At 65.8% G+C, this 109,622-nt stretch carries 122 protein-coding genes (2 of these 122 only partly in view); 59 read left to right on the plus strand and 63 right to left on the minus strand.

Annotated features, from left to right (window positions below):
- From pdxA to JQ617_RS18940, 12 genes are all read left to right on the plus strand, one after another.
- Window positions 1–76: the end of a 4-hydroxythreonine-4-phosphate dehydrogenase PdxA gene (gene pdxA / locus JQ617_RS18885; RefSeq protein WP_212027612.1), read on the plus strand. 938 nt of this gene lie to the left of the window's left edge; only the last 76 of its 1,014 coding nucleotides appear in the window; its start codon lies beyond the left edge, outside the window; its stop codon occupies window positions 74–76.
- Complete coding sequence (gene rsmA, locus JQ617_RS18890) at window positions 76–933, plus strand: 16S rRNA (adenine(1518)-N(6)/adenine(1519)-N(6))-dimethyltransferase RsmA (RefSeq protein WP_212027613.1); 858 nt, start codon at window positions 76–78, stop codon at window positions 931–933. Before pdxA ends, rsmA begins: the two co-directional genes overlap by 1 nt.
- 22 nt (window positions 934–955) lie before the next feature.
- Window positions 956–2,014, plus strand: coding sequence for an alcohol dehydrogenase (locus tag JQ617_RS18895; RefSeq protein ID WP_212027614.1), 1,059 nt, complete (start codon window positions 956–958; stop codon window positions 2,012–2,014).
- 104 nt (window positions 2,015–2,118) lie between these two features.
- A complete protein-coding gene (locus tag JQ617_RS18900) occupies window positions 2,119–2,349 on the plus strand; it encodes a hypothetical protein (RefSeq protein ID WP_212027615.1) in 231 nt (76 codons plus the stop codon).
- Between the two features lie 287 nt (window positions 2,350–2,636).
- Window positions 2,637–3,350, plus strand: coding sequence for a Crp/Fnr family transcriptional regulator (locus JQ617_RS18905; protein WP_212027616.1), 714 nt, complete (start codon window positions 2,637–2,639; stop codon window positions 3,348–3,350).
- 58 nt (window positions 3,351–3,408) lie between these two features.
- Window positions 3,409–3,624 carry a DUF6894 family protein gene (locus tag JQ617_RS18910; protein WP_212027889.1) on the plus strand — a complete coding sequence of 72 codons (216 nt, stop codon included), beginning with the start codon at window positions 3,409–3,411 and terminating at the stop codon, window positions 3,622–3,624.
- Window positions 3,625–3,812: 188 nt separating this feature from the next.
- Window positions 3,813–4,226 (plus strand): phosphonate metabolism protein PhnM, encoded by a 414-nt coding sequence (locus JQ617_RS18915; protein ID WP_212027617.1) that lies wholly within the window; start codon window positions 3,813–3,815, stop codon window positions 4,224–4,226.
- A gap of 116 nt (window positions 4,227–4,342) precedes the next feature.
- The gene (locus JQ617_RS18920) at window positions 4,343–4,519 is read left to right on the plus strand and encodes a hypothetical protein (RefSeq protein ID WP_212027618.1); all 177 of its coding nucleotides are present in this window, start codon (window positions 4,343–4,345) and stop codon (window positions 4,517–4,519) included.
- Window positions 4,520–4,577: 58 nt separating this feature from the next.
- Window positions 4,578–4,799, plus strand: coding sequence for a hypothetical protein (locus JQ617_RS18925; protein WP_212027619.1), 222 nt, complete (start codon window positions 4,578–4,580; stop codon window positions 4,797–4,799).
- 1,171 nt (window positions 4,800–5,970) lie between these two features.
- The gene (locus JQ617_RS18930; RefSeq protein ID WP_212027620.1) at window positions 5,971–7,311 is read left to right on the plus strand and encodes a caspase family protein; all 1,341 of its coding nucleotides are present in this window, start codon (window positions 5,971–5,973) and stop codon (window positions 7,309–7,311) included.
- A gap of 29 nt (window positions 7,312–7,340) precedes the next feature.
- Window positions 7,341–7,853 (plus strand): hypothetical protein, encoded by a 513-nt coding sequence (locus tag JQ617_RS18935; RefSeq protein ID WP_212027621.1) that lies wholly within the window; start codon window positions 7,341–7,343, stop codon window positions 7,851–7,853.
- A 150-nt stretch (window positions 7,854–8,003) separates the two neighbouring features.
- Window positions 8,004–9,218 carry a hypothetical protein gene (locus tag JQ617_RS18940; protein WP_212027622.1) on the plus strand — a complete coding sequence of 405 codons (1,215 nt, stop codon included), beginning with the start codon at window positions 8,004–8,006 and terminating at the stop codon, window positions 9,216–9,218.
- On the opposite strand, the gene gmk is transcribed toward JQ617_RS18940, so the two are convergent.
- The 7 genes from gmk to fabD all read right to left on the minus strand — a co-directional run bounded on the left by gmk (window position 9,151) and on the right by fabD (window position 15,951).
- Window positions 9,151–9,810, minus strand: a complete 660-nt coding sequence (gmk, locus tag JQ617_RS18945) for a guanylate kinase (RefSeq protein ID WP_212027623.1) — start codon at window positions 9,808–9,810, stop codon at window positions 9,151–9,153. The genes JQ617_RS18940 and gmk overlap by 68 nt on opposite strands.
- Before the next feature lie 3 nt (window positions 9,811–9,813).
- Complete coding sequence (locus JQ617_RS18950) at window positions 9,814–10,701, minus strand: YicC/YloC family endoribonuclease (RefSeq protein WP_212027624.1); 888 nt, start codon at window positions 10,699–10,701, stop codon at window positions 9,814–9,816.
- A 115-nt stretch (window positions 10,702–10,816) separates the two neighbouring features.
- Window positions 10,817–12,100: an endolytic transglycosylase MltG gene (gene mltG, locus JQ617_RS18955; protein ID WP_212027625.1), complete on the minus strand. Its 1,284-nt coding sequence runs from the start codon at window positions 12,098–12,100 to the stop codon at window positions 10,817–10,819.
- Window positions 12,101–12,225: 125 nt separating this feature from the next.
- Complete coding sequence (fabF, locus tag JQ617_RS18960) at window positions 12,226–13,491, minus strand: beta-ketoacyl-ACP synthase II (protein ID WP_212027626.1); 1,266 nt, start codon at window positions 13,489–13,491, stop codon at window positions 12,226–12,228.
- Window positions 13,492–13,599: 108 nt separating this feature from the next.
- Complete coding sequence (locus tag JQ617_RS18965; RefSeq protein WP_008130699.1) at window positions 13,600–13,839, minus strand: acyl carrier protein; 240 nt, start codon at window positions 13,837–13,839, stop codon at window positions 13,600–13,602.
- A gap of 312 nt (window positions 13,840–14,151) precedes the next feature.
- Entirely contained in the window at window positions 14,152–14,889 is a 738-nt protein-coding gene (gene fabG / locus JQ617_RS18970) for a 3-oxoacyl-[acyl-carrier-protein] reductase (RefSeq protein ID WP_063684083.1), read from the minus strand.
- 102 nt (window positions 14,890–14,991) lie between these two features.
- A complete protein-coding gene (gene fabD, locus JQ617_RS18975) occupies window positions 14,992–15,951 on the minus strand; it encodes an ACP S-malonyltransferase (protein ID WP_212027627.1) in 960 nt (319 codons plus the stop codon).
- A 277-nt stretch (window positions 15,952–16,228) separates the two neighbouring features.
- On the opposite strand from fabD, the gene JQ617_RS18980 reads away from it, so the two are divergent.
- Window positions 16,229–17,497, plus strand: a complete 1,269-nt coding sequence (locus JQ617_RS18980; protein ID WP_212027628.1) for a GGDEF domain-containing protein — start codon at window positions 16,229–16,231, stop codon at window positions 17,495–17,497.
- Here the strand turns inward: JQ617_RS18980 and JQ617_RS18985 are convergent.
- Together JQ617_RS18985 and JQ617_RS18990 are read right to left on the minus strand one after the other, a co-directional pair.
- Window positions 17,494–18,519, minus strand: a complete 1,026-nt coding sequence (locus tag JQ617_RS18985) for a fatty acid desaturase family protein (RefSeq protein WP_212027629.1) — start codon at window positions 18,517–18,519, stop codon at window positions 17,494–17,496. The two genes, JQ617_RS18980 and JQ617_RS18985, sit on opposite strands and share 4 nt — an antisense overlap.
- A gap of 3 nt (window positions 18,520–18,522) precedes the next feature.
- On the minus strand, window positions 18,523–19,230 hold the full coding sequence (locus JQ617_RS18990; RefSeq protein ID WP_212027630.1) for a TetR/AcrR family transcriptional regulator C-terminal domain-containing protein: 708 nt from the start codon (window positions 19,228–19,230) through the stop codon (window positions 18,523–18,525).
- A 340-nt stretch (window positions 19,231–19,570) separates the two neighbouring features.
- Between JQ617_RS18990 and rpsF the strand changes: the two genes are divergently transcribed.
- From rpsF to rplI, 4 genes are all read left to right on the plus strand, one after another.
- Window positions 19,571–20,071, plus strand: coding sequence for a 30S ribosomal protein S6 (rpsF, locus tag JQ617_RS18995; RefSeq protein WP_212027631.1), 501 nt, complete (start codon window positions 19,571–19,573; stop codon window positions 20,069–20,071).
- Window positions 20,072–20,076: 5 nt separating this feature from the next.
- Window positions 20,077–20,316, plus strand: a complete 240-nt coding sequence (gene rpsR, locus JQ617_RS19000; protein ID WP_007592020.1) for a 30S ribosomal protein S18 — start codon at window positions 20,077–20,079, stop codon at window positions 20,314–20,316.
- A gap of 130 nt (window positions 20,317–20,446) precedes the next feature.
- Complete coding sequence (locus JQ617_RS19005) at window positions 20,447–21,424, plus strand: YybS family protein (protein WP_212027632.1); 978 nt, start codon at window positions 20,447–20,449, stop codon at window positions 21,422–21,424.
- Between the two features lie 46 nt (window positions 21,425–21,470).
- Window positions 21,471–22,070 (plus strand): 50S ribosomal protein L9, encoded by a 600-nt coding sequence (gene rplI / locus JQ617_RS19010; RefSeq protein ID WP_063684095.1) that lies wholly within the window; start codon window positions 21,471–21,473, stop codon window positions 22,068–22,070.
- A gap of 36 nt (window positions 22,071–22,106) precedes the next feature.
- On the opposite strand, the gene JQ617_RS19015 is transcribed toward rplI, so the two are convergent.
- The 3 genes from JQ617_RS19015 to JQ617_RS19025 form a co-directional block, all read right to left on the minus strand.
- Window positions 22,107–22,574: a PaaI family thioesterase gene (locus JQ617_RS19015; RefSeq protein WP_145659021.1), complete on the minus strand. Its 468-nt coding sequence runs from the start codon at window positions 22,572–22,574 to the stop codon at window positions 22,107–22,109.
- 11 nt (window positions 22,575–22,585) lie between these two features.
- Window positions 22,586–23,182, minus strand: a complete 597-nt coding sequence (locus JQ617_RS19020) for a TetR/AcrR family transcriptional regulator (RefSeq protein WP_212027633.1) — start codon at window positions 23,180–23,182, stop codon at window positions 22,586–22,588.
- Window positions 23,183–23,290: 108 nt separating this feature from the next.
- Window positions 23,291–24,244 carry a hypothetical protein gene (locus JQ617_RS19025; RefSeq protein WP_212027634.1) on the minus strand — a complete coding sequence of 318 codons (954 nt, stop codon included), beginning with the start codon at window positions 24,242–24,244 and terminating at the stop codon, window positions 23,291–23,293.
- Window positions 24,245–24,525: 281 nt separating this feature from the next.
- Between JQ617_RS19025 and JQ617_RS19030 the strand changes: the two genes are divergently transcribed.
- On the plus strand, window positions 24,526–25,776 hold the full coding sequence (locus tag JQ617_RS19030; RefSeq protein WP_212027635.1) for a cyclopropane fatty acid synthase: 1,251 nt from the start codon (window positions 24,526–24,528) through the stop codon (window positions 25,774–25,776).
- A gap of 3 nt (window positions 25,777–25,779) precedes the next feature.
- Here JQ617_RS19030 and JQ617_RS19035 read toward each other — a convergent pair whose 3' ends face one another.
- Window positions 25,780–25,986 carry a transcriptional regulator gene (locus JQ617_RS19035; protein WP_212027636.1) on the minus strand — a complete coding sequence of 69 codons (207 nt, stop codon included), beginning with the start codon at window positions 25,984–25,986 and terminating at the stop codon, window positions 25,780–25,782.
- A 547-nt stretch (window positions 25,987–26,533) separates the two neighbouring features.
- Between JQ617_RS19035 and JQ617_RS19040 the strand changes: the two genes are divergently transcribed.
- Window positions 26,534–28,045 carry a replicative DNA helicase gene (locus JQ617_RS19040; protein ID WP_212027637.1) on the plus strand — a complete coding sequence of 504 codons (1,512 nt, stop codon included), beginning with the start codon at window positions 26,534–26,536 and terminating at the stop codon, window positions 28,043–28,045.
- 46 nt (window positions 28,046–28,091) lie between these two features.
- The gene (alr, locus tag JQ617_RS19045) at window positions 28,092–29,369 is read left to right on the plus strand and encodes an alanine racemase (protein WP_212027890.1); all 1,278 of its coding nucleotides are present in this window, start codon (window positions 28,092–28,094) and stop codon (window positions 29,367–29,369) included.
- Between the two features lie 168 nt (window positions 29,370–29,537).
- Here alr and JQ617_RS19050 read toward each other — a convergent pair whose 3' ends face one another.
- On the minus strand, window positions 29,538–29,756 hold the full coding sequence (locus tag JQ617_RS19050; protein WP_063684109.1) for a cysteine rich repeat-containing protein: 219 nt from the start codon (window positions 29,754–29,756) through the stop codon (window positions 29,538–29,540).
- A 41-nt stretch (window positions 29,757–29,797) separates the two neighbouring features.
- Between JQ617_RS19050 and JQ617_RS19055 the strand changes: the two genes are divergently transcribed.
- Window positions 29,798–30,568, plus strand: coding sequence for an exodeoxyribonuclease III (locus JQ617_RS19055; RefSeq protein WP_212027638.1), 771 nt, complete (start codon window positions 29,798–29,800; stop codon window positions 30,566–30,568).
- Between the two features lie 100 nt (window positions 30,569–30,668).
- On the opposite strand, the gene JQ617_RS19060 is transcribed toward JQ617_RS19055, so the two are convergent.
- Together JQ617_RS19060 and JQ617_RS19065 are read right to left on the minus strand one after the other, a co-directional pair.
- Complete coding sequence (locus tag JQ617_RS19060; RefSeq protein WP_212027639.1) at window positions 30,669–31,484, minus strand: SGNH/GDSL hydrolase family protein; 816 nt, start codon at window positions 31,482–31,484, stop codon at window positions 30,669–30,671.
- Window positions 31,485–31,581: 97 nt separating this feature from the next.
- Window positions 31,582–31,950 (minus strand): GFA family protein, encoded by a 369-nt coding sequence (locus tag JQ617_RS19065; protein WP_212027640.1) that lies wholly within the window; start codon window positions 31,948–31,950, stop codon window positions 31,582–31,584.
- A 290-nt stretch (window positions 31,951–32,240) separates the two neighbouring features.
- On the opposite strand from JQ617_RS19065, the gene JQ617_RS19070 reads away from it, so the two are divergent.
- The 9 genes from JQ617_RS19070 to JQ617_RS19110 all read left to right on the plus strand — a co-directional run bounded on the left by JQ617_RS19070 (window position 32,241) and on the right by JQ617_RS19110 (window position 39,149).
- The gene (locus JQ617_RS19070) at window positions 32,241–32,981 is read left to right on the plus strand and encodes a FadR/GntR family transcriptional regulator (protein WP_145659005.1); all 741 of its coding nucleotides are present in this window, start codon (window positions 32,241–32,243) and stop codon (window positions 32,979–32,981) included.
- Window positions 32,982–33,035: 54 nt separating this feature from the next.
- Window positions 33,036–33,935, plus strand: a complete 900-nt coding sequence (locus JQ617_RS19075) for an NAD(P)-dependent oxidoreductase (protein WP_212027641.1) — start codon at window positions 33,036–33,038, stop codon at window positions 33,933–33,935.
- 10 nt (window positions 33,936–33,945) lie between these two features.
- Window positions 33,946–34,629 (plus strand): amino acid ABC transporter permease, encoded by a 684-nt coding sequence (locus tag JQ617_RS19080; RefSeq protein WP_212027642.1) that lies wholly within the window; start codon window positions 33,946–33,948, stop codon window positions 34,627–34,629.
- Between the two features lie 7 nt (window positions 34,630–34,636).
- Window positions 34,637–35,305, plus strand: a complete 669-nt coding sequence (locus tag JQ617_RS19085) for an amino acid ABC transporter permease (RefSeq protein WP_212027643.1) — start codon at window positions 34,637–34,639, stop codon at window positions 35,303–35,305.
- 1 nt (window position 35,306) lies between these two features.
- Window positions 35,307–36,062, plus strand: coding sequence for an amino acid ABC transporter ATP-binding protein (locus JQ617_RS19090; protein ID WP_063684124.1), 756 nt, complete (start codon window positions 35,307–35,309; stop codon window positions 36,060–36,062).
- 20 nt (window positions 36,063–36,082) lie between these two features.
- Window positions 36,083–36,877: a transporter substrate-binding domain-containing protein gene (locus JQ617_RS19095; protein WP_145658997.1), complete on the plus strand. Its 795-nt coding sequence runs from the start codon at window positions 36,083–36,085 to the stop codon at window positions 36,875–36,877.
- Window positions 36,878–36,945: 68 nt separating this feature from the next.
- Window positions 36,946–37,392 carry a ribose 5-phosphate isomerase B gene (gene rpiB / locus JQ617_RS19100; RefSeq protein WP_212027644.1) on the plus strand — a complete coding sequence of 149 codons (447 nt, stop codon included), beginning with the start codon at window positions 36,946–36,948 and terminating at the stop codon, window positions 37,390–37,392.
- 10 nt (window positions 37,393–37,402) lie between these two features.
- Window positions 37,403–38,353 carry a ribokinase gene (locus JQ617_RS19105; RefSeq protein WP_212027645.1) on the plus strand — a complete coding sequence of 317 codons (951 nt, stop codon included), beginning with the start codon at window positions 37,403–37,405 and terminating at the stop codon, window positions 38,351–38,353.
- 70 nt (window positions 38,354–38,423) lie between these two features.
- Window positions 38,424–39,149, plus strand: coding sequence for a sulfite exporter TauE/SafE family protein (locus JQ617_RS19110; RefSeq protein WP_212027646.1), 726 nt, complete (start codon window positions 38,424–38,426; stop codon window positions 39,147–39,149).
- A 9-nt stretch (window positions 39,150–39,158) separates the two neighbouring features.
- On the opposite strand, the gene JQ617_RS19115 is transcribed toward JQ617_RS19110, so the two are convergent.
- Window positions 39,159–41,207, minus strand: coding sequence for a putative bifunctional diguanylate cyclase/phosphodiesterase (locus tag JQ617_RS19115; RefSeq protein WP_212027647.1), 2,049 nt, complete (start codon window positions 41,205–41,207; stop codon window positions 39,159–39,161).
- Between the two features lie 17 nt (window positions 41,208–41,224).
- On the minus strand, window positions 41,225–42,382 hold the full coding sequence (locus JQ617_RS19120; RefSeq protein ID WP_249157249.1) for an ABC transporter substrate-binding protein: 1,158 nt from the start codon (window positions 42,380–42,382) through the stop codon (window positions 41,225–41,227).
- Between the two features lie 190 nt (window positions 42,383–42,572).
- Between JQ617_RS19120 and radA the strand changes: the two genes are divergently transcribed.
- From radA to JQ617_RS19150, 6 genes are all read left to right on the plus strand, one after another.
- Window positions 42,573–44,018 (plus strand): DNA repair protein RadA, encoded by a 1,446-nt coding sequence (gene radA, locus JQ617_RS19125; protein WP_212027649.1) that lies wholly within the window; start codon window positions 42,573–42,575, stop codon window positions 44,016–44,018.
- Between the two features lie 166 nt (window positions 44,019–44,184).
- A complete protein-coding gene (locus tag JQ617_RS19130; protein WP_011086837.1) occupies window positions 44,185–44,814 on the plus strand; it encodes a CvpA family protein in 630 nt (209 codons plus the stop codon).
- Between the two features lie 45 nt (window positions 44,815–44,859).
- On the plus strand, window positions 44,860–46,383 hold the full coding sequence (gene purF / locus JQ617_RS19135) for an amidophosphoribosyltransferase (RefSeq protein WP_212027650.1): 1,524 nt from the start codon (window positions 44,860–44,862) through the stop codon (window positions 46,381–46,383).
- 173 nt (window positions 46,384–46,556) lie between these two features.
- The gene (locus tag JQ617_RS19140; RefSeq protein WP_212027651.1) at window positions 46,557–47,297 is read left to right on the plus strand and encodes an SDR family NAD(P)-dependent oxidoreductase; all 741 of its coding nucleotides are present in this window, start codon (window positions 46,557–46,559) and stop codon (window positions 47,295–47,297) included.
- Between the two features lie 106 nt (window positions 47,298–47,403).
- Window positions 47,404–48,552: an NHL repeat-containing protein gene (locus tag JQ617_RS19145; protein ID WP_212027652.1), complete on the plus strand. Its 1,149-nt coding sequence runs from the start codon at window positions 47,404–47,406 to the stop codon at window positions 48,550–48,552.
- Window positions 48,553–48,718: 166 nt separating this feature from the next.
- Complete coding sequence (locus tag JQ617_RS19150; protein ID WP_212027653.1) at window positions 48,719–49,945, plus strand: ABC transporter substrate-binding protein; 1,227 nt, start codon at window positions 48,719–48,721, stop codon at window positions 49,943–49,945.
- 172 nt (window positions 49,946–50,117) lie between these two features.
- On the opposite strand, the gene JQ617_RS19155 is transcribed toward JQ617_RS19150, so the two are convergent.
- From JQ617_RS19155 to JQ617_RS19190, 8 genes are all read right to left on the minus strand, one after another.
- Window positions 50,118–51,374 (minus strand): TCR/Tet family MFS transporter, encoded by a 1,257-nt coding sequence (locus JQ617_RS19155; protein WP_212027654.1) that lies wholly within the window; start codon window positions 51,372–51,374, stop codon window positions 50,118–50,120.
- Window positions 51,371–52,753 carry a ribosome biogenesis GTPase Der gene (gene der, locus JQ617_RS19160; protein ID WP_212027655.1) on the minus strand — a complete coding sequence of 461 codons (1,383 nt, stop codon included), beginning with the start codon at window positions 52,751–52,753 and terminating at the stop codon, window positions 51,371–51,373. Before der ends, JQ617_RS19155 begins: the two co-directional genes overlap by 4 nt.
- Before the next feature lie 50 nt (window positions 52,754–52,803).
- The gene (locus JQ617_RS19165; protein WP_063684151.1) at window positions 52,804–53,349 is read right to left on the minus strand and encodes a hypothetical protein; all 546 of its coding nucleotides are present in this window, start codon (window positions 53,347–53,349) and stop codon (window positions 52,804–52,806) included.
- A 45-nt stretch (window positions 53,350–53,394) separates the two neighbouring features.
- Window positions 53,395–54,048, minus strand: a complete 654-nt coding sequence (locus tag JQ617_RS19170) for a tetratricopeptide repeat protein (RefSeq protein WP_212027656.1) — start codon at window positions 54,046–54,048, stop codon at window positions 53,395–53,397.
- 168 nt (window positions 54,049–54,216) lie between these two features.
- Window positions 54,217–55,809, minus strand: coding sequence for a class I adenylate-forming enzyme family protein (locus JQ617_RS19175; protein ID WP_212027657.1), 1,593 nt, complete (start codon window positions 55,807–55,809; stop codon window positions 54,217–54,219).
- Window positions 55,810–55,880: 71 nt separating this feature from the next.
- Complete coding sequence (locus tag JQ617_RS19180) at window positions 55,881–56,465, minus strand: NnrU family protein (RefSeq protein ID WP_212027658.1); 585 nt, start codon at window positions 56,463–56,465, stop codon at window positions 55,881–55,883.
- A gap of 229 nt (window positions 56,466–56,694) precedes the next feature.
- Window positions 56,695–57,273 (minus strand): UCP034077 family protein, encoded by a 579-nt coding sequence (locus JQ617_RS19185; protein WP_063684159.1) that lies wholly within the window; start codon window positions 57,271–57,273, stop codon window positions 56,695–56,697.
- Window positions 57,274–57,525: 252 nt separating this feature from the next.
- Window positions 57,526–59,148 carry a peptide chain release factor 3 gene (locus JQ617_RS19190; protein ID WP_145658971.1) on the minus strand — a complete coding sequence of 541 codons (1,623 nt, stop codon included), beginning with the start codon at window positions 59,146–59,148 and terminating at the stop codon, window positions 57,526–57,528.
- Between the two features lie 159 nt (window positions 59,149–59,307).
- Here JQ617_RS19190 and sugE point away from each other — a divergent pair, with 159 nt between their 5' ends.
- Window positions 59,308–59,622 carry a quaternary ammonium compound efflux SMR transporter SugE gene (sugE, locus tag JQ617_RS19195; RefSeq protein WP_063684161.1) on the plus strand — a complete coding sequence of 105 codons (315 nt, stop codon included), beginning with the start codon at window positions 59,308–59,310 and terminating at the stop codon, window positions 59,620–59,622.
- On the opposite strand, the gene JQ617_RS19200 is transcribed toward sugE, so the two are convergent.
- The 7 genes from JQ617_RS19200 to JQ617_RS19230 all read right to left on the minus strand — a co-directional run bounded on the left by JQ617_RS19200 (window position 59,615) and on the right by JQ617_RS19230 (window position 66,199).
- Window positions 59,615–60,622, minus strand: coding sequence for an inorganic phosphate transporter (locus tag JQ617_RS19200; RefSeq protein ID WP_063684162.1), 1,008 nt, complete (start codon window positions 60,620–60,622; stop codon window positions 59,615–59,617). The genes sugE and JQ617_RS19200 overlap by 8 nt on opposite strands.
- Window positions 60,623–60,694: 72 nt before the next feature.
- A complete protein-coding gene (locus JQ617_RS19205; protein ID WP_063684163.1) occupies window positions 60,695–61,339 on the minus strand; it encodes a DUF47 domain-containing protein in 645 nt (214 codons plus the stop codon).
- 157 nt (window positions 61,340–61,496) lie between these two features.
- Window positions 61,497–62,465, minus strand: coding sequence for a branched-chain amino acid ABC transporter permease (locus JQ617_RS19210; protein ID WP_212027659.1), 969 nt, complete (start codon window positions 62,463–62,465; stop codon window positions 61,497–61,499).
- A 1-nt stretch (window position 62,466) separates the two neighbouring features.
- A complete protein-coding gene (locus tag JQ617_RS19215; protein ID WP_063684167.1) occupies window positions 62,467–63,330 on the minus strand; it encodes a branched-chain amino acid ABC transporter permease in 864 nt (287 codons plus the stop codon).
- 74 nt (window positions 63,331–63,404) lie between these two features.
- The gene (locus tag JQ617_RS19220) at window positions 63,405–64,628 is read right to left on the minus strand and encodes an ABC transporter substrate-binding protein (RefSeq protein ID WP_063684169.1); all 1,224 of its coding nucleotides are present in this window, start codon (window positions 64,626–64,628) and stop codon (window positions 63,405–63,407) included.
- A gap of 76 nt (window positions 64,629–64,704) precedes the next feature.
- The gene (locus JQ617_RS19225; RefSeq protein WP_063684171.1) at window positions 64,705–65,451 is read right to left on the minus strand and encodes an ABC transporter ATP-binding protein; all 747 of its coding nucleotides are present in this window, start codon (window positions 65,449–65,451) and stop codon (window positions 64,705–64,707) included.
- On the minus strand, window positions 65,444–66,199 hold the full coding sequence (locus tag JQ617_RS19230; protein WP_063684173.1) for an ABC transporter ATP-binding protein: 756 nt from the start codon (window positions 66,197–66,199) through the stop codon (window positions 65,444–65,446). Before JQ617_RS19230 ends, JQ617_RS19225 begins: the two co-directional genes overlap by 8 nt.
- A gap of 340 nt (window positions 66,200–66,539) precedes the next feature.
- Between JQ617_RS19230 and JQ617_RS19235 the strand changes: the two genes are divergently transcribed.
- On the plus strand, window positions 66,540–67,181 hold the full coding sequence (locus JQ617_RS19235) for a hypothetical protein (RefSeq protein WP_212027660.1): 642 nt from the start codon (window positions 66,540–66,542) through the stop codon (window positions 67,179–67,181).
- 9 nt (window positions 67,182–67,190) lie between these two features.
- Here the strand turns inward: JQ617_RS19235 and JQ617_RS19240 are convergent, their stop codons facing one another.
- Window positions 67,191–67,544, minus strand: coding sequence for an ArsC family reductase (locus tag JQ617_RS19240; RefSeq protein WP_063684177.1), 354 nt, complete (start codon window positions 67,542–67,544; stop codon window positions 67,191–67,193).
- A gap of 105 nt (window positions 67,545–67,649) precedes the next feature.
- On the opposite strand from JQ617_RS19240, the gene JQ617_RS19245 reads away from it, so the two are divergent.
- From JQ617_RS19245 to JQ617_RS19255, 3 genes are all read left to right on the plus strand, one after another.
- Entirely contained in the window at window positions 67,650–68,021 is a 372-nt protein-coding gene (locus JQ617_RS19245; RefSeq protein ID WP_026312471.1) for a tRNA-binding protein, read from the plus strand.
- A 187-nt stretch (window positions 68,022–68,208) separates the two neighbouring features.
- The gene (locus tag JQ617_RS19250; RefSeq protein WP_212027661.1) at window positions 68,209–68,847 is read left to right on the plus strand and encodes a TetR/AcrR family transcriptional regulator; all 639 of its coding nucleotides are present in this window, start codon (window positions 68,209–68,211) and stop codon (window positions 68,845–68,847) included.
- Complete coding sequence (locus tag JQ617_RS19255; protein WP_212027662.1) at window positions 68,844–69,632, plus strand: sulfite exporter TauE/SafE family protein; 789 nt, start codon at window positions 68,844–68,846, stop codon at window positions 69,630–69,632. Before JQ617_RS19250 ends, JQ617_RS19255 begins: the two co-directional genes overlap by 4 nt.
- Here the strand turns inward: JQ617_RS19255 and JQ617_RS19260 are convergent.
- The 13 genes from JQ617_RS19260 to JQ617_RS19320 all read right to left on the minus strand — a co-directional run bounded on the left by JQ617_RS19260 (window position 69,629) and on the right by JQ617_RS19320 (window position 80,149).
- Window positions 69,629–70,333, minus strand: a complete 705-nt coding sequence (locus JQ617_RS19260) for a glutathione S-transferase family protein (RefSeq protein WP_212027663.1) — start codon at window positions 70,331–70,333, stop codon at window positions 69,629–69,631. The genes JQ617_RS19255 and JQ617_RS19260 overlap by 4 nt on opposite strands.
- 91 nt (window positions 70,334–70,424) lie before the next feature.
- Window positions 70,425–70,568 (minus strand): hypothetical protein, encoded by a 144-nt coding sequence (locus tag JQ617_RS19265; protein ID WP_167358222.1) that lies wholly within the window; start codon window positions 70,566–70,568, stop codon window positions 70,425–70,427.
- A 118-nt stretch (window positions 70,569–70,686) separates the two neighbouring features.
- The gene (locus tag JQ617_RS19270) at window positions 70,687–71,352 is read right to left on the minus strand and encodes a DUF429 domain-containing protein (RefSeq protein WP_212027664.1); all 666 of its coding nucleotides are present in this window, start codon (window positions 71,350–71,352) and stop codon (window positions 70,687–70,689) included.
- 31 nt (window positions 71,353–71,383) lie between these two features.
- On the minus strand, window positions 71,384–71,731 hold the full coding sequence (locus JQ617_RS19275; RefSeq protein WP_212027665.1) for a carboxymuconolactone decarboxylase family protein: 348 nt from the start codon (window positions 71,729–71,731) through the stop codon (window positions 71,384–71,386).
- A 4-nt stretch (window positions 71,732–71,735) separates the two neighbouring features.
- Window positions 71,736–72,257, minus strand: coding sequence for an RNA polymerase sigma factor (locus JQ617_RS19280; RefSeq protein ID WP_212027666.1), 522 nt, complete (start codon window positions 72,255–72,257; stop codon window positions 71,736–71,738).
- Window positions 72,254–72,463: a YgaP family membrane protein gene (locus JQ617_RS19285; protein ID WP_212027667.1), complete on the minus strand. Its 210-nt coding sequence runs from the start codon at window positions 72,461–72,463 to the stop codon at window positions 72,254–72,256. The genes JQ617_RS19280 and JQ617_RS19285 overlap by 4 nt, the downstream gene beginning before the upstream one ends.
- Window positions 72,464–72,558: 95 nt before the next feature.
- Complete coding sequence (locus tag JQ617_RS19290; protein ID WP_212027668.1) at window positions 72,559–73,743, minus strand: serine hydrolase domain-containing protein; 1,185 nt, start codon at window positions 73,741–73,743, stop codon at window positions 72,559–72,561.
- A 70-nt stretch (window positions 73,744–73,813) separates the two neighbouring features.
- Window positions 73,814–74,506: a GNAT family N-acetyltransferase gene (locus tag JQ617_RS19295; RefSeq protein ID WP_212027669.1), complete on the minus strand. Its 693-nt coding sequence runs from the start codon at window positions 74,504–74,506 to the stop codon at window positions 73,814–73,816.
- A gap of 4 nt (window positions 74,507–74,510) precedes the next feature.
- Window positions 74,511–74,858 carry a Lin0512 family protein gene (locus JQ617_RS19300; RefSeq protein ID WP_212027670.1) on the minus strand — a complete coding sequence of 116 codons (348 nt, stop codon included), beginning with the start codon at window positions 74,856–74,858 and terminating at the stop codon, window positions 74,511–74,513.
- Between the two features lie 24 nt (window positions 74,859–74,882).
- Window positions 74,883–76,709 carry a chloride channel protein gene (locus tag JQ617_RS19305; protein WP_212027671.1) on the minus strand — a complete coding sequence of 609 codons (1,827 nt, stop codon included), beginning with the start codon at window positions 76,707–76,709 and terminating at the stop codon, window positions 74,883–74,885.
- A 194-nt stretch (window positions 76,710–76,903) separates the two neighbouring features.
- Window positions 76,904–77,272, minus strand: a complete 369-nt coding sequence (locus JQ617_RS19310; RefSeq protein ID WP_212027672.1) for a VOC family protein — start codon at window positions 77,270–77,272, stop codon at window positions 76,904–76,906.
- Window positions 77,273–77,303: 31 nt separating this feature from the next.
- A complete protein-coding gene (locus JQ617_RS19315; protein ID WP_212027673.1) occupies window positions 77,304–78,959 on the minus strand; it encodes an acetolactate synthase large subunit in 1,656 nt (551 codons plus the stop codon).
- Window positions 78,960–79,252: 293 nt separating this feature from the next.
- Window positions 79,253–80,149, minus strand: a complete 897-nt coding sequence (locus tag JQ617_RS19320) for a LysR family transcriptional regulator (protein ID WP_212027674.1) — start codon at window positions 80,147–80,149, stop codon at window positions 79,253–79,255.
- Between the two features lie 105 nt (window positions 80,150–80,254).
- Here JQ617_RS19320 and JQ617_RS19325 point away from each other — a divergent pair, with 105 nt between their 5' ends.
- Both JQ617_RS19325 and JQ617_RS19330 read left to right on the plus strand, forming a co-directional pair.
- Window positions 80,255–80,995 carry an SDR family oxidoreductase gene (locus tag JQ617_RS19325; protein WP_212027675.1) on the plus strand — a complete coding sequence of 247 codons (741 nt, stop codon included), beginning with the start codon at window positions 80,255–80,257 and terminating at the stop codon, window positions 80,993–80,995.
- Window positions 80,996–81,018: 23 nt separating this feature from the next.
- Window positions 81,019–81,240, plus strand: a complete 222-nt coding sequence (locus JQ617_RS19330) for a tautomerase family protein (RefSeq protein ID WP_212027676.1) — start codon at window positions 81,019–81,021, stop codon at window positions 81,238–81,240.
- Here JQ617_RS19330 and JQ617_RS19335 read toward each other — a convergent pair.
- From JQ617_RS19335 to JQ617_RS19345, 3 genes are all read right to left on the minus strand, one after another.
- Window positions 81,233–81,871: an O-methyltransferase gene (locus JQ617_RS19335; RefSeq protein ID WP_212027677.1), complete on the minus strand. Its 639-nt coding sequence runs from the start codon at window positions 81,869–81,871 to the stop codon at window positions 81,233–81,235. The two genes, JQ617_RS19330 and JQ617_RS19335, sit on opposite strands and share 8 nt — an antisense overlap.
- A 15-nt stretch (window positions 81,872–81,886) precedes the next feature.
- Window positions 81,887–82,513: a PadR family transcriptional regulator gene (locus JQ617_RS19340; protein WP_212027678.1), complete on the minus strand. Its 627-nt coding sequence runs from the start codon at window positions 82,511–82,513 to the stop codon at window positions 81,887–81,889.
- 346 nt (window positions 82,514–82,859) lie between these two features.
- The gene (locus JQ617_RS19345; RefSeq protein ID WP_212027679.1) at window positions 82,860–83,405 is read right to left on the minus strand and encodes a carboxymuconolactone decarboxylase family protein; all 546 of its coding nucleotides are present in this window, start codon (window positions 83,403–83,405) and stop codon (window positions 82,860–82,862) included.
- Window positions 83,406–83,474: 69 nt separating this feature from the next.
- On the opposite strand from JQ617_RS19345, the gene JQ617_RS19350 reads away from it, so the two are divergent.
- From JQ617_RS19350 to JQ617_RS19380, 7 genes are all read left to right on the plus strand, one after another.
- Window positions 83,475–83,849: an MmcQ/YjbR family DNA-binding protein gene (locus JQ617_RS19350; RefSeq protein WP_212027680.1), complete on the plus strand. Its 375-nt coding sequence runs from the start codon at window positions 83,475–83,477 to the stop codon at window positions 83,847–83,849.
- A gap of 98 nt (window positions 83,850–83,947) precedes the next feature.
- Complete coding sequence (locus JQ617_RS19355) at window positions 83,948–85,336, plus strand: SWIM zinc finger family protein (RefSeq protein WP_212027681.1); 1,389 nt, start codon at window positions 83,948–83,950, stop codon at window positions 85,334–85,336.
- Window positions 85,329–86,774 (plus strand): DUF5691 domain-containing protein, encoded by a 1,446-nt coding sequence (locus tag JQ617_RS19360; RefSeq protein ID WP_212027682.1) that lies wholly within the window; start codon window positions 85,329–85,331, stop codon window positions 86,772–86,774. The genes JQ617_RS19355 and JQ617_RS19360 overlap by 8 nt, the downstream gene beginning before the upstream one ends.
- The gene (locus JQ617_RS19365; RefSeq protein ID WP_212027683.1) at window positions 86,771–87,847 is read left to right on the plus strand and encodes an ATP-binding protein; all 1,077 of its coding nucleotides are present in this window, start codon (window positions 86,771–86,773) and stop codon (window positions 87,845–87,847) included. The genes JQ617_RS19360 and JQ617_RS19365 overlap by 4 nt, the downstream gene beginning before the upstream one ends.
- A gap of 4 nt (window positions 87,848–87,851) precedes the next feature.
- On the plus strand, window positions 87,852–90,074 hold the full coding sequence (locus tag JQ617_RS19370; protein ID WP_212027684.1) for a DUF5682 family protein: 2,223 nt from the start codon (window positions 87,852–87,854) through the stop codon (window positions 90,072–90,074).
- Window positions 90,071–91,252, plus strand: coding sequence for a VWA domain-containing protein (locus JQ617_RS19375; RefSeq protein ID WP_212027685.1), 1,182 nt, complete (start codon window positions 90,071–90,073; stop codon window positions 91,250–91,252). Before JQ617_RS19370 ends, JQ617_RS19375 begins: the two co-directional genes overlap by 4 nt.
- 117 nt (window positions 91,253–91,369) lie before the next feature.
- On the plus strand, window positions 91,370–91,519 hold the full coding sequence (locus JQ617_RS19380) for a hypothetical protein (RefSeq protein ID WP_212027686.1): 150 nt from the start codon (window positions 91,370–91,372) through the stop codon (window positions 91,517–91,519).
- Window positions 91,520–91,584: 65 nt separating this feature from the next.
- Here the strand turns inward: JQ617_RS19380 and JQ617_RS19385 are convergent, their stop codons facing one another.
- On the minus strand, window positions 91,585–92,055 hold the full coding sequence (locus JQ617_RS19385) for a MarR family winged helix-turn-helix transcriptional regulator (protein WP_145658919.1): 471 nt from the start codon (window positions 92,053–92,055) through the stop codon (window positions 91,585–91,587).
- A gap of 146 nt (window positions 92,056–92,201) precedes the next feature.
- On the opposite strand from JQ617_RS19385, the gene JQ617_RS19390 reads away from it, so the two are divergent.
- From JQ617_RS19390 to JQ617_RS19400, 3 genes are all read left to right on the plus strand, one after another.
- Entirely contained in the window at window positions 92,202–92,603 is a 402-nt protein-coding gene (locus tag JQ617_RS19390; RefSeq protein WP_212027687.1) for an Ohr family peroxiredoxin, read from the plus strand.
- A 75-nt stretch (window positions 92,604–92,678) separates the two neighbouring features.
- A complete protein-coding gene (locus JQ617_RS19395; RefSeq protein ID WP_212027688.1) occupies window positions 92,679–93,092 on the plus strand; it encodes a cupin domain-containing protein in 414 nt (137 codons plus the stop codon).
- 53 nt (window positions 93,093–93,145) lie between these two features.
- Window positions 93,146–94,018, plus strand: a complete 873-nt coding sequence (locus JQ617_RS19400) for a bifunctional helix-turn-helix transcriptional regulator/GNAT family N-acetyltransferase (protein WP_212027689.1) — start codon at window positions 93,146–93,148, stop codon at window positions 94,016–94,018.
- A 15-nt stretch (window positions 94,019–94,033) separates the two neighbouring features.
- Here JQ617_RS19400 and JQ617_RS19405 read toward each other — a convergent pair whose 3' ends face one another.
- Window positions 94,034–94,759 (minus strand): SDR family oxidoreductase, encoded by a 726-nt coding sequence (locus JQ617_RS19405; RefSeq protein ID WP_212027690.1) that lies wholly within the window; start codon window positions 94,757–94,759, stop codon window positions 94,034–94,036.
- Window positions 94,760–94,863: 104 nt separating this feature from the next.
- Between JQ617_RS19405 and JQ617_RS19410 the strand changes: the two genes are divergently transcribed.
- Entirely contained in the window at window positions 94,864–95,754 is an 891-nt protein-coding gene (locus JQ617_RS19410) for a LysR family transcriptional regulator (protein WP_212027691.1), read from the plus strand.
- 17 nt (window positions 95,755–95,771) lie between these two features.
- Window positions 95,772–96,158: an ester cyclase gene (locus JQ617_RS19415; RefSeq protein WP_212027692.1), complete on the plus strand. Its 387-nt coding sequence runs from the start codon at window positions 95,772–95,774 to the stop codon at window positions 96,156–96,158.
- 22 nt (window positions 96,159–96,180) lie between these two features.
- Here the strand turns inward: JQ617_RS19415 and JQ617_RS19420 are convergent, their stop codons facing one another.
- A complete protein-coding gene (locus JQ617_RS19420) occupies window positions 96,181–97,401 on the minus strand; it encodes an MFS transporter (protein ID WP_212027693.1) in 1,221 nt (406 codons plus the stop codon).
- Window positions 97,402–98,703: 1,302 nt separating this feature from the next.
- Between JQ617_RS19420 and JQ617_RS19425 the strand changes: the two genes are divergently transcribed.
- On the plus strand, window positions 98,704–99,165 hold the full coding sequence (locus JQ617_RS19425) for a cupin domain-containing protein (protein WP_212027694.1): 462 nt from the start codon (window positions 98,704–98,706) through the stop codon (window positions 99,163–99,165).
- A gap of 50 nt (window positions 99,166–99,215) precedes the next feature.
- Here JQ617_RS19425 and JQ617_RS19430 read toward each other — a convergent pair whose 3' ends face one another.
- On the minus strand, window positions 99,216–99,371 hold the full coding sequence (locus JQ617_RS19430) for a hypothetical protein (protein ID WP_212027695.1): 156 nt from the start codon (window positions 99,369–99,371) through the stop codon (window positions 99,216–99,218).
- A gap of 77 nt (window positions 99,372–99,448) precedes the next feature.
- Between JQ617_RS19430 and JQ617_RS19435 the strand changes: the two genes are divergently transcribed.
- Window positions 99,449–99,793, plus strand: coding sequence for a hypothetical protein (locus JQ617_RS19435; protein WP_212027696.1), 345 nt, complete (start codon window positions 99,449–99,451; stop codon window positions 99,791–99,793).
- 32 nt (window positions 99,794–99,825) lie between these two features.
- The gene (locus tag JQ617_RS19440) at window positions 99,826–100,092 is read left to right on the plus strand and encodes a hypothetical protein (protein WP_212027697.1); all 267 of its coding nucleotides are present in this window, start codon (window positions 99,826–99,828) and stop codon (window positions 100,090–100,092) included.
- Between the two features lie 133 nt (window positions 100,093–100,225).
- Here the strand turns inward: JQ617_RS19440 and JQ617_RS19445 are convergent, their stop codons facing one another.
- The 3 genes from JQ617_RS19445 to JQ617_RS19455 all read right to left on the minus strand — a co-directional run bounded on the left by JQ617_RS19445 (window position 100,226) and on the right by JQ617_RS19455 (window position 102,655).
- Window positions 100,226–101,242 (minus strand): alpha/beta hydrolase, encoded by a 1,017-nt coding sequence (locus JQ617_RS19445; RefSeq protein ID WP_212027698.1) that lies wholly within the window; start codon window positions 101,240–101,242, stop codon window positions 100,226–100,228.
- Between the two features lie 139 nt (window positions 101,243–101,381).
- Complete coding sequence (locus JQ617_RS19450; protein ID WP_212027699.1) at window positions 101,382–101,972, minus strand: DUF308 domain-containing protein; 591 nt, start codon at window positions 101,970–101,972, stop codon at window positions 101,382–101,384.
- A 98-nt stretch (window positions 101,973–102,070) separates the two neighbouring features.
- Window positions 102,071–102,655, minus strand: coding sequence for a TetR/AcrR family transcriptional regulator (locus tag JQ617_RS19455; protein ID WP_212027700.1), 585 nt, complete (start codon window positions 102,653–102,655; stop codon window positions 102,071–102,073).
- 79 nt (window positions 102,656–102,734) lie between these two features.
- On the opposite strand from JQ617_RS19455, the gene JQ617_RS19460 reads away from it, so the two are divergent.
- Window positions 102,735–103,241, plus strand: a complete 507-nt coding sequence (locus tag JQ617_RS19460) for a peptide deformylase (RefSeq protein ID WP_212027701.1) — start codon at window positions 102,735–102,737, stop codon at window positions 103,239–103,241.
- Window positions 103,242–103,353: 112 nt separating this feature from the next.
- Here JQ617_RS19460 and JQ617_RS19465 read toward each other — a convergent pair whose 3' ends face one another.
- The 6 genes from JQ617_RS19465 to JQ617_RS19490 all read right to left on the minus strand — a co-directional run.
- Entirely contained in the window at window positions 103,354–103,716 is a 363-nt protein-coding gene (locus tag JQ617_RS19465) for an ArsR/SmtB family transcription factor (protein WP_212027702.1), read from the minus strand.
- Window positions 103,716–104,378: an SRPBCC family protein gene (locus JQ617_RS19470; protein WP_212027703.1), complete on the minus strand. Its 663-nt coding sequence runs from the start codon at window positions 104,376–104,378 to the stop codon at window positions 103,716–103,718. Before JQ617_RS19470 ends, JQ617_RS19465 begins: the two co-directional genes overlap by 1 nt.
- A 128-nt stretch (window positions 104,379–104,506) precedes the next feature.
- On the minus strand, window positions 104,507–105,388 hold the full coding sequence (locus JQ617_RS19475; protein WP_212027704.1) for an AraC family transcriptional regulator: 882 nt from the start codon (window positions 105,386–105,388) through the stop codon (window positions 104,507–104,509).
- A 200-nt stretch (window positions 105,389–105,588) separates the two neighbouring features.
- Window positions 105,589–106,842 (minus strand): serine hydrolase domain-containing protein, encoded by a 1,254-nt coding sequence (locus JQ617_RS19480; protein WP_212027705.1) that lies wholly within the window; start codon window positions 106,840–106,842, stop codon window positions 105,589–105,591.
- Between the two features lie 98 nt (window positions 106,843–106,940).
- Window positions 106,941–109,157 (minus strand): COG1361 family protein, encoded by a 2,217-nt coding sequence (locus tag JQ617_RS19485; RefSeq protein WP_249157256.1) that lies wholly within the window; start codon window positions 109,155–109,157, stop codon window positions 106,941–106,943.
- Window positions 109,158–109,335: 178 nt separating this feature from the next.
- A protein-coding gene (locus tag JQ617_RS19490) for a hypothetical protein (RefSeq protein ID WP_212027707.1) crosses the window boundary here: on the minus strand, window positions 109,336–109,622 show its 3' portion. The gene runs 10 nt beyond the window's last position; only the last 287 of its 297 coding nucleotides appear in the window; the start codon falls outside the window, past its right edge; it ends in the stop codon at window positions 109,336–109,338.

Raw genomic sequence — 109,622 nt, forward strand, 5'->3', positions numbered from 1 at the left:
CACCGGCAAGGCGAACCCTTCGAGCCTGATTGCCGCGCTCCAGCTCGCGGGCCGCATGGCCGCGACCCAAAGCTGATGAGCGCGATCGACGACCTCCCGCCGCTGCGCGAGGTCATTCGCCAGCACGCGCTGTCGGCCCGCAAATCGCTCGGCCAGAATTTCCTGCTCGACCTCAACCTCACCGCACGCATCGCGCGGGCGGCCGCGCCGCTGGACGACTCCACCATCGTCGAGATCGGCCCCGGCCCGGGCGGATTGACGCGCGCCCTGCTCGCGCTCGGCGCCCGGCGCGTCATCGCCATCGAGCATGACGAGCGCGCGATCCCGGCCTTGCAGGATATTTCCGCGCGTTACCCCGGCCGGCTCGAGATCGTGCACGGCGATGCCATGACCTTCGATCCAGGCCCGCTGCTCGCAGGCGAGCGCGCCAAGATCGTCGCCAACCTGCCTTACAACATCGCGACGCAGCTGCTCATCAACTGGCTCACGACCGAGCCCTGGCCGCCCTGGTACGACATGATGGTCCTGATGTTCCAGCGCGAGGTCGGCGAGCGCATCGTCGCGCACGAGGACGAGGAAGCCTATGGCCGTCTCGGCGTGCTCGCCAACTGGCGCTGCGAGACGAAGATCCTGTTCGACATTGCGCCGTCCGCTTTCGTGCCGCCGCCGAAGGTCACCTCCTCCGTGGTGCGCCTCAAGCCGCGCGCAGAGCCGCTGCCGTGCGATCGCAGGCTGCTCGAGCAGGTCGCAGCCAGCGCCTTCGGCCAGCGCCGCAAGATGCTGCGCCAGAGCCTGAAATCACTGGGCGTCGATCCCGCGCGGCTCGCGCAAGCGGCCGGCGTCGATGCGACGCGGCGCGCGGAGACCATTCCCATTTCCGGCTTTGTTGCCATGGCGCGTGAATTGGCGGATATACGCAAGCAAGCTGAGTAACAAGAATTTCGGAGGAAGGAATATGGCGTTGATGCGTCGGCAGTCCCTGGTCAAGTTCGATGCGCCGCTGTGCGAGACCATCGTCGACACGCCCAAGCCGCAAGGCCGCGAAGTCCTCGTCCGCATCGAGCGCTGCGGCCTCTGCCATTCCGACCTCCACATCCAGGACGGCTACGCCGATCTCGGCGGCGGCAAGAAGCTCGACACCACGCGCGGCATGACGCTGCCCTTCACGCTCGGCCACGAGATTGCCGGCGTCGTCGACGAGGTCGGCTCCGACGTTCCGGCGAGCCTCGTCGGCACGAAGAAGGCGGTGTTTCCCTGGATCGGCTGCGGCCAGTGCCGCGACTGCAAGAACGGCGACGAGAACCTCTGCGCCAAGCAGCGCTTCCTCGGCGTCTCCATCGACGGCGGTTTTGCAACTCACGTGCTGGTCCCCGACGCCAAGTATCTGCTCGACTACGATCCGCTGCCCGTCAACCAGGCCGCGACGCTGATGTGCTCCGGCGTCACCGCCTATGGCGCGCTCAAGCGCCTGGTCGACCGTCCGCGCCAGCGCAATCTGCTGCTGGTCGGCCTCGGCGGCGTCGGCATGATGGGCCTGTCGTTCGCGCAGGCCATGTTCAAGCAGCCGATCACGGTCGCCGATCTCTCGCCGGCCGCGCGCGAGACCGCGCTGAAGAACGGCGCGTCCGCCGCCTATGACCCGTCCGAGCCCGACGTGATCAAGCGCATCCTGAAGGAAACCGACGGCGGCTTCGACGAGGTCGTCGATTTCGCCGGCAACGAGAAGTCGATGGCCTTCGCAGTCGCCGTTGCCGCGCGCGGCGGCAAGGTCGTGGTCTCCGGCCTGATGGGCGGCCAGTTCACGCTGCCGATGGTGCAGTGGGTCTACAAGCGCCTGACCGTCGAGGGCTTCATGGTCGGCACGCTTGCGGAGGCCCACGAGCTGATGGCGCTCGCCCGCGCCGGCAAGATCAAGCCGACGCCGATGCGCGAAGAGCCGATGGGCGATGTCCAGAAATGGATCGACGAGTTGCGTGCCGGCAAGGTCGTCGGCCGCATCGTGCTGAAGAACTGATACGCGAGGAACCGGTCAGCGCCGGCGAGATTGCAAGATCCTGCCGGCGTTCGTTCTCGCAATCCGGTGCGGAACGCCGGAGGGCTGCGCTGCGTTGGCAGCGCATGTCGATACGTTGCACCGTCGAGAGCGCTTTCTTCATCGCCTGGAGCTGCCTTGAGCAGGGCGGCGAGCTCGGCGATCCCGACCAGACCGCGAACTTCCTGCTCGACGCCATCGAAGCTCAGCTCAGGCGCGGCGAACGCCGGCAGCTGATGCTCGCGAACCGGGCGATCGACGCCTGGCGCGTGCACGTGGCCGTAAGCCGACCCTCGCGGGACGCCCGCTTCGGATAACCCGGCGAAGCCCTCGGACCCGCCGGCCCGGCGGCGTTGGTGGATCGTATGGGCCGGCGGTCGTCGGGCGGAGCGCACGGGGTGCGCGCTTTCGCAAGGCAGACGTTACGCCGATCCGCTGCCTCTTGTGTTCACTCCTGAACAGATCTCGGCGCGTCCGCCCTGCCGACTTTTCGACGCTCCCCAATTCCTTGTGTGCACTTTGGAACCGTCGGTTCCGCCGCGGAAACGTAGGGTCTCGCCTGGCGCCGATTCCCGGCCAAGACCAAGCGACAAGAGAAAACGACGTGACCGGTCGGCCCCAGAACGATCTTCTCCAGCAGCTCAACGCCGCCGATTTCGAATTGCTCGCCCCGCATCTTCAGCCGGTCGACCTCGCGGCAGGCCACATCCTGCATCATGCCGGCGACGAGGTGACGGCCGTTCATTTCCCCTGCAGCCCGGCACTGGTGTCGTTCGCCGTGCCGGTCGAGGACGACCGCGAGGTCGAGAGCCTGCTGGTGGGCCGCGAAGGTGCCGTGGGCATGGCCGCCGGCCGCCGCCCTTCGCCGGCCTATTCGCGCATCGTCGTCAAGCTCGGCGGCACGCTCGTCCGCCTGCCGCTGCGCGCGCTCGAGCAGGCGCAGCAGAGGTCGCCTACGCTGCAGGAGGTCCTGTCGCGCTATGCCGACTGCCAGTTCGCCCAGCTGCTGCAGACCGCGGCCTGCAACGCCGCGCATTCCATCGAGCAGCGCGCGGCCAAATGGATTCTCTCCGCGCATGAGCATCTCGGTGGGGTCGAGATTCCCCTCACCCACGAGCAACTCGCCGGCATGCTCGGCGTCTCGCGCAGCTATGCCAGCCGCGTCATCCAGATGTTCAAGGCAAGGCGCATCCTCGCCACCCGCCGCGGCGCGATCCTGATCCTCGACACACCGGCGCTTGAGGCCAGATCCTGCTCCTGCAACGACTCCATCAGGAAGCATTTCGGCGAAGCACTGGGCGGCGCGGCCGACGGATAGCCTCGAGCCGCGTGCGCTGCCCCGTCGGAACATTCTCGCGCACGCCGCATTGCCCGACATGCCGCGGTACTTCTTCCATTTCGAAGGCCACCAGCCACACACCGACACGACCGGTGAGATACTGGCCGGCGACGAGGCCGCCTGGCGCGAAGCGGTGCGGCTCTCCCGCGACGTCGAGCACGCGCTCCGCCCCGGCGACAGCTGGACGCTGGGCGTCTACGAGGAGGACGAGCCCGTGTTCGTGCTGGCCATGGTGACGCGGCGGTTTCGCTAACCCGTCCACGAGCCGGCTCCGCGCCGGATGACACCAACGATCCCACGCCCTCAGCGCTGCCGAATTCCGATAGTGATTTCGGCGCGCGTCTCTCGACACTGGCCGTCGGGACAATCTTGCATCGGGCTGCGAATGGCCGTTCAATGCCGGTTTGGATCGGCTCCGCCGCTATTTTGTGATTCTTTGGAATGCGAACCTTTTTCATTATTCTCGGCATCTGGCTGCTGATCAACGTCCTCTTCGTCGTCGTCATGATGCCGCCGCGCAAGCCGCGGAAGCCGGACCATCCGCACTCATCGGCCGGACTTGCACCGGCAGCCATCGAGCCCGGCGCCTATCGTCCCGTCGAGGACGAGAATATCTCGTTTCGTCATGCCATCATCGCCATCGCGATGGGTGCGCTACTCTCGCTGACACCGCCACTGCTCGAAGCGATCGACGACGTCAAACGTCTGATCGGAAAGAACCGCAAGTCTGGTCAGACGCCTGAAGCCGACGGCGACGAACGAGCAAAGCGGCCTTCCCAGGACATTGGCACGCGCGAAGAAAGTAAGCCGGACGGCGGCCGCTCGTCCGATGAGAGCAACGCACCGAAGCGCTAACGCCCGGATTCTCCCGCAAATTCCGCCTCTTGCGAGACGTTGGAACGTCGCGCGCCTCCCGCGCGTTGGCCTTCCGTCACGGCAACGACAGGGGGATCGAAAAGAGGAGAATCGCGTTGATCAATCTGGGCAAGTGGTACGATCCCATCTCCGAGCGCTGGATCGCGCCGCGCGAACCGCGCCGGGAGACGACAGCATCTGAAATGAGCTCGAACCACGTGCTGGAGTTCGAAAGGACAGTCGAAATCCAGCGCATCTGGCGAGCATTACTCGATTGCTGCGCACGCGATTGACGTTTCTCCGCCCGCGCACAAACCGGAACGAGCGGCCGGCAGCTCCGTTCTCAATCGCATGAGCGATCCCGCACTCCCCGCAAGACCAATCGCAACCGCGCTGCGCTATCTCGCGATTATCGTCGGCTGCGCCTGCCTGCTTCTCGCCGCCTTGTGCTTGGCCATCGCGGCACAGGTCTTTGTGCAGACCGGCGTGTTCGCGCAATCCTATGTCATCGTGGGATTCATCAGTGCCACGCTGGGGCTTTTGGCGCTGATACTGTCGCGGGTGAGGAAATAGGCTTCTGCAGATGCAACCGGGCCGTCGCCCTTCGGGAGGCCAATGAAGGAACGGCCACCTCAGGATGACGGTGAAGGATATGTATCTGCGGCTCTCGCCTCGTCATTGCGAGCGCAGCGAAGCAATCCAGAAATCCCGCTGAAGCAATCCAGAAATCCCGCTGAGGAAAGACTCTGGATTGCTTTGCTGCGCTCGCAATGACGATGTGGCCGGCGACTTGCCACGAGCCCTCTTGTCGCCCGCAGTCCATGCCGGGCGACCCGTCGGGCAAAACACCGTCAATCCCCATTCGCAAAAATATTCCACTTCCCCGAATTTCGGATTTATGGCATGTACCGCCCATCCCGGCCCTGCCAAAGGGGCGTTCGCGACCGTCACGAGATGCGGGCCGGGCTTGCGGTGGACGCGGCAGCGCCGGCGCGCAACGTGTGAGACAGGGCGGGCAACCGTGAGTTTTGCGCAACGCGGTACGACACGGCGCGGTCACAGCGGTTGGGTTGGTCGTCCTGGGCGAGCACACGCAAGCCCCTGATGATCCGGCACAGCCGTCCGCGGACGGAGAAGTCGTGTGGTCCTGACGCCCGGGGTCTGTGCGTCAAGGCTTGCGGTGATGCAGCGGCCAACCGGCGCGCGCATCGATCATCTGCAAGGCGACGGGGGCAATAGTGCATCGCTCCCCGGGGAGAGCACGAAGGACACCGTTAAAACCATCCGCGCAGGGAAGGCCAAGCGATCGGCAACACCTGTGATCCACCCCGTGTGCATTCTTCGCAAGCGCACGGATCTGCGGGTGCCGCCGGCGCCCGGCCTTCCCTGCGCCCTTTGGCATCCATTGGGCGGCAAGCGAAACTACAGCTCGGGCGAAACGCGCCGCGGGAAGGCGAAAGCATGCCTTCGATTGGAAGAGCGATACGTCATCCCAACCTCGCCATTGGCGCCGATTTCGTGCCCCGGACGCGGCGCAGCGTCTCTTCGACGGTGCGCTGCAGAGCCGGGGCCCATGCAGCGGCGGTACGCACGGGCACTCCTGGGTCCCGGCTCTGCGCAGCAGCGTGAGAACGCTGCAGCGCGTCCGGGACACGAGCGTGATCTCCGCTGCCGCCTTCCGTCCTCCCGCTTTTCGCCGGCACGCCGGACTGTTAGACTGGCGCCATTATTTTGAGGAATTTTGATGCGCGCGAGGTTTTTCAATCGCGTTGTGGGTCTGGCGGCGCTGATCGCGGCCGTTGCCGTGACGCAGCCTGCATCGGCCGAGAAGCGCATCGCGCTGGTGGTCGGCAACTCCGCCTACAAGAACATCACGCCGCTCGACAACCCGTCCAAGGACGCCAGCCTGATGGCGGAGACGCTCGCCTCGCTCGGCTTCGCGCTGGTCGGCGGACGCGCCCAGCTCGATCTCGACAAGGCTGCGATGGACATCGCGGTGCAGAGCTTCGGCCGGCAGGTCCAGGGCGCCGACGTCGCGCTGTTCTATTATGCCGGACACGGCGTGCAGGTCGCGGGCTCCAACTATCTTGTGCCGGTCGGCGCCAACCCGACGCGCGAGGCCGACGTCGATTTCCAGATGACCGACGTCAACCTCGTGCTGCGCCAGATGCAGGGATCCGGCACGCGGCTCAACCTCGTGATCCTCGATGCCTGCCGCAACAACCCCTTTGGCTCGCGCGGCCTGCGATCCTCCGATGGCGGCCTCGCGCAGATGCGCGCGCCCGAGGGTACGCTGATCTCCTACGCGACGCAGCCCGGCAATGTCGCCCAGGACGGCAGCGACGGCCACAGCCCCTACACCAAGGCGCTGGCGACGACGATCCGGGTCGCCGGCCTCGACGTGTTCCAGACCTTCAACCAGGTCGGCCTCGCCGTGAAGCGCGCCACCGCAGGCGCGCAGCAGCCCTGGGTGTCGTCCTCGCCGATCGACGGCACGTTCTATTTCGTACCGCCGACGCAAGCGGCGCCGCCGCAGGTCGCGGCGATGCAGCCCGATCCCCTGCCCGCCGATCGCCTGCGCGCCGATCCCGACCGCGTGCCGCTGCGCGATGCCGCGCTGCTCAGCGAGCTGAGCGAGCGGCTCTACGAGCTCAATTTCGATCCTGACACGCCGGATGGCCTCACCCGCGCGATCACGAAGCTCCAGCAGCGCATTGCCATGGCGCCGAACGGGGAGCCGACCGAGGGTCTGCTGCTGCGGATGCGGAAGATGGAGGATCTGAAGCCATGGGGCTCGATCGTCTACGGGCCGGACGGCAGCAAATGGGGCATGTCGTGGAATCACGCCTCGCGGCGCGCGGCGGTGGCCGATGCGCGCGGCAATTGCGGCGGCGCCAAGTGCCCGATCGAGCTGTCCTTCTACGGCAAGAGCTGCGGCGCCTTCGTGATCTCGGACAAATCCTGGTCGCTGGTCCAGCGCGAGGGCGTGCAGCGCGCCAGGGACGCCGCGCTTGACGAATGCGGCAAGGCTGGCAAAGCTTGCCGCATTATCGGAGCCGTCTGCGCCGACGGCTCCGGCCGCTGACATCCTTTTTCATTTTCGGATTTTTGCCCATGCCCAAATCCGTTCACGCGATCGCCCCCGCCTTGCTCCTCAACATCGCCCTCGCCGCATCGCCCGCCATCGCGCAGTCCGGCAGCGCCGGCGGCTCGATCGGCAACGACGAGAAGTCGCTGTCCGGCTCGCGCCAGGATTCCTCGTCGGGCCGTTCGGCGGAGCCGGCACCCTCGGCGCGCCGGGGCAAGCCGGCGGCAGAGGAGCGCTCGGCGCCGCGGCGAAGCGGCGGCGGTGGTGGAGGCGGCGGTGGTAGTTTTGACGGTGCCTGGGTGGTCACCAGCATCGGCTGCGGCGGCACGACCACCGGCGCAACCGTGGTCACCTCGGGCCGCGTGATTGCCGAAGGCGTCACGGGGACCGTCAGCGCGAACGGCGCGGTGCGCACGTTCGGCCGTGGCGAGGGCGGCATCACCTATACCGGCGCCGGCCGCCTCGGATCCCGCAGCGGTTCCGGAACGTTCCGGCGCTCCGACGGCTGTGGTGGAACCTGGACCTCGGTCAAGCAATAGGAGGCGAAAAGCCCGATAGCGCGGCGGAACCAACGCGCCGCAGGCCCAATTCAAGCCACATCCTCTCCGGAATTGCGGCTCATTGCCACCCAAGTCTTTGACGAGAAAGGGCTGGTAGAGAGTTGCGTTGTGCGTAACCGGGAGACCAGGATGGGCAACCGAACCGCGAAATTCGTATCTGCGCTTGTTGGCAGCATCATTGCCGGCGCACCACTTGCCGCCGTATCGCAGAACGCGCCGAGCGCATCCAGCACCGCTGCGAGCGATTGCTTGCCCTCGCCGAAGGGCTCCGCCCCGCAAGGGCAGCACTGGTACTATCGGCTCGATCGCGCCAGCAAGCGGCAGTGCTGGTATCTGCGTGCCGAAGGCGGCAAGGTCACGCAGACCGCGCAGGCAACCAGCGATGCGCAAAGTGCCGATACGCCGGCGCAGCCCTCCGTGCAGAACGCGCATGCCGAATACATCGCGCCGCAGCCTACCGCCGCACCGGCCATGACTGCGCCCGCCCCGGCTGCAGCGAACGCAGCGCCGGCCGCACAACGGCCGTCGATCAAGATTGCCGACGCCAGCCCGCAGCCCGCCGTCGCCGCGCCCTGGCCCGATGCTTCGACGGACACCGCCTCGCCTGCACCACAAGCCGCGCCCGCACCTGTCGCTGCAGCCCCGCAGCCGGGCGCCAAGCCGGCGAAGCCGCAGGCTCCGGGGGCGCTCGCCGCGGCTGAAGCTCCCGCCGACAAGCCGACCGGCTCGCTGCAGACGCTCATGCTCGTCATCGGCGGCGCGCTGACGCTCGCCGGTCTCCTCGCCAGCGTCATCTACCGCTTCGCCGGCGCGCGCGCTCGCGTCAGGACGAATGACCATCGTCACGTGAACTGGGACGACCGGGAGCCCCACGAGCAGGATCGCGCGCCATGGCTCAACGAGATGCCGAACACGCCGCGCACCCAGCAGCCGGGCCCGATCGACTTCGACGCCATTCGTCCGCAGCCGCCGCGTCCGCAGGCTCCGCAACTCGCCGCATTCAGCAGCGAGATCGGCCGGATCGCGGCACAGTCCCGTCCCGCCCGCAACGAGATCGCAGACCTCAACGAGATCGCGGATCTCGACGACGCCGACATCTTCAACGGCGAATTCGAAATCGAGGCAGCGGCTCCGCGGCTCGCGGTCAACGATGCCGGCACCGATAACGCTGAGAAGGATGAAGAGCCGGCTGCACGCGTCGAGGACAGCGTCGATATCGACGTCATCACGGCGATGCTGGAACGGCTGGCGCAGGAAGGGCCGCGGCTGGCGCAGCCTAGCCCTGAAGCTGAGCTTGCAGACCTCGCACGAAGCCGACGAGGCCAGTCCGCCGCTCGCGCTTGAGGCGCTCGGCCTTCAGGATCGACTGCACCTCGGCGAAGGCGTCATCGACATTGTGGTTGATGACGATGTAGTCGTACTCGGCCCAGTGGCTCATCTCGTGGCTGGCGCGGCTCATGCGCTTGCGGATCACCTCGTCGGAATCCTGCGCGCGCGAATGCAGCCGCTTCTCGAGATCGGCGGCTGACGGCGGCAGGATGAAGACGCGAACCACGTCGACGCTCGCTTTCTGGTGCAGTTGCTGCGTGCCCTGCCAGTCGATGTCGAAAAGCACGTCCTGGCCAGCCGATAGCGCCGCCTCGACCGGAGCACGCGGCGTCCCGTAGAGATTGTCAAACACGGTGGCCCATTCGAGCAGTTCGCCCTGCTCTACCATCGACTCGAACTTACGTTTCTCGACGAAGAAATAGTCGCGCCCCTCGACCTCTCCCGGCCGCATCTGGCGCGTGGTCGCCGACACCGACATCTTCAGGCCGGGCTCTCGCTCGAGCAGCATCCGCGACAGCGTCGTCTTGCCTGCGCCCGAGGGCGAGGACAGCACGAACATCAGGCCGCGCCGCTCGACACCGTCAGTTCCGTGACCGCCCGTCGTCATCGATCACTCCAGATTCTGGACCTGTTCGCGGAACTGCTCGACCACGTTTTTCATGGCGAGTCCCGTATTGGTCAGCTCGATGTCGTTCGACTTCGAGCAGCAGGTGTTGACCTCGCGGTGAAACTCCTGCGCCAGGAAGTCGAGCTTGCGCCCGATCGGGCCGCCCTTGCCGATCAGCTCGCGCGCCTGCGCGACGTGCGAGGCGATGCGGTCGAGCTCCTCGCGGATGTCGGCCTTGGTGGCGATCAGGATCGCCTCCTGCATCAGACGGTCGGAATCGAAACGGTCGGAGGTGTCGAGCAGCGCGGCGATCTGCTCGGCGAGCCTCGCCTTGATCGCCTCCGGCTTGCGGCCGGGCGAGCTTTCAGCCTTTTTCGCAAGCTGCTCGATCTCGTCGACCCGCTGAGTCAGGATCTGCCCGAGCGAGGTCCCCTCGCGCTTGCGCATCGCGACCAGCTCGTCGAGCGCCTTGTCGAAGGCCTCGGCTGCAGCGGCTCGGGCGGCCTTGTCCTCCTCCTCGTCGCCCTCGGGCTCGGCGACCTCGACGACGCCCTTGATGGCAAGCAGGCCGTCGATGCTCGGCGCCACCGCGTCGACCTTGCCCGCGATCACCGCGGCGGCCTTGAGCACGGCGTTGAGCACGTCCTCGTTGACGCGGACGGTGGCGGCCGCATTGGCGCGCTTGACGTTGAGATTGGCGTAGACGGTGCCGCGCGAGAGCAGCTCGCCGGCGCGTTTCTTGGCGTGGGCCTCGAGCTCGTCAAACCCCTGCGGCAGCCGCACCCTGAGATCGAAGCCCTTGGCGTTGACCGACTTCAGTTCCCATTCGAACGTATACGGCCCGCTCGCGCCGTGGCTTCGAGCAAAGCCGGTCATGGACGACAGCGCCATCAGGTCAGATTCTCCAGGAACAAAAGGATTCGCGAGGCATCAAGCCACGCGAATCTTAAGACTATTTTGCAGGAAAGTGGAATCCGCAAAGTCCCGTAGGCAGGTCTGCGCTGCGCTAGCGCTGGACCACCGGCGGCGACGACTGCACTGCGCCCTGCCGGGCCGGCGGCGGATTGGCGGGATTGGCCGGGCGCACCGCGGGCGGCTTTTTCTGCTGGTTCGGGCGGGCCGGCGTGGTCGCGGTCGGCGTATCGGCGGCGCCAGGCGCGGCGGCAGCCGGCGGCGGCGCGTCCTCGGCCGGCTCGACCGTGTCGTTCTGGATCTGCTTTTCCATCGCGCGCAGCTTGGCGACGTTTTTCTGGTGCGCGTCGTAGGTCTCGGTGAAGGCGTGCCCGCCGGTGCCGTCGGCGACGAAATAGAGGTCGCGGGTGCGGGCCGGGTTGGCGGCGGCCTCCAGCGAGGCGCGGCCGGGGTTGGAGATCGGGCCCGGCGGCAGGCCCTCGATCACATAGGTGTTGTAGGGCGAAGGCTGCGTGATCTCGCTGCGCTTGATCGGACGGCCGAGCGTGCCCTTGCCCCCGACGAGGCCGTAGATGATCGTGGGATCCGACTGCAGCTTGATGCGCTGCTTGAGGCGGTTGACGAACACGGCGGCGACGCGGCTGCGCTCGTCCGGCTTGCCCGTTTCTTTCTCGACGATGGACGCCAGCGTCACCAGCTGCTCCGGAGACTTGACCGGAATGTCCTGGCTACGGCGCTCCCAGATCTCCGCCAGCACGCGCTTGTGCGCCTGCTGCATGCGCTGGATCACCTGCTCGCGCGTGGTGCCGCGCGGGAATTTGTAGGTCTCGGGGAGCAGCGTGCCCTCGCGCGGCAGCTCGCGCACGCTGCCGGTGAAGATGTCGTTGTCGGACAGCCGCGCCACGATCTGCTCGGAGGTCAGGCCCTCCGGAATCGTCACGGCGTGCTGCACCACCTTGCCCTCGACAATGGTGGCGATGACGTCGCGCAAGGAAGCATTTTTCTGGAAGGCGTATTCACCCGGCTTCAGGTCCGAGCTCGCCTTCAGCGCGGCGACGCTGGCGATGAACACCCACGGATTGACGTCGGTGACGCCTTCCTTGTTCAGCGTCTCGGCGATGTCGCGCTTGCCGGCGCGCTGAGGGATGTTGACGATCTTGTCTTCCTTCAGCGGCCCCGGCGCTTCCAGCACCTGCCGGCCGTAATAATACACGCCGCCCGCGCCGAGCATGGCGATCAGCAAGAGGGTGATGATGGCATTTCCGACGACCACGAAGGGATTGCGCGCGCGGTCCGATCGCTTCGGCGGCGGCGGAACCTGCTCGGGCTCGAGCGCTGCCCGCGGGCTCCGGGGCGAAATGGGCGGCCTTTCACTCATCGAAGCAACCTGAATCCTGCCGGTTCAATCGCGGCCTGACAATCGCTTGCCACGCCAAATGCACGCGCCCACTTCTATGACTATCGCCGAATACGGCAAAACGGTGGATTCGTCTCAAACGCAAACTAACTGGCCAAACGCCGGACGATCACCGACGCATTGGTGCCGCCAAAACCAAAAGAGTTCGACAGGGCGACGTTGACCTCGCGCTTCTTCGCCTTGTGCGGCACGAGATCGATCGCAGTCTCGACCGACGGGTTGTCCAGGTTGATGGTCGGCGGCACGACGTTATCGCGAATCGCGAGGACGGCGAAGATCGCCTCGATGGCGCCGGCCGCGCCGAGGAGATGGCCCGTCGACGACTTGGTCGAGGACATCGCGACCTTGGAGGCGGCGTTGCCGAGCAGGCGTTCCACGGCGCCGAGCTCGATCTCGTCGCCCAGCGGCGTCGAGGTGCCGTGCGCGTTGATGTAGTCGAGATCGGACGGCGTCAGGCCGGCGCGCTTGAGCGCGGCCGACATGCTGCGGAAACCGCCATCGCCATCGGGCGACGGCGACGTGATGTGATAGGCGTCGCCCGACAGGCCATAGCCGATCACCTCGGCATAGATCCTCGCGCCGCGGCGCTGCGCGTGCTCGAGCTCCTCGAGCACCAGGACGCCGGCGCCCTCGCCCATGACAAAACCGTCGCGGTCCTTGTCGTAGGGACGCGAGGCCTTCTCGGGCGTGTCGTTGAAGCCGGTGGAGAGCGCACGCGCGGCGTTGAAACCGGCAATGCCGATGCGGCTGATCGGCGATTCAGCACCGCCGGCGACCATGACGTCGGCATCGCCGAGCGCGATCAGGCGGGCGGCGTCGCCGACCGCATGCGCACCGGTCGAGCAGGCCGTGACGACCGAATGGTTCGGCCCCTTCAGCCCGTGCGCGATCGAGACGTAGCCGGAGGCGAGATTGATCAGGCGGCCCGGAATGAAGAACGGCGACACGCGGCGCGGTCCGCGCTCCTTGAGCAGGATCGCGGTGTCGGCGATGCCGGTGAGGCCGCCGATGCCGGACCCGATCATGGTGCCGGTCGCGCATTTGTCCTCTTCGGTCTCGGGATGCCAGTTGGCATCGTCGAGCGCCTGGCCGGCCGCGGCCATGCCGAAGATGATGAAGTCGTCGACCTTGCGCTGGTCCTTCGGCTCCATCCACTTGTCGGGATTGAACGTGTCGTTGCTGCCATCGCCGCGCACGACGGTGCAGGCGTATTTGGTCTGCAGATCGGAGACATCGAAGCTCTCGATCGGGCGCGCACCGCTCTCACCGTTGAGGATGCGCTTCCAGGTCGGCTCGACACCGCAGCCGAGTGGCGACACCATGCCGAGACCAGTGACGACGACCCGTCTCATATCCGAAAACTCCGCATCGAAAGATTCACGGCCAATAACAAGAAACCGGCTGACCGCCAGTCAGCGGCCCGTCCGGTTTCAATGTTGTCCCCGCGAAAATGAAGAGCCTTAGCTCTTCGCGTTCTTCTCGAGAAACTTCGTGGCGTCGCCGACGGTGAGAATCGTTTCCGCAGCGTCGTCCGGAATCTCGCAACCGAATTCTTCTTCGAACGCCATCACCAGCTCGACGGTGTCCAGACTGTCGGCGCCGAGGTCGTCGATGAAGCTCGCAGCGTCGACAACCTTCTCGGGCTCAACACCAAGGTGTTCGACCACGATCTTCTTAACCCGCTCGCCAATGTCACTCATTGCATAACCTCGTGTTGTTCCCTGTAGACCCGACCCCCCGGGACGATACGAGCCGTCGTGGTCGTTTAGTGCCTTCGCTTACGAACTTTGATTTGGCCCCATCCTAACCGATGCAGGGCCCGGCGAACGACGGCCAAGGCTCCGCATCGCCAATATACAGGGTTTCAAAAACCTGCAATGGCGTTCTTTGCCCATCCGTTGAAGGTCCGGTTATCACACTTCAACTGCCTTGACTACAAGCCTCATTTCGCTCCGGAAACGGCCGTTTGCCGCATCCCGCGCCGCCGCTGTGGGCAGTGCGGGACGAGGGCCTCAGATCATGGCCATGCCGCCGTTGACGTGGATCGTCTGGCCGGTGACGTAGGCTGCTTCGTTCGAGCTGAGATAAACGGCGGCCGCCGCGATGTCCTCGGGCGTCCCCAGACGGGCGGCCGGAACCTTGGTCAGAATCGTCTCGCGCTGCTTGTCGTTCAGCGCATCCGTCATCGGCGTCTTGATGAAGCCGGGCGCGATGCAGTTCGCGGTGACGCCGCGCTTGGCGTATTCGGCGCCCAGGGTCTTGATCATGCCGATCAGGCCCGCCTTCGAGGCGGTGTAATTGCCCTGGCCGGGATTGCCGGTGACGCCGACCACCGAGGTGATGGCGATGATGCGGCCGAAGCGCTTGCGCATCATCAATTTGGTCGCGGCACGCGCGAGGCGGAAGGTCGAGGTCAGATTGATGTTGATGACCTCCTCCCAGTCCTCGTCGCGGAGCTGGACGAAGAGATTGTCGCGGGTGATGCCGGCATTGGCGACGAGGATGTCGACCTGGCCCATCGCGGCTTCCGCGGCGGGCACCAGCGCCTCGACCTCGTCGGCCTTGGAGAGATTGCAGGGCAGCACGTGAGTGCGCTCGCCGAGCTTGCCGGCCAGCTCATCCAGCACTTCCTTGCGCGTTCCGGAAATCGAAACGGTGGCGCCCTGCGCATGCAGCGCCTGTGCGATCGCGCCGCCGATGCCGCCGGTCGCGCCGGTGACGAGCGCCTTTTTGCCAGTCAGATCGAACATCGAAAAACTCCTCCAAGGCACGATCCGGAAAAGTGCGCAGCGGCTTTCCGAAAGATCGTGCGTAAACTGAAAAACTCAAGCGCGATGAGGACCCATCGCGCTTCAGGCCTGCTTTGCAGCGGCCAATGCGTCCTTGGCGGCGGCGATATCGTTCGGACCGCCAACCGATACGCCGACGGCGCCGTCAGCAATGCGCTTGACGAGACCAGAGAGCACCTTGCCGGCGCCGATCTCGAAGAAGCGGGTGACACCCTGCCCGGCCATATAGGCCACCGACTCGCGCCAGCGTACGGTGCCGGTGACCTGCTCGACCAGGCGGCGGCGGATCTCGTCGGGATCGGTGATGGCGCTCGCCAGCACGTTCGACACCAGCGGCGCCGCCGGCGCCTTGATCGTCACCTTGGCCAGCGCCTCCGCCATGGCGTCAGCCGCAGGCTGCATCAGCTTGCAATGGAACGGCGCGGAGACCGGCAGCAGCATCGCGCGCTTGGCACCCTTGGTCTTGGCAATCTCCACGGCGCGATCGACCGCCGCCTTGTCGCCCGAGACCACCACCTGCCCGCCGCCATTGTCGTTGGCAGCCTGGCAGACCTGGCCCTGGGCCGCCTCGGCAGCAACCGCCATGGCGGCTTCATAATCGAGGCCGAGCAGCGCGGCCATTGCACCGGCGCCCACGGGTACGGCCTTTTGCATTGCGAGACCGCGCGTGCGAAGCAACCGCGCGGTGTCGGAGACCGTCAGGCTGCCGGCCGCTGCCAGCGCCGAATACTCACCGAGCGAATGCCCGGCGACGAAGGCGGCATCCCGCCCTACGGAAAAACCGGCTTCCGCCTCCAGCACGCGCAGGGTGGCGATGGACACCGCCATGAGCGCCGGCTGGGCGTTCTCGGTAAGCTGGAGGGTCTCTGCCGGGCCGTCCCAGATGGTGGCCGTCAGCTTCTCCCCAAGCGCGGCATCGACCTCGTCGAACACCGCCCGCGCCACCGGAAAGGCGTCCGCGAGGGCCTTGCCCATGCCGACGGCCTGGGACCCCTGCCCCGGAAATGTGAATGCTGCCGTCATCGGCGCTCCCCTGGATCGCGTGAGCCGTTGTGTCGAGAGCCGGCAGCCGACTACGTCCGGCACAAGCCTTGGTTCCCGATCAAGCTTCAAAGGGGGCCGTAGACAACGACCGGGGCCGCGCTGTCAAGCCGCGATGGGCATGTCGGGATAGGCAACCCGCTCGCTGCCCTGCAGCAATCGGGCTCATGGCGCCGCTTCGCTGCAAAGCGTTTACGCTATCGGGAACTCGGTTCCCGAACTTAAGCGGCCTTAAATGCCGCCCACCTAGGTTGCGGCCATGGCAACAATGGTCCCACAGAGATCGACGGCCTCAACGTCCGCCGGGCGCACGGGGCAACCGTGGGCTCCACTGCAGGCCTGCGTCGACTGGCTGCTCGCGGGACCACGCCCCCAGCCTGACGACATCCACAACGAATTGCTGCAACAGCGGACCAACAAGACCAGGACGCTGGTGGTGGCCGTGGCGGCCTCCCTGCTGATCGCGTCGCTGTCCGCCGCGCTCACCGGCGCGCCCTGGGCCTACGCCTGGGTGCTCGCCGAAATCGTGCTCGGAAGCACGCGCATCTGCCTGATGATGAAGGCGCTCGCGAGGGCAAAGCGGGACCGGCGGGCGCCGGTGAACGTCTCGCCGATCTGGGCAGGGCTCGCCTCGGTCGTGCTGATTTCCGCCGGCTGCTATCAATGCGTCGCCTCCGGTGTCATGCCGCTGATCCTGATGGCCGGCATTGGCCTCGCCAACCTCGTTGGCGGCATCGCCTCGCGCAATGCGGGGACGCCGCGCTACGGCATTCTCCTGATCTGCATTCTGACGCTGCCCTTTGCCGCGGCCACGATCCTGTCGCCGGTGCCCTTCCTGTTCATCATCGGCCTGCAAACCCCCGTCTACACCGTCGGAATGATCTTCCTCCTGCTGGAGAACCACAAAATCCTGCTCGATCTCCATCATTCCGAGCGCAACAACCGCCTGATGGCGCATCACGACCTGCTCACGGGCCTGCCCAACCGCGCCCTCAACCAGAAACTGTTTGCCGAGATGCTCGACGGTCCTTGGCCGGATGCGGCGTCGGCCACTTCGAAGCTCACGGTGTTCTGCGTCGATCTCGACGGCTTCAAGGGCGTCAACGACAGGTTCGGGCATGCGACGGGTGACGCCGTTCTCGTCACCGTGGCGAAGCGCCTCTGCGCAAGCGTGCGGGACGCCGATGTCGTGTGCCGCATTGGCGGCGATGAGTTCGTCATCCTGCTGCCGGACATCACCGACGGCGAGGCTGCTGCCGTGGCACGGCGCATCATCGCGCGCGTGGCGGAGCCGTTCGAATTCGAGCCGGCGGCCCGGGTCGGCGCCAGCATCGGACTTGCGTCGGCACCACGCGACGGCGTCACCGCCGACGAATTGCTGAGCGCCGCCGATCGCGCCATGTATGAAGCCAAGCGCCGCGGCAAGGGCGCTTTCGTGATCCACCGTGGCGCTGCCGACGCCGCCACGCTCGTGCCCGATGCGGCCGCCTTTCTTCCTGCGCCGCGTATGACCGCACTGGCCGGCTAGAAACCGCCCGCCTTCTGGTCCGCACCAACCTCGGCGCCGGCCCGCGCCCGACGGGCGCTGCTTGCCAACTGGCCCGGCCGGTCGTCGTGGTTCGGCTTGGCCGTGGCGAGCCGTAGCACGGCGGCATAGTTCGGCTGCACCTCCATGCGGCCGGCATGCCGGCTCTCGCTGAGCAGGCGATGCACCTTCGGCAAATTGTAGCAGGGCACGTAGAACAGCAGATGATGCTCGAGGTGATAGTTCACGTAGTACGGCGCGATGAACAGGCGCTCGACGAAATTCGCATGCGTGGTGCGGGTGTTGCGCAGCGGATCGCTGCTGTCAGGAACGACGGCATGCTCGGCGATGTTGCGGATGCGGGTGATGACCATCTGCCAGGTGAGCAGCGGCACCAGCCATAGCAGCGGATAGGCCCACCACACGCCGGCCGCCGCTAGCGCAGCGAACATCGCGGCATTGGCGAGACATTGCGGGCCGAGCTTCTCCCAGAAATGCGCGGCGCGCTGCCGCCATGGCCAGTCCTTCGGCCCGAGCGCATTGAGCAATTGCGCCTTGCGCTGCTGGTAGCCGGTCTGTCCGGTGATGTCCCGAATGAACTTGCGGCGGTAGCTCAGCCCTGTGATCGGAAACGGCGCGGACAGAACGAGATCGGGATCGTCCTCCTGCTGGGTGCGCGCATGATGCTGCAGATGATAGCGGCGATAGGCGCGCGTCTCCGCAAAAACGGGATAGGCGCAGAACCATTGGCTCAGCGTCAGATTGGTTTTCTCGTCGGCAGACAGGCAGCCATGCGCGCCGTCATGCATGAGGATCGCAAGCCCGAGCTGGCGCGAGCCGATGACGGCGACCGCAAGAATGTAGGTCAGCGGATTGGGCCACCACGCGACCAGCGCAACCGCAGCGATGATCAGCGCCCAGGCATGTGCGATCAGCGCGACGCCCTTCCAGGTCACGCGCTGGCGGACGTCGGCCAATTGATCGTCGGTCAGGAAATCACGGGCACGCATGCGAAGCGCGGTCATGGCCTAGCTCTCCTCGTCCGAAAGGGGCGATGCATTGCGGTCATCGACAAGACGAAGGCGTGCGGCCTCGCCGCCGGACTTCGCCTGCTCACCAAGCACGCGCAGCATCTCGCCGCAGAGTTCATCCGGCGAGCGGCCCATGGCGTAGCCTTCGAGGATGACGCCGATGGCGACAGCCCAGAACCGCCGCGAGCTTTCGTCGGGAGCGCGCAGGGAGCGCCAGCCGTGGCGCGAGACCTGGCTGGCATAGGCGCGTGCGCCCTCGCTGTGGAGGCGCTCGATGGTGCGCTCGACCAGCGGCGCGAGATCCTGGCGCCGCCGCGTCAGGGTCAGGGCTTCGGCGAAGAAGGCGACCGAATCGCTCGCCGTGACCGTCTCGGCCAGCGCGTGGGTGTAGTCCCCCGGCGTGCGCGCCTTCAGCGCAGCCTGTTCGGTCGTGCGCGCCAGATACAGCAGCTCACGGCAGGCGCACTCGACGAACAGCGCCTCCTTGGTGCGGAAGTAATAGGTGATCTGGCTCGGGAAGGCGTTCGCGGCGGCCGCGATGTCGGTGATCGAAGCACCCGACAGTCCCCGCTCCCGGAACAGCGGGCTTGCCGCATCCAGCAGCAGCGAGCGCATCTTGCGGCCCGCCGAGCGCGTGGCGCGCGCCCTATGCTTGGGGTCGCCGGCGCCCGGTTCCGATGCCGCATGGGCAGGCTTTTCTGCCATTGGATGCTCCCGTTGACTTATTTGTATGCTATACAAACAAATAAATCAAGCCGGTACCCCGAGACGGTCGGTCCTGGCCATGCCCCGTGGGCACCCAAGGGCCGAAAATTGGCCCCCAACCTTGCAAAGCCGGTCAAAATCCGTATAAGGCGCCCATCCGCAGACCCTGGCCGGGAGCTGAACGGACGGTCTCAGCAAATCATTCGTGATTTTGGTGTGGCAGGGCCAGTCGGCCCGTCGTCCCGTGTTTCCGCCTTCTGAGCTTAATCCCAGAGTCCTTTCCGAAGGCCTCTTAAGGGCTTGACGCCGGGCGATGCGCCAACATGAGGAAAGGACCACCATGGCTCTCTATGAGCATGTCTTTCTCGCGCGTCAGGACGCGAGCCCGCAGCAGGTCGAAGAGCTGACTGCGCAGATGACCGGTATCGTCGAGGGTCTCGGCGGCAAGGTCACCAAGACCGAGAATTGGGGCGTACGCTCCCTCACCTACCGCATGAACAAGAACCGCAAGGCGCACTTCGTGCTGCTCAACATCGACGCGCCCGCTGCGGCGATCGCCGAGATCGAGCGCCAGGAGCGCATCAGCGAAGACGTGATCCGCTATCTCAGCGTCCGCGTCGAAGAGCTCGAGGAAGGCCCGTCCGCGATGATGCGCAAGGCCGACCGTGATCGCGAGCGAGACGATCGTGGCGGCGGCTTCCGCGATCGTGAAGGCGGTGGTTTCCGTGGCGACCGTGAAGGCGGTTTCCGCGGTGGCGATCGTGACGGTGGTGGCTTCCGCGGTGATCGCGGCCCGCGCCGTCCGCGCGAAGAAGCTGAAACCACGACGGATGGGGAGTAAGATCAATGGCTGAAGCTGGTGCACGCCGTCCGTTTTTCCGTCGTCGCAAGAGCTGCCCGTTCACGGGCGCCAATGCTCCGAAGATCGACTACAAGGACTCCAAGCTGCTGATGCGTTACGTCTCCGAGCGCGGCAAGATCGTGCCGAGCCGCATCACCGCGGTGTCCGCGAAGAAGCAGCGTGAGCTCGCCCGCGCCATCAAGCGCGCGCGGTTCCTGGGCCTGCTGCCCTACGTCATTCGCTAAGACGAATTTCGACCGGCGACGGTGACGTCGCCGGTCGTAACTTTTTCGAACTCATAAGGCTTCCGGGTCGTCCGGTCGCCGATGGTTGGGGCGAGACGCCTCTAACCGCTCGAAGGGAGCGGGACAGCTGATGATGGCATTTGCACTCATAGCCTTGATCGCCGGCGCTGCGTCGGCCCTGATGTTCGCCTCGATCGTATCGGGCGCGCTGATCTCGCTCGTCCTGTTCTATCTCGCTCCGCTCCCCCTGATGGTCGCCGCGATCGGCTGGGGACCGCTCTGCGCAAGCGTCGGCGGCATCGCTGCCGCGATCGGCCTCGGGGCCCTGTTCGGCCTGCCCTACTGTATCGCCTTCGCCGTCACCGTCGCGCTGCCGGCCTGGTGGCTCGGCCATCTCGTCCTGCTCAGCCGGCCGGTATCGGCCGCCGCGCCAGCCTCCGCCACCGAGCCGCCGGTCGAGCCCGAGCTCGAATGGTATCCGGTCGGCCGCCTGCTGCTATGGATCGCCGGCTTCACCACGCTGACCACGATCGCCGCCCTGCTCACGCTCGGCACCGATGCCGAGACCATCACCGGTATGCTGAAGCGCGGCCTGATGCGCATCCTGCGCAGCACCGATCCGCAGACCTCCGGTGAAACAGGCCAGTTCGTCGACGCGCTGGTGCGCATCGCTCCGGCCGCAGCCACCATCGTCGCGATGATGACGCTGACGCTCAATCTCTGGCTCAGCGCCAAGGTGACGGCGACGTCGGGCCGGCTGCGCCGTCCCTGGCCGGATCTGATGACCGCGGAGCTGCCACCGATGACGCTGGTGGCGCTCTGTGTCGCGCTCGCCTTCTGCTTCACCGGCGGATTGCTCGCGATCGTCGCGCAGATCACCACGGCCGCGCTGATGATGGGCTACGCGCTCACCGGCTTTGCCGTGCTGCATACGCTGACGCTGGCACTGAAGAGCCGCACCTTCTGGCTCGGCTCGACCTATGCCGTCGTGGTCGTGTTCGGATGGCCCGTCATCGCGATGATCATCCTCGGCCTTGCGGACGCCGTGTTCGGCTTCCGCGAGCGCTTCCTGCGCAGCCGCCAGCCACCGCCGCTGCCAACCCCTTAAGTCCAACCCGAAACTGAAACCCAGAGCACTTCAAAGGAGAACGAATATGGAAGTCATTTTGCTGGAACGCGTCAACAAGCTCGGCCAGATGGGCGAAGTCGTGAAGGTTCGCGACGGCTATGCCCGCAATTTCCTGCTCAAGCGCGGCAAGGCGCTGCGCGCCACCGCCGACAACCGCGCCAAGTACGACGGCATGAAGGCCGATCTCGAGGCCCGCAACCTCGCCTCCAAGGCCGAGGCGTCCAAGGTCGCCGAGAAGATCGAGGGCAAGAACATCGTCGTGATCCGTCAGGCGTCGGAAGCCGGCCAGCTGTTCGGCTCGGTCAACGTGCGTGACATCGTCGTCGCGTTCGAAGCCGACGGCGTTTCGCTGGCCCGCCCGCAGATCCAGCTCGACGCGCCGATCAAGACCATCGGCAAGCACGCGATCACCGTCGCCGTTCACCCCGAGGTCGAAGTCGAGATCACCGTCACCGTCGCCCGTAGCCAGGACGAGGCCGAGCGCATCAACCGCGGCGAGGACATCTCGACCCGCAACGAGGACCGCGACGCGGCCGCCGAGGCGATCGCCGCCGCCGGCGAGTTCTTCGATCCGGAAGCCCAGCACGACGACGTCGAGCCGGCTCCGGCTGCGGAAGAGAAGTAAGCCTCGCACTCATACGCGAAGCGAAGCCCGGTCGCCTCAGGCGGCCGGGCTTTTCGTTTTGGCGCCGACGTCCTCGCTCAGCATGGCGATCGAGGCGAGCGCGGTTGCCGTATGCTTCTCGACACCGTCGCTGACGCAGAACACGTCGGCGGCGACCACCGAGACCTGGCGGCCCGGCTTGATCACACGGGCACGGCAGATCAGCTTCTCGCCGACCGCGGGCGACAACAGGTTGAGCTTGTATTCCGCCGTGAGCGCCGGCTGGCCGCGCGACGTCGCCGCCGCGATGGTCGTGGCGTTGTCGACCAGGAAGGCGGTAACGCCGCCGTGGAAGAAGCCGTGCTGCTGCAAGAGCTCCGGCCGGCGCTCCACCGCGATGGTGCAGGTGCCGCGCGTTAGCTCCGAGAGCTCGGCACCGACCAAATTCATGAAGCCCTGGCGGCCGACGTTGGCGTGAATGCGCGCAGCGATCGGCTCAAACTCGGGATCGGCTTCGGCTCGCATGAGACCTCCTCTCATTGCTGGTTGATGCGATCGGGCGGCACCAGCGCGCGAATGGCGCAGGCGATCAGCGTGGCGCTCTCGGCCCGCGGATCGGCGCGGTCGCGGCCCGACAGGAAGGCCCGGCAAAAAATCTGCGCCGGACCGATCAGCTGGCTGACGAACATCACCGGCGTCATCGCCAACAGCTCCCCGCGCGCGACCAGCGGCGCACGCCAGCCTTCGATGCCTTCGGCAAGCCGTGCATTCTGCGCGCGCTGGGCATCGCGGACATCGTCGCCCCATTCGCTGCGCGAGATCTCGAAGAGATAGCGAGCCTCGCGGCGGCTCGAGACGACCCAATCCAGATGCGCGTGGATCAGTCTTCCGATGCCCTGCTCTGCATCCGGTGCCGGATCGAGCGCGGCCAGTACGGCGGCGTGATAGTGCCTGAGCACTTCCAGGAACAGCGCGCCGGCGAGCTCCTTCTTCGAGCCGAAGGCATGAAAGAAGCTGCCATTGGACGCCCGCGCCCGGGTGCGGATCGCGGCCACTGTCGCAGCTTCGAAGCCGACGCGGTCGAACACGGCCAGACCCGCCGCCAACAGATCGTCACGCACACTCGCCGCCATCGGCACCTCCTAGAGTGTTACTCTAGAGCATCACTCTAATGGCGGTCAAGACGACGCGGAGGCCGCGATGAACGCGGCCTCCGCAGGTCGATCAGGACAATGCGGAATTTACCGAGAGATCGGCGGCGTCGGGGGGCCTGAGGATTCCGCCGGTGACGGGGCCGCAGCGGTCGCGGGCGCCGGCTCCTGCGGCTTGGCCGCCGGTTCGGAGCTTGCGGCCGGAGCAGCGGGCTTGGGCGCCGGTTCTTCCACCACCTTCGGAGCGGCCGGCTCGGCAGGCTTTGCGGCGGCCGGCGGCGGGGCCGGCGTCACCTGCGGTACCGGATCGGACCGCAGTGCCGGTGCTTCGCTGCCACGCGGCTCGACCTTGGCGCTCTCCGGCTTGGCCTCGGCGGGCCTCTCCGATGCCTTGCCGTTGTCGGGCTTGGTCTCGGGCTCGGCCTTGGCGCTGTCGGGCCGCGGCTCCGGCTTCGGCTCGGTCTTCTTGTCTTCAGTGGCCGGCGCTGCGGCATCAACCTTCGGCGCCTCTTCGGTCCCGGGCTTGGCGCGACGCTTGCCCTTGCGCCCTTCGGGGGCGGCCTGGCCCTCGGGCCTCGCGCCCTCTTCGCTCGGACGCGCCGCGCGCTTCTGGCGACCTTCAGCCGGCGGCGCTGCGCCCTCGGCCTCCGGCTTAGCCTCCTGCGCGCGCTGGCGGCGGCCCTGGTGCTCGGGGGTTTGGCCGGGCGCCGTGGCAGCTTCCTTTTCCTTGGCGCCGTCCTTCTTGCCGTCCTTGGCCTGATAGCGGGTGTCGGTGGCGCCGTTGGAGACGAGATAGGAGGCGAGGATGCCCGCCATGTCCGAGCTCGTGGTGTAGTGCTGGCGCAGGAAGCCCGGCAGCGAGCCCGGCGCCACGGACTTCAGCAATCCGCGGGGGCTCTTGTGGCAGGCATTGCAGGTCTGCGCGAAAAGCTGGGACGGGCTTTTGCCGGCTTCGAGGTTTGTCGCCTGCGCAAGAACGGTGTCGGCCGCGCCGAAGCCGATCAGAAGCAATACCGTCGCGAGGCTGAGCGCTCGGCTCGACATTCCCATCATCTCCATTGATTTTCCGCGCATGCAGCCGGCATCCGGGTGCGGCGGCGGGTCACCTTTTAGCGGATTGAGCCGCGAATGGAAGCAGGCTCCACGCGCAAGGATGTGATTAAGCGCTTTTGGAATATCCGCTTTGAACACAGCGCAATAGCGGCGTCGGAACGCCGTTCCTAGATTTAGATGCAAACGCATAGGAACCGGAGCGGGACCTGAGCGTCAGATGTGGAGGCCGGGTTAGTCGCATCTCTTCGGGTTCGCTCGAGAGGAAGGTGGCGATGGACCGATTGTTACGTCGATTTCTGTCTCACTTTGTCCGCCGCGGGTCGCTGACCGTGACCACGGCAGCTGGATCGAAGTTCACCGTCGGAGACGGCTCGGGTGAACCGGTCGCAGTCCGTTTCGTCACGGCGGACGCCGAACGAAAGATCCTCGTCAATCCCGAGCTCGGGCTTGGCGAGGCCTATATGGACGGCGAGTTCGTGGTCGAACGCGGCACCATAGCTGATGCCCTCGCGATCCTGCTCGATCAACCCGACCTATTGCCGCAGTGGGCAAAACCCTGGTGGCACCTGCGCTACCTGACGCGGCGCCTGAAGCAGTTCAACCCGCGCTCGCGTTCCCGCGCCAATGTCTCCCATCACTACGATCTCGACGCGCGGCTCTATTCGCTCTTCCTCGACGCCGACAAGCAATATAGCTGCGCCTATTTCGAGACGCCGGACACGACGCTCGATGATGCGCAGCTCGCCAAGAAGCGGCACATCGCCGCAAAGCTCCTCGTCAAGCGCGGCCAGCGCGTGCTCGACATCGGCTCGGGCTGGGGCGGGCTCGGGCTCTATCTCGCGGAGATCGCGGGCGCCGACGTCACCGGCGTCACGTTGTCGACCGAGCAATTGCAGATCGCCAATGCGCGCGCAGCCGAAAAGAGGCTGAGCCGGTCCGCCAGATTCCTGCTGCAGGACTATCGCGACATCGACGGGCCGTTCGACCGCATCGTCTCGGTCGGCATGTTCGAACATGTCGGCGCGAGGTTCTATGATGCCTACTTCCAGCGCTGCGCCGAGCTCCTGACGGATGACGGCGTCATGCTGTTGCACTCGATCGGCCGTTCGCAAGGGCCGGATTCGACCAATCCCTGGATCGCCAAATACATATTCCCGGGCGGCTACATCCCTGCACTCTCGGAGGTGCTGCCGGCGATCGAGCGTGCGGGCCTCCTGGTCTGCGACATCGAGATCCTGCGCCTGCATTACGCCGAGACGCTGAAAGCCTGGCGCGAACGCTTCATGGCCCGCCGCGAGGAGGCCGTGCAGCTCTATGACGAGCGCTTCGCGCTGATGTGGGAATTCTATCTGGCGGCCTGCGAGATGACGTTCCGCAAGCAGGCCATGATGAACTTCCAGATCCAGCTCACCAGGCGTCAGGGCGTGGTGCCGATAACCCGCGACTACATCGCGCGGAGCGAAACCCGCCTGCGGGCCATCGAAGGCGGCGCCAGGACGAGGCTGAAGCTTGCAGGTGAATAGGTTCTAGTGACGCAGCGTCGAGATCGGGGACGTGCGGCAAGAGGCCGTTAACGCCAATTGCGCCCGCAGTTCGACCAGAACCTCGGGGTCGACCGGCTGGCGGCGTATTTCGGGGCGCTCGGCGTGCTGCATGGCCGCGATCAGGCCGGACAGCCAAAGCCGGCTGCCCGCCTCGCTCCGCCAAATCTGCTGCTGCCGTTCTGGCCGCATCGCCTGCCTCGTCTTCCCGTTGCGGGTTGGGACAATCCCCTGCCCGCCTGCCTGTTCCCGCCCTACCCCGAAAGAATCCGGGGAGATGTGATCTGCTTCACATAAGTCTGGTCGGGCCTGGCTTAGACCGTCGCCATGAGCAAAGAGACCCGAACCTCATTCGACGTGCAGGACGACCTCCGCACCGATTACGCCCTGATCGTCACGGGCGTTGGGGCGGCGCTGGCTGCGCTGGTCTACCTCCTGCTGGTCTGAAACCGAGCCGAAAGCGGCCGGCGTGCGTCATTTCGCGCGCCTCCAGATGGGTCTGCGCGCCAATCCATTAGGTTCACGGTTTCCGGATTTTTCCGCGGCGCGGCCGAAGCCAAAGTTGGCGCGGACGAGTTCCGCGAAAATCCGTCAAGCGCGGCGCATGCTGCGGCTGCTAATCATCCACCATTTTAACTGAGCGGTTGATAGCGGTCAGCTTTTGCTTCCGCTTTGGAGCGAGGCGGCGCTTTATCCCGGCCCCGCATCTGCCAAAGAAAATTGCTAAGCACGTCCGACCATGGCCCTGACTGATTCGAACGTCCTCAAACTCGCGCCCGAGCCCGGAACTCCTGCCTACCGGAGTGCGCCGCATAATATCGAGGCGGAACAGAGCCTTCTGGGCGCGATCCTGGTCAACAACGATGCCTTCTACCGCGTCTCCGACTTCCTGGAGCCGAAGCATTATTTCGAGCCGCTGCACCAGACCATCTACGAGACCGCCGGCAGCCTGATCCGCATGGGCAAGATCGCGACGCCCGTCACGCTGAAGACCTTCCTGCCCGCCGATACCGACGTCGGCGGCATGACCATCGGGCAATATCTTGCGCGGCTCGCGGCCGAAGCGACCACCATCATCAACGCCCAGGACTACGGCCGCACGATCTATGACCTCGCGCTGCGCCGCGATCTGATCGGCATCGGCGAGGACATGGTCAATGTCGCCTATGACGCGCCGGTCGACTTCGCCCCGCGCGCGCAGATCGAGGATGCCGAGCGCCGCCTCTACGAGCTCGCCGAATCCGGCCGCTATGACGGCGGCTTCCAGAAATTCTCGCAGGCATTGGCGGTCGCGGTCGATCTCGCGGCCAAGGCGTTCCAGCGCGACGGAAAGCTGTCGGGCATCTCGACCGGCATGCGCGACCTCGACACCAAGATGGGCGGCCTGCAGCACTCCGACCTCATCATCGTCGCGGGACGTCCCGGCATGGGCAAGACGTCGCTGGCGACCAACATCGCCTACAACGTCGCCAAGGCCTATATTCCCGAGGTCCAGGCCGACGGCACCACAAAGGCCGCCAATGGTGGCGTGATCGGCTTCTTCTCCTGCGAAATGTCGGCCGACCAGCTCGCCACGCGTATCGTGGCCGAGCGCACCGGCGTTCCCTCCTCCCACATCCGCCGCGGCGGCATCTCGGAGGCCGATTTCGACAAGATCCGGGAAGTCTCGATCGAGCTGCAATCGCTGCCGTTCTATGTCGACGCGACCGGCGGCCTGTCGATCGCGCAGCTGATGGCGCGCGCGCGCCGGCTCAAGCGCCAGAAGGGTCTCGACCTGCTCGTGATCGACTACATCCAGCTGCTGTCAGGCTCGGGCAAGCGCGCCAGCGACAGCCGCGTGCAGGAAATCACGGAGATCACGACCAGCCTCAAGGCACTCGCCAAGGAACTCAACGTTCCCGTGATCGCGCTGTCCCAGCTCTCACGCCAAGTTGAGTCCCGCGACGACAAGCGGCCGCAGCTCTCCGACCTGCGTGAATCCGGATCGATCGAGCAGGACGCCGACGTCGTGCTGTTCGTGTACCGCGAGGAATATTACCTCGCGATGAAGGAGCCCCGACCGGGCACGCCTGAACACGAGAAGTGGCAGCTCGACATGAGCCTTGCGCACGGCAAGGCCGAAGTCATCATCGGCAAGCAGCGCCACGGCCCGACCGGCACCGTGGACCTCGCCTTCGAAGCCTCGGTCACGCGGTTCGGCGATCTCGCGCCTGACAGTCAGATGCCGGCGCGCAGCAGCAACGATTACTGACTTCCTTGAACCAAGGCTGCCTCTTGCGTAAAACGGCGCCATGACAATGGCGTCCGACCCGAAAATGACCCCGCAATCAGGCCTTCTCTCCGCGGAGGCCAATCAGGCTGCCGCGCTCGCTGCCTTCGGCGGCGTGCTCACCGTCGATCTCGACGCGATCATCGCCAATTGGCGCAAGCTCGAGAAGACGGCGGTGCCGGCCGAATGCTCGGCGGTGATCAAGGCCGACGCCTATGGCTGCGGCGCCGAGCAGGTCGCGCGCGCCCTGAGCAAGGCCGGCTGCAAGACCTTCTTCGTCGCCACCATCGAGGAAGCACGCAAGGTGCGCGCGGCCGTGCCGGAGCCCACGATCTACGTGCTCGGCGGCTATTTCCAGAACACCGGCGAGCACTACGCCCAGATCAACTGCCGGCCCGTGATCGGCGATCTCAACGAGCTCGCCGAATGGGACGTGTTCTGCCGCCGGACGGGGTGGAACGGCGGCGCCGCCATCCACATCGATACCGGCATGAACCGGCTCGGCCTGACGCTCCAGGAGGCGCAGGCGATCATCCCCCGCATCAATGCAGGCGATCACGGCATCACGCTGGTGATGAGCCATCTGGTCTCGGCCGAGCAGCTCAACAGCCCGGTCAATGCCAAGCAGCTCGCAGCCTTCCGCGGCATCGCCAGCGAATTCTCCGGCGTGCCGGCCGCGCTCGCCAATTCGTCCGGCATCTTCCTCGGCGCGCCGTTCCAGTTCGACCTGGTGCGGCCGGGCGCTGCGCTCTACGGCGTCAACCCGACGCCGGAGGCCGACAATCCGATGCAGCCGGTGGTCGATCTCAAGGCGCGCATCGTGCAGATCCGCAATGTCGAGCGCGGCGAGAGCGTCGGCTATGGCGGCACCTGGACCGCGCGGCGGCCGACCAAGCTCGCGCTCATCGCGGTCGGTTATGCCGACGGCTATTTCCGCGCCGCCAGCTCGAACGACGGCACGCGCGGCGCCGAAGTGATCGTCGCCGGCAAGCGCTGCCCGGTCGCCGGCCGCGTCTCCATGGATCTGATCGCGATCGACATCACCGATCTGCCGCCGAACGCCGTGCGGCGCGGTCACATGGTGACGCTGCTCGGCGAAGGCATCACCGTCGACGAGCTCGCGCATCATTTCGGCACCATCGGCTATGAGGTGCTGACCAGCCTCGGCCACCGCTACGCCCGCGTCTACAAGGGCGGCAATGTGGTCGAGCCGCTGACGAAGCCGGAGCCGGCATCGAGCGCCGCCCAGCCGCCCTCGCCGCCGCCGGCCGAGGAGCCCGCGGCCCCGCCGCCGCTGCCGGGCTAAGAGACCACCCTCGTGCCCCGGACGCCGCGCAACGCGCCGCGCTTCGCGGCGTAATGCGCTGCAGAGCCGGGGCCCATTTCTCTGCAATAGATCGTATCGCCTTCTGGGTCCCGGCCCTGCGCCGCACCGCTTACGCGCTGCGCCGCGTCCGGGACACGAGAGCGGCGCCTACTTCTTCTTCCTGCTGTCCAGCGCTGCCTTGCAGGTGGTGCTGAGCTGGTCGCGCTTGGCGTTGAGGCAGGCGACGATGCCGCCGCCCGGCGCGATGCCGGCGCAGAATTTGTCGTAATCCGCCTTGCATGCGCCGCGCGTATCGGCTGACTGTGCCGAAGTGGCCCCGGAGAACGCGACGACGAACGCAATAGCGGCAAAGCTCAATCTGGACATTGTATCTCCGGAAGACGAAAGGCGAGAGCCGGTAGCTCTACATGAAGATCGCGACATTCAACATCAACAACGTCAACCGCCGCCTGCCCAATCTGTTGGCATGGCTGCGCGCCGCAAAGCCCGATGTGGTCGCGCTTCAGGAGTTGAAGGCAAGTGATGGCGAATTTCCGGCGGCGGCGATCGAAAAGGCCGGCTACGGCGCGGTGTGGTGTGGACAGAAGACGTGGAACGGCGTCGCCCTCCTCGCGCGCAACGCCGAGCCGGTGCTGACCCGCGATCGTCTGCCGGGAAAGCCTGATGATCACGAAGCCCGCTATATCGAGGCCGCCGTGCGCGGCATCATCGTCACCAGCATCTACCTGCCGAACGGCAATCCGCAGCCGGGGCCGAAATTCGACTACAAGCTCGACTGGTTCGCGCGCCTCAGGCGCCACGCGAAGACCTTCATCAAGCAGGACCTGCCCGTAGTGCTCGCCGGCGATTACAACGTCGCGCCGACCGGGATCGACATCTATCCGACGCGCTCATGGGACAAGGATGCGCTGATCCAGCCGAAGAGCCGCGCGGCCTTTGCTTCCCTGGTCGAACAGGGCTGGTGCGATGCGATCCGCGAGCTGCATCCGGAGAAACGCATCTACACGTTCTGGGACTACAAGCGAAACCGCTGGCCGCGCGACGCGGGGCTGCGGCTCGACCATCTCCTGCTCAGCCCTGCCCTCGTCTCGCGGCTGGCAAAGGCCGGGGTAGACAAGAAGGTCCGCGGCGAGGAAGGCGCGAGTGATCACGCGCCGGCGTGGGTGGTGCTGAAGTAGCCTCAATAATGGTGCCGTAGGATGGGTAGAGCGTAGCGAAACCCATCGCTGTTCGCGCCTGTGATGATGGGTTTCGCTACGCTCTACCCATCCTACAAGATCAGCGCCCGTAATATTCCTGCGCGGTGTCCCATGCTGCCTTTTGCAGCAGCTGTGTCGTCTCCGCATCGAGTCCCATGTTGTAGGAATTGCCGACCGGCGAGCGTCCCGTCAGCGCGGCGAATGTCACGCAGGCGGCGAGATAGGTGCCGGCAGGACTCGGGTGCCGCTTGTCCGGCGCGTAGAGATTGAGCTCGGGCTGGATCTTGCGCACGCGCGCAAAGGCGAGACCGGCGGGAATGACGAGCGCGTCGTTGGCGTTGCCGGCGACCGTATAGGCCTCGGCCAGTTGCTCGGTCATTTCCGGCTTGTCGGCATAGGCCCAGGACATGAAAAACACCGGCCGCATGCCGTGGGCGCGGACGATGTCGCTGTCCTTCTTGGCGAAGGTCGTGAACGCGTCCTTCAATTGCGGATGGATCGGGCACTGGCTGCAATCCATCATCACGACGGCGTCGTACTGCCTGCCGGGCTTGTTGAAGATCACGACGTTCTGCTCGTCGAACGAATAGGCGCCCAGGCCGCCCGGACGCAGCAGGTTCTCCATGTCGTGCCAGTCGAGGCCGGAGCCGCCAATGGTCGCCATGGTGTTGCGATAGGCCGCCTTGTTCTCGGCATCGGCCGCCCGCTCCATGAAGGTGAGATGCCCGGGCATGCCGTTGTTGAAGTAGAAGAAGCTGTTGCCGACGAACAGCGAGGCCTTGGGGAAGTCCGGTCCCAGCGAGGTGACCTTCGGCCTGGTCTGCGCCTGTGCATTGAAGCCGATTGCAACGGCCAGACACATTGCGAGAATCACTCGCGCAAAAAGACGCATCATGGGTTTCCTCCCCTTTTTCTAGGCCGGAAACAAATCAGCTTTTCAAAATTGCCTCAAGAGGACGGGCGTGCCGCTGCGAAGAGCGCGCCCTCATCGCTCACCACAAATTCCTGCCGTCGATCATGTTCACCGGCACCGCCTCGAGATCGAAGTCGTCGAACAGGCGCGCGTTGACCGCGACCTTGGGATTGTCGAAGTCCGGCTTGCCGCTCGACCAGTCCGGCGATTCCGAATAGGTGCCGCAGCCGCAGCTGGCGCAGAAATGATGTTTGACCGTGCGACTGCCCCAGAGATAGGTCGCCACGTTGTCCGGCGGTGACAGCAGGCGAAACTGCGCCGGCGTGTAATAGGCCCACAGCGCGCCGCGCTTGGAGCAGAGCGTGCAGGTACAGCGTGTCACGCTGGCGGGCGCCTCCGTCACCTCGAACACCGTCTCACCGCAATGACAACTCGCCTCGATCCGCATGTCCCGTTCTCCCCTTTTGTCAGGAGATGGTCGTAGCCAGCCCCTGCTGCCAACATGCTGTCAGCAGCAGGTTCGTCCGCAACGTCGGAGGACGACGTTCCGGGGTCGCCCAAACAAGAACACCAAAAACAACCCCATGCACAGTAGCCGGACCTAATCGATTCAAGACCTTAGCGGACACCCCGCCGCAGAACCCTTAGCCCTCCCCAGTCTGCCCCATCTGAGCCCCTTGACCTCCGCGTCCTGGTTAGCATACTGGTCTGACCAAGATCAGACCAAGCGGGACAGGGATGGAGCTCAAGCGGACAGCCGACGGCGAAAAAGGCTTCGAGAAGGTGTTCGCCTTCCTGCGCGAGCGCCTGCTCGCGGGCTCGCTGAAGCCGGGCGACCGCCTGATCTCCGAGCGCGAGCTTGCCACCCTCCTCGGCGTCAGCCGGCCGATCGTCCGCGAGGCGCTGCGTGCCCTCACCGTGCTCGGCATCGTCGAGATCCGCGACCGCATCGGCACCGTGGTGACGCGGCCCGACGTCTCGGTGCTGAACGACTTCTTCACCTTCGCGCTGGCCCAGCAGGCCGACATGCTCGACGACGTCATGCAGGCGCGCGTCGCGATCGAATGCCAGGCGATCCGCCTCGCCTGCGAGCGCGCCAACATCACCGATTTCGAGCGCCTGCAGCGGGCGCTGGCCAGGATCGGCGAGACCATCGACGAGGCCGACGCCGGCGGCATGGCCGATTTCGACTTCCACCGCGCCATCGTCGTGGCCTCGCATTCGGAGACGCTGACGGTGCTGCACTCTTCGATGGCGGGCCTGCTGACGCATTCGCATCGCAGCCGCCGCGAGCTGGTGCAGGCCTTCCCCTCGATGAAGACCTATCTGATCGACGACCACCGCCGCATCTTCGAAGCCGTCATCGCGCGCGATCCGGAGCGCGCGGACGCGACGCTGCGCAAGCATTTCGCCATCGGCGACGAATATCGCAGGCGCGCCATCGTCGGCGATATCGACAGGACCAGCGCCTCGGGCTGATCGCGGCACGTAAGACAACCAAGACAGCAATCAATCAAGAAACGGACTGATCGCATGGGACGGAATGACAAGGGCAGCGTCGGCTTCATCGGCATCGGCACGATGGGCCGCGAGATGGTGCGCAACCTGCTGAAGGCCGGCCACGCGGTTCGCGTGTTCGATCTCGACGAGGCGGCACTGAGCGCCAGCGTCAACGAAGGTGCGGTTCGCGCCAAGAGCCCCGCCGATGCGGCGCAGGGCGCCGACATCGTCATCACGATGCTGCCCGACACGCCCCACGTTGAAGCGACCATCTACGGCGAGCAGGGCCTGCTGAAGTCTCCCCCATCAGGCAAGCTCATCGTCGACATGAGCACGATCTCGCCAGTTGCGGTCCGCCGCATCCATGCCGACCTGCAAAAGATCGGCGTCGGCTTCATCGACGCGCCGGTTTCGGGCGGGCCCGTCGGCGCCAAGAACGCCGCGCTCTCGATCATGGCCGGCGGCGATGCCGAGGCCTTCGCGCGGGCCGAACCTTTCTTTCGCGCCATGGGCACGACCATCACCCATGTCGGCGCGTCCGGCGCCGGTCAGACCGTCAAGCTCTGCAACCAGCTGATCTGCGGCATCAACATCCAGGCGATCTGCGAGGCTCTCGCACTCGGGCGCGCCTCGGGCATCGATCTCAATCTGCTGCGTCGCGTCCTGCTCGGCGGCTCCGCCGCCTCCTGGATGCTCGATAAGCTCGGCCCCGCGATGATCGCGGGCGATGCCTCCGCCGGCTTCCGCATCGATCTCCAGCTCAAGGACCTTCGCCTCGTGCAAGAGCACGCGCAGGCGCTGAGCGTGCCCTTGCCCGGCACCGCGCTTGTCACCAGCCAGTATGTCGATGCGCGCGCCCACGGCGAAGGCAGCAACGGCAACCAGGCGCTGTTCCGCGTCTATGACCGCATGACCAATCAGACCACCGGCTGAAGAAGCGGCGATGAGCCTCCAACTCGACTTTCCCGCAGTGCTGGAGCGTTGGCCGAGTTTTCTCGCCGGCGCCGTCCTCACGCTGGAGCTTGCCGCCTTCGCGACGGTGCTGGGCGCCCTGCTCGGCACGCTCGCGGCGGTGGGGCGCGGCACGCACAATTCGCTGATCGCGGGCGCCTGCAAGATCTATGTCGAGACCATCCGCAACACGCCCCTCCTGGTGCAGATCTTCCTGGTCTATTTCGGCCTCGCCAGCCTCGGGCTGAAATTCTCCGCCTTCGCGGTGGCAGTGACCGCGCTGACCATCAATGTCGGCGCCTACACGGCCGAGATCATGCGCGCCGGTTTCGAGGCGATCCCGCGCGGACAGATCGAGGCGGCCGAAGGGCTGGCGCTGTCGCGGCTCCAGATCTACTGGCACATCATCCTGCTGCCGGCGGTCGAGAAGGTCTATCCGGCGCTGACCAGCCAGTTCGTGCTCCTGATGCTGGCCTCCTCGGTCTGCTCGCAGATCTCGGCCGAGGAGCTCACCGCGGTCGCCAACTACATCCAGTCGGACACCTATCGCGCGTTCGAGACCTATATCATCGTCGCCGTGCTCTACGTCATCCTCTCGCTGGTGATGCGCGCCGGCTTCTGGGGCCTCGGCCTCGTGCTGTTTCCGCGCCGGCGCCGGCTCGGCACACCGCTGTGAGATGAGCATGGGCGGACATCTCAACATCAACCATCTCATGTTCCTCGGCCAAGGCGCGCTCTGGACCATCGGCCTGTCGGTGATCGCGCTGATCGGCGGCGGCATCGTCGGCTTTGTGATCGCGCTCGCGCGGATCTCGCCGCTCAAATCCGTGCGGCTCGCCAGCGCGGTCTATGTCCAGCTCATCCAGGGCACGCCGCTGCTGGTGATCCTGTTCCTCGGCTATTTCGGCCTTGCCGCCATCGGCCTCAAGGTCTCGCCGCTCACGGCCGCGAGCGCCTCGCTGACGCTCTACGTCGCCGCCTATCTCGGCGAGATCTGGCGCGGCTGCATCCAGTCCGTGCCGAAGCCGCAATGGGAGGCCGCCGAAGGCCTCGCGCTGACCCGGACCCAGCGCATGGTCAAGGTGATCCTGCCGCAGGCGATCCGCATCGCGACGCCGCCGACGGTCGGCTTCATGGTGCAGATCATCAAGAACACCTCGCTCGCCTCGGTGGTTGGCTTCGTCGAGCTGATGCGTTCGGGCCAGATCGTCAACAACTCGCTGTTCGAGCCGTTCGCCATCTACGCCATCATCGCCGTCACCTATTTCGCCATGTGCTATCCGCTGTCGCTGTTCAGCCAGCGGCTGGAGCGGCGGATGGGGCGCGGCAGGTCCAACCTCGCACCGGCCTGACATGCAGCAGAACTCCTCCTCCGAACCGATCGTGTCGCTCCGCAACGTGCGGAAGAGCTTCGGCCCGCTCGTCGTGCTCGACGGCGTCTCCTTTGCGGTCGAGCGCGGTGAAGTGTTGGCGCTGATCGGCCGTTCCGGCTCCGGCAAGAGCACGGCGCTGCGCTGCATCGACCGCTTCGAGAAGGTCGACGACGGCGAGATCGTCGTCTGCGGTCACCGCGTCGACCGCCCCGACGTCGATCTGCGCGCGCTGCGCCAGGACGTCGGCATCGTGTTCCAGAGCTACAATCTGTTTCCGCATCTCACGATCGAGCAGAACATCACCCTCGCCCCTTGCGCGGTGAAGGGCATGGCGACAGCCGAAGCGAAGGACCTCGCACGAAAAGTGCTGGTGCAGGTCGGGCTCGAGGAGAAGCTGCACGCCTATCCCGAGCAGCTCTCGGGCGGCCAGCAGCAGCGCGCCGCCATCGCGCGCTCGCTGGCGATGCAGCCGAAGGTCATGCTGTTCGACGAGGTCACCTCCGCGCTCGATCCCGAGCTCACCGCGGAGGTGCTGAAGGTGATCGAGCAATTGGCGGCGGACGGCATGACCATGGTGATGGTCACGCACGAGATGGGCTTCGCCAAAGGCATCGCCGACCGGATCGTGTTCATGCATCGCGGCAAGGTCCACGAGACCGGACCCGCCTCGATCCTGACGTCGCCGACCACACCCGAGCTCACCCAATTCGTGGGAACGGGAAACTTAAAATCATAACAGGGAGAGGAGAACCAAGAATGACCAACAAGACATTGCTGGGCACCGCCGCCGCGCTTTGCGGCCTGATGATGATGGCAATCACGCCGGCATCGGCCGATCTGCTCGACGACATCACGCAGGCCAAGAAGATCCGCATCTCGACCGACCTCGCCATCCCGCCCTCGGGCATGATGGATTCGAGCATGAAGCCGACCGGCTCCGACGTCGAGGTCGCGCAGCTGCTCGCCAAGGATTGGGGGCTCGAGCTCGAGTTCATCCAGACCACCGGCGCGACCCGCATCCCCAACGTCCTCACCGGCAAGGCCGACATCATCATCTCGACCCTGTCGGTGACGCCCGAGCGCGCCAAGGTGATCGACTTCACCAAGCGCTACGCGACGCTGCAATCCGACATCGGCTGTCTGAAGTCGCTCAACGTCAAGGACTGGCCCGACCTCAAGGACAAGGCGATCGGCGTCTCACGCGGCACCACGCAAGACACCACCCTGTCCAACATGAAGGACAAGGAGCTGAAGATCTCCCGCTATGACGACGACGCCACGGAAGTGACGGCGGCCGTGTCCGGCCAGGTCGATTGTGTCGGCACCTCGGCGACGATCATCAACCAGATCGGCGTCAAGAATCCGGCCCGCATCTTCGAGTCCAAAATTCCGCTGGCGACCTTCGACCTCGCCATCGGCCTGAAGAAGGGCGAGCAGCGGTTGATGGACAAGCTCAACGCCTGGATCGCCGAGAACGTCAAGAACGGCAAGCTCAACGCCATCTACAAGAAATTCCACGGCGTCGATCTGCCCGCGGACATGCGTAGCTGAAACCAGAGAGACCCGTGACAGCCGTTCTGCGGCTGTCACGGCCAATGCAAAATCAAGAAGGACATCACATGCGTCTCGTCATCGGATCCGACCACGCCGGCTGGCCGCTCAAGCAGACCGTCATCGACCACATCCGCAAGCTCGGCCACGACATCATCGACGTCGGCTCCCATGACGACAAGCCGGTGGACTTCCCCGACATCGCGCGCGCGGTGGCACAGAAGGTGACCTCGGGCGAAGCGGCGCGCGGCATCATGGTCTGCGGCACCGGCGTCGGCGCCTCGATCGCCGCCAACAAGATGAAGGGCATCCGCGCCGCGGTCTGCCACGACGTGCATTCGGCGCATCAGAGCGTCGAGCATGACGACGTCAACGTCATGTGCATCGGCGCGCAGATCGTCGGCGCCTGGCTCGCCGTGGACCTCGTCTCGTCCTACCTCTCCGCAGAATTCTCCACCGACGAGGATTTCCGCCGCCGCGTCGAGAAGCTGCGCGTCATGGACGAGCAAGGCTGACGTCCCGCCCATGATCCTGGTGTTCGGGTCGCTCAACATCGATCTGGTCGCACAGGTCCCGGTCATTCCGGGGCCCGGCCGGACCGTGCTCGCCCCGTCCTACCAGACGCATTTCGGCGGCAAGGGCGCCAACCAGGCCGTCGCCGCCGCACGCATCGCCGGCCCCGGCCGGGTCCACATGGCCGGCCGCGTCGGCCGGGATGGATTTGGCGACAGCGCGATCGAGAACCTGCGCACCAACGGCGTGGACGTGGGCCTGGTGGTCAGGGCCGACGAGCCGACCGGCTGCGCTTTCATCACGGTCGATCAGGCCGGCGAGAATGCGATCACCGTGGCCAGCGGCGCCAATCTGGCGGCGAGCGCCGGTGACCTGCCTGCTTCGCTGTTCGGCGCCGACACGGTGCTGGTGCTGCAGATGGAAGTGCCCTTTGCGCAGGCGCTGGACGCGGCGCGCCGAACGACCGCGGCCTCCGGCACCGTCATCTGGAATCTCGCACCGGTGCCGGCGAGGATGAACAGCGAGATGGTGACCGAGCTTCTCGCCGCCACCAGCTATCTTCTCGTCAACGAGCATGAGGCGCTGGACGCCGCCGCCGCCATCGGCCTCGCCGCGTCGGACCATGAAGCAGCGGCTGCGGCACTCGCGAAGGCCGGCAATCTCGTCTGCATCGTCACCGCCGGCGCGCAGGGCGCACTGGCCGTCGCGGCGGACGGAACCCGTTTGCGCGCGCCCGCGCCTGATATCACGCCGGTGGACACGACCGGGGCCGGCGACACCTTTGCCGGTGCGCTTGCGGCGATGATCCACGAGAAGGTTCCGCTGCAAACCGCCCTCGAGGTCGGATGCGAGGCCGCGGCGCAAAAGTGCCTCAAGCCGGGTGCGCAAGCCGGCATGCCGCTGCGCGGCGCGATCGCTGCGCTCGCCTGCGGCCGTCCCGCCCCTTCGCCTGGGCGGCACTGACCTGCCGCAACTGCATTCGCGCACGACGCCTGCTCCGGCTACACTTGTCCGATTCCCGGAGCCCCTGCCCTTGGCCTTTGTCTTCGTCCTCACCGTCGGCCTGATCGCGGGCACGATTTCCGGCATCGTCGGCACGGGGTCGTCGATCATGCTGATGCCCGTGCTGGTCTATGCCTACGGGCCGAAGGAGGCCGTGCCGATCATGGCGGTCGCCTCGGTGATGGCGAATTTTTCGCGCATTTTGGCGTGGTGGCGCGAGGTCGACTGGCGGGCCTGCGCGGCCTATTCGATCACGGGCATTCCGGCGGCCGCGCTCGGCGCGCGTACCCTGCTGGCGCTGCCCTCGCACGCCGTGGATCTCGCCATCGGCAGCTTCCTGATCGTGATGGTGCCGGTGCGGCACTGGCTGGCCAGGCACGACCTCAAGGCCAATCTCTGGCATCTCGCCGTCGGCGGTGCCGTCATCGGCTATCTCACCGGCATCGTGGTCTCCACCGGCCCGCTCAGCGTGCCGCTGTTTTTGTTTTACGGCCTGTCTAAGGGCGCCTTCCTCGCCACCGAGGCGGCTTCGTCGCTCGGCCTCTATTTCGCGAAGTCGGTGACTTTCGAACGTTTCGGTGCGCTCACCGGCGATGTGTTCGTCAAGGGACTGATCGCGGGTGCTTCGCTGATGTCAGGCGCATTCATCGCCAAGCGCTTCGTGCTGCACCTGAAACCGGACGTGTTCCGCCTCTTGATGGATGCGATCATGATCGCGGCCGGGCTGTCGATGCTCTGGAACGCGGCGCAGCCGTAGTCGCCGCGCTCAGGCGGCGAATTCGGGCGCGATTGACGGGCTTTCCGCAACGACGCGGCTCGCGGGCACAGCCTGCCCTTCGAGCCATTGCAGCACATCCCTGAGCGGCTGCGGCCGATGGTAGAGATAGCCCTGCCCCAGCGTCACGCCCATCTCGCGCATGGCCGCCGCCTGCTCCGCCCGCTCGATGCCTTCGGCGACCAGCGTCAACCCCAGCGTGCCGGCGAGCGATGCGATGACGCCGACGATCGCCTTGTCTTCCGCGCTATCGGGGATCTCGCTGATGAAGGCCTTGTCGATCTTGACCCTGTCGAGCGGGAACCGCCTGAGATGCGCCAGCGAAGAGTAGCCCGTGCCGAAATCGTCGAGCGCGATGGTGGCGCCGAGCCGGCGCAGGCGCTGCAGCGTCTCGGAGGCGCTGGCGATGTTGTTGATCAGCGAGCCCTCGGTGATCTCGAGCTCCAGTGACGAGGCCGCGACGTCGAAGCGCGCGCAGGTCGTGCGCAGCTCGGCGGCAAGCGAATGATCGGCGAGCTCGGACGGCGGCAGGTTGATCGCGATCCTGATGTCCGGCCTGCCGGCGGCGGCCAGATGCTGCAGCGCGCGGCAGGCGTCGGTCAGCACATAGCGCGTCAGCCGTGCATTGTTGCCGCTGCGCTCGACCAGCGGCAGGAATTCGCCGGGACCGATCACGCCATGTTCGGGATGACGCCAGCGGATCAGCGCCTCCAGCCCGACGACGCCCTGGCTCTCGAGGTCGATCTGGCCCTGATACCAGACCTCGAACTGTCCCTCGGCGAAGCCTGCGGGAATGGCCAGCTCGAGATCCCTGCGGCGGCGATAGTCGCGCTGCAGCGCTTCGTCCAGCACCGCGACGGTACCGGGCGCCTTGCTCTTGGCATGGTAGAGCGCGATGTCGGCCAGCGCCGGCAGATGCGACAATTCGGGATCGCCGGCGCGGCGCACGGCAAGGCCGATGCTGGCCCGGGGCGCGACCTGCTTGTCGTGCAGCCGGATCGGCTCGGAAATCGCATCCAGCAGCTCGCGCGCGAAAGCCTGCGCGGCCGCCGCGTTGCTGACCTCGGGGCGGATCACGACGAACTCGTCGCCGCCGAGCCGCGCGACCCAATCCTGCGGCTCGACCGCCTCGCGCAGCCGTTCGGAAATGTGGACCAGGAAGCGGTCGCCGGCGTCGTGGCCGAAGGTGTCGTTGATGCCCTTGAAGTCGTCGAGGTCGATGAAGCAGAAGGCGATCAGGGAGTCCGGCGAGCCGGCATCGCCGCTCAGGGTCACGAGGCGCTCCGACAGCGAGCGCCGGTTGGGCAGGCCCGTGAGCGGATCGTGCGAGGCCATGTGCCCGAGCCGGTCGAGCGCGCCCGAGGTCGTGTGCTGCATGGCGTTGAAAGCCTGCGCGAGCTGACCGAATTCGTTGGCCGAGCTGATCTCGGCCGGATAGGCGCGGCCGTCCTGCTTGCTGCGCTGGATCGCCGACATGATCGCCGCGAGCGGCTTGCCGATGAAGATGTTGGCCGAGATGCGCAGCGCCACCACGGTGGCGAGCGTTGCCAACACGCCGACGACGAGAAGCAGCATCAGCCGGCCGCCGGTGTCGGCATAGACGGGCGCATAGGAATAGGCGATGGCGATGCGTCCGGCCTGCACGGCGATGTTGCCGTTGCTGTACCTGATCGGACGCGAGATTTCCGCGACCTGATCCGAGGGGCGCGCCACCACGCGGGCGATCGCCGCGCCCGTGTCGTCATAGACGGCCGCCGCCGCGATGGTCTCGTCGTGCATGATCTCGTTGAGCACGCCCGTGACCTGGTCGTAGCGCATCTTCCAGAGCGGCTCTGCGATCAGCTCGGCGCGGCTCTCGGCGGTGCGGGCAATGCGGGCATCGAGCTGGCGGATCTGCGACCAGAAGCTCGTGGCCTCGACGCCGGCAGAGGCGAGCAATTGCACCAGCAGCAGCACCGGCACCGTGGCCCAGATCATTCCGCGCACGACCGAACGCAAGCGCCGAGGCGCAGCCTGCGCGTCGCGGTCCGGGGTTATCATTGGCTCCCCCTCAGGCGTCATTCGCCGGCACCGTCAGGACGAGACAGGGAGGAGATGAGCGCATCGAGGGAGAAATCGTATCGGCCGCAGCGCCCCGCCTTGGCCCTGAACCGCGTGAAGTCGATCCGGTCGAAGCGGCGCGTCTTGATGAGGTCGCCCACCGAGGCGAGGTTGTCGCGCGTGATCGCGGATGTCCTGGCCTCGACGCGGGGCGAGGCATCGGCGAAATCGCAGCCGTCGGCGTAGTCGCGGAGCAGGACGATCGACCAGCCGCCGAGCAGGAAGTGCCCGCCGTCGCTCAGCAGCAGGCGGCCGGCCTTGATCTCGCGCAGCGCATCTTCCGACCAGTTGAGCCCGACCACCTCGATGTTGCGGCCCGGCACGAGGCCGGCCGCGGTGATCGCGCGCAGCGCGCCGAGCGCCATCGGATCGTTCCCGGCCCAGACGCCGGCGGGACGGATCTCCTTGCGCGCAGCCCAGCTCAGATAATTCGCGGTGACCTGCTCGGCCTCGGACTGCGTCCAGTTGGCGTACAGCATCCGGTCCACCACCACATCGGGCGCGGCGTCGACCGCAAGCTTGAGGCCGGCGTTGCGCGCGATCGAAGCCGGCGTGATCTCGTCGCCGCCGATGCCGAGAATGTGGATCTTGCCGTCCGGGCTCTGCCATTTCTCGGCCCGCGCCGTGGCGATCAGGGCGTTCGCCATCCGCGCGCCTGCGGTCTGAAGATCGGTCGTGATGTCGCCGAGCCAGGTCGTGAGCTTCGCGCGCGGCGGCCCGAGACGCTTCGCGTCCTCGCCGATCAGCGTGTTCGACAGCAGCAGCGTCTTGACCCCGGCGGCCTCGGCCGCCTCCAGGATCGGAACGGCGGCGGATTCCTCGTTCGAGAGGATGAGGAAGTCGGGCTTGTCGGCGCGTGCCACCACGCCGTACCCGAGCTCCTGCATGATGCGGTAGTTACGCTCGCTGGTCAGCACCTCGACATGCGCATCGAGCTTGCGGCCGGCGGCCTGCATGGTTTGCGCGACCATGTCCCAGTAGACCTCGCCGGTCTTGCCGGGGCTGACAAAGACGATGTTGAGGGCTTTGGCGTCGGCCGCCACGATATGGCCGGGCGGCGCCAGGACGGCGCAAGCCATGCCCGCGGCGAGCAAAATCCGCAAAAATATCGTCATTATTCGCGCCATCCCGTATCGGTTCCGAACCTGGACCCGTGTCCGCTAACATTTGGCAAAGTCCGGCGCGGCGCTGCGACCTAGAGCTAACAAAGGGTGTATCGGCTGCACGGAATCGCGGTGAGCGGCCTCAGGGCCCGCCATTCCGTGGTATCAGCAAACCCCTGAAACCTCCGACTCGACCGAGCCCATGGCCAAGAACACGCTTTCCTTCGTCTGCCAGAACTGCGGCGCGGCCTATAACCGCTGGCAGGGCAAGTGCGAGTCCTGCGGCGAGTGGAATACGCTCGCCGAAGAAGACACCAGCGGCAGCGTGCCGGTCTCGATCCGCTCCAAGCGCAAGGGGCGAACCTTCGCGCTGGAGAGCCTTGCCGGAAAGAGCCCGGATGCGCCGCGGCTGTCGTCGGGCATGACCGAGCTCGACCGCGTCACCGGCGGCGGCTTCGTGCGCGGCTCGGTGCTGCTGGTCGGCGGCGATCCCGGCATCGGCAAGTCGACGCTGCTGACGCAGGCCACCAGCATGATGGCGCGCGCCGGCCACCGCATCGTCTATATCTCCGGCGAAGAGGCGGTCGCCCAGGTACGCCTGCGCGCCGAGCGGCTCGGCCTGTCGGATGCGCCGGTGCAGCTTGCCGCCGAGACCTCGGTCGAGGACATCGTCTCGACGCTGTCCGAGGGCGCAGTCCCGCGCCTGATCGTGATCGACTCGATCCAGACCATGTGGACCGACACGGTGGAATCCGCGCCCGGCACGGTGACGCAGGTGCGGGCCTCGGCGCAGGCGCTGATCCGGTTTGCCAAGAAGACCGGCGCTGCGATCATCCTGGTCGGCCATGTCACCAAGGACGGCCAGATCGCCGGTCCCCGCGTGGTCGAGCACATGGTCGACGCGGTGCTGTCGTTCGAGGGGGAAGGCTCGCAGCAATTCCGCATCCTGCGCGCGGTGAAGAACCGCTTCGGCCCGACCGACGAGATCGGCGTGTTCGAGATGACGGGCCTTGGCCTGCGCGAAGTCACCAATCCGTCCGAGCTGTTCCTGTCCGAGCGCGATCTCGGCACGCCCGGCACCGCAGTCTTTGCGGGCATCGAGGGCACGCGGCCCGTCCTGGTCGAATTGCAGGCTCTGGTGGCCCCGACCTCGCTCGGCACCCCGCGCCGCGCCGTGGTCGGCTGGGATCAGAGCCGGCTCTCGATGGTGCTGGCGGTGCTGGAGGCCCATTGCGGGGTCAAGCTGTCCGGCCACGACGTCTATCTGAACGTCGCCGGCGGCCTGCGCATCCACGAGCCGGCCGCCGACATGGCCGCCGCGGCCGCGCTGGTGTCGTCCCTGGTTAATGCGCAGTTACCCACCGATGCGGTCTATTTCGGCGAGATTTCGCTGTCCGGCGTGATCCGCCCGGTGGCGCAGACCCCGGCCCGGCTCAAGGAAGCGGTCAAGCTCGGCTTCAAGCGCGCCGTGCTGCCCGAATCGGCCCGGGGCGATGCCGGCGGCGACGCCGGACTGTCCCTGAACGCAGTCAACAGCCTGACGACATTGGTGGCCGAAATCGCCGCCAAGGGCTCCCGCCGCGGCGATCAGAGCCCTCCAGCGGAGAAAAATGCCACACCGGCAAGATTCCGCCGTGGAGAGGGTTAGCTGGAGGTGACGTTTCCGGCCCCTACCGCTATACAGCCGTCACAAAAGCAGCATGGGATTGCGTGGTTGCGGCCTTGCCGGGAACGCCGTCTGCCCCTCTTTTAGGGCGGCGGCCAAACACCGATTCGCTGAGCACCTTTGAAGTACGAGCGGACCAGACCAGCCGATGCCAGTAACACTCCTCGACCTGATCCTGCTCGGTGTGATGCTGATCTCGGGCCTGCTCGCGATGGTTCGCGGCTTCATGCGCGAAATCCTGTCGATCGCGGCCTGGGGCGCCGCCGCGATCGTGACGCTGTATTCGTTCTCGAAGCTGCTGCCGACCGCGAAGACCTATTTCAACAACGACACCGTGGCGAGCGTGGTCGTAGTTGCCGGCGTGTTCGTCGGCACCCTCGTCGTGGTCTCCGTGATCACGGTCCGGATCTCGGACATGATCCTGGATTCGCGGATCGGCGCGCTGGACCGCACCCTCGGCTTCCTGTTCGGCCTTGCTCGCGGGCTTTTGATCGTCGTGGTCGCCTTCCTGTTCTTCACCTGGCTGGTGCCGGACAAGCAGCGCCCGGACTGGGTCACGGGGGCCAAGTCCCGCGTGGTGCTCCAGGGAACCGGGGATTGGCTGATGGCCCTCTTGCCTGACGACCCCGAGAACACCATCTTGAAGAGATTCAAGAAAAACAAACCAGATGATGACCAAGCTGATTCCGAGCAGCAGCCTTCGGGCAGTGGCGACGGATACAGTAAACCGGCTCGTGACAGTTTGAAGAAACTGATCGAGAAACCCGCGGCACGTTGACTTGGGCTCTAAAGGACTTGAGCCCTAAAGAGAGGCGCGAACGAGATGCGAAACCCTGACCAGGACGCTGAACTTGATCTCGACGCCAAGGCCGGTTTGGGCCCGTCCGCGCTGGAGCCTCAGGACGACCTGGAAGGGGACACGCTACGCGAGGAATGCGGCGTGTTCGGCATCTACGGTCACCCCGATGCTGCCGCCATCACCGCACTCGGTCTCCACGCCCTTCAGCATCGCGGCCAGGAGGCCGCCGGCATCGTCTCCTACGACGGCAGCCGCTTCCACTCGGAACGCCGCCTCGGTCTCGTCGGCGACACCTTCTCCCGCCGCGAGGTGATCGACCGCCTGCCCGGCAACATGGCCGTCGGCCATGTCCGCTACTCCACCACCGGCGCCACCATCCTGCGCAACGTGCAGCCGCTGTTCGCCGAGCTCAATGCCGGCGGCCTCGCGGTCGCCCACAACGGCAATCTCACCAACGGCCTGACGCTGCGCCGCGAGCTCGTGAAGCACGGCGCCATGATGCAGTCGACCACCGACACCGAGGTGATCCTGCACCTGGTCGCGCGATCCAAGCGTGCCCGTTTCATCGAGCGCTATATCGACGCGCTGCGCGAGATCGAGGGCGCCTATGCGCTGGTCTCGCTGACCAACAAGAAGCTGGTCGGCGCGCGCGATCCGCGCGGCATCCGCCCGCTCGTGCTCGGCGAGCTCGACGGCTGCCCGATCCTGACCTCTGAGACCTGCGCGCTCGACATCATCGGCGCGCGCTTCGTGCGCGACATCGAGCCCGGCGAAGTCATCGTGTTCGACGAGAACGGCCAGGACATCCACAAGCCGTTCCCGCCGATGGCGCCGCGCCCCTGCATCTTCGAATACATCTACTTCTCCCGGCCGGATTCCATCGTCCACGGCCGCTCGGTCTACGAGGTGCGCAAGGCCTTCGGCGCGCAGCTCGCGCGCGAGAGCCACGTGCCGATCGACGTCGTCGTGCCGGTGCCCGATTCCGGCGTGCCCGCCGCGGTCGGCTACAGCCAGTATTCCGGCGTGCCGTTCGAGCTCGGCATCATCCGCAACCATTATGTCGGCCGCACCTTCATCCAGCCGACCCAGGCGATCCGCGAATCCGGCGTGCGCATGAAGCACTCGGCCAACCGCGCCGCGATCGAAGGCAAGCGCATCATCCTGATCGACGACTCGCTGGTGCGCGGCACCACCTCGAAGAAGATCGTGCGCATGATGCGCGACGCCGGCGCCAAGGAAGTCCACTTCCGCCTCGCCTCGCCCCCGATCCTCTATCCTGATTATTACGGCATCGACCTGCCCGATCGCGGCGGCCTGCTGGCCGCGACGCATTCTCTGGAGGAGATGCGCGAGATCATCGGCGCCGACTCGCTCGCCTTCCTCTCGATCGACGGCATGTACCGCGCCATGGGCGAGCCCGGCCGCGACCCCGCCAATCCGAAGTTCTCGGACCACTGCTTCACCGGCGCCTATCCGACCCACCTCACCGACCAGACCCAGACCGAGCAGCAGCCGCGGCAGCTGTCGCTGCTGGCGGAGGCGAGCTGACGGCCAAGCCGTCATCCCGGGGCGCGCACTGCGCGAACTATGGTGCGCAATTGCGCACCTGAGGATCTCGATGTCGTCTTACAATCTCTGGATTCCGGGTTCGATGCTTCGCATCGCCCCGGAATGAACGTTGCGGGGCTTGTGCCGGCCACCCACGCCTGTAAAACCCCGCCATGACAAAACCCCTCACCTCCCGCATCGCTCTCGTCACCGGCGCCTCGCGCGGCATCGGCTACGCCACCGCCATCGCGCTGGCGAAGGCCGGCGCGCATATCGTTGCGACCGCGCGCACGCAGGGCGGGCTCGAGGAGCTCGACGACGAGATCCGCAAAGTCGGCGGCAGCGCTACCCTGGTGCCGCTCAACCTCACCGATTCCGACGGCATCGCGCGGCTGGGCGCCGGCCTGCACGAACGCTACGGCAAGCTCGACATCCTCGTCGGCAATGCCGGCGTGCTCGGCCCCTCCTCGCCGATCGGCCATATCGAGCTGAAGGCCTTCACCGACGTGATGGCCGTGAACGTCTCCGCGAACTTCCAGCTGATCCGCTGCATGGAGCCGCTGCTGAAGCAGTCCGATGCTGGGCGTGCCGTGTTCGTCACCTCGGGCGCCGCCAACAAGGCGACCGCCTATGTCAGCCCCTACGCCGCCTCCAAGGCCGCGCTGGAAACGCTGGCGCGCGCCTGGGCGCAGGAGACCGCGAACACGCCGTTGCGCGTCAATCTGTTCAACCCCGGCCCGATCCGAACCCGCATGCGTGCGACGCTGATGCCGGGCGAAGACCCCGCGACGCTCGACACGCCCGAGCAGGTCGCCGAGTTCATCGTGCCGCTCTGCTGCCCCGACTGGACCGAGACCGGCAAGTTCTACGACTACAAGACCCGCAGCCTGATGAGCTTCCGCTCGCCAGCGTAACTGCCTTGCCTGATTGCCTTGCCTGATTGACTCGGGTGCCTCCCCGCGATTGACTGCCGCTGCTCAAGCGGCAGCAAGCCGCAAGCCAACAAAATGGGAGGTTGCCATGGCGCCATGGCCTGATCGCGCAAGGTTTTCGCGTGCACTCGCAAACGTCTCTCACGTCTTCTCCATCCTGATCGCGGCCATCGCATTCGCGCTTCCGGGCGCAGCGAGCGCCGGCGACGTCCCGACTTTCGCAGTCGATTCCTCCTGGCCAAAGCAACTGCCGAACAACTGGATCCTCGGCCAGGTCGGCGGCATCACCGTCGACTGGCAGGGCCATATCTGGGTGATCCATCGCCCCCGTTCGCTCACCGACGACGAGAAAGGCGCGAGCCTCAATCCGCCGCGCTCGAAATGCTGCGTGTCGGCCCCGCCCGTGCTCGAATTCGACAGCGACGGCAATTTGCTGCGCTCATGGGGTGGTCCCGGCGAAGGCTATGAATGGGTCGGCCGCGAGCACGGCATCGAGGTCGACGAGCGCGGCTTCGTCTGGGTCGGCGGCAACGCCGACAACGACAACGCGATCCTGAAGTTCACGCTCGACGGCAAGTTCGTCGCCCAGATCGGCAAGATCGCGCCGAGCCTCGGCAGCAACGACACGACGCAGCTCGGCAAGCCCGCGGAGACTGCGATCGACAAGGCGGCGAACGAAATCTACGTCGCCGACGGCTATGGCAACCGCCGCGTCATCGTGTTCGATGCGACGACGCTCGCCTACAAGCGGCACTGGGGTGCCTACGGCAACAAGCCCAACGACGACAAGCAAGGTCCCTACGATCCCAAGGCGCCGGTGTCGCAGCAATTCGGCAACCCGGTCCACTGCGTGAAGCTCGCCAATGACGGTCTCGTCTATGTCTGCGACCGCATCAACAACCGCATCCAGGTGTTCAAGAAGGACGGCAGCTTCGTGAAGGAGTTCTTCTTCGAGAAGAACACGCTCGGCAACGGTGCGGTGTGGGACATCGCGATCTGGCCCGATCCGAAGCAGACGTACCTGCTCAGCGCCGACGGCGAGAACAACGAGATCAGGATCATCAAGCGCGACGACGGCAGCGTGGTCGGCAGCTTCGGGCACAACGGCCGCAACGCCGGGCAGTTCCACTGGGTGCACGCCATGGCGATCGACGCCAAGGGTAACGTCTATACCGCCGAGGTCGATACCGGAAAGCGCATCCAGAAATTCAAGCTGACGTCGGACGCGCTCAAATAGCGTCTCAACGCATTTTGCCCAAAAGTTAACCGACGGATGACGCTACGACGCAGCGTCATCCGGCTTTAGATGCATTGCCGACAGCCGTGGGACACGGTAGAGCCATCAACGGAACAAGGCTCCGCAAGAGAGCTGTCCGCATATTTGACAATGGAGGAAACCTTTTATGACGACGACGTTCGCGCGCCGCTCCGCGGCCCTTCTGGCCTGTGCCGCTTTCGGTTTTGCCACATCCGCCTACGCCCAGGACAAGACCGTCACGATCGGCGTGCTCAACGACATGTCCAGCCTCTACGCCGATATCGGCGGTCCCGGCTCCGTGTTGGCGGTCAAGATGGCCGTGGAGGATTCCGGACTGGCTGCCAAGGGCTGGAAGATCGAGGTCGTCAGTGGCGATCACCAGAACAAGCCGGACGTCGGCGTCAACATCGCCCGGCAATGGATCGACACCCAGAAGGTGGACATGATCACCGACACGCCGAACTCCGGCGTCGCGCTGGCGGTCAGCAACGTCGCCAAGGAAAAGAACGCCGTCCTGCTCAACAATGGCGGCGCCAGCGCCGATCTCACCGGCAAGGCCTGCAACGCCAACACCATCTCCTACACCTACGACACCTACATGCTCGCCAACGGCACCGGCAAGGCACTGACCAAGGCGGGCGGCGACACCTGGTTCTTCCTGACCGCCGACTACGCCTTCGGCGCGGCGCTCGAGCGTGACACCAGTGCGGTCGTCACTGCGAGCGGCGGCAAGGTGCTCGGCGGCGTCAAGCATCCGCTCAACACCTCGGACTTCTCGTCGTTCCTGCTCCAGGCCCAGAACTCCAAGGCCAAGATCGTCGGTCTCGCCAATGCCGGCGGCGACACCACCAACTCGATCAAGCAGGCGGCCGAATTCGGCATCGTCGAGGGCGGCCAGAAGCTCGCAGCCCTCCTGCTCTTCATCAACGACGTTCACTCGCTCGGCCTGAAGACGGCGCATGGCCTGACCTTCACCGAGTCCTTTTACTGGGATCTGAACGACAGCACCCGCGCCTGGTCCAAGCGTTTCCAGGAAAAGATGACCAACAAGGCGATGCCGTCGATGACGCAGGCGGGCAACTATGCCGGCGTGCTGCATTACCTGAAGGCGCTCGAGGCCCTCGGCGGCAACCCCCATGACGGCGCAAAGGTCGTCGCCAAGATGAAGGAAATCCCGACCGACGACCCGCTGTTCGGCAAGGGCCCGCTGCGCGAGGACGGCCGCCGCATCATCCCGGCCTATCTCTTCGAGGTGAAGAAGCCCGAGGAATCGAAGGGCCCGTGGGACTACTACAAGAAGATCGCCACCATCTCTGCGGAAGACGCGGCCAAGCCGCTCAAGGACAGCGATTGCCCGCTGGTGAAGAAGTAAGCGCGTAGCGGCTTCACACCGACTCAAGCGCGTGATGCCCGGGCTTGGCCCGGGCATTTGCGTTCTGGGCTCAGGAAACAGGTGTCGTAGGGTGGGCAAAGCGAAGCGTGCCCACCATTTCTTCGTGTCATGGACAGATCGTGGGCACGGCGCTCACGCGCCTTTGCCCACCCTACGAGGCCGTCCTTGTGGCCGCGAGCGCCCGCAGCGCAATCGCCACGCATATCACCATCAGCACCGCCGCGAGCAGGAACGGTGCGCCGGGCAGATGCAGCGGCGCGCCGGCGCTGATGAAATATGAAAAGGTCAGCGTGAACAGGAACGGGCCGACGAGCTGCGACACGCTCTGCACGCTCGCGGTTGCGCCCTGCAACTGGCCCTGCTGATCGGGCGCGACCAGCCGCGTCATCAGCGATTGCATGGCGGCGCCCGAGATGCCCCACAGCGACATCACGGGAATGCCGATCCAGAACAGCGGCCCGGTCGGCGCGGCCCCGAAGATCACGAAGCCGATCGCGCCACAACACAGGCCAAGCACCAGGGCCTTGCGTTCGCCGAGCACGCGCACGATCGGGCCGATGGCGAGCCCCTGCACCACCATGGCGCAGATGCCGACCATCGCGAGCGTCAGTCCGACCGTCTTGGAATCCCAGCCGTAGCGATAGGTGGCATAGAGCACGAAGGTCGAGGGCAGCACGACATGCGCGACCTGCGCGATGAAGTTGACGATCGAGAGCCCGGCCAGCACCGCGTTGCTGCGGAGCAGACGCAGTGCGCCGATTGGATGGGCGCTGGCCCAGCGGAACGGCGCACGCCTCTCCTGCGCCAGCGATTCCGGCAGCACGAACAATCCATACAGCGCATTGGCGAAGCTCAGGCCTGCCGCTGCCCAGAACGGCAGGCGCGGATCGATGTCGCCCAAAAGGCCGCCGAGCGCCGGGCCCAGGATGAATCCGGCGCCGAAGGCTGCGCCGATCCTGCCGAAGATCGCCGCACGCCGCTCCGGCGGCGTGATGTCGGCGATATAGGCAAAGGCGGTCGAGATGCTGGCGGAGGTGATGCCGGAGATGACGCGGCCGATGAACAGCCAGACGAGGGACGGCGCCAACGCCATCAGCACGTAGTCGGCGGCGAGCCCGAAATTCGACAGCAGCACCACCGGCCGCCGTCCGAAGCGATCCGACAGCGCACCGAGCACCGGCGAGAACACGAACTGCATCAGCGCCCAGGCAGTCCCGAACAGGCCGAAGATACGGGCCGCGTGCGCGGTGTCGTTGTCGACGAAGCCCTCGATCAGCTTCGGCAGCACCGGCATGATGACGCCGAGCGCGACCATGTCGAGCAGGATCGTAACGAAGATGAAGGCGACCGCGCCGCGCCGGACCGGCGCAGCGCCCTGCGCCACCGCCTCGCCGGCGCCGTCGCTCACGACGGCCGCTTGCGCTTGTGGGCGAAGGGATTAGCCTTCTCGCGCAGGGTGATGCGCACCGGCGTGCCCGGCAGGTCGAACGTCTCGCGCATCGAATTGGTCAGATAGCGCAAGTAAGACTGCGGCACTGCATCCGCCCGCGAGCAGAAGAGAACAAAACTCGGCGGACGCGCCTTGTTCTGCGTGATGTAGTTCAGCTTCAGCCTGCGGCCGGACACCGCCGGCGGCGGATTGGCCTGGATCGCCTGCTCGAACCAGCGATTGAGCGCGGAGGTCGGGACGCGCCTGTTCCAGACCGCGTAGGCGTCCTGGATCGCCTGCATCAGGCGGTCGATGCCCTCGCCCATCAGGCCCGACACGGCGACGATCGGCACGCCCTTGACCTGCGGCAGCCAGTGATCGGCGTCGCGGCGCAGGTTCGAGATCGCGCCGCCGCCCTTGGTCTCCATCAGGTCCCATTTGTTGGCGGCGAGCACGATCGCCCGGCCCTCGCGCTCGATCAGGTCGGCGATGCGCAGGTCCTGCTCCTCGAAGCGGTTCTGCGTGTCCATCATCAGCACGACGACTTCGGCAAAGCGCACCGCGCGCAGCGCGTCGGCGACCGAGAGCTTTTCCAGCTTCTCCTCGATGCGCGAGCGCCGGCGCAGGCCCGCGGTATCGAACACGCGGAAATCGCGGCCCTTCCACTTGATCTCGACCGCGATGGAATCGCGCGTGGTGCCGGCCTCGGGGCTGGTCAGCAGGCGCTCCTCGCCGAGCAGATGGTTGATCAGCGTCGACTTGCCGGCATTGGGCCGGCCGACGATGGCGACCCGGATCGGGCGCGTCGCCGCCTCTTCCTCGGTCAGCGGCGCGTCGTCCTCATCCTCGTCGTCCTCGACGGGCTCCGGCATCAAGGGGGCGAGCGCATCGTAGAGCTCGCCCATGCCCTCGCCGTGCTCGGCCGAGATCTGGATGGGATCGCCGAGGCCGAGCGCAAAGGATTCCATCGCGCCGATGTCGCCATGCTTGCCTTCGCTCTTGTTGGCGACCAGCAGCACCGGCTTGTTGGCCTTGCGGGCGAAATCGGCGAAGGCGCGATCGTTTGGCGTCAGGCCCGCGCGTGCATCAATCACGAAGAACAGCGCGTCGGCCTGCGCGATCGCGGTCTCCGTCTGCTCCTGCATGCGCGCGGTCAGGGAGCCCCTGGGGCCCTCGTCGAGGCCGGCGGTGTCGATGATTGTGAATTCGAGATCGCCGAGCCTGGCCTCACCCTCGCGGCGGTCGCGGGTGACGCCCGGCAGGTCATCGACGAGTGCGAGCTTCTGCCCAACCAGTCGGTTGAACAGCGTCGATTTGCCGACATTGGGCCGGCCGATGATGGCGATCGTGAAGGACATCGGTCATTCGTGCGCTGCGGAGGCCGCGCCTGTCAATCTGGTGGAAAAAATCAGCGCGAGAAGCCGCCGCTCGGCAGCGGCGCCGGGAAAGCGCCCTGCGATTGCTGCTGCGTGGTCTGGGTCGGTTGCGCCTGCTGGACCGGCTGGTCCGGCGGCGGCGCGGTGGTACGCCTGCGTACGATCTTCTGCTTGGGCGCGGGAGCCGCCGTGGGCGGCGCGGCCTCGGGCTGAGCCTCGCCATCGACCTCGCCGGCGGGGGCTTCAGCCGGTGCTGCCGCAGCGGCCGGCTGCTTGGTCTTCTTCGCCTTGGCACCCTTGGCCGGGTGTGCCGGCTCGGGCGGCGGCTCGGCGGGAAGCGCCGCGACGGCAGGCGTATTCGGATCCGGCTGCTGCGCGCCCTTGTACATCTCCCTCGGGACACCCTGCTCCAGGCCCGGCACCCCCTCGGGGAAGACCGGCTTGCGGTCGCCCGGCAGCTTCTTCTTGGTGTCGAGGAAGTCGAGCATGTCGCTTGGATCGAAGCTGGAGCAGCCGCCCAGCACGCCCGTGAAGGCGATCAGGACGGCGGCTGCGATCAAGCGTGGCGTACGGCGCATATCGTGTCTCGTTCAGCGTCAGAGAGCCCGAAGGTCAGCTCTTGGTCAGCTTTTGGCAACGGGCGGCAGCAAAGCGGCGAGCGCCTCGGCGCGCGAGCGCAGGCCGGGCGGTGTCTCGCCGTCCTCGGCGATCGCGTCGAGCCATTTGCGGGCCGCGGTCGTGTCGTTGTTGCGCCAGGCCGAGAGCGCCAGCAGCTCGCGGGCGGTATGGCGGAACGTCGATTTGGGAGCGGCGGAGGCTTCCAGCCGCTGCAGCAGGTCGGCATAGGACGCGCTGTCGACCAGGAGGCCGGCGGCGCGGATCCTGGCCAGATCCTGCCACTCGCCACCCACGCTGCGGTCGGCGGCCAAGTCGTCATACAGCTTGGCAGCCGCCTTGGGGTCGCGGCTGGCGGCCTCGGCCGCAGCGCGCAGCCGCGCCAGCGTGCGATAGCCGGAGGGAGCCTTGGCGGCGAGGTCGGTGAAGGCCGTCTCGGCCTCCGCGTGCTTGCCCTGCTCGGACAGCTCGACGGCCTTCTCGAATGCGGCGCCGGCCTCGGCGGCCTTCTTGGCCTCGAAATATTGGTAGCCGCGCCAGCCGCCGACGGCGGCCACGATCAGCACCATCAGGGCGATGAAGTAGATCGAATACTTGTCCCACAGTTTCTTGAACTGTTCGCGACGTACTTCCTCGTCGACTTCGTCAAATAATTCAGACACTTATGCTAATCCCATGCCCGTCCGGGTGCGCGCGCCAAGGCGTCCGCGTCAGGAATCCCGTCCCCCGTGTGGCGGCGAGGTACCCTAACGATATGGCGCTGGCAAGGCAAAGCGAGCCCGATCAAGGCGTTAACGACCCGGCAGAAGCCCGGGGGCCGCCTGCCAGGCTCAGGTTCCCAGCAGCTCCCGCAACTGCCGCTTCAGCACCTTGCCGTTGGCGTTGCGCGGCAGCGGCTCCGATGTGATCGCCATGGTCTCGGGGACCTTGTAGTCGGACAGGCGCTCGGCGCACCACGCCCGCAGATCGGTGTCGGCAACGGGTGCGCGCGTCACCACCACGGCATGGACGCGCTCGCCCAGCACCGGGCAGGCTTTGGCGATGATCGCGCTCTCGATCACGGCGGGATGGCCCGCGAGCACGGATTCGACCTCGGCCGAATAGATCTTCAGGCCGCCGCGATTGATCATGTCCTTCTGCCGGTCGAACACGCGGACGAAGCCTTGCGCGTCCACCGAGCCGAGATCGCCGGAGTGCCAGAAGCCGCCGGTGAAGCTTTCGGCGGTGGCCTTCGGGTTGTTCCAATAGCCCTTGATGACGGAGGCGCTCTGGATCCAGAGCTCGCCGATCTCGCCAGGGGCAAGCTCCTGCCCGTCCGCTCCCACCGCCATGATGCGCGCGCCGGGACACGACAGGCCGACGCTGTCGATATGGCTCGCGGTCAACTCACCCGGCATGATCGTCGAGGGCGACGTCGTCTCGGTCGCGCCGTAGCAGTTCGCAAGCTTCAGGCCGGGGATCGTCGCCTTGAGCCGCTCGATGGTGGCGACCGGCATCGGCGCGCCGCCGAAGCCACCGATACGCCAGCTCGACAGGTCGTAGCTGTCGAAATCGGGCTGCAGCAGGCAGAGATTGTACATCGCCGGTACCATCACGGTGTAGGTGACGCGCTCGCGCGCGGCGAGCTTGAGATACTCGGCGGCCTTGAATTCCGGCATGATGATCAGCGCGCCGGCACAGCGGACCATGGTGGTGATGTTGGCGACGACGCCGGTGACATGGCCGAGCGGCACGGCCGCGATCGAACGGTCGGCCTCGGTCAATTGCAGGCAGGACACGAACACCATCGAGGAGTGGACGATGTTGCAATGGGCCAGCATCGCGCCCTTCGGCTTGCCCGTCGTGCCTGATGTGTAGAGGATCATCGCGGTGTCTTCCTCGCACGTCTCGACCGGCGCGGAAGCCGGCGCGTGATCTGCGAGCACGGCGAAGCGCGAGCGTTGCGGATCGTCGTCGACGGCGATGCGGTGGACGAGGTCCGGAACGTCAGTCGCCTCGGGCAGGCGCTCGGCGAGCGCCGCTTCGTGGATCAGGATCTTCGCACCGCAATCGGCGAGGACATAGGCGATCTCGGGCTTCTGCTGGCGCGTGCTCAGCAGCACCGTGACGAGGCCCTCATGTGCGGCGGCGAACAGCAGCAGCGGAAATTCGATGCGGTTGCCGAGCAGGATCGCAACGCGATCGCCGCGCTGCAGGCCGAGCTTGCGAAAGCCCGCAGCGATCCGCGCGGCCTGCTCCACCGCCTGACGCCAGCCCAGCCGGGCATTGCCTGCGATCAGCGCTTCGCCCTCGGGGTTGCGGGCGCAGGCGTCCGCGATCATCGCCCAGAGACTCGCGGGCCGGTCGGAGAACGCCGGGACCACGCGATCGCCGAAGCGTGCCTCGAGGCGCATCGGCGGAATCTGAGATTGCGACCAGTCCATCGGAATGCCTCGGCTTCTTGCTCTTGTTACTTTCCGCGCACGGACATGGTGAGCCGTCTTGCGCCGATCAGCTAGACTCCCACGACGGGAACCCCGATCACGACGGGATGAAACGCAAAGGCCAGCGCCAGATAGGCGACGACGCCGACCGCAACCGCGATCAAATCGTTGGTGACGCCGCCCACCGGGATGGGCGGACCGCCGCCGTCGGTGCGATGCTTCAGCGAGATGCGGTCATACACGGCCCAGCCCAGGAACGAGCCGAACAGGATGATGGAGCCGAGGTCGCCGTTGGCGAGCAGATGCGCCGCCGCCCACAGCTTGATGCCGGCCAGCATCGGGTGTTTCAGCGTCGCATAGATGCGGCCGCGCAAATAGGAGGCCACCACCAGGATGACGGCGGGCAGCATCAAGGCGAGCGTGATGTGCTTGAGCGCCTTGGGCGGATACCAGACATCGATCCAGCCGGAGCTGCGATAATGAACAAAGCCCCAGATGATCAGCGCCAGCCCCGCCAGCGAGACCGCGGAGTAGAGGAGCTTGTAGGTCCCCTCGCCCAGCCGCGCGATCGCATCCGCGCGCGCCTTTCGTTTCGTCGTGAAAACATGGGCCGCAAAGAACAGCACCAGCCCCAGGATCATGACCAGCAGACCCACGACATCCTCCCCGCAAAGCAGCCCCTGCCTCTGGGGTATCATCGATTGGCTGCGGGTCGCAACTCCATCCCCTCATCCTGAGGAGCGCGTTCTTCTCGCGCGTCTCGAAGGATGACGGCCGGTCCGCAAGACGCGGGCCTGCATGGTTCTCCCGGCGATGCAAAGCGTCGTCCGGAGACGCGCGCAAAAGCGCGCTCCTCACCATGAGGGAACAGAGGAGCCCGCGCAGCTACTTGCCCAAATCCCTGTTGTCGACGTAGCGGATCGCGATCGGCCGCCCGGCCAATGCGCCGCCGAGACCGCCAGTGAATTTCAGCGGCAGGCAGGCTTTCAGCGACGAATTGATCGCATTGAGATAGGTGGTCCGGATGTCTGCCGGCACGCCCGAGGTTGCATAGGTCAGGCGTGGCGGTCCGATCAGGCCGCCCGCCTTGTTGAAGCTGAAGCGCACCGACATCTGCATGCCCGCCCGCGCATTGTCAGACGGTGGCGACCAGCAGCTGCGCAGCTCGGCGAAGAGGTCGCCGATCGTGTCGAGGTCATGATCCGGCCTCTGATATTTGGCGCGATCGGCCTCCGACGGAACGCTCTCGATCGTGAGCTGGAGATTCTGGCCGTACGGGTAGTCCATCTCGGGAATGCAGGGACCGGGCTCGAGCGGGCTGCAATAGGACGGCGTGCAGGGCCGGCCATCGAGCACGCTGCACGGCTCGTGCGAAAATGGAATCGGATTGATCTGCCGGCGCTGCGCGTCGGCGGCGATAGTTGATACCGCCAGCAGGATGAAAACGAGAAGGCCGCGCCACATGATGCGAGCTCGCAAGGTCACTTCAGGGAACGTGGCACTGCCTCGAACAAGATCAAGCCTGCGATCGTTCACATGCTTGCGTTCAGCCCCGCTGTCGTCGCCCGTCCGGCCTGGCCGGGCGACCCAGTATTCCGTGACGGTTGCGATTGAATCGACGGGCTGCGGCGTACCGGATGCCCCGCCCCCCGTGCGCAATTGCGCACTAGGCGGGGCATGACGGCTGAGGGCGGCGACGCGCGGAGAACGCCCCGCCTACCCCTTCTTCTTGACGTCCTTGACGTTGGTGAACTCGATGCCCTCGGCACGTTCCCTGGTGTAGCCGAGATAGAACTCGTTTCGCGCCAGATACACGGGATCGCCGTCGACGTCGTCGGCGATGCTCGACGTGTTGGCAGCGAGGAAGGTGTCGAGCTTCTTGCGATCCTCCGACGAGACCCAGCGCGCCAGCTGGAATTCGCTGACCTCGAACTCGACCGGCAGCGAGTATTCGGCGTCGAGGCGCGCCTTCAGCACGTCGAGCTGCAGCGCGCCGACCACGCCGACCAGCGCCGGGGCACCGTCGCGCGGGCGGAACACCTGCACGACGCCCTCTTCCGACATCTGCTGCAGCGCTTCCTTCAGCTTCTTCGCCTTCATCGCGTCGGTGAGACGCACGCGGCGGACGATTTCCGGCGCAAAGCTCGGCACGCCGACGAAGGTAAAATCCTCGCCCTCGGTCAGCGTGTCGCCGATGCGCAGCGTGCCGTGGTTGGGAATGCCGACGACGTCGCCGGCGAAGGCCTCGTCCGCGACCGAGCGGTCCTGCGCGAAGAAGAATTGCGGGCTCGACAGCGGCATGCTCTTGCCGGTGCGCACGAGCTTGGCCTTCATGCCGCGGCTGAGCTTGCCGGAGCAGAGGCGCGCAAACGCGATGCGATCGCGGTGGTTCGGATCCATATTGGCCTGGATCTTGAACACGAAGGCGCTCATGCGTGGATCGGTGGCCTCGACCTTGCGCTGGTCGCTGTCCTGCGCGCGCGGCTCGGGCGCGAACTTGCCGAGGCCTTCGAGCAAATCGCCGACGCCGAAATTGCGCAGCGCGCTGCCGAAATAGACCGGCGTCAGGTGCCCCTCGCGGAACGCGCCGAGCTCGAACGGCTTTGACGCTGCGGTGACGAGCTCGAGCTCGTCCTTCACGGCGGACGCGTCGAGATTGGCGTTGAGCTTGGCGAGCTCCGCGATCTCGATCTGCTGGGCTGCGCCGGTCTTGGCGCCGCCGCCTTCGAGCAGGCGGACGCCGCCGTTGATCACGTCATAGGTGCCGAGGAAGTCGCGGCCGCGGCCGACCGGCCAGGTCATCGGCGTGGTGTCGAGCGCCAGCGTCTTCTCGATCTCGTCGAGCAGCTCGAACACGTCGCGGCTCTCGCGGTCCATCTTGTTGATGAAGGTGATGATCGGGATGTCGCGCAGGCGGCATACCTCGAACAGCTTGCGGGTGCGCGCCTCGATGCCCTTGGCGGCGTCGATCACCATCACGGCGGAATCGACGGCCGTGAGCGTGCGGTAGGTGTCTTCCGAGAAGTCCTCGTGGCCCGGCGTGTCCAGGAGGTTGAAGACCAGCCCCTCGAACTCGAAGGTCATGACCGAGGTCACGACCGAGATGCCGCGCTCGCGCTCGATCTTCATCCAGTCCGAACGCGTGTTGCGCCGCTCGCCCTTGGCCTTGACCTGACCGGCGAGGTTGATGGCGCCGCCGAACAGCAGCAGCTTCTCGGTCAGCGTGGTCTTGCCGGCGTCGGGGTGGGAGATGATCGCAAAGGTCCGCCGCCGCGCCACTTCCGTGGCAAGCGGGGAACGGGCCGGCGATTCGGCTGCGGTGGTGGCGATGTCGGACATGGCGGGAGCGTTTGGCAGGGAAAATGGGCCTGATCAAGCCTCATTTGGTGATTGCGGAGCCCCTCGGCCAGCCCCATATCGCCCAACGGGAGGGACGGCCCTCCTCTCCACCAGCATATCTGCCCGCGGGGACGACCCTGCCTTGAATGGAGGGCCGTCATGGCCTGGAGCATCCTGTTCGTCGCCGGTCTTCTCGAGATCACCTGGGCGATCGGCCTGAAATACACCGAGGGTTTTAGCCGGCTTGTTCCCTCGGTGATCACGCTGGCGGCCATGGCCGGCAGCGTCATCCTGCTCGGGATCGCGCTCAAATCGCTGCCGGTCGGGACCGCCTATGCGGTCTGGACCGGGATCGGGGCGGTCGGGACCGCAACGCTGGGCATCTTCCTGTTCGGCGAGCCGGCCACCGCGTTCCGCCTCGCCAGCATCGGACTGATCGTCGCGGGCATCGCCGGGCTGAAATTCGTCACCTGACGAAAATCTGGACCGCCCACCAGGTCAGCGCCGCCACGATCGCCGAGGCCGGGATCGTGATCACCCAGGCATAGACGATCGAGCTCGCCACGTTCCAGCGCACCGCCGAGACGCGGCGGGCGGCGCCGACGCCGACGATGGCGCCGGTGATGGTGTGGGTGGTCGAGACGGGAACCCCGAGGAAGGTGGCCATGAACAGGGTCGCCGCGCCCCCGGTCTCGGCGCAAAAACCCTGCATCGGCGTCAGCTTGGTGATGCGCAGGCCCATGGTGCGCACGATGCGCCAGCCGCCCATCAGCGTGCCCAGCGCCATCGCCGCCTGGCACGACAGCACGACCCAGAACGGCACCGAGAATTCGCCGCCGAGATGGCCCTGCGAATAGAGCAGCACGGCGATGATGCCCATGGTCTTCTGCGCGTCGTTACCGCCATGGCCGAGCGAATAGAGCGAGGCGGAGGCGAATTGCAGGATGCGGAAGGCGCGATCCACGGCAAAGGGCGTCGAGCGCACCGAGAGCCACGACACGATGGCCACCAGCATCATCGCCAGCAGGAAGCCCACCAGCGGCGACAGCACGATCGCCAGCACCGCCTTCGACAGGCCGCTCCACACCGCCGCCGAAATGCCCGCCTTGGCCATGCCGCCGCCGACGAGGCCGCCGATCAGCGCATGCGAGGACGACGAGGGAATGCCGAGCGCCCAGGTCACGAGGTTCCAGACGATCGCACCGACGAGCGCCGCGAAGATCACTTGCGCATCGACAACGGCGGGATCGATGATGCCGGTGCCGATGGTCTGGGCGACGTGCAGGCCGAACACCATGAAGGCGATGAAATTGAAGAACGCGGCCCAGAACACCGCGAATTGCGGCCGCAGCACGCGGGTCGAGACGATGGTCGCGATCGAATTGGCGGCGTCGTGCAGGCCGTTCAGGAAGTCGAACAGCAGCGCGACGGCGATCAAGCCGACCAGGACGGGAAGACCCAACGCAGCATCCACGGCGCGGCCCTGCCCTTAAACTTTGCGCATGATCTGAGCGGAAAACCGCTGCACACTTTTCCGGATCATGCGCTAGACCTGCTCGATGACGATGCTGTTGATCTCGTTCGCCACGTCGTCGAAGCGGTCGGCGACCTTCTCGAGGTGGTCGTAGATCTCGACGCCGACGATGAAGTCCATCGCGCTGCCGTCGCGATGCTTGAGGAACAGCTCCTTCAGCCCGATGTCGTGGAGATCGTCGACGCGGCCCTCGAGCTTGCCAAGCTCTTCCGTGATCGCGGTCAGCATGGCGACGTTCTTGCCGATCTCCTGCATCAGGGGCAGCGCCCGGCCGACCAGATTGGCGCATTCGATCAGCAGCCCGCCGATCTCGCGCATCGGCGGCTCGAAGGCGCGGACCTCGAACAGCATCACCGCCTTGGCGGTCTGCTGCATCTGGTCGATGGCGTCGTCGAGCGAGGTGATCAGGTTCTTGATGTCGCCGCGGTCGAACGGGGTGATGAAGGTGCGGCGCACCGCCGTCAGCACCTCGCGGGTGATGTTGTCGGCATCGTTCTCGAACTGGTTGACGCGCTGGCAATAGACCGGCGTCTCCTCACCCCCGTTCAGCATGCCCTGAAGTGCGACCGCGCCCTGGATCACGGTCTGGGCATGGCGGTCGAACAGGTCGAAGAACCGTTCTTCCTTGGGCAGGAAAGCGCGAAACCATCGCATCATGGGGAAAGGCTACCGGTTGGAAAATGGTCTGGCCCGGACGGGCTGTCATCAAACTGTCATAGACCATTTTCGATCCGCGCGCGTGTCATCTCCCGCGCGCGGAGCCGGATCATCCACCGCTTTCACGCACCAATGAAATTGGTGCAATATCAATGATTTACAGCGATCGCCGGAAGTAATGGGCGATTTCGCCGATGACGCCGCGGCGGAAGGTGAGCACGCAGACCACGAAGATCGAGCCCTGGATCACCGTCACCCACTGGCCGAAGCCGGCCAGGTATTGCTGCATGGCGATGATCACGAAGGCGCCCACCACGGGGCCGAAGACGGTACCGAGACCGCCGACCAGCGTCATCAGCACGACCTCGCCCGACATCGACCAGTGCACGTCGGTGAGCGAGGCATTCTGCGCCACGAACACCTTCAGCGATCCGGCAAAGCCGGCCAGCGTGCCCGACAGCACGAAGGCCAGGAACTTGTACTGGTCGGTCCGGTAGCCCAGCGAGATGGCGCGCTGCTCGTTCTCGCGGATCGACTTCAGCACTTCGCCGAACGGCGAATTGATGATGCGGAAGATCAGCAGGAAGCCGGCGAGGAAGCCGACGAGCACGACGTAGTAAAGTATCGTCGGCTTGGAGAGATCGAGGACGCCGAACATGCGTCCCTGCGGAATGCCCTGGATGCCGTCCTCGCCGTGGGTGAACGGTGCCTGGAGGTAGATGAAGTACAGGAGCTGCGACAGCGCCAGCGTGATCATCGAGAAATAGATGCCCTGGCGGCGGATCGAGATGTAGCCGGTGATGATCGAGAGCCCGAACGCGGCAACGACGCCGACGAGGATGCCCAGCTCCGGCGGCAGCGCCCACACCTTCAGGGCATGCGCGCTGCAATAGCCCGCGGTCCCCAGGAACATCGCGTGGCCGAACGACAGCAGGCCGCCATAGCCGATCAGAAGATTGAAGGCGCAGGCAAGCAGCGCGAAGCACAGCGCCTGCATCACGAAGAACGGATAGACGCCCGTGAATGGCACCGAGGCCAGCAGCAGCGCCATCAACACGAATACGATCATCTCGTCGCGCACCGCGCGCGGGGTCGCAGGCAGCGTATCGTCTGTCAGGGTTGTCATATCAGGCCGCCCTTCCCGTCAATCCCGTTGGCTTCACCAGCAGCACCAGCACCATCAGCACGAACACAACGGTGTTGGAGGCCTCGGGGTAGAAATACTTGGTCAGGCCCTCGATCACCCCGAGCGCGAAGCCGGTGATGATGGAGCCCATGATCGATCCCATGCCGCCGATCACGACGACCGCGAACACCACGATGATGAGATCCGCGCCCATCAGCGGCCGGACCTGGTTGATCGGCGCCGAGAGCACGCCGGCGAGCGCGGCAAGGCCGACGCCGAGACCGTAGGTCAGCGTGATCATGCGCGGCACGTTGATGCCGAAGGCGCGCACCAGCGTCGGGTTTTCAGTGGCGGCGCGCAAATAAGCGCCGAGCTGCGTCTTCTCGATCAGGAACCAGGTGGCAAGACACACCACCAGCGAGAACACGACGACCCAGCCGCGATAGATCGGCAGGAACATGAAGCCGAGATTCATGCCGCCCTTGAGCTGGTCCGGAATGGCGTAAGGCAGGCCGGAGGAGCCGAAATAATTCTGGAACACGCCCTGCACGATCAGCGCGATGCCGAAGGTGAGCAGCAGGCCATAGAGATGGTCGAGGCCGGTCAGGAATTTCAGCATGGTCCGTTCCAGGATCATGCCGAAGATGCCGACGATGATCGGCGCCAGCAGCAGCGCCCACCAGTAATTGATGCCGCCGAGGTTGAGCAGGAAATAGGCGACGAAGGCGCCCATCATGTAGAGCGCGCCATGGGCGAAATTGATGATGTTGAGCATGCCGAAGATCACGGCGAGCCCGAGACTGAGCAGCGCGTAGAACGAGCCGTTGATCAATCCCACCAGTAGCTGAGCGTAAAGAGCCTGCATCGATCCCGCACCCGGTCCCTTCGGCGTTCCCCTGAAAGTCACCCGCAGGCCTCATCGGCCTGCGGGCGGTTAACTTACTTCTTCAACAGCGCGCACTTGCTTTCGGAGAGCGGCGTGAAGGCCTGGTCGCCCGGCACCGTGCCGACCAGCTTGTAGAAGTCCCACGGACCCTTGGACTCCGAGGGCTTCTTCACCTCGAACAGATAGGCGTTGTGGATGGTGCGGCCGTTGGGCTGGATCTCGCCCTTGCCGAACAGATCGTCCTCGGTCGGCATCGACTTCATCTTCTCGACGACCTTGACGCCGTCATGAGGATTGCCGCCGAGCGCTTCCAGCGACTTCAGATAGTGGCGCACGCCCGAATAGACGCCCGCCTGCACCATGGTCGGCATCGCGCCGTTCTTCATCTTCTCCGAGAACCGCTTGGAGAAGGCCCGGGTCTTGTCGTCCATGTCCCAGTAGAAGGTCTCGGTGAAGTTGAGGCCCTGCGCCGTCTCCAGACCGATCGCCTTGACGTCGGTGAGGAACAGCAGCAGCGCCGCGAGCTTCTGGCCGCCCTTGACGATGCCGAACTCGGCCGCCTGCTTGATCGAGTTGGTGGTGTCGCCGCCGGCATTGGCAAGTCCGATGATCTTGGCCTTGGAGGCCTGCGCCTGCAGCAGGAAGGACGAGAAGTCCGGCGTGTTCAGCGGGTGCTTGACGCCGCCAACCACCTTGCCGCCGTTGGCGGTGATGACGGAGGTGGTGTCACGCTCGAGCGCGGCGCCGAAGGCGTAGTCCGCGGTCAGGAAGAACCAGGTGTCACCGCCGGCCTTCACCAGCGCCTGGCCCGTGGTGTGGGCCAGCATGTAGGTGTCGTAGGTCCAGTGCACCGTGTTGGGCGAGCACTGCGCGTTGGTGAGATCCGAGGTCGCCGCGCCCGAGTTGATGTAGACGCCGTTCTTTTCCTTGATGACGTTGTTGACGGCGAGCGCCACGCCGGAATTCGGCACGTCGACGATGACGTCGACCTTGTCCACGTCGAACCACTGCCGCGCGATCGCGGTGCCGATGTCGGGCTTGTTCTGGTGATCGCCCGAAATGATGTCGATCTTCCAGCCCTTCGCCGCCAGGCCGGAATCTTCCACGGCCATCTGCGCGGCGAGCGTCGAGCCGGGGCCGCCGAGGTCGGCGTACAGGCCCGACTGATCGGACAGCGCGCCGATCTTGACGGTCTTGTCCTGCGCGGACGCAACGCCTGCTGCGGCGAAGGTGAGCGCGGTGGTCAGCAGCAATGACGCAATCGACCTGGTCTTCATGCAACTTTCCTTTTTCAATTTTCTCGTTGGCAGTTCGTCAGCTCGAGCACGATCTTTTCGGAAAACCGACAATGCCCTAAACGCCGAGATAGGTGTGGAGCTTATCCATATTGGCGGCAAGCTCCGAGTTGGAAAATCCGTCAATGATCTTGCCGTGCTCGACCACGTAATAGCGGTCGGCGACGGTCGAGGCGAAGCGGAAGTTCTGCTCGACCAGGAGGATCGTGAAGCCTTCCTTCTTCAGCCGCGCAATGGTGTGGCCGATCTGCTGGATGATGACCGGAGCAAGGCCCTCGGTCGGCTCGTCCAGCATCAGGAAGCTCGCGCCGGTGCGCAGGATGCGCGCGATCGCGAGCATCTGCTGCTCGCCGCCGGACAGCTTTGTGCCCTGGCTGTTGAGCCGCTCCTTCAGGTTCGGAAACAGGTCGAAGATCTGCTCGAGCGGCAGCCCGCCTGCGCGGACCACCGGCGGCAGCATCAGATTCTCCCGCACGTCGAGGCTGGAGAATATCCCCCGCTCTTCCGGGCAGAACGCGATGCCCATGCGCGCGATCTTGTCGGAGGTCGCGCGGATGATCTCCTGGTTGTTGAACTTCACCGAGCCGGTACGCTTGCCGATGATGCCCATGATGGACTTCAGCGTGGTCGTCTTGCCGGCGCCGTTGCGCCCGAGCAGGGTGACGACCTCGCCCGCGTTCACGTCGAAATTGATCCCGTGCAGGATGTGGGACTCGCCGTACCAGGCCTCGAGGTTGCGGACCTGGAGGATGTTGCCGCCGGTCGCGGCCTTTGCCGGAGCCTCGGCGATGGCAGTGTCAGGCATGACCGGCTCCCAGGTAAGCTTCCTTGACGCGCTCGTCCTTGGTGAGCTCGCTGTAATGACCTTGCGCGAGCACCTGCCCGCGCGTCAGCACCGTGATGATGTCCGAGAGATTGGCCACAACGCTCAAATTATGCTCGACCATCAGGATGGTGTATTTCGCGGAGATGCGCTTGATCAGCGCCGCGATCTTGTCGATGTCCTCGTGACCCATGCCGGCCATCGGCTCGTCCAGCAGCATCATCTCAGGGTCGAGCGCGAGCGTGGTTGCGATCTCAAGTGCACGCTTGCGCCCATAGGGCATCTCGACCGCGGGCGTATTGGCAAACTCGCTGAGGCCGACATCGTTCAGCAATTCACGCGCGCGATCGTTGAAGCGGTTGAGCACCGTTTTCGAACGCCAGAAATCGAACGAAGAACCGTGCTGGCGCTGGAGCGCGACACGGACGTTTTCCAGCGCGGTCAGATGCGGAAATACCGCCGAAATCTGGAACGAGCGAACCAGTCCGAGGCGGGCCACGTCGGCCGGCGCCATCGCGGTGATGTCCTGTCCCTTGTACAGGATCTTTCCGGCGGACGGTTTCAGGAACTTGGTCAGAAGATTGAAGCACGTGGTCTTGCCGGCGCCATTCGGGCCGATCAACGCGTGAATGCTCCCACGGCGAACCTTGAGCGCAACGTCGCGGACGGCGAAGAAGCCCGCGAACTCCTTGGTCAAGCCTTCCGTTTCGAGAATGAACTCATCGGCCAAACAGATTTCCCCCTGCCCGCGACGCGCGTGGCTATCCTTGTTGCTTCGGCTTTCCGGAGGCCCTGGAGCCCGTCCGGAACACCGCCTCCGGGCGCGGAATATGCCGGAGGTGACGGGGGTTAGGCAAGGCGGAAAGCTGAGCAGATCAGGTCTCCGGCTGGGATACAAATGCTCCCTTAGTCGGAGATGTTTCGATGTCACGCCTGCCCGGCCTCCCGGCTCGCGCAAGCACCGGTCATCAAGCCGTCGTTAACGGTCTTTGGTCCGGCGCGCCAGCCTTCATAGAAAATTTTCCCGCAAGCGGCATCATGCGCGGGTTCGATCTGCCGGGAATATTGTTTTGGATTTCGCAAGCGCCGCTCCCTCCGTCGTCAAGTCGATCAGGCAGCGTGATCTGCTGAACACGTGGCTGCGACTTTATGCGCGCGAGCAGATCGTACCGGCGATCTGGGAGTACCAGCCGGCGCGGCTCGAGGAAGAGCTGTCCGATCTCATCTATTATACGGTGGACCATTCGCCGCCGGTCCCGCGCCTCGTCATCCAGAGCGAAGGCACGCGAATCTCGCGCGCTTACGGGCACACCGGCAAGGGCGTGCCGCTGGACGACTATATCGGGCCGCGGCTCGCGCCCCTTGTGATGCCCGTCTATCACGAATGCGTCGCGCGCGGGCTTCCGGTCTACAGCGTTGCCGACGTCGACGACATCTATGGGCGCGTCGTCGCCTATGAGCGCCTGCTGCTGCCGTTCCTGACCGACGGCAAGGTCTGTCATGTCATCGCCTCGCTCAAGACCTTCTGCGAGGACGGCGGCTTCGAGATCAAGAATCTGATGCGCGGAAATGACGCGCTGCCGCGTCCCAAACTGTGCGCCGTGATCGACCGCGACCTCTTTCATCGCGCGCCCGGCCGCATCGCGGCCGCCGACGTCGTCGAGTTTGCCGATCAGCCCGACGTCCCCACCGAGACCATCGAGCTGAACTAGCGTCCCGGCCTACTTGGTCTTGACTTCCTTGGCATAGATGTCCGGCTTGAAGCCGACCAGCAGCTTGCCGCCCATTTCCAGCACCGGCCGCTTGATCATCGATGGTTGCGCTAGCATCAACGCCAGCGCCTTCTTCTCGGTGAGGCCTTCCTTGTCGGACTCCGGGAGCTTCTTGAAGGTGGTGCCGGCGCGATTGAGCAGCGTCTCCCAGCCGACCTTGTCGCTCCAGTGCTTGAGCTTGTCCTTCTCGACGCCCACGGCCTTGTAGTCGTGAAACTCGTAAGCCACGCCGTGGCTGTCGAGCCATGTACGCGCCTTCTTCATGGTGTCGCAGTTCTTGATGCCGTAGATGATGTTGGGCAAGACAACTCCTCGCGCATGCGTGATGCTTCGGCTGCGGCGTTGTACGAAACTCTCCTTCGGGCGACAATATTGCAAACGAAGCCCGCTCTCCAAAACGGTCACATCATGCACGTCACCCACGACCCCGCCGCGGCGGCCTCACCGACCATCGACTTCAACAGCTTCCTCGCCGTCGACATCCGCGTCGGCACCATCGTCGACGCCAAGCCGTTCCCCGAGGCGCGCAAGCCGGCATGGCGCCTGTGGATCGACTTCGGGCCTGCGATCGGCGTGCGGAAGAGCTCGGCGCAGATCACCGAGAACCATCCGCTCGAGACGCTGGTGGGGCAACAGGTCGCCGCGGTCGTCAATTTCCCGCCGCGCCAGATCGGGCCTGTCGTCTCGGAGGTGCTGACGCTCGGCTTCCCAGACGCCGACGGCAAGGTCGTGCTGGTGCAGCCCAGCAAGCCCGTGCCGAACGGTGGTCGGCTGTTCTAGCCTCGGGCGATCCCGCGAGCGCAGCGGCGCTCGCCAGCTCCGTCTCCAACGGCCAGGACTTGACCAGAATCCGCTTTGGCAATAAAAATGACTGACTGATCGTTTTTTATTTTCATAGGCGGGATTGCGGCCACAACCTGCCCTGATCTGAAAACGATCGACCGGTCAGCTATTTAGGGACAGCCGAATGCCCAAGATCAGCGACAAGCAGCGTGAAAGCCGGCGGCAGCAGATCCTCGAGGCCGCCCTCGCCTGCTTCGCCGAAAACGGATTTCACCAGACCGGCATGGCCGACATCGTGAAACGATCGGGGCTCAGTCACGGCGCGGTCTATCTGTATTTCCAGAGCAAGGACGATCTGATCGAGGCGCTCGCCGACGACCGGCATCGCCGCGAGGCCGTGCTGAACTCGGTTGCGCAGGGATCGGGCGATCCGATCGAGGGACTTCACGCGCTGGTCCGCGTCTATGCGCAATGGCTCACCGATCCCGCCGGCGAAGCGCGGCGGCGCGTCGGCATCCATGGCTGGGCCGAAGCGCTGCGCAACCGCCGCGTCCGCACCAGCGTCGTCGAGGGCATCGACATGCCGCGCGCACTGATCGTGGCGCTCGTGGAGCGTGGCCAGCATGACGGCCTGATCCGGCAAGCCCCCGGCGCCGAAGCGATCGCGCGCATGCTGATCGCGATCTTCCAGGGCTTCGTGCTGCAGAAGTCCTGGGGCGAGGATTTTGACGTCGCCGCCTGCATGGCGGCCGTCGATGCAGTGATCGACGGACTGCGCACGTCGAAGCCGGGCGTGAAGCGACGGACCAGGACGGAACGATGACCTGGATTCATGACATCCTCGCCGGCGCCGGCGTCGGTCTTGTCGCGGGGTTGGCATCGGGATTCACGGGCACGAGCCCGGGCGGCGGCCTCGTCATCTTCTCCGTGCTGCTGCTCGGGGCCGAACAGCACGTCGCGCAGGGGACCTCCCTGATCACGCAGATCCCTCCGACCGGCCTCGCCGGCGCGCGCCGCTACTGGCAGAGCGGCAATCGCAGCCCGTGGCCGTGGATCGTCTGGATCGGCCTTGGATTTCTCCTCGGCGGTGCGGGTGGCGGGTACGCTGCGGCCGCGGTGTCCGACGCCGTGCTGCGGTGGACCTATGTCGTCTATCTCGTCGCGCTGATCGCCATGTTGCTTCTGCGCAGCGAGCGCAAGGACACAGGCAGCGAGGCCACCAGCCGAGACGAGCTGCCCCGGCTGCCGCTTGTCCTCATCGGCTCGCTGGCCGGATTTTCCTCCGGCTTCATGGGTATCGGCGGCGGGCTCGCCATCACCGTCGGCCTCGCCGCGGGCCTGCGCGTGCCGCAGCATCAGGCGCAGCTCGTCAGCCTCATCTTCTCGGTGATCCCGACCAACATTCCGGCCGCCTGGATCTACTGGAGCAAGGGGCTCATTGTCGGCTGGCCGGCCATCCTCGGGATTCTCGCCGGTCTGTGGATCGGCACCGACCTCGGCGCGCGCGCGGCCAATGGCGTCAGCAAATCGGCGCTGCGCAAGGCCATGATCGCCCTCGTCTCGCTGATGGCGCTCTACATGACCACCAAGGCGCTGAGCTCGTCTTAAGGCCGCGCCGGAATGTTCAGCCCGCGCTGTACCGCCGGCCGTGCCAATCCGCGCTCGAGCCAGGCACCAACGGACTTGAACTGGCTGAACTCGACGAGATCGCCCGCGCCGTAGAAGCCGATGAGGTTGCGCACCCAGCCGAGCATGGAGATGTCGGCGATGGTGTAGTCGTCATCCATGAACCATTGGCGGCCGGCGAGATGCGCCTCCATCACGCCGAGCAGGCGCTTGGCTTCGGCGACGTAGCGATCGCGCGGCCGCTTGTCCTCGAAATCCTTGCCGGCGAATTTGTGGAAGAAGCCGACCTGGCCGAACATCGGCCCGATGCCGCCCATCTGGAAATGCACCCACTGGATTGTTTGATAGCGGCGCGCGGCATCCTGCGGCAGCAGCTTGCCGGTCTTCTCCGCGAGATATTGCAGGATCGCGCCGGACTCGAACAGCGGCAGCGGACGGCCGCCGGGACCGTTGGGATCGAGCATCGCCGGGATCTTGCCATTGGGATTGAGCGACAGGAACTCCGGCGTCTTCTGGTCGTCCTTGCCGAAATCGACGAGGTGAACTTCGTAAGGCAACCCGATCTCTTCCAGCATGATCGAGACCTTCACGCCGTTCGGCGTCGGCAACGAATAGAGCTGGAGCAGCTCGGGATGCTTGGCCGGCCAGCGCTTGGTGATGGGAAAGGCGGACAGATCGGACATTAGGACCCCGGCTGCGTTCGTGAGATTCGCCCTAATCTAGGGAAGCAGGCGAACGACGCAAGGCCGGGCACTCTTCACGCATCATCTCCGGCTAGATCGGCCGGAGCAAGTGCGTGGTGGCGTACACGATATCGCGCTGGGCGCGCTGCTCGATGAAGAGCTGCCCGGTGACGAGCAGGCCTCCCGTGAAAACAAGCGCGAGCATCGCGGTCGCGAATTGACTGGTATCGTACATCGCGGAAGCTTCCCTCTGATCGGTTCGCACGGGGAACGCGGGCCGACCATCGACAGTTCCTGCAACCCTCAAATAATTTGCCGCTTTTTCCCGAGCTGAGGCTTACTTGGCCACAAGCTCAATAGTTGATCTCCATGCGCAAGCCTCGCGGGTCGATCTCGTCGCCACCGACGCGCTGCACGCTATCGCGCGCCGCGACCGCGCAGGCGCAGGCGTCGACGAGATCGTCGCGGCCGATCCCGGTGCCGTGACGCAGCGTCAGCCATCGCTCGATCCCGGTGAAGCCACGCGCGTGCAGCAGCTCGATGCGCTGCCCGCGGCCTTGCGCCGACGTCTTCTTCGCCAGCCGGACGCGCCCTGCGAGATTCCAGAAGATCAACTCCGGATGCGCTTCGCCGATCGTCGCCTGCCGCGCCGGCGTCATGATCTCGTCGGCCTCTCTCATCTTGTCCCTGATATTCCAGAGCTGCGCCGACACGCCCCTGCCCTTGCCCTCGCGCTCCCAATAATGACGATTGGCCGCGGCCATGTCCGGGAACGTCCAGAGGTCGCGGCGCGCACCGGGAAACACCGCGGGCCCGATCAATTCGCGCGCACGCAGATCGCATTCGCGATAGCCGCTGTGCTTCAATCCGATCGGCATGTCGATCATCGCGCGCGCATGCGGCATCGCAAGCAGGCGCGTCAAGCCCGGCGAATAGTCGAAGCCGTGATCGCCGCGCGCGTCGATCCAGGCAGCGACCCAGCCGAAACGAAATCCGTCGAGACCGAGATAGGTTTTCACGGATACGCTTCAGCCCCCTGTTTGGCGCTGGTCATCCCGTCCCCTCACCCCGATGCCGCTCGAACAGACGCTGCGCCAGCAGCGCATGGCCGAGCGTGCCGCCGGCGCGCACGGCCGCCGCGATCAACGCGGCTTCCGCTAGCTCCTCACGCGAAGCACCCGCCCTTGCCGCCTGTGCGGTATGGACATCGAGACAATAGGCGCATTGCGTGGTGAGCGCGACCGCGAGCGAGATCAGCTCGCGATATTTCGGCGGGATCAAGCCGTCCTTGCGCTCGACAGCATGGTTGAACGCAAGAAACGCGTTGGCTTCGACCGGCGCGAGCGCGATCAGGGCCGGGATCGCCTTCAGGTCGTCAGGGATTTGATAGTCGCTCATGAGCTCACCTCATCAGATATTCGCGCATCAGGGCGCGGGCGCGGTGCAGGCGCGCCTTCACGGTCTGCCTGGTCGCGCCGATTGCCTCGGCGATCTCGTCGATGGTCATTTCCCTGACGTCGCGCATCAGCGCGACATCGCGATAATGCGGCGGCAGCGCCTCGAAGGCGGCGGCCACGTCGAGCCGGAGGTCGGCTTCGGGGCGTGCAAGCCATGCGTCCTCCGCCTCGCTCTCATCGACGTCAGGCGCGAGGCCCGCCTTGCGCGCGAGCCGCAGGCATTCGCGGCGGACCACGCTGAACAGCCAGGCCGACAGCGCCAGCAGCGAGCGGATCGTCCCGACATGGCGGGAGAGGATCCACAGCGCTTCCTGCGCCGCATCCTCGGCGTCCGCCGAGCTGCGGCAGGTCGCGCGGGCGTAGCGGCGGATATCCGGCTGGGCCGTGGCGAGCAGCGAGGCGATCGCCTTGGGATCGCCGAGCCGCGCCGCCTCGAACAGGTTTGGCGAGAGCGCGGCCGCGTTCACGACACGCCCCCGCGTCCGATTCCGGCCAGCGCGCACATCGGGCAATAGCCGACAAGGCCCGTCAGCGCGAAGCCGGCGCCGCTGAGCGCCACCAGCCACGCCGCAGCACCGGCGAGATAGACGAATGCCGCAATCGCCACCGCAATCCCCGTGGCAAGCCGCACCGCCTGGTGCAGGCCGCCGATATTCTTCCTGTATAGTGCCATAGCATCCTCCGAGATGAGCCGAGGCTGATTGCCTCGACCACAAAGAGGACGCGACGGCCGGAAAGGATTCGCGGTCGCGCGCAATTTTTTCGCGGTCAGCTCCCGACCGCCTGATAGGCCAGACGCTTGAACTCGAAGAAGAAGGGGTTCCAGAAACCCATATGGCGCTGGGCCATCAGCACGCCGGCGGTATTGGCCTTCGGGCAAACCCACCAATGGGTACCCGCAAGGCCACCCCACTGGAATTCGCCGGTCGAGTTCGGCGGATCGAACGGCGTCGGCGCGAAGGTGACCGCGCCGCCTAGACCAAAACCCTTGCCAGGCATCGGCCCGAGATTGGCAAAGCGGATGGTCTGGCCCGCGGGCAGCTGGTTCGTCATCATCTGCCGCAGCGTGTCGGGCCTGAGCAGCGCGTCCGATCCCGGCACCAGGGCCCGCACGAGCGCCAGCATGTCAGGCAAGGTCGAGACCAGACCGCCGCCGCCCGATAGTCGCGGGAACGGCTGACGATACGCTCCCGGATAGGGTAGATTGTCGGCGCGCTTGAGACCCGGCTTCATGGGATCGAGCACATCAGCGCCGGTGTAAAGCGCCACCAGCCTGCCCTGCTGCGCTTCCGGCACGTAGAAGCCGGTATCGGTCATGCCGAGCGGATCGAAGATGCGCGCCTTGAAGAAGGCATCGAGCGTCTTGCCCGAGACGACTTCGACGACGCGGCCGAGCACGTCGGTCGCCACCGAATATTCCCAGGACGTGCCGGGATGATAGGACAGCGGCAGATCGGCGAGCTTGTCGATCATGTCGGTGAGCGGCGTCAGCGGATTGAGCACGCGCGCTTCATTATAGCCTTTGAACAGCACCGTGCCGGGATCGAAGATGCCGTAGCTGAGACCCGAGGTGTGGGTCAGAAGCTGGCGGATCGTGATCGGGCCTTTCGCCGGCTCGACATCGGCAAGGCTGGACGCGCCCTGCTTGAGCACCTTGCGATTGCCGAGCTGCGGCAGGAATTTCTCGATCGCGTCATCGAGCCCGATGCGGCCCTCCTCGACCAGCATCATGATCGAGCATGTGACGAAGATCTTGGTGTTCGAATAGGCGCGGAAGATATGGTCGGGCCGGAGCGCCGTCTTCGCCTCGCGATCGGCAAAGCCGACGCATTGCTGGTCGACGACCTCCCGCCCGCGCAGCACCGCCCAGGATACGCCCGGGATGATCTCCTGATCGACGTAGCGTTGCATCGCCGTCCGCGCGGCGGAAAAATCAGTCGTTCTGGCGTCCATGTGTTTCCCCCAAATTTTGGTTGGGATGGATATAGCGCGAATTCGGGGGATATGAAGCCCGCCGCGCAGCCTACCCCTGCTTCATGAACGCCGTCACATGCAGGCGGCGCCGGATCGTCATGCCCTGCCGCTGGTACAGCGCGATCGCGGACGAATTGTGCGAGAACACGTGCAGGAACGGAATTTCGCCCCGTGCCTCGATCCGGCGCGCGACCGCCGCGAGCAGCGCCTGCGCATAGCCGCGTCCGCGATAGTCCGGATGCACGCAGACGGCCGTCATCTCGACGAATTTTCCGGGCTTCATCCGCTCGCCCGTCATCGCGACCAGCTCGCCGCCGGCACGGATGCCGAGGAACGTGCCGAGCTGATGCGTCCGCGCGGCAAAGGGCCCGGGCTTGGTCAGCTCCGTCAGCGCCATCATCGCGGGCACGTCGGCCGCTCCCAGCGTGACAATTTCTGCATCTCGGAGCGGACTGTCGGCGGGCGAGCCGATCATCTGCTCGCCCGTGTCGGCAAGAACGACCTTGAAGCCCGCGGGCACGTCGACCGGCTCCGGCGTGAACAGCGCGGCGACCTGCGAGGGCGACATGAGATCGCCGAGCGCCGCAAAGCTTGCCGTGGACATGTCGACCATGTCGGCAAAGGGCGTCATGTCCACGGGATAGCGCAGCGCGACCGGGCCGCCCTCGGCCAGGTGCTTCTGGCTCGTCGTCAACGCGCTCCAGATCGGACGATCCAGCAGCGCCACATCGCTGTCGGACACCGGACTAGTCCTTGTCGAAGCTGACGATGACGGCGGCGTTGGCGATGAGGATGGGGTCGTTGGCCACTTCCGTGGCCGAGGGAATCTCCAGCCCGCCCCTAACCGCGGTCACGGTCACGGTGCCGTAAGGCAGCTCCTTCGCGACCGCTTCCTTGTCCACCGCCTCGGGGTTGGGCACGCCGATCGTGACGTCGACGAACATGTCGTTCGCAGTCTTGCCGATCATCCGGAAGAAGCCGAGGCTGGAATGCCTGATGGCATCGGATACCGCGCGTTTCGCCGCCTTGGTCGCGTCCCTGCCGTGAACGTCGACGCCCATGCCCATCTCGGTAACGCAGCGAACACGTGTCATGCTCATTCCTGTCAGTGCTTGAGTTCAGAGGGGCTGACCTTCCGCGATCCGCGCCTCCGGTACAAGCGCCTTTTCGCGCAGGAAATATGCACTGCGATCCTGCTCCTGTGCGTTCACGACCGCGCGAATTCGGAGCAAATCCTTGCGCGCGATCAGGCCGACCACGCGCTGGCTGGCGCGCTCGACCACAGGCAGGCGGCCGAGATCGGACGCGACCATCAGGTCGGCCACGCGGCCCAGCACCTCGTCGGGATATGCCACCACGGCCGAGGTGTCCGACACGACGTCGTCGAGCGTCGCGGCCTGGTGGTCCCCCTCGGTGCGCCAGCGCAATACATCGGCGCGCGTCACCATGCCGGCGAGCCGCCCATCGGCAGCGATGACCGGATAGGATTTATGACGGCGCCGATCCGACGTGAAGAAGGCGACCGCTTCGTCGACGGGCATATCGGCCGGGAGCGTGTCGACATTCGTCACCATCACGTCCGCGGCGCGAAGCAGCTCGAACGGGTCGATCGCGTATTCGCGCGTGATGTGTTGGCCGCGGCGCGCGATCTTCTCGGTCAGGATCGAGCGCTTCAGCAGCAGCACCGTGACGGCGTGGGCCGCACCGGTCGCCGCCAGCAGTGGCAGCAGCATATCGATGTTGCCGGTCAGCTCGATCGCGAACATCACGCCGGTGAGCGGCGAGCGCATGGTGCCGCCCATCATCGCGGCCATGCCGACCAGCGCCCAGAACGATGCGCCACCGGGCAGCACCAGTCCCTCCATCCAGCCGGCGGTGCCGCCGAGGATGAGCAGCGGCGCCAGCACGCCTCCCGACGTGCCCGAGCCCAGCGCGATCACCCAGACCGCGGACTTCACCAGCAGCAGCCGGATCGCCTCGTCGCGCACCATCTGGCCCGACAGCAAATCGGCGATGACGTCGTAGCCCACGCCGAGCGCACGCGGATCGAGGAGGCCACCGAGGCCGACGACGAGGCCGCCGAGCATCGGCCACCACATCCAGTGCACCGGCAGATGGTCGAACAAATCTTCGATCGCGTAGAGCAACCGCGTCATCAGGCCGGATTGCAGGCCGGCGACGATGCCGACGCCGATCGCAGCCGCGAGCCCCCACCAGGGCAGGTGCGGCTGCTCCGTGAACGGAAACAACGGCCCCGTCCCGAACAGCAGCGGGCGCCACGCGGCCGAGACCACCGCGCCCGTCACCACGGGCAGGAAGCTGCGCGGCTTCCATTCGAACAGCAGCAGCTCGACCGCAAGCAGGACGGCAGCGATCGGCGTGCCGAAGATCGCAGTCATGCCGGCCGCCGCGCCCGCGACCAGCAGGGTCTTGCGTTCGGCGGCGCTGAGGTGGAAGCACTGGGCGAAGATCGAGCCGATCGCGCCGCCGGTCATGATGATCGGCCCTTCGGCGCCGAACGGTCCGCCGCTGCCGATCGACACCGCCGAAGACAGCGGCTTGAGGATCGCGACCTTCGGCTGCATCCGGCTGCCGCCGATCAGGATCGCCTCGATCGCCTCGGGGATGCCGTGGCCCCGGATCTTCTCCGATCCGAACCGCGCCATTAGCCCGATTACCAGGCCGCCGAGGGCCGGCGCCAGCACCATCCAGACGCCACGATGCGCGTTCGCCAGCGAGACGTTCTCGGTGCCGAAATGGCCGAACCAGACCAGATTGGTGACGAGCGCAATCAGCTTCAACAGCACCCAGGCAGCGCCGGCGCCGAGGCTGCCGACCAGCAGCGCCATGCCGATCAGGACCAGCACCCGGCGGTCGGCGGTGAAATCTCCGGGCTTGCCGCGAGGCCGTGGAAGGCCGCCGGTGATATCGGGGGTCTGGCGCATGGACTGCTCTTTCGGGAGGATTCTTCGCGCCCCAAATATATCGTAACACGATATATATCAAGGAATGGCAGGTATTCGCCTGCCGTCAAATCAGGCGGATTACGACATTCCTGGTGACAGTCCCGTTGCGGCACATGCTTCGAGACGCCCGCAGCGCGGCCTCCTCGGGACGAGGTAAGACCAAGAACGGAAGATCAGCCCGAAACAGGTCTGAGGCGCGTCGGCCAACCGATCCTGACAAGTGTCTCGTCCGGCCCATTGAGCGCGAATTCGTACATACCCCAGGGCTTGTCTGTCGGCCCTTCGGGTTCGATCATCTCCCCCGCAAACGCCGTCGCAAGCTCATCGACGTTTTCGCGGTAGAGGTATAGCCCGAACGGGTTTCGGCCCGGCACCAGCCAGCCGTCCACCGCCGCCTGGAGATGAATGTCGCCACCGCGACCGTCACTCATCATGCGGTAGTCGTCCGGACCACCATCGACCTTGAAGCCGAGCCGCTCAAAGAACCTTTGGGCAGCATCCAGATCGTTGCAGGGCAGGATGGCTGTAAGGCGTTGATTCATCCGAGCACCGATTCCAATTGCTCCGCCTCTCCTATTTCTGCCGCACGCGCAGCTCGTCCACGAGCACCCGCACGTTCTCCGAATAGTCGATCGGGATCGAGACCAGATGCACGCCGCCCTCCCCAAATGCCGCATCGAGCGTCGGCGCAAAACGGTCGATGCTCTCGATGCGATGTCCCTTCGCCCCGTAGGCATTCGCGTACATGACGAAATCGGGATTGCCAAACGTCATGCCGAAATCCGCAAAATGGTCGACGGCCTGCTTCCAGCGGATCATGCCGTAGGCGTTGTCCTCCAGCACCAGCACGACCAGGTTGAGCTTGAGGCGGACGGCAGTTTCCATCTCCTGGCTGTTCATCATGAAGCCACCGTCGCCGGCGACCGCGAGCACGCGGCGGTCGGGATAGAGCATCGCGGCCATCATCGCCGACGGCAGGCCGGCGCCCATGGTTGCGAGCGCATTGTCGAGCAGCAGCGTGTTGGCGACGCGGGTGCGGTAATTCCGCGCGAACCAGATCTTGTACATGCCGTTGTCGAGCGCGACGATGCCGTTCTCCGGGATCACCTGGCGGATGTCGTGCACGATGCGCTGCGGCGTCGGCGGCCAGCGCGCCTCGGTGGCGCGGTCGGCGATGTGGCCGAGAATTTCTTCGCGCAGCGGCAACAGCGCCGCAGCCTGCGGCAGCTTGCCTTCAAGGCGGTCGGCGAGCAGCTCCAGGCTCGGGCCGACGTCGCCGAGGACCTCGGCGTCGGGGAAATAGACCTGCTCGACGCTGGCCGAGGTGTAGCTGACGTGAATGACCTTCGGCCCCGACGGTCCCATGATGAAGGGCGGCTTCTCGATCGGGTCGTGACCGATCGCCACGATCAGATCGGCGGCGTCGATCGCATCATGGACATAGTCGCGCTCGGACAGCGCGGCGGTGCCCATATAGAGATTGGTGCCGCCGGGCACGGTCCCCTTGCCCATTTGCGTGGTGAAGAACGGAATGCCGGTGCGCCGAACGAAGCTCGCGATCCCGTGCGTCGAACGCGGCCGGCTCGTTGCCGCGCCCATCATCACCAGCGGGCGCCGTGCGGCCAAAATCATCTCGGCGGCGCGGTCGAGCGCGGCGCGATGGGCGACCGGGATTTCGATCGGATGGATCGGGATCACGGGAACGGCGGGCACCTCGTCGCCGGCGATGTCCTCGGGCAGTTCGAGATGCACCGGACCCGGCCGCTCCTCCATCGCCACGCGAAACGCATCGCGCACCACGGTCGGGATGCTGGAGGCGCTGACGATCTGCCGCGACAGCTTCGTCAGCGGCTTCATGGTCGCAACCACGTCCACGATCTGAAAGCGCGCCTGCCGGCTGCTCATGATTGCCTTCTGCCCGGTGATCAGGATCATCGGCATCGCGCCGAGATGCGCATAGGCAGCGCCGGTGGACAGATTGAGCGCGCCGGGACCGAGCGTCGACAGGCAGACGCCCGGCTTGCCGGTCAGCCTCCCGTGTGTCGCCGCCATGAAGGCGGCGGCCTGCTCGTGACGGGTCAGGACCAGCTCGATCCGGGAGTTGCGCAGCGATTCCACGAGATCGAGGTTTTCCTCGCCGGGCACGCCGAAAATGCGGTCAACGCCTTCGTTCTCCAGCGCCGCGACGAACAGGTCCGATGCTTTGACTTTCCGTTCCTGCCCGCTCATGTCGCCTCCCTGTCGATGCTGGCTCCCGTGTTCCGGGAGCGCGCGCATGGTAGCGGTCTGCGGCGCAGGTACAACTCACAAAGAGGGGTGCGACTGCATCATTCTCGTCATTGCGAGCGCAGCGAAGCAATCCAGAATCTCTTCGCGGAAGTTCTGGATTGCTTCGTCGCAAGAGCTCCTCGCAATGACGGAGCGTGAGGCAGGCAGCATCGTAGCCCGGATGGAGCGCAGCGTAATCCGGGATTCTCGCCGTCCGACATAGCGGTCCCGGATTGCGCTGCACTCCATCCGGGCTACGAGAGCTTCGCCTCGGCAAAAATTCCTGCGACCCAATCGAGGAAGACGCGCAGGCGCAGCGCGAGCTGGCGGTTTTGCGGATAGAGCGCCGAGAGCGGCGTCGGCGACGGCGGGTGGTCGGCCAGGACTTCGACCAGTGCGCCGCTGGCGAGATCGTCGGCAAAGCGATAGCGCGGCGCCTGCACGAGGCCGAAGCCGAGCCGGGCGAGATCGGCCATGGTGTCGGAATTGTTCACACGCAGGCGGCTCGGCAGCACGATGTGGCGCAGCTTGCCTGCGACGGAAAATTCCAGCGGCAGCAGATCGCCGGTTCGCGAGGAGACGAAGGCCACCATCTGGTGGCCGTCGAGCGCATCCGGCGTCGCCGGCATGCCGTGCCTTGCGAGATAAGCGGGGCTCGCCACCGTGATCTCCGCGATGGTGCCGAGTCGGCGAAGGATCATGCCGCTGTCTTCCGGCTCGCCCGACCGGATCACGCAGTCGATGCCCTCGCGCACCAGATCGACCAGGCGGTCGCCCTGCCCGATCTGCAAATCGAGTTCGGGATAGCGCGCGAGGAATTTTGGCAGATGCGGCAGGATGAAGGTGCGGGTCAGCAAGGGATGCGCGTCGATGCGCAAAAGGCCGCGCGGGCGTGCATCGCGCATCGAGGCTTCCGCTTCCTCGACCTCGGCAAGGATGGCGACGCAGCGGCGATAATAATCCTCGCCGTCGAGCGTTGCCGTGACATGCCGCGTGGTCCGCTCCAGCAGCCGCGCCCCGAGATGGGTCTCGAGGCCGCGCAGGACCTCGCTGGCGGTCGAGCGGGGAATGCCGAGGTCGGCCGCCGCGGCCGTAAAGCTCCGCCGCTCCACGAGGCGGACGAACAGGCGCATGGCGTCAAAACGGTCCATGGCCGATTGTTCAGCATAACCGACAAGTGATGGCAAGACTTGACCGATTATCCGGACATGGCGATCAGCTATGTCTGGGGTCGTCAACACCAAGGAGACCCCGCCATGACCACCCAATCCCAGCGCGCCGCCATCGTAACCGGTGGTTCCCGTGGCATTGGCGCCGCCATCACCCGCCGGCTGGCGCAGGACGGAATCGCGGTTGTGATCAACTATGCCAGCGGCCGCGACGCCGCCGAGGCGCTCGTGGCCGAGATCGAGACCGCCGGCGGACACGCCATCGCGATGCAGGCCGACCTTGCCGATCCCGCGACCCCGGCCCGGCTGTTCGATGCGGCCGAGCGCGCCTTCGGCGGGGTCGACATCCTCGTCAACAATGCCGGCGTGATGGAGCTCGCACCGCTCGCTGAGGTGACCGATGAAGCGTTCGCGCGGCAGACGTCGATCAACCTCGACAGCGTGTTCCGGTCGTTGCGCGAAGCGGCGCGTCGCCTGCGCGACGGCGGCCGCATCGTCAGCTTCTCGTCCAGCGTGATCGGACTCTATCAGCCCGGCTACGGCGTCTACGCCGCGACCAAGGCCGCGATCGAAGCCATGACCCATATCCTCGCGAAGGAGCTCGGCAGCCGGAGCATCACCGTCAATGCGGTCGCACCCGGGCCGGTCGAGACCCGGCTGTTCCTCGAAGGCAAGAGCGAGCAGCAGGTGCGCGCCATTGCCGCCATGAACCCGTTCGGCCGGCTCGGCCAGCCCGGCGACATCGCCGGCATCGTCGCCTTCCTCGCCGGCAGCGAGAGCGGCTGGATCAACGGCCAGATCATCCGCGCCAATGGCGGCGTGGTCTGACGCATCACACGGAGAGAACCACCATGCCATTCGCCAACATCAAGGTCCCGCAAGGCGCGCTGTCGCGGGCGCAGAAGGAGGAGATCGTGCATAGTATCACCGGGCTGTTCGTCCACTATTTTGGCGAAGCCGCACGGCCACACACGATGGTGCTGATCGAGGAAGTCGGCGACGGCGGCTATGGCCGCGCCGACGAGGTGTTCGTCGTACCCGACGCCTATCGCGCCAGGGACTCTCTCACCTGACCTTGAGGCTGAGCTCGGTGCCGCGCTTGATCGGCAGCGTCATCGAGACGAAGCCGTTTTGGGGATCGCGGATGAAGGCGAGATAGTCGGGCTCGGCGTTGTCGTTCATGACGTAGCCGCCAACCAGCAATTGCGGGGCGACGATCTCGATCACCTCGCGCGCCAGCGAAGGCCCCTGCTCGCGCGGCCAGCCGTCGATCAGGATGAAGTCGACGGGACCGCCGAGATCGCGCAACGTCTGCCGGGCGTCGCCCTCGCGGATCTCGGCGTAGTCGGCAAGGCCGGCTTCGGCAAGATTGCGTTTGGCGGTCTCGACCTTGGCCGGCACGATCTCCGAGCCGATCACGGTGCCGCCGCCATTGTCGCGCAGCGCCGCCGCGAAATAGAGCGTGGACATGCCGACCGAGGTCGCGAATTCGGCGACACGCGTGGCGCGCAGGCCGCGGCAGAGCAGATAGATCAACTCGCCCTGCTCGGGATGGATCGAGAATCCCTGCTCGGCATAAGCGTGGGGATCGCGGCTGTCGAAGCTGCCGCGCGGCCCAGCCGGCCGCTGCCGCGCGCCTTGCAGGCGCGCGATCACGGCGTTGACGCGGGAATCCTGGATCGGACTATGAGGCCGATCATTCATGCGTTGCGCCCTCCGTCACTTGCCGAGGATTTCCGCGGCAGCGCGATCCAGGATCGCAGCGATGCGGCGCGCTTCGGCGGAGTCGCCGCCGTGCCTGGAGCGCAGCGCGCGCTTGAGGTTGTGGCGGGCACGGTGCAGCTCGTCCGAAGCATCCGCATCGAGATCGCTGACGCCGGCGAAGGCCTCGCGCACCTCGTCCATGCGGCGGCCGATCCGCGACAGCGCCTGCAGGATCGCATCGGCGGTGGCGCGGTGCTCGGCAAGATGCGCCTCGCCCTCGGGCGTGATGCTGTAGAGCTTCCTGCCGCCATCCTGCTCGACGCGCGCCTGGCCGACCTCTTCGAGATAGGTCAGCGCCGGATAGATCACGCCGGGGCTCGGCGTGTAGAATCCGTCGGAGCGCTCCTCGATGATCTTGATCAGCTCGTAGCCGTGCGCCGGCTTTTCGGCGAGCAGCGCCAGGATCACCAGCTGGAGATCCTGCGACGACAGCCGCCGCGCGCCGGGGAAATCGCCGCCCGGGCCGCGCCCGAAGAAGCCGTGTCCGCCGCGGCCGAAGCGCCGTCCGCCGCCGTGCCGGCCCATCGCAAAATGGGCAAAGTGCCCGAAATGGAAGTCTTTGTGGTCTCGTCCGTGGTGCATATCGTAAGCTCCTCTGTAAAACATATCTTACGATATAGTTTGCGATAGTCCCAGCGCAACCCACAAGTCTGTGATCGGGCCTCCCGGTCCCGGGCAGGTCAATCGCATACGGACTTGGCGGGGGCCGGAGCGAGCGCCTCGTCCTTCGAGACGACCGCTGCGCGGCCTTCTCAGGATGAGGCTGATTGGCAGATTTGCTCGGTGAAATGGCTGCCGCACACTCCGTCCTCATCCTGAGGGCCCGCCAAAGGCGGGCGTCTCGAAGGATGGCCGCAGGCGGGCTCGCCGCTACATTTACCTATTTTGCCCCGCGGTCCCGGCGGGGACCGGCCTCTGCAGGACGCCGTTACTCGGCGGCTTCGCTGTGGGCCTGCTCAACCTCGAGCTGCAGGATGTCGTTGAAGCGGTTGAAGGCCCCGCACAGCGCGATGCGCCAGGTCAGCTCGACGATCTGGGCCTCCGAGAAGTGCGCGCCGAGGCGGGCAAAGATCTCGTCGCGCGTCTTGTTCCAGTTGTTGGTGACGGCAATGGAATATTCGACCACGAGCTTGTCGAGCTCATCGAGCTCGGGATGATCCTTGTAGTCGACGAGACGCGCGGCACCCTCCTCCGACACGCCCTGCACCGCCAGCTTTGGCGCATGATGGGAAACGCAATAGTTGCATTTGTTGAGCAAGGAGACCGTGACCAGCGCGAGCTCGAGATGGCGCTTCGACAAATTGCCGTCCTGGGCGAGATCGACCAGCAGCGACCACATGTGCTTGAAGATCGGCAGGCGGTGCGCCATGACACCGGCCTGGTTCTCGAACGCACCATAGGTGGTCATCTTGTCCCACAGCGGTCTCAGCGCCTCCGGCAAATCGTCTCTGGTCTTGATCGAAACGCGCGACATGGCCATTCATCCCTGGTTGGAGCGCGCATGCTGCCACAAAGGTTCGGCCTGCGCCTCGGGTGCGATCGCATGACACCCAAGACATTTGAAGCACGCTGCCTGCGCCTGCCCGCTGCCACCAAGGTGGTGCAGTGGGAGGGCACCTCGGTGTTCAAGGTCGGCGGCAAGATGTTCGCGCTCAGCGGCGGCTATACGGCCGAAAGCGGCGGCTACATGTTCAAGGTCTCGGACATGGCCTATGGAATGCTGATCGAGCACGGCCTGGCGCGACCCGCGCCGTATCTCGCGCGCGCCAAATGGGTGCAGCTCGTCGGCAACAACGCACTGCCGGACGCCGAGCTCACGGCCTATCTCGCGCAGGCGCATGCACTGATCGTGGCGAAGCTTTCGAAGAAGCTGCGCAAGGAGCTGGGGCTGGCGTCGCCGCAGGCTGGACCGGCATGATGATCTCCGCGTGCAGCCGATCGGCTGCGCGCGGCGACATTGAGCTTTCATCCTGCCCCGATATACTGGCCGCCCTGGATTCGAATTAGGAAGCCGGCGTGGCGATTGATCTGAAGGCGGTCGAGCAACTCGCTACCGATCAATCCTCGCTCAAGGCGGCCGCCGGGCTCGCCAAGCCCGCGAAATGGTCCGGCGTCGGCGGCAGCGAGGATGGCGCGCTGATCTGGGGCGAATGCGCGGGCTCCGGCGCGAACCCTTACCGGGTGATGGCGGACCTGCGCGACCTCGGCAACAAGTGCACCTGCCCGTCGCGCAAATTCCCCTGCAAGCACGTGCTCGGCCTGTTGTGGCTCAACGCGGAATCGATCGTGCCGTTTGCGCCCGCCGAGACGCCCCCCTGGGTCAGCGATTGGCTCGGTCGCCGGCGCGGCACATCCGCCGGCAAACCGGCAAGCCCCGCCGCACCGGCCGGCGAGAAGGATCTGCGCGCCGCGCGCGCCACCGAGCCCGAAGCCATCGAGGATCCGAAGGACGCCGCACGCCGCGAGGCGCAGGCTGCCAAGCGCAACGAGGAGACCGAGCGCGCCATCCTCGATGCGCTTGACGCGCTCGAGCAATGGATCGGCGATCAGCTCCGCCTCGGCTTGTCCGGCTTCATCGACGATGCGACCGCGCGATGCCGACGCATCGCCGCGCGGCTGGTCGACGGCAAGGCCGCGGTGCTGGCAGGACGCATCGACGAATTGCCGGCCCGTCTGCTCGCGCTCGCCGCAGGCGACCGCCCGCGCGGCGCAGTCGTGGAGCTCGGCAAGCTGGTTCTGCTGGCGCGCGCCTTTCGCGCGACGCCGCGCGACGCCGAGATCCGGCGCGCCGTCGCCACGTCCGAGACGCGCGAGACAGTCCTCGCCGATCCGCAGGCGCCGCGCGTGAATGGACATTGGGAAGTGCTGGCCGAGCAAGTGCAGACGCGGCGCGACGGCCTGGTCTCGCAAACGACCTGGCTGCTCAAGCTCACCGCACACGGTCCGCGCTTTGCGATGCTGCTCGACTTCTTCCCCGCAAGTGCCGGACGGCGCGGCTCGGTGTTCACGCCCGGCGAGCGCTTTCAGGCCGAGCTCGTTTTCTATCCGTCGCAGCAGCCGCTGCGCGCCCTGCTCGTGCGGCGCGACCCCGCCGACGAGACGCTGACCGACGAATGGCCTGCGCCGGATGGGCCAATCTCCGATGCGTTGACGCGCCCCCTGCTGACAGAGCCCTGGACGATCGACGTTCCGCTGCTGCTGCCGCGGGGACGGATCGCACGCGATGACGCCGGGCACGCATGGTGGCGCGCGGCCGATGACACGGCCACGCTGCCCATCGCCGGCAGCGTGGAGGGCCTGCTGGCCGGCACGGAGGTGATGGGCGCCGCCGCGATCTGGTCGGGCAGCCGCCTCACCATCCTCGCCGCGCAGACCCCTTGGGGCAGGATAGCCGGCCATGACTGAAATCATCGAGCCCGACGCGATCAAGCCCGAAGCGATCTTCGATGCGATGGGCGCGGTCGTGACGCGCTGGACCATGGGCGCGGCCGCTGCCTCCGCCGCCTCGTTCTGGCGCGCCGAGCTTGGCGACGATCCCGTCGAGGCCGAGCTGCGGCTGCTCGCTTTATCGAGCCAATTTCTCGACGCGACCGTGATGACCGAGCCGCCATCCGCGCTGCGCGTGCTGCCCGACATTCCCGCGCTCGCGCTGCCGATCGTGCCGGAGACATTGCGGCCGCTGGTTCGCCGGATCCTTGCGGCGGGCAAGGACGCGGCTTCCAGAGCCGAGCTTGTCCACTTCCTCGCCGCGCGCGGCTGGACCACACATCCTGCCGACTGGATGCCGGATGCGAGCGACGAAGATGCGCCCGACGTCTATGCCGCCTGGCGCGATTGGGCCGCGTTCGCCGCAGCCGGCGAGCTGACGCCGCGGCAGAGCAGCGATCAGCTCACCCAAGGCAATTGGGATGATTTCTGGCCGGCTGCGCGCAAGGCCGCGTTGATCGGGCTGAGGCGGCGCGATCCATCGGCGGCTCGCGCGCTGCTCGAAGCAAAGTTCGGCGGCGAGAACGCCGATGCGCGGCTGCGCCTGCTATCCCTCCTTTCGGAGCGACTGTCCAGCGACGATGTCGCCTTTCTCGAAAGTCTGATAGCGAACGACCGCGCACCGAAGGTCAAGGCGCTCGCAACATCGATGCTCGCGCGCCTCGGCCGCGGTCCCGCCGCCGGCGAGGACATCGCGGAGCTCGCCGGCTTCTTCTCGGTGAAGACGAAAGGATTGCTGCGCCGCTCCCGCGTGGTCCAGATCGAAACGCCGAAGACGCCGGCACAATGGCAACGGCGGAAAGCCCTGCTCGACGGCACCGACCTGACGTCGTTCGCGAGCGCACTCGGCCTTGCCCCACAGGACCTGATCGCGGCCTGGGACTGGAACGTGGATCCAGCGGCCGATGCGGGGCTGATCAGGCTGATTTCCGAGACCGGGACCGATGCGCAGCTTGCGCAGGCAGCCGGGATCATCAGCGAGCATGATGCGACCGGTCTCATCGTGGCGCTCGCACCGCGGCTTGCGCCCGCCGAACGCACGAGGTTTGCCGCCGCGGGTTTGCGCGCGCACGGCATCGGCTTCGAGATGGCGCAACTGATCGCCGGGCCGGCCGCGCGCCTCGACGATCCGCTGTCGGCGCCTGCCGGCACCAAGCTGCTGGCCGAGCTTCGGCGCGACGATGCAAAGCCCTCCGACTACGCCGCGGAATTGCATGCACTGGGCCTGCTCGCCACGCAAACGGCGGCACGGCTGGCTTTGCAGGGCCTGACCAGCGCGGGCCTGCTGCAAGGCGATCCGCGCCTCGACATGCTGCGGCTCAACGCCGCGTTGGACGACAAGGGAGAGAAGCCATGAGCGAGAAACTGCGGTTGCCCGCCGAGGACAACTTTGCGTCCGAGCTGAAAGCGCTCGCTGCCGGCGACGGACACCGCCCGCCGGGCTGGGCGCTCACGCCGCGTCAGGTCGTGACCTATCTGATGGGCGGCAAGGCGGCCGACGGCACGGCGATCACGCCCAAATATGTCGGTGACAGGCGATTGATCGAGACCGCCGTGGCGACACTCGCGACCGATCGCGCGCTCCTCCTGCTCGGCGTGCCCGGCACCGCCAAGTCATGGGTGTCCGAGCATCTTGCCGCCGGCATTACCGGCGACTCCACGCTCGTCATCCAGTGCACCGCCGGGACAGACGAGAACCAGATCCGCTACGGCTGGAACTACGCGCAATTGCTCGCCCACGGCCCGAGCCGCGAGGCGCTGGTTGCGACACCCCTGATGCGTGCGATGGAAGGCGGCAAGCTTTGCCGGTTCGAGGAGCTGACGCGGATGGGCAGCGACGTGCAGGATACGCTGATCACCGTGCTGTCCGAAAAGATGATGCCGATCCCGGAGCTCAATACCGCGGTCTATGCGCAGCGCGGCTTCAACATCATTGCGACCGCCAACAATCGCGACAAGGGCGTCAACGAACTGTCATCCGCGCTCAAGCGCCGCTTCAACGTCGTCGTGCTGCCGCTGCCCGACAGCGCCGCCGAAGAAGTGTCGATCGTGGTCAAGCGCGTCGGCGAGATGGCGCAGAATCTCGATCTGCCGGCGCCGAAGAACGTCGCCGACGAGGTGGCGCGGGTGGTCGCGATCTTCCGCGAGCTGCGCTCCGGCTCGACCGAGGACGGAAAGGTCGCGCTGAAATCTCCGTCCGGCGGTCTGTCGACCGCCGAGGCCATCGCGGTGATGGTCGGTGGCATCAGCCAGGCGACCTTCTTCAACGACGGCAAGCTGACGCCGGAGACGCTCGCCAGCAACATGATCGGCGCGGTGATCAAGGACCCCGTGCAGGACACCGCCGTGCTCGGCGAATATTTGGAGACCGTGCTGAAGAAGAAGCGCGGCTTCGAAGGCTATTATGCTTCCCTCACCGATCTGATCTGACGCCATGGCCGCCGACATTCATCTGTTCGGCATCCGGCACCACGGGCCGGGATCGGCGCGGCGGCTGGTCGAGGCGCTCGATGCGCTGAACCCGGTCGCGGTGCTGATCGAAGGGCCGTCGGATGCCTCCGAACTGCTGCCCATGCTCGCCGATCCCGAGATGGTGACGCCGGTGGCGCTGCTGACCTATGCCGAGGACAATCCGGCCAATGCCAGCTTCTTTCCCTTTGCGGAGTATTCGCCGGAATATCAGGCCGCGCGCTGGGCGGTTCGTCACGGCGCAGCACTGCGGTTCATCGACCTGCCGGCGTCCGACCGGCTAGGCGTCGCGGCGAGCGAAATCGCGGAGGAGACCGCGACGAAGGCCGAAGACGATCCCATCAGCTACGACCCGATCGGGGCGCTCGCAACCGCAGCCGGCTATGACGACGGCGAGTCCTGGTGGTCCGACGTCATCGAGGAAAATCCCGCCTCGGTCCCCGTCTTCGCGGCCGTCGCGGATGCGATGACGGCATTGCGCGCCGAGACGAAGCTGCTGTCCGCCCGGGAGGCCGCGCGCGAAGCCCATATGCGGATCGAGATCGCCAAGGCGGCGAAGGATTGCGAAGGTGCTGTCGCCGTCGTCTGCGGCGCCTGGCACGTGCCGGCGCTCATCGAGCGTCGCAGCCTTGCGGCCGACCGCGAGCTGCTCAAGGGCCGGCCGAAGACGAAGATCAAGGCGACCTGGGCGCCATGGACGGCGCCGCGCCTGGCGCGCGCCAGCGGCTACGGCGCGGGCGTGGTCGCGCCCGGCTGGTGTGCGCATCTGTGGGAGACGCGTGATGGTGACCGCATCGCGCTCTGGCTTGCCAAGGTGACGCGCGTGCTGCGCGAGCGCGGTCATTTCGTCTCGACCGCCTCGGTGATCGAGGCGCAGCGTCTCGGCATCGCGCTCGCGGCACTGCGCGAACGGCCCTCGCCCGGCTTCGAGGAGCTGCGCGAGGCGGCGATCGCCTGCCTGTGCAACGGCGAGCGCGCGATGTGGAACGATGTCGCCGCCGAACTGCTGGTCGGTGCGGGTGTCGGCTCGATCCCGTCGGCGACGCCGCTGGCGCCGCTGCTGGAAGATCTCCAGCGCCAGCAGAAGGCGACGCGACTGAAGCCGGAAGCGCTGGAGCGGCCGCTGACGCTCGATCTGCGCAGCGAGAGCGGGCTGATGCGCTCTACGCTCCTGCACCGGCTCAATGCGCTCGACGTGCCCTGGGGCCGGTTGACCGACGCGGGCCGCAGCCGGGGGACGTTCCGCGAGAACTGGCAGCTGCGCTGGGAGCCGGAATTCGCGGTGCGGCTGGTCGAGAACCTGCTCTACGGCTCGACTATCGCGGAAGCCGCCGCCGGCCGCCTGATCGAGGCGATGGGCAAGGAGACGGAGCTCGGCGCGCTGGCGGGCCTCGTGCGCAATGCCATGATCGCCGATCTGCCGCGCGCCACCGAGACCGGCATCGCCTCGCTCGAGACCAAGGCGGCTCTCACCAGTGACGGCCTGTCACTGCTCGAAGCGCTGCCGCCGATGGCCGACATCCTGCGCTATGGCGAAGCACGTGCCGGCACCGTCGAGCATCTGGCTGCCCTCATGCCGCGGATCGTGGTGCAGGCCGCACTCGCTTTGCCCTATGCCGCGCGCAACCTGGATGTGCCGGCAGCAGCCAAGCTGCGCGGGGCGATCCTCGCTGCCGATGCCGCGATCCAGCTCGCTCAGCTCGAGGCTGACATCGTCGCCAAATGGCGCGAGGCGCTGACGGCCCTGCTGCACGACGACCAGACCACACGGCTGATCGCCGGCACGGCCGCGCGTCTGCTTTACGAGGCCGAGCTGCTGGCCGCCGATCACACCGCCGATCTGCTGGCGCGAATGCTGTCGCCTGGTACGCCGGTCGCCGAGGCCGCGGGGTTCTTCGAAGGCTTCTTCGAGGGCGCAGGCCAGCGGCTTGTCCATGACGCTGCTTTGCGCGGCGCAGTCGATGCCTGGCTGCTGTCGCTCGACGACGAGGCCTTTACCGGCAGCCTGCCGCTGTTCCGTCGCGTGTTCTCGGCGCTGGACCGGCACGAGCGCAGGCGATTGATGGATGCGCTGTTCGCGCGCAGCACCGGCGCGAAGGGATACCGGCTGATCGCAGATGCAGCCGCGATCTGGCCGGAACACCAGGCGCGCGTGCTCGCGCTGCTCAATGCGGGAGCCGCGCGATGAGCGAGACTGACGAGCGCAACCGCCGCTGGACGCTGGCCCTTGGTGTCGATGCCGAAGACGGCGGAGCCGGTGCATCGCTGTCCGACAGCGACCGCCGCATGTCCGAGGCCCTGACGGCGCTCTACGGCAACGGCGACGAAGCGCCCAAGAAGGGCCGCGGCGGGCTCGGCGGCTCGGCGCCGCGCGTTGCGAAATGGCTCGGCGACATCAGGGAGTTCTTTTCTGCCCCCGTCGTGCAGGTGATTCAGAAGGACGCCTTCGAGCGCAAGGGATTGCGGCAGATGCTGCTCGAGCCCGAATTCCTTGCGACCGTCGAAGCCGACGTGAACCTGATCGCCGATCTTGTCGCGCTGCGCGGCGTGATGCCGGAGAAGACCAAGGACACCGCACGGATCGTGATTGCCAAGGTCGTGGCCGAACTGATGGAGCGGCTCGAGCGGCGCACGGCAGACGCGGTCCGCGGCGCGCTGAACCGCTCACTGCGCACCAATCGTCCGCGCTTTGCCGACATCGACTGGCCGCGCACCATCAAGGCCAATCTGCGCCATTACCAGCCGGAGCATCGCACCGTGGTGCCCGAGCGGTTGATCGGCTTCCTGCGCCAGCAGCGCCGCATCGTCGATCTCGACGAGGTGATCCTGTGCGTCGACCAATCGGGATCGATGGCAACCTCCGTCGTCTACGCCTCGATCTTCGCGGCGGTCATGGCCTCGCTGCCGGTGGTCGCGACCAAGCTCGTCTGCTTCGACACTGCGATTGTCGACCTCACCGAGGAGCTCGCCGACCCCGTCGAGGTGCTGTTCGGCGTCCAGCTCGGCGGCGGCACCGACATCAACAGCGCAGTTGCCTATTGCGAGGAGCGGATCGAGCGGCCCTCCAAGGCGCATCTGATCCTGATCACCGATCTCTACGAAGGCGGCAATGCCGATGCGCTGGTGGACCGGCTGGCCCGGCTCGCGACGCGCGGGATCAACGTGATCGTGCTGCTGGCCCTCACGGACACCGGCCGTCCCTCCTACGACCCCGTGCTGTCGGCAAAGGTCGCGGGCCTCGGCATTCCCGTCTTTGCCTGCACGCCAGACCAGTTTCCGGATCTGATGGCGACCGCGCTGAAGCGCGAGGACATCGCCGGCTGGGCCGCCGACCGTGACATCAAGCTGGTCCGGCCCGAAACCTAGTCTGAGCGCAGCGCAAGGCCTCTCCGCAACGTGATGAGATGATCGTCATCCTCCCACTGGCGCTTTGTTGCACTGCACCTAACTCAATGGAAAGTTCATATCAGATGGAGACTTTCCATGACCAAGTCCAACGCTGCATCCGTCAAGACTTATCGCTATGAACTCGTGCACGGCGAAGGCGCCGACTTCGTCGCCTATCAGCGTCGGCGCGACGACGGGAACTGGCAGACCTTTTCGACGTGGATGATTCCGCGCGCAGTCTGCTAGGTCGCCACGTCCCCTCGCCCATCCACGCGTCGGAGGCAGTCGTTGCCTCCGAACGCGCGTGGTGATCAGCGCTTCTTCTCGTCGCCCGCTTGCGTGTTGCGCAGCAGGTTGTCGCGCAGACGGCTGACGGTCTTCTGCACAACCGGAAACTCGTCGCCGAGACCGCTCGCCTCGCGCAAGGACTCACCGAGATCCTGCTCGATCAGCTTGCGCCCTGCCGGCGTCAGGCTAATTCGCACCTGCCGCTCGTCGGCGGGATCGCGGTGGCGCTTGAGATAGCCCGTCTGCTCGAGCTTCTTCAGGATCGGCGTCAGCGTGTTGGATTCCAGGAACAGCTTCTCGCCGAGCGCACTGACGGTCTGCTCGTCCTCGTCCGACAGCGCCACCAGGGCGATGTACTGGGTGTAGGTCAGCCCGACCTTGTCCAGCAGGGGCTTGTAGGCCCGGCCGAAGGCGAGATTGGCCGAGTAGACTGCAAAGCACAGGAAATTCGAGAGATTTCGCCCCTTGTCGGCAGTTTTGGGGGAACGGGCCACAGGAACCTCCGCAATTCGTGATCTGTCGACCTATATAAATCGCATCCGATTAAATCGGAAGAGCTTGACCGCCGGGCCCTGCAGGATTATTCAACACGCATCCGACTAGATCGGATACGATTAAATTCTGCCAAAGGGATACGATCATGACCTCCGCTGCCAAGCTTCTCTTCACCGGCAAGACCCACGTCACATCAGGCGCCGACGGTGCCGCGCACTCGGCCGACGGCTCGCTCGACATCAAGCTGGCCCAGCCGCATCCGGCCGCTGAAAACCTGTTCGCCGCCGCCTGGTCGGCTTGCTACCTCGGCGCGATCGGCCTCGCGGCCACCCAGCGCAAGGTCAAGCTGCCGAGCGAGCCATCGGTCGACACCGCGATCGACCTCAACAATGCCGGCGGCGCCTTTTTCCTTCGCGCCCGTCTCGACGTCAGCGTCCCCGGCGTCGACCGCGCGGTCGCACAGGAGTTGATCGAAGCCGCGCATGGCATCTGCCCCTACTCCAAGGCGGTGCACGGCAACATCGAGGTGACCACCACCCTCGTCTGAAACCGCACGACACGGACCGGCCGGCCTCGGCCGGGCCCGCGGCGCGGACAAGCCAACGACCACAAGGAACCGACCATGAGCCCTCGTCATCTGCGAACCCTGCGCGTGCTGTCGAGCGCAGTGCTGCTCGCGGCGAACCTGTTCACACTGCCTGCCGCGGCGGCGCAAACGGGCGTTACGCGCACCGACCTACAGCGCCATGATCTCAGCGCGCCCGGGCGTGAGGCCGTGCAGGTACGCGTCGACCTCGCCCCGGGCGTCGCGTTCGGCCGCCACAGCCATCCGGGCGAAGAGATCATCTACGTGCTGGCGGGCGCCATCGAATACGATGTCGAAGGCAAGCCGCCGGTGACGCTGAAGACCGGCGACGTGCTGTTCATCCCCGCCGGCACGGTGCATGCGGCAAAGAACGTCGGCGTCGAGACCGCCAGCGAGCTTGCGACCTACATTGTCGCCAAGGACAAGCCGCTGCTGTCCCTGGCGAAGTGACGGACGGCCGCTCGGATTGACTTGCAGATGATGTCTGACTAAAGTCAGATATCATGCTCGATCCCGTCTCCCGCGTCCGCCGCTTCAACCGTGCCGTCACCTCCGCCGTCGGAGCGCTCGACAATTCGTTTCTCGGGCGCGGACGGCCGCTGGGCGCCGCGCGCGTGCTCAATGCGATCGGGCACGGGCGTTCGGACGTTGCCGAGATCCGCGACTATCTCGGGCTCGATTCCGGACTGATGAGCCGGCTGCTGCGCAGCCTCGAGGACGAGGGACTGATCGAGACCACTGCGCATGCGGACGATGCCCGCCGCCGCGTGGCGAAGTTGACGCGCACGGGCCGGCGCGAATTCGCGGCCTATGAGGCACTGTCGAACGCGCAGGCCGAGGGCTTCCTCGCCCGGAACGCGCAAGCCGAGGCCTTGCTGGCGGCGATGGACATGGTCGCCTCCGCGCTGACGCGCGAGCGCGTCACGCTGGACGAGATGGATCCGCAATCCGAAGAAGCGCGCTACTGCCTCGGCGAATACTATGCCGAGCTCGGCCGCCGCTTCAAACAGGGTTTTGACGTGTCGCTGTCGCGCGACCCCGACGCCAAGGACATGCGCCGCCCGCGCGGCACTTTCATCGTCGCGATGTCGGACACGCTGCCGATCGGATGTGTCGGGCTCAAGGGGACCGATCGCGGCTATGCCGAGATCAAGCGCCTCTGGGTCGCTCCCGCCGCACGCGGGCTGCGGCTCGGCCGGCGCCTGATGGACGGAGCCGAGGCCGCAGCGCGGGAGCTCGGCATCGCGCTGCTGAGGCTCGACACCAACAGCGCGCTGCCCGAAGCCGGCCAGCTCTACCGCACCACCGGCTGGCGCGAGATCCCCCGCTTCAACGACGACCCCTACCCGGATTTGTTCTTCGAGAAACGCCTCTGATCCGGCGGGCCGTCGTCATCTCGTCCGCGTCGGTCGCACTACGATCTCGTTGACGTCGACATCGTCGGGCTGCTCGACGGCGAAGCGCACGGCGCGCGCGATCGCCTCGGGCTGAAGCGCAATGGCGCGATAGGTCTTCATCGCCTCCGCGGCCACGGGGTCGGTGATGGTATCGGCAAGCTCGCTCTCGACCACGCCGGGATGGATGCAGGTGACGCGAATGTTGTCGTGCTCCTGGCGCAGGCCGTCTGAGATCGCCCGCACCGCATATTTCGTCGCGCAATAGACCGCCGCCGTCGGCGACACGCTCAGGGCGCCGATCGAGGCGATGTTGATGATGTGGCCCGACCCGCGAGCCACCATGTCCGGCAGCACGGCGGCGATGCCGTAGAGCACGCCCTTGATGTTGACGTCCACCATCCGGTCCCATTCCTCGACCTTGAGCGAGGCCATCAGCGACAGCGGCATCACGCCGGCATTGTTGACGATCACGTCCACGCGGCCCCAGACACCGCGCGCGGCTTCGGCGAACGCGGCGACGCTGGCGCGGTCGGTGACGTCGAGCGGATGCGCGAGCGCCGCTCCGCCGGCGCTGTTCAGCTCGGCGGCGAGATCCTTGAGGCGATCGGTGCGCCGCGCGCCGAGCAGGACCTTGGCGCCGGCCGCCGCCAGCTCGCGCGCGATGCCGGCACCGATGCCGCTGGAGGCGCCGGTGATGAGAATGACCTTGTCGATTGGCATGAAGACCTTCCCGCTGCTTTCGCTGTGATTGCGGGAAGATGGACCGGCGCTACCGTCGTGATAAGACGACGATCCCTTACCAATCCGGCAAGCTGATCTAACCAATGGAACCCGACCTCAACGCCCTCGCCGTCTTTGCGCTCGTCGCCGAAGAGCGGAATTTCCGGGCCGCCGCCGAACGTCTCGGCGTGACGCGCTCGGCCGTGAGCCAGACCATCCGGCGGCTGGAGGAAACGCTGGGCATCGCGCTGGTCCAGCGCACGACCCGCAGCGTCAGCCTGACCGAGGCCGGCGAGCGGCTGCATGCGGAGATCGCCCCCGCCATTGCCGACATGCGCGCGGCGCTCGGCAACACAGAGGCATTGGGCGGGCGGCCGCGTGGCGTGTTGCGGCTCGCGGTCTCCTCGATCGCCGAGCATTTCCTGTCCGGCCCGCTTCTCGCCGCCTTCTGCGAAGCCAATCCGGAGGTGCAGCTCGACATCACCGTCACCGACGCCGAGTTCGACATCGTCGCCGCCGGCTATGATGCCGGGGTGCGGCTCGGCGAGGTGATCGAGCAGGACATGATCGCGCTTCCGATCGCCGGCGACGAACGCCAGCTCGCGGTCTGCGCGCCGGCCTTTCGTGACCAATACGGCGTGCCCTCGCACCCGTCGGAGCTGGCGTCGTTTCGCTGCATCGGCTGGCGGCCGGCACCGAACATCGTGCCTTATCGCTGGGAGTTTTCCGACGGCGGCAAGGAATTCAGCGTCGCGGTCGTGCCCGAGATCACGACCAACGACATGGCGCTGATGATCAAGCTGGCGGTCGCCGGTGCCGGCATCACCTTCGGCATGGAGGCGAGCTTCCGGCCCGCAATCGCGCGCGGCGAGCTGGTTCCCATCCTGGAAGACTATTGCCCGTTCTTCGCCGGCTTCTATCTCTATTATCCGAGCCGCCGCAACGTTGCGCCGAAGCTGCGCGCGCTGATCGAGCACGTGCAGCGGCGCGTGTAAGCCGCAAGGAATTTGCCGTGACCGGAGACGACCTCACCAATCTCTACCGCGCTTACATCGCCTGCCTGAACCGGCAGGATTGGCCTGCGCTTGGGCAGTTCGTACATGACGACGTCGCCCACAATGCGCGACCGCTCGGCCTCGCCGGCTATCGCGCGATGCTGGAGCAGGATTTTCGCGAGATTCCGGATCTGCGGTTCAACATCGAGCTGTTGATCTCCGATCCGCCCCGTATTGCCGCGCGACTGAAATTCGATTGCACGCCGGTGGGGACGTTTCTGGGACTCGCCGTGAACGGAAGACGGGTGTCGTTCTGCGAGAACGTGTTCTACGAATTTCGCGAGGGAAAAATCCGGCAGGTGTGGTCGGTGCTCGACAAGGCCGCGATCGAGGCGCAGCTCTGACGCTGCGCCTCGATCGTTGTCATCACGCCGCCACCGGCGCCGCCTCGACTTGCGGCTTGGCGAACGGCCTGAACGTCATCGCCATCAGGAAGGCTCCGAGCCCCATCGCCCAGGAGACGATGTAGAGCCAGGCGTAGCTGGAGAACGCGTCATAGATCAGCCCGCCGGCGAGCGGACCGGTCGCCATGCCGAGGCTGCCGGCCATCGCGGTGCCGCCGATCACCGTGCCCATCATCTTGAGCGGAAAGTTCTCGCGGATCAGCACGGCATAGAGCGGCATGGTGCCGGCATAGATGAAGCCGAACACCGCGCCGACCGCGTAGAAGGTCGCAAGCTGGTGCGCGAAGACATAGGCCAGCGCGCCGAAGGCCTGCAGCAGCAGGCCTGACACCAGCACCCGCTTGGCGCCGAAGCGATCGCCCATCAGGCCGAAGGCGATGCGTCCGCCGAGGCCGGCAAAGCCCTCGATGCTGTAGATCGTGACCGCAGCGACCAGCGGGATGCCGCAGCTCACGGCATAGGAGACGGTGTGGATGATCGGGCCGGAATGGGTGGCGCAGCAGAAGAAGTTGGTGGCAAGCAGGATGAAGAATTGCGGCGAGCGCAGCGCCTCGCCCATCGACATCTCGCCCTGCGCAGGCCCCGCCTGCACTGGTGCGGCCGCGGCCTGCGCAAGCGCGGGCGGACGGCGCACCAGCAGCGAAACCGGGATCATGATCGCGCCGACCACCAGCGCGATGATCTGCATCGAGGTGCGCCAGTCATGGCCTGAGACCAGCCACGCCGCGAGCGGCGACATCGTCATCGGGGCCATGCCCATGCCCGCGGAGACCAGCGACACCGCAAGGCTGCGATTGGTGTCGAACCAGCCTGTCACCGTCGCCATCATCGGCGCGAAGATCGCCGCGCAGGAGGCGCCGACCAAGAGGCCGAACACGAACTGGAACACGATGAGCGAGGTCGCATGGCTCGCGGCGAACAGGCTGAGCGACAGCACGATCGATCCGGTCAGCACCACCGGCCGCGGCCCGAACCGGTCCGACGCCGTGCCCCAGGCCATGCTGGTGAAGGCCATCGCCAGAAAGCCGATCGTCATCGCGCTGGAGATGCCGGTCACGGACCAGCCGGTGTCCTTGGTGATCGGCTGCAGGAACACCGGCAGCGAAAACATGCCGCCGATCGCGACGCAGCCGAGCAGGCCGCCGGCGGCGACGATCACCCAGCGATAGTTGGAACGAAGCATCTTTTGGTCTCCCGTCAGATCTGTCTGGGTGGAAGACGAACAGGAACTGCGCCAGCCGACAGCAGCGCGTCATTTTTGCCGCACGTATTTGTGACCCGCCAGTCGAAAGTGCGAAAACAACCCCATGCACAGTAGCCGGCCGCAGCGGGATCAATGACTTGCGAGGCCGGCGGCCGGCGTTGCCGGCAAACGGTTGCTCCGTCGGGCAAAACACTGGCAGAATGGCATCATCCCGCCCAACCCGACCTCGTCACGGCCGCGCGTCTGTCGATCGCGGCAGGCGACTGATCCATGCGCCGCGTCGCTCAGGCTTCGGCCAGAGCTGGCATCGGATTGAGCGTCGATCAGCTCGCGACGCAAGGCGAGTCAAGGCGCCCCGACCACGATGGCCCGAGGCTCGATTTCTGTACACCCTTAGGGCAAGCGGGCCGGAGTTGGGTGCGGGCCTCGCTTGCACCATTGAGCAGGGCTGGATGGCAACACGTGGCAGCTACATCCGGCCATTGGCTCCGGGCCGGGGTCTGCTCCGAATAATCGAGCCAAGCTTGCACTACCAGCAGACGTTCACTGGCACGACGCGCCAATTCCAGCCGGTCCAGACCCGACGCCATCTCGTGCAACCATCCCAGCTGGCATAGCTCCAGCCGGGAGCACCCCAGCCGGGTCCCCACCCTGGGCCCCAGCCGGGTCGTCCCCATGCCGCCGCGCTGGCGATCCCGAGGCCGATACCGAGGCCCACCGCTGGTGCTCCCCAGCCGCCGCCCCGCCAACCGCCACCTCCCCAGCCGCCACCGTGCCATCCTCCGTGAAAGCCGCGTTGGGCGGACGCTGCACCAGGCGCCAGCGCGAGCACCGCTGCGATGCCGAGAGCGAAAAACGCCTTCTTGATCATGACAACCTCCAGTTTGAGTTGCGCGACCTAAACGTTTTGCGGTCCCCTTGGTTCTTGTTGAGCCCATCACAATGCACGAGCCGTTCGGCGCAGCGCCGTGGGTCCCGGTGAGTTAAGGAACCCACCGGCCCGCTTCGTTAGAAATTGACTTTCGTTCTTTAGCAGCCGGGACCCACGCGAAGGCCCGGGAGCTTTGCCAAATGCGTCCGCAAGTTAATTCGAAGGGTCCCACATCTGTCGGCGTCCCGAATGAGTTGGAGGCGGAGGATACGCACGCTGGCACACCGCCGAGCCCGCGGAGCGGTCGCCGTCTCTCGGCCAGTCCGGCTACCGAGTAGCGGGAAGCAATCTCCGCTGGCACAGCCGGCCTGCCCCACATAGGTTCGACGTGAAATTTCGGGGACGCATCCATGCCGAAGATCGACATCGCCACTGTCCCGGCCCGCAAGGGTTCGAGCTATCCGACACCATTCGACGCCCCGTGCGCCGAGCGCATCCGCAAGCGGCTCGGCAATGCCGGCGGCCTTGCCGATTTCGGCGTCAATCTGATGCGCCTCTCGCCGGGCAACTGGTCGAGCCAGCGGCACTGGCATTCGCATGAGGATGAGTTCGTCGATCTGCTCGAAGGCGAAGTGGTGCTGGTCGAGGACGACGGCGAAACCGTGCTGCGCGCGGGCGATTGCGCCGCCTTCCCGAAGGGCAGCGGCAACGGCCATCACATGATCAACCGGTCGGATGCTGTGGCCGTCTATCTCGAAGTCGGCTCGCGCGCTCCGGACGATCTCACGACATGCTCCGACATCGACATGATGAGCGCCAACTCCGACGGCCGGTTCGTGCACAAGGACGGCACGCCATATCCGGACGGCTAGTTCGGGTGCTCACAACTCTGCCTCGATGTCCGGTTCGCCGCGACACTGGGTTATGGAGTGCCCTTCGGCAGATCCTGCTGCGCAACGATCCGCACCGGAGGAAAAATGACGCAATCGACCACGTCGAAAACGACTTCGATGCGGCGGTCGAACGACTGTGCAAAAGCGATGGCGTCCTGGCTTCGTTCATTGGTAATGCGGGCCAAGTCAGCCTTTGACCCGTTGCAGACATCGGTCTTTGCTGCGATTGTTTCCCCCGGAAGGTGTGGGAAGGATTAGACGGATGTCGCCCCAAAGGCTTGACGACAGATACAAGTCTCGCATCTTGCAACCGAATGAAAGTAGTCGAGACGCCGATTTAATAAACCTCATGGCGGCCAATGGCGAACGCGGCGCGGTCTTTCACGTGCTGAACCACATTCCAGAGCAATACGAAGATATCTACACAGTGCTTATCGATGATCGGTCGGTTGTTACTCTTGAGATTCCGCGCGCTGCTGGGGCGCTGACCGTCAAAGAACTCGATGTTTTCTCTCTTCGGCAATATCGTGACGAGCTAGGTCAGGGGAAGCGTCGCATACGCTTGGATCGAGCGGTGGAAGATGCTCGGACACTCCTTGATAAATGAGCAGAGGTTATCCGCGCGGAATGGAGAATGGGGTGGCTCAAGAAACTGTTGCGGCAGCGGGCAATACGGAAGTGCCAGCGTACCTCGCGCTTGTTGAACTTGGATATTCGGTCGATCGAGTCGGCAAGGAAGGCGGAGAGCGTTGGATCGCGACGAAAGGAGCGCTCGAACTTGTCGCCGATCGCCCGCTAGAACTTCTCGGCCTCTGTCTCTTGAGGAGCAAACGTGGAGCACGCTGGCAGGCAGCCGATAGCGAGATTGATGAATATCTGAAACGATTTTACCCGACGGATAGATGATTGGGATCGCCATTATTTCGCTTAGCGATGTCCGCTTTTGGCCATTCAGCGACCTCGGGACACGTCCACTTTCCCGCCGCAGTTAGAGGTAGAGCGGGACATCAGGTGGCCAGCCACTCAATGAGCCGGCATCCTAGTTCTCCAGCCCCTGCTTCCCGATCCAGTCGTTGACCAGCTTCGCGACATCATCCGAATTGCTGTCCATCATCAGCATGTGGGTGTTGCCCTTGATGCCCATCTTCGGCAGCTCGAACGTATCGACCTTGCCGCCGGCGGACGCGACCGCCTGTCCCCATTTGGTGGGGTTGACCACGAGCTTCGACCACACCGGGACCTTGTCGATGAAATCGCCCCACACGATCAGATGCGGCACGCCCTTGAGCCTGGCTGCATCGGCCTTGGCGGGATCGGGCGCGCCCGACGGCTCGACGGCGATCAGCGCCTTGACCTTGTCGGGCGCATTGAGCGCGGCGGTGAAGCCGAAATTGCCGCCCTGGCTGTGAACGATGATGATGCACGGGCACACCTTCTGCACCAGCGCGTCATAGGCTTTTTGCGTGGCGGCGTCGTTCGTCGCCCAGCGCGGAATGCCCTGCTTGGCGAACTGGTCGAACGCCTCGATGGGGAATTGCTCGCCCTCGAACGCCTCGCGCTTGCCGCCAACCTCGTAAGCAGGCCCGATCCGGAACAGCTCCCAGGCCTCCTTCTTGGGCCGGAAGAACGGCTCGCTCTTGAAGATTTCTGGATAGCGCGCCCAGGACGCACGGCCGCGCTCGACCGCATCGGAAACGTAGACGTCATAGCCGGCGTTGAGGAAGAACTGCTGCCAGCCCGGCTTGCCGTCGGGCTTGGTCTCCCAGGTGACGCCGGACAGACCGCCGCCATGCCAGAGCAGCAGCGGCAGCTTCGACTTCGGCGCGGCCTGCTTGACGAACTGGACGTACATCTGCTCGACCTCGAACTCGCCGTTCGGGTCGACCTTGATTGGCGGCGCGCCGGGCGAGAACACGATCTCCTTGGACGGAAGCCCATTCAGGGTCTCGGTGTGTCCGCCGATGTGAAAGCTGCCGACCTCCTTGACGAGGTAGTCGGCCGCAGCGGGCGTTGCCGCCGCAAGAATTGCCGCCAGGGCGATTGCGATCGTGCGCATGTAGTTGTCCTCCGCCTTCGACTTTTGTTGTTGGCGGCAACGTTAGGCCACGCATCGATGCAGGGCAATCGCCAGAGCGTAATTTGACTGGCCAGGCACGATACCGGGATGATGTCATCATCCCGGCAATGCCGTCGCATCATCCGAGCTGCGCGCTTCTGGCGCGCTGGCGCCATTGGCTGACGGTGAGCCAGATGGCGGAGACGAGGAAGTAGAGTGCTCCGACCCCGGCATAGCCCGTGACAGTTGCGATGGATGGAGACATCGGCGTCGTGGCCTGAAAGACGAAGAAGCCGCCGGCCAGGGCCGACTGGCCACCGCTGAGCACCATCGCCCATTGCGCGCCATAGCTTTTCCAGCGCCGCACGGCTGTGCCCAACTGGAGCAGCCCCGCAAGGATCGCCCAGGCGCCGAACACGCCAAGCACCAAGTTCATGTTCATCTGCAACGCGAGAAGGACGCCGACGGCGGTCACAAGACTGGCCACGACGTTCAACGCCTGCGTACGATTTTGGTTGAGTCCGCCGCTGCGCAAGCCGTCGACAAGATTGGCCGCGGCGTCCCATGCCGGATAGAGCACGAGCAGGACGCCGGCAATCGCGGCGGACGACCGCCCGGCCGCGATCGCGGCAACGACCCAGGCGACGGAGAATGCCGCGCGCAGGAAATAGTATTGCTTCAGCCATCGTTCGCGACCGACACGAACCAGATCCAGTTGATGTTGCGCCATTGCCGTCTCCTTTACCTACTAGTTGGTAGTTTTCGCACGCAGCAGGACGCCCTCACCCCGGCTCGCCAGCGCGGGCGGTCATCGTCTCGCCGATGTCTTCAGTGCTTCGTGGACAGCCGGTCCAGCAGCGGGCCGGTGATCACGCCGAACATTTTGGGATCGCCATAAGCGCGCGCCGACAGCATCGCGCCGTGAATGGTTGCCATGAATGCTTCAGCTTCGACCTTGGCTGAATTCGAGAAGTGCAGCCGCCCCTTCCGCTTGCCGCGTTCCATCACCGATGTCAGCCAGGACGCGAGCGCGCGGAAATGCGCGCGGACTTCGAGGGCCACCTCCTCCGGAAGCATCGGAAGCTCGCTGGCAAGCAGCGCGCAGACGCAAAACGGCGCGGTTGCGTCCGCAATGCACGCCTCCCAATACGCAACGTAGCTTTTGAGCTGGTCGCGCGGATCGGGGACATTGCGCTCCAGGACAGCCAGTCCCGCCTCGGCCTCTTCGCGATAACGCGACACGAGGGTGCGAACCAGATCGACCTTGCTGGCGAAATGGTGGTGGATGCTCGGCTTGCGGATGCCGACGACGTCGGCGATATCGGCATAGCTGAAGCCGTTATAGCCGCCCGCGATGATCAGGCCGCGCGCGCAGGCCAGGATGTCGTCGGCAGTCGAGGAAACGTTGGTCATGGCCAGTCAACTACCTTCCAGTTGGTAGGGCGTCAAGAATGGGGTGCTTCAACCATCCGTGAGTGATAGGAGGCCTGCCATGACCATTCGTCCGATCGTCCGCTTCCCCGACCGCCGCCTCGCAATGCCGGCCCGCCCGGTCACCACCTTCGACGATTCCTTGCGCGAGCTGGCGGCAGATCTGCTCGACACCATGCGCGCGGCGCCCGGCATCGGCATCACGGCGCCGCATATCGGCGTGCCCTTGCGTGTCGTCGTGCTCGAGCTCGATGCGAAGGCGGGGCCGCAGACTTACGTCAATCCGGCGATTGAATGGGCCTCACCCGAGATGATCATGCACCGGGAAGGCAGCGTCTCAATGCCCGGCGTCAACGACGGGGTGCAGCGTCACGCCCGCGTGCGCATCAGCTACCACGATCTCGACGGCAACATGCAGACCGAGGAGTCGGAGGCCTTGCGCGCGGTCTGCCACCAGCACGAGATCGACCAGCTCGACGGGATGTTCTGGATCCAGCGGCTGTCGCGGCTGAAGCGCGAGCGGCTGGTGAAGAAGTTCGAGAAGATGTCGCGGGGGGCGTCGTCGTAGGGTGGATTAGCGACAGCGTAATCCACCACTTTGAGCACGGCATGACGAGAGATGGTGGATTACGCCCGCGGCCTGCGCTTTGCGCAGCCGCGGTCTAATCCACCCTACGCCCTCACGCCCTCTTCCCGCCCCGCTTGGTAATCGGCGCGTTGCGGCGCTCGCGCTTGCCGCGCGCGATCTCGGTTGCGAGTGCGTCGAGCTTCGGCTCCCAGAAATTCCTGAAGCGGCCGATCCACGCATCCACCGCCTGCAGCCCCGCGGCGTCGACCGAATAGAGGCGCCGTTGCGCCTCGGCGCGGACCGTCGCAAAGCCGCTCTCGCGCAGCACCTTGAGGTGCTGCGACACGGCGGCCTGGGTGATCCCGAACTCGGACCCGATCACCTCGACGACCTCGCCGGACGCCATCTCCCCGGGCGCGAGCAGCTCGAGGATGCGGCGGCGCACGGGATCGGCGAGGACCTCGAAGGCGTGCATCAGCTGCCCGTGCCTGGATGCGCGACGCCGGGCGGCAACTCGCCGCGATAGAACGCGATGGTGCGGTCGGACCGCTCCTTCGCCGAAGCCGGATCCACCCCGCTCGCCACATGCGCCGCGCGCCAATATTCGCCGCTTGTCGTCATGAAGTCCTTGCCCTCGGGCGAGACCATCCAGGCCTCGGCCGTCTCGTGGTCGACCGATGCTCCGGTCGCAAGATATCGCTCGAGCCCCGCGAGAGCGAGGTCCCAACCGATCCCCACCGCGCCCGGACCGAACTGATTCCAATGATCCTCGATGATTGCGGTGTGCTCAAGCGTCAAGCGCGCCTGGTTTCGCTCCGCTGCCAGCTTGACGTCGATCCAGCTCGTCGCGCCACCGAATTCCCAGGTCGCAGCAAACCGGGTCGGTGGCGTGCACGCCGTGATGGTGCCGCCGGCATTGCCCTTGACCTGGTACCTTCCCCCGAGCTGGAGCTCGCCCTCGACCGGCGCGAACCAGCGCGGAATGCGCTCCCTGCTGGTCACGGCGTCCCAGAGATCGTCGACATCCGTCTCGTAGAGACGCGTCAGCGTCACCGTGCTGGCCGGTCTTCCATCCTTCTCGAAGTTATTCACCGACCGCGTGACAAGCCCCAGGACCCTGGCGACATCGATCTGCATTGCAGTCCTCCCTTTTGTTGGTGCCGGGAGGAATACCGGCCTTCACTAATATAAGTCAACTCTTATATTAAGGCAGGCATTCGGCGGCGGCCCATGCGTTTCTTCCCACGGGCCGCCGCCGGAAGCCGTCACTTCAGCGGCAGGAAAAGTTCCGCGACCGTCTCGTGCTCCGGCACCTCCGGAAAGAAGCTCAGCCGCTGGCAATAGAGCGGGAAGTCGCGGGTCTCCTCGCCGCTGGCCGGAAGCCAGTCGCGATAGAGATAGAGCGCGGCGGGCTCCAGATTGTCGGTGTAGCCGACGACGCGCAGCACCGCACAGCGGCCGCCGGGGATCTCGCTCGCCTTGATATCTTCGCCGTTGGCCACGATCGGCTGATCGGTCCCCACACAGAGGTCCGCGCTGTAATCGTCCGGCTGCGCCGGTCGCCGTTCCGAGCGCCAGACATTGAAGGTCGGGCTCGTGCTGGGATGAAGGCCGGCGGATTTGCGCCAGGCGATGAAGCGCTGGATGGTGGCGCCAAGCATCGCGGGGTCGCCGCGGTGCTCCATGATCGCCACCTTGATGGTGGGCACGTTGCGGATCGTCACGTCGTCAGGGGTAAAATTCGTCTGCATGAGCTTGCTCCTTGCGATATCGAGAGGCCCGAAGGCCGCAAGCCACGGTTCCCATACGGGCGATTTCCGGAACGACGACGGCGATTGCCCGAACCGTTGCCGAAAGGCGCGGGCGAAGGCATCCGGTGCGTCATAGCCGGCGTCCATCGCAATGTCCGTGACGCTTTGCGCGTCACTGTAGGCCAGCCGGTAGGAAGCGCGCTTCATACGGGCGAGCTGGACATAACGATGCACCGACAACCCGAAGGTCGCCGAAAACTGCCGATGGAAATGGAATTTCGAGAAGGCCGCGACACCGCTCAAGCTGTCGAGGTCCAGATCCGTGTCGAGATGCCGGTCGATATGCTCCAGCACCCGCCGCATCCGCGCCTGATAGTTTTGCAGTGCCGCCGTCATCGTCCCTCCTCCGTGGCACCTGCAGTTAGGCCGGGACGGCGGTGATGCGCTCGACCGATCTTGCGGTTTGGCTGCTCGTAGCCCGTAGGGCGGATTAGCGAAGCGTAATCCGCCATCTATCCGCACGGCGTGACGGAGAGATGGTGGATTACGCCGGCGACTGCGCTTCGCGCGGCCGCCGGCTAATCCACCCTACGCACCTAGCCCGCCATCAGCGCCTTCGCCAGCGCCATGTAGGCGGGCAGCGTCACGGGATCGTTGGCCGCATTGCCCGCCATGGGATGCGAGGCGTAGCGCGCGATCACCATCTCGGCCCTGGGATCGATGTAGATGCCCTGGCCGTGAACGCCGCGCGCCATGTAGGCGCCGTGCGCGTTGTGCGTGACCCACCATTGATTGCGGTAGGAGGCACCCGGCAGCGTGGTGTAGCCGGCCGGCTTGAACTTTTCGGGGTCACCGCCGCGCGTGATGTCCTCGACCACTTGCGACGGCACGATCTGGCGGCCGTTGAAGCGGCCGTGATTGCGCATGGTCTCGCCGAAGCGGGCAAGATCGCGCAACGTGGTGGAGAGACCGCCGCCGCCGCTTTCGGTGCCGATGCGGTCGACATGATAATGCGCGTCCTCCTCCGCGCCGATCTGCGTCCAGATGCGCTCGGACAACAGCTCCGACAGCGTCAGGCCGCTGACGCGCCTGACGATCCAGGCGAGCACGTCGGTGTTGACGGTCTTGTAGGCGAAGGCCTTGCCGTGCTCACCCTGCTTCTTCTGCGCAACGAGGAAATCGAAGATGGTGGTGGCACCATCATAGTCCGGCGGGATCGGCGCCATGCCGTTGGCGCGCCTGAGGCCCCAGACGTGCGAGTTCTTGTCGGTGTAAACCTCGGTGTATTCGAGCCCGGTGGTCATATCCATGACCTCCTGCACGCGCGCGTCGCCAAATGCGCTGGGCTTCAGCTCCGGCACATAGTCGGTGACGGGCGCCTGCGGATCGATCTTGCCTTCCGCGACCAGCATGCCCGCGAGCACGCCGGTGAACGATTTCGTCACGGACATCGCGATGTGCGGCTTGTGCGGCTTCAAGGCGCCGAAATAGCGCTCGTAGATCAGCCTGCCCCGATGCAGCACGGCGATGCCGTCGGTGTAGGTCTCCTCCAGCATGTTTGCGAAGGTCATGGGCCGGCCGTCCATCGTGGTCGAGGCGACCGCGCCGATGTCGTGGTTTTCACGCGGCAGCGGCGACGCCGGTTCCGGTCCGCGCCAGACATTCACGGTCGGAACGAGCTGGCGCACATTGCTCCAGGCCCAGCGCAGTTCGGGGAAGCTGCGGAACGAGCCGTCCTGGAACGTGATGGTGCGCTCGGGCGCCGGCGGAAAGCCGCGCATCCAGCCGAGGGTTTCGGGGTCGGTCTCAGTGGCGGTGGCGGGAGGATGAGCGGCGACGTTGACGGACATTGACACGAGCTCCAGATGACGGAGCTCGTGTCGTAGCATGGGCCCGCGCAACGCACATCTTGCCGATATGCTGGGCTGCTGCGCGAGCGTTCGTGGCGTCAGCCCTTCCGCCCCGTGCGCTTCTTCGCCTTCGCCGCGCGTTTGCGGCCCGGTGCTGCGGCGCGCGACGGTGCACCGGCTGCGCGACTGGAGCCGGCGGTCAGCTCGGGCCGCAAGCGGGCGAGCTTGGCGCGGTCGGGCAGCAGATCGGCAAAGCCGTCGATCGCGCGCGGCGCGGCGGGGCCGTCGCCGGGAGCGGCCCGCGTGGCCGTCTCGGTCTGGCTGAGGGCCTGCAGGCGCCGGCAGGCTTCGCCGAGGTGATAGGCATCGCCGCCGAGCGCCACCCATTTGCCGACCTCGGGATGCAGCACGAGATTGGCCGAATGGTTGTCGGTCGAGCTGGTCGGATAATCGACGAACACGTCGATACCCGACTGCACGCCGACCATCACGCCCTGCGCCGACCACGACACCGCGACGTCAACGCGGTAGCGGCCCGGCTTCTCGAAGGCGAAGCCCGCCGTGCTCCAGAACACCTTTGCCGACGCCGTGACGCTCTCGCCGGGCGCGAGCTCGGTCACCTTGGCGTGCTCGCACAGGATCACGAAGGGCCGCACCGGCCGCTCGCGCCCCTCGCCGTCGGTGACGGTGATCGACGCGAACAGCGCCTCGACGCTGACGTCGTTCGGCGCGCGCAGCGACACGCCGCTGGTGTTCGTCATGGTCCAGGTCAAATCCAGCGGCTGGCCGAGCGCGACGCGGTCGGTCGTGGCCGTCACCGTCAGCGACAGCTCCGACGGCTCGAAATCGTGCCGGTCGGCGGCCTGCGGCGCGCCGGTCGGGAACCAGCTTGCGAACGGCCATCCGCCCGGACGGATGACGGGATCGGGCATGTGGTTGAGGTGATGACGCACATTGGTGTTGTGCGCGAGCTTGATCTGGTCCGGGAACACGCCGGGCGCGCCGGTGGCGGGACCGCCGAGCACGTCCGCGACGCTCGGCGTCGTGGTCATGATCGAGTTGTCGGCCGCCGTCTCCTGCTCCTGGTGGATCTGGTTCAGCGTGTGCGTCAGCTCGTGGGTCGCGCTGCGCAGGAACGCACGCGGCACGTCGCGCTGCTTCTTGTTGGCGGCAAGGCCGAAGTTCGAGGAGTCCGAGACCGGATAGCCGTCATCGGAGAAGCTGGCGCAGCCCTCGCGGGGCACGCCGATCTGGTCGTACATGATGCCGCGCGAGCAGCCGAGCTTTGCCGGCACCACGATCATGTGCACGCGCCATTCGGTGTCGAGATTGGTCGCGGGATTGCGCACGGTGGTCATCAGCGCGTGCAGATCCGCCGAGCTCCAGCAATTGGTCGGCACCACGCCCGCGGGCACGGGCACGTTGAGCTGGTCCTGTACCACCGTGAGCTGCCAGCCGGTCTTAGCGAACACCGTGTCGAAGAACTCCGTTCCGCCGGCCCCATCGGGCACCGGCGCGGGCCGCACCGCTCCGACCAGCGTGTCGATCTCCAGCGTGCAGCGGCGGAAGAACTTCGAGACCCAGGCGAGCGTGATGCTGCCCTTGTCTACGCCGCCCTCGAACAGCCGTCCCTGGTAGAACGGCCCGCCGGTCAGCGAGAACGGGAACGGCGCCGGCACCTTCGACAGCTTCATCGTCACGGTGCGCGACGGCGTTGCCGGGAACGAGCCCTTGAACTGGCCGGCCGGCGGCTGCGTGTAGTTGAACTGCTCGGCGACGATGGTCAGCTCGCATTTCTTCGGAAACGGCACCGCGAACGGCGCGGACACGCTGGTGACCCTGAGATAGGAATGATAGCGCGCGCGGGGAAAGATCGGGATCCGCGGCCGGCGGATCGGAAGCGGAATGAGTGGCTCATCGAGCGCGCTGAGCGAGGCGGCAAGGCTCGTCAGCCCCGAGTCCGCTTCTTCGTCCTCATCCTCGTCCTTGTGAACCACGGGCGGGATCGGCGGGATCGGCCCGATCACCGGCCGCTTCGAATAGAGATCGCCGCTGACGATCAGATGGTCGGCGCCGCCATCGGGCGCCGAGCGATCGACGCGCAGCGTGCCTTCGAACGTCACGAAGCCGGCCGTCGGCCTGAAATTGATCTGGTAGCACCCCTCGCGGAAATCGAGCTTGCACAGCCTAAACGGCGGAATCGGCTGCAGGTCGGTCGCGGCCGGCTGGTCGCCGGACTCCTCCTCGCCAAAACTGATCTGGCGCGATAGGGGGACCTGCGGCTTCAACGCCGGCTCGACCGATGCATCGGTCATCTTCGCAAGGCTTCCGCTCGATCCATGCTCTGAACAATTGCACATGTCGTAATCTCCTCGTTGCAATGGCGAGGCGATCGAAATGAGCCGCGGGCTCGTTGGCGATTGAAGCGAAGTTTTCTTGTTGGCCAGGGCGCAATCAAAATCGGGCGTGAAAAAAATCCGGCGCGCAAAAACCTCACGCGCGCCGATACGTCACAAGACAGCCCTCTGAATCCGTGAACTCAAACCGGTCGGCCTCAAGTGAAATGCGATAGGTCACAAGTTCGTCGTTCGCCGTCCCGACGACGAGTGTGTTCTCGTCCTCGAGACGGTAGATGCCCGCATCCCACCACACCATGCCCTGCCCTTTGCCGCGCACGCCGCGGTAAGTACCGGTCGAGAACGTGAGGTTTGCAGGATACTTGTCCGCACACGCGGCCGCCGTGGTTTTGGTCCACGTCCCAACCATGCTCTGTCCGTGTT

Source organism: Bradyrhizobium sp. KB893862 SZCCT0404, assembly GCF_018130885.1.
Classification (GTDB): Bacteria; Pseudomonadota; Alphaproteobacteria; order Rhizobiales; family Xanthobacteraceae; genus Bradyrhizobium; species Bradyrhizobium stylosanthis.

Coding starts and splice junctions, on each gene's coding strand:
- JQ617_RS19130 (WP_011086837.1), top strand. CDS start 44,185: ATGCCAGTAACACTCCTCGACCTGATCCTGCTCGGTGTGATGCTGATC.
- JQ617_RS19095 (WP_145658997.1), top strand. CDS start 36,083: ATGACCAACAAGACATTGCTGGGCACCGCCGCCGCGCTTTGCGGCCTG.
- JQ617_RS18950 (WP_212027624.1), bottom strand. CDS start 10,701: ATGGCGCTGTCGTCCATGACCGGCTTTGCTCGAAGCCACGGCGCGAGC.
- JQ617_RS19140 (WP_212027651.1), top strand. CDS start 46,557: ATGACAAAACCCCTCACCTCCCGCATCGCTCTCGTCACCGGCGCCTCG.
- JQ617_RS19025 (WP_212027634.1), bottom strand. CDS start 24,244: ATGTCGAGCCGAGCGCTCAGCCTCGCGACGGTATTGCTTCTGATCGGC.
- JQ617_RS19460 (WP_212027701.1), top strand. CDS start 102,735: ATGACCATTCGTCCGATCGTCCGCTTCCCCGACCGCCGCCTCGCAATG.
- JQ617_RS19465 (WP_212027702.1), bottom strand. CDS start 103,716: ATGCACGCCTTCGAGGTCCTCGCCGATCCCGTGCGCCGCCGCATCCTC.
- JQ617_RS18990 (WP_212027630.1), bottom strand. CDS start 19,230: ATGGCAGAAAAGCCTGCCCATGCGGCATCGGAACCGGGCGCCGGCGAC.
- JQ617_RS19320 (WP_212027674.1), bottom strand. CDS start 80,149: ATGGACCGTTTTGACGCCATGCGCCTGTTCGTCCGCCTCGTGGAGCGG.
- fabD (WP_212027627.1), bottom strand. CDS start 15,951: ATGACGGCAGCATTCACATTTCCGGGGCAGGGGTCCCAGGCCGTCGGC.
- JQ617_RS19020 (WP_212027633.1), bottom strand. CDS start 23,182: ATGGCGGCGAGTGTGCGTGACGATCTGTTGGCGGCGGGTCTGGCCGTG.
- JQ617_RS19455 (WP_212027700.1), bottom strand. CDS start 102,655: ATGACCAACGTTTCCTCGACTGCCGACGACATCCTGGCCTGCGCGCGC.
- JQ617_RS19360 (WP_212027682.1), top strand. CDS start 85,329: ATGACTGAAATCATCGAGCCCGACGCGATCAAGCCCGAAGCGATCTTC.
- purF (WP_212027650.1), top strand. CDS start 44,860: ATGCGAAACCCTGACCAGGACGCTGAACTTGATCTCGACGCCAAGGCC.
- sugE (WP_063684161.1), top strand. CDS start 59,308: ATGGCCTGGAGCATCCTGTTCGTCGCCGGTCTTCTCGAGATCACCTGG.
- rsmA (WP_212027613.1), top strand. CDS start 76: ATGAGCGCGATCGACGACCTCCCGCCGCTGCGCGAGGTCATTCGCCAG.
- JQ617_RS19300 (WP_212027670.1), bottom strand. CDS start 74,858: ATGACACGTGTTCGCTGCGTTACCGAGATGGGCATGGGCGTCGACGTT.
- JQ617_RS19065 (WP_212027640.1), bottom strand. CDS start 31,950: ATGCGGATCGAGGCGAGTTGTCATTGCGGTGAGACGGTGTTCGAGGTG.
- mltG (WP_212027625.1), bottom strand. CDS start 12,100: ATGAGTGAAAGGCCGCCCATTTCGCCCCGGAGCCCGCGGGCAGCGCTC.
- JQ617_RS19335 (WP_212027677.1), bottom strand. CDS start 81,871: ATGAATGATCGGCCTCATAGTCCGATCCAGGATTCCCGCGTCAACGCC.
- JQ617_RS19275 (WP_212027665.1), bottom strand. CDS start 71,731: ATGAGCGACTATCAAATCCCTGACGACCTGAAGGCGATCCCGGCCCTG.
- JQ617_RS19325 (WP_212027675.1), top strand. CDS start 80,255: ATGACCACCCAATCCCAGCGCGCCGCCATCGTAACCGGTGGTTCCCGT.
- JQ617_RS19205 (WP_063684163.1), bottom strand. CDS start 61,339: ATGATGCGATGGTTTCGCGCTTTCCTGCCCAAGGAAGAACGGTTCTTC.
- JQ617_RS19150 (WP_212027653.1), top strand. CDS start 48,719: ATGACGACGACGTTCGCGCGCCGCTCCGCGGCCCTTCTGGCCTGTGCC.
- JQ617_RS19115 (WP_212027647.1), bottom strand. CDS start 41,207: ATGATAACCCCGGACCGCGACGCGCAGGCTGCGCCTCGGCGCTTGCGT.
- JQ617_RS19310 (WP_212027672.1), bottom strand. CDS start 77,272: ATGAATCAACGCCTTACAGCCATCCTGCCCTGCAACGATCTGGATGCT.
- JQ617_RS19405 (WP_212027690.1), bottom strand. CDS start 94,759: ATGCCAATCGACAAGGTCATTCTCATCACCGGCGCCTCCAGCGGCATC.
- JQ617_RS18915 (WP_212027617.1), top strand. CDS start 3,813: ATGCGAACCTTTTTCATTATTCTCGGCATCTGGCTGCTGATCAACGTC.
- JQ617_RS19315 (WP_212027673.1), bottom strand. CDS start 78,959: ATGAGCGGGCAGGAACGGAAAGTCAAAGCATCGGACCTGTTCGTCGCG.
- JQ617_RS19450 (WP_212027699.1), bottom strand. CDS start 101,972: ATGGCGCAACATCAACTGGATCTGGTTCGTGTCGGTCGCGAACGATGG.
- JQ617_RS19220 (WP_063684169.1), bottom strand. CDS start 64,628: ATGAAGACCAGGTCGATTGCGTCATTGCTGCTGACCACCGCGCTCACC.
- JQ617_RS19085 (WP_212027643.1), top strand. CDS start 34,637: ATGGGCGGACATCTCAACATCAACCATCTCATGTTCCTCGGCCAAGGC.
- JQ617_RS19060 (WP_212027639.1), bottom strand. CDS start 31,484: ATGATGCGTCTTTTTGCGCGAGTGATTCTCGCAATGTGTCTGGCCGTT.
- JQ617_RS19075 (WP_212027641.1), top strand. CDS start 33,036: ATGGGACGGAATGACAAGGGCAGCGTCGGCTTCATCGGCATCGGCACG.
- JQ617_RS18940 (WP_212027622.1), top strand. CDS start 8,004: ATGGGCAACCGAACCGCGAAATTCGTATCTGCGCTTGTTGGCAGCATC.
- JQ617_RS19370 (WP_212027684.1), top strand. CDS start 87,852: ATGGCCGCCGACATTCATCTGTTCGGCATCCGGCACCACGGGCCGGGA.
- JQ617_RS19425 (WP_212027694.1), top strand. CDS start 98,704: ATGCCGAAGATCGACATCGCCACTGTCCCGGCCCGCAAGGGTTCGAGC.
- JQ617_RS18895 (WP_212027614.1), top strand. CDS start 956: ATGGCGTTGATGCGTCGGCAGTCCCTGGTCAAGTTCGATGCGCCGCTG.
- JQ617_RS19480 (WP_212027705.1), bottom strand. CDS start 106,842: ATGTCCGTCAACGTCGCCGCTCATCCTCCCGCCACCGCCACTGAGACC.
- JQ617_RS18965 (WP_008130699.1), bottom strand. CDS start 13,839: ATGAGTGACATTGGCGAGCGGGTTAAGAAGATCGTGGTCGAACACCTT.
- alr (WP_212027890.1), top strand. CDS start 28,092: ATGGCGTCCGACCCGAAAATGACCCCGCAATCAGGCCTTCTCTCCGCG.
- JQ617_RS19250 (WP_212027661.1), top strand. CDS start 68,209: ATGCCCAAGATCAGCGACAAGCAGCGTGAAAGCCGGCGGCAGCAGATC.
- fabG (WP_063684083.1), bottom strand. CDS start 14,889: ATGTTCGATCTGACTGGCAAAAAGGCGCTCGTCACCGGCGCGACCGGC.
- JQ617_RS19050 (WP_063684109.1), bottom strand. CDS start 29,756: ATGTCCAGATTGAGCTTTGCCGCTATTGCGTTCGTCGTCGCGTTCTCC.
- JQ617_RS19375 (WP_212027685.1), top strand. CDS start 90,071: ATGAGCGAGACTGACGAGCGCAACCGCCGCTGGACGCTGGCCCTTGGT.
- JQ617_RS19255 (WP_212027662.1), top strand. CDS start 68,844: ATGACCTGGATTCATGACATCCTCGCCGGCGCCGGCGTCGGTCTTGTC.
- JQ617_RS19030 (WP_212027635.1), top strand. CDS start 24,526: ATGGACCGATTGTTACGTCGATTTCTGTCTCACTTTGTCCGCCGCGGG.
- JQ617_RS19245 (WP_026312471.1), top strand. CDS start 67,650: ATGCACGTCACCCACGACCCCGCCGCGGCGGCCTCACCGACCATCGAC.
- JQ617_RS19305 (WP_212027671.1), bottom strand. CDS start 76,709: ATGCGCCAGACCCCCGATATCACCGGCGGCCTTCCACGGCCTCGCGGC.
- JQ617_RS18980 (WP_212027628.1), top strand. CDS start 16,229: ATGGCAACAATGGTCCCACAGAGATCGACGGCCTCAACGTCCGCCGGG.
- gmk (WP_212027623.1), bottom strand. CDS start 9,810: ATGACGACGGGCGGTCACGGAACTGACGGTGTCGAGCGGCGCGGCCTG.
- JQ617_RS19055 (WP_212027638.1), top strand. CDS start 29,798: ATGAAGATCGCGACATTCAACATCAACAACGTCAACCGCCGCCTGCCC.
- JQ617_RS19475 (WP_212027704.1), bottom strand. CDS start 105,388: ATGACGGCGGCACTGCAAAACTATCAGGCGCGGATGCGGCGGGTGCTG.
- JQ617_RS19015 (WP_145659021.1), bottom strand. CDS start 22,574: ATGCGAGCCGAAGCCGATCCCGAGTTTGAGCCGATCGCTGCGCGCATT.
- rpsR (WP_007592020.1), top strand. CDS start 20,077: ATGGCTGAAGCTGGTGCACGCCGTCCGTTTTTCCGTCGTCGCAAGAGC.
- JQ617_RS19145 (WP_212027652.1), top strand. CDS start 47,404: ATGGCGCCATGGCCTGATCGCGCAAGGTTTTCGCGTGCACTCGCAAAC.
- JQ617_RS19395 (WP_212027688.1), top strand. CDS start 92,679: ATGAGCCCTCGTCATCTGCGAACCCTGCGCGTGCTGTCGAGCGCAGTG.
- JQ617_RS19070 (WP_145659005.1), top strand. CDS start 32,241: ATGGAGCTCAAGCGGACAGCCGACGGCGAAAAAGGCTTCGAGAAGGTG.
- JQ617_RS19215 (WP_063684167.1), bottom strand. CDS start 63,330: ATGCAGGCTCTTTACGCTCAGCTACTGGTGGGATTGATCAACGGCTCG.
- JQ617_RS18925 (WP_212027619.1), top strand. CDS start 4,578: ATGAGCGATCCCGCACTCCCCGCAAGACCAATCGCAACCGCGCTGCGC.
- der (WP_212027655.1), bottom strand. CDS start 52,753: ATGTCCTTCACGATCGCCATCATCGGCCGGCCCAATGTCGGCAAATCG.
- JQ617_RS19260 (WP_212027663.1), bottom strand. CDS start 70,333: ATGTCCGATCTGTCCGCCTTTCCCATCACCAAGCGCTGGCCGGCCAAG.
- JQ617_RS19410 (WP_212027691.1), top strand. CDS start 94,864: ATGGAACCCGACCTCAACGCCCTCGCCGTCTTTGCGCTCGTCGCCGAA.
- JQ617_RS19175 (WP_212027657.1), bottom strand. CDS start 55,809: ATGGACTGGTCGCAATCTCAGATTCCGCCGATGCGCCTCGAGGCACGC.
- rplI (WP_063684095.1), top strand. CDS start 21,471: ATGGAAGTCATTTTGCTGGAACGCGTCAACAAGCTCGGCCAGATGGGC.
- JQ617_RS19185 (WP_063684159.1), bottom strand. CDS start 57,273: ATGTGGCGCGGCCTTCTCGTTTTCATCCTGCTGGCGGTATCAACTATC.
- radA (WP_212027649.1), top strand. CDS start 42,573: ATGGCCAAGAACACGCTTTCCTTCGTCTGCCAGAACTGCGGCGCGGCC.
- JQ617_RS19485 (WP_249157256.1), bottom strand. CDS start 109,157: ATGACCGATGCATCGGTCGAGCCGGCGTTGAAGCCGCAGGTCCCCCTA.
- JQ617_RS19290 (WP_212027668.1), bottom strand. CDS start 73,743: ATGGACGCCAGAACGACTGATTTTTCCGCCGCGCGGACGGCGATGCAA.
- JQ617_RS19470 (WP_212027703.1), bottom strand. CDS start 104,378: ATGCAGATCGATGTCGCCAGGGTCCTGGGGCTTGTCACGCGGTCGGTG.
- rpiB (WP_212027644.1), top strand. CDS start 36,946: ATGCGTCTCGTCATCGGATCCGACCACGCCGGCTGGCCGCTCAAGCAG.
- JQ617_RS19190 (WP_145658971.1), bottom strand. CDS start 59,148: ATGTCCGACATCGCCACCACCGCAGCCGAATCGCCGGCCCGTTCCCCG.
- JQ617_RS19420 (WP_212027693.1), bottom strand. CDS start 97,401: ATGCTTCGTTCCAACTATCGCTGGGTGATCGTCGCCGCCGGCGGCCTG.
- JQ617_RS19330 (WP_212027676.1), top strand. CDS start 81,019: ATGCCATTCGCCAACATCAAGGTCCCGCAAGGCGCGCTGTCGCGGGCG.
- JQ617_RS18930 (WP_212027620.1), top strand. CDS start 5,971: ATGCGCGCGAGGTTTTTCAATCGCGTTGTGGGTCTGGCGGCGCTGATC.
- rpsF (WP_212027631.1), top strand. CDS start 19,571: ATGGCTCTCTATGAGCATGTCTTTCTCGCGCGTCAGGACGCGAGCCCG.
- JQ617_RS19340 (WP_212027678.1), bottom strand. CDS start 82,513: ATGCACCACGGACGAGACCACAAAGACTTCCATTTCGGGCACTTTGCC.
- JQ617_RS19265 (WP_167358222.1), bottom strand. CDS start 70,568: ATGTACGATACCAGTCAATTCGCGACCGCGATGCTCGCGCTTGTTTTC.
- JQ617_RS19105 (WP_212027645.1), top strand. CDS start 37,403: ATGATCCTGGTGTTCGGGTCGCTCAACATCGATCTGGTCGCACAGGTC.
- JQ617_RS19120 (WP_249157249.1), bottom strand. CDS start 42,382: ATGACGATATTTTTGCGGATTTTGCTCGCCGCGGGCATGGCTTGCGCC.
- JQ617_RS18935 (WP_212027621.1), top strand. CDS start 7,341: ATGCCCAAATCCGTTCACGCGATCGCCCCCGCCTTGCTCCTCAACATC.
- JQ617_RS19345 (WP_212027679.1), bottom strand. CDS start 83,405: ATGTCGCGCGTTTCGATCAAGACCAGAGACGATTTGCCGGAGGCGCTG.
- JQ617_RS19090 (WP_063684124.1), top strand. CDS start 35,307: ATGCAGCAGAACTCCTCCTCCGAACCGATCGTGTCGCTCCGCAACGTG.
- JQ617_RS19080 (WP_212027642.1), top strand. CDS start 33,946: ATGAGCCTCCAACTCGACTTTCCCGCAGTGCTGGAGCGTTGGCCGAGT.
- JQ617_RS19210 (WP_212027659.1), bottom strand. CDS start 62,465: ATGACAACCCTGACAGACGATACGCTGCCTGCGACCCCGCGCGCGGTG.
- JQ617_RS18900 (WP_212027615.1), top strand. CDS start 2,119: ATGTCGATACGTTGCACCGTCGAGAGCGCTTTCTTCATCGCCTGGAGC.
- JQ617_RS19165 (WP_063684151.1), bottom strand. CDS start 53,349: ATGCGCCGTACGCCACGCTTGATCGCAGCCGCCGTCCTGATCGCCTTC.
- JQ617_RS19435 (WP_212027696.1), top strand. CDS start 99,449: ATGTCGCCCCAAAGGCTTGACGACAGATACAAGTCTCGCATCTTGCAA.
- JQ617_RS18910 (WP_212027889.1), top strand. CDS start 3,409: ATGCCGCGGTACTTCTTCCATTTCGAAGGCCACCAGCCACACACCGAC.
- JQ617_RS19400 (WP_212027689.1), top strand. CDS start 93,146: ATGCTCGATCCCGTCTCCCGCGTCCGCCGCTTCAACCGTGCCGTCACC.
- JQ617_RS19225 (WP_063684171.1), bottom strand. CDS start 65,451: ATGCCTGACACTGCCATCGCCGAGGCTCCGGCAAAGGCCGCGACCGGC.
- fabF (WP_212027626.1), bottom strand. CDS start 13,491: ATGAGACGGGTCGTCGTCACTGGTCTCGGCATGGTGTCGCCACTCGGC.
- JQ617_RS19350 (WP_212027680.1), top strand. CDS start 83,475: ATGACACCCAAGACATTTGAAGCACGCTGCCTGCGCCTGCCCGCTGCC.
- JQ617_RS19365 (WP_212027683.1), top strand. CDS start 86,771: ATGAGCGAGAAACTGCGGTTGCCCGCCGAGGACAACTTTGCGTCCGAG.
- JQ617_RS19445 (WP_212027698.1), bottom strand. CDS start 101,242: ATGCGCACGATCGCAATCGCCCTGGCGGCAATTCTTGCGGCGGCAACG.
- JQ617_RS19035 (WP_212027636.1), bottom strand. CDS start 25,986: ATGCGGCCAGAACGGCAGCAGCAGATTTGGCGGAGCGAGGCGGGCAGC.
- JQ617_RS19380 (WP_212027686.1), top strand. CDS start 91,370: ATGACCAAGTCCAACGCTGCATCCGTCAAGACTTATCGCTATGAACTC.
- JQ617_RS18985 (WP_212027629.1), bottom strand. CDS start 18,519: ATGACCGCGCTTCGCATGCGTGCCCGTGATTTCCTGACCGACGATCAA.
- JQ617_RS19005 (WP_212027632.1), top strand. CDS start 20,447: ATGATGGCATTTGCACTCATAGCCTTGATCGCCGGCGCTGCGTCGGCC.
- JQ617_RS19390 (WP_212027687.1), top strand. CDS start 92,202: ATGACCTCCGCTGCCAAGCTTCTCTTCACCGGCAAGACCCACGTCACA.
- JQ617_RS19040 (WP_212027637.1), top strand. CDS start 26,534: ATGGCCCTGACTGATTCGAACGTCCTCAAACTCGCGCCCGAGCCCGGA.
- JQ617_RS19285 (WP_212027667.1), bottom strand. CDS start 72,463: ATGGCACTATACAGGAAGAATATCGGCGGCCTGCACCAGGCGGTGCGG.